69 protein-coding genes and 4 pseudogenes are annotated in these 83155 nt (G+C 57.7%); 25 read left to right on the forward strand and 48 right to left on the reverse strand.

Going from position 1 to position 83155, the window contains the following annotated elements; translation table 11 throughout:
• Nucleotides 1-749 precede the first annotated feature (749 nt).
• Nucleotides 750-926, reverse strand: coding sequence for a transposase (locus tag ABRP64_RS04885; RefSeq protein ID WP_349838703.1), 177 nt, complete (start codon nt 924-926; stop codon nt 750-752).
• Nucleotides 927-1098: 172 nt separating this feature from the next.
• On the opposite strand from ABRP64_RS04885, the gene ABRP64_RS04890 reads away from it, so the two are divergent.
• Nucleotides 1099-1611, forward strand: coding sequence for a hypothetical protein (locus tag ABRP64_RS04890; protein WP_284849914.1), 513 nt, complete (start codon nt 1099-1101; stop codon nt 1609-1611).
• Nucleotides 1612-2291: 680 nt separating this feature from the next.
• Nucleotides 2292-2441, forward strand: a pseudogene (locus ABRP64_RS04895) (IS110 family transposase); the annotation flags it as partial.
• A gap of 208 nt (nt 2442-2649) precedes the next feature.
• Here ABRP64_RS04895 and ABRP64_RS04900 read toward each other — a convergent pair.
• The 5 genes from ABRP64_RS04900 to ABRP64_RS04920 all read right to left on the reverse strand — a co-directional run bounded on the left by ABRP64_RS04900 (nt 2650) and on the right by ABRP64_RS04920 (nt 7020).
• Nucleotides 2650-3804, reverse strand: a complete 1155-nt coding sequence (locus tag ABRP64_RS04900; protein WP_284796113.1) for an ATP-binding cassette domain-containing protein — start codon at nt 3802-3804, stop codon at nt 2650-2652.
• Nucleotides 3795-4487 (reverse strand): energy-coupling factor transporter transmembrane component T family protein, encoded by a 693-nt coding sequence (locus ABRP64_RS04905; RefSeq protein WP_284784095.1) that lies wholly within the window; start codon nt 4485-4487, stop codon nt 3795-3797. The genes ABRP64_RS04900 and ABRP64_RS04905 overlap by 10 nt, the downstream gene beginning before the upstream one ends.
• Entirely contained in the window at nt 4487-5233 is a 747-nt protein-coding gene (locus ABRP64_RS04910; RefSeq protein ID WP_005283022.1) for an ECF transporter S component, read from the reverse strand. The genes ABRP64_RS04905 and ABRP64_RS04910 overlap by 1 nt, the downstream gene beginning before the upstream one ends.
• A 122-nt stretch (nt 5234-5355) precedes the next feature.
• Complete coding sequence (locus ABRP64_RS04915) at nt 5356-6333, reverse strand: nucleoside hydrolase (RefSeq protein WP_284849915.1); 978 nt, start codon at nt 6331-6333, stop codon at nt 5356-5358.
• 18 nt (nt 6334-6351) lie between these two features.
• Entirely contained in the window at nt 6352-7020 is a 669-nt protein-coding gene (locus ABRP64_RS04920; protein ID WP_284784102.1) for an NAD(P)H-binding protein, read from the reverse strand.
• Between the two features lie 116 nt (nt 7021-7136).
• Between ABRP64_RS04920 and ABRP64_RS04925 the strand changes: the two genes are divergently transcribed.
• A complete protein-coding gene (locus ABRP64_RS04925) occupies nt 7137-7406 on the forward strand; it encodes an ACT domain-containing protein (protein ID WP_034654051.1) in 270 nt (89 codons plus the stop codon).
• Between the two features lies 1 nt (nt 7407).
• On the forward strand, nt 7408-8772 hold the full coding sequence (locus ABRP64_RS04930; protein ID WP_284769784.1) for a PFL family protein: 1365 nt from the start codon (nt 7408-7410) through the stop codon (nt 8770-8772).
• A gap of 59 nt (nt 8773-8831) precedes the next feature.
• Here the strand turns inward: ABRP64_RS04930 and ABRP64_RS04935 are convergent, their stop codons facing one another.
• The 9 genes from ABRP64_RS04935 to ABRP64_RS04975 form a co-directional block, all read right to left on the reverse strand.
• A complete protein-coding gene (locus tag ABRP64_RS04935; protein ID WP_349865655.1) occupies nt 8832-10160 on the reverse strand; it encodes a DUF2254 domain-containing protein in 1329 nt (442 codons plus the stop codon).
• Between the two features lie 5 nt (nt 10161-10165).
• Nucleotides 10166-11797, reverse strand: a complete 1632-nt coding sequence (locus ABRP64_RS04940; protein WP_284769782.1) for an ABC-F family ATP-binding cassette domain-containing protein — start codon at nt 11795-11797, stop codon at nt 10166-10168.
• A 93-nt stretch (nt 11798-11890) separates the two neighbouring features.
• Nucleotides 11891-12298, reverse strand: a complete 408-nt coding sequence (locus ABRP64_RS04945) for a metal-sulfur cluster assembly factor (protein ID WP_005279145.1) — start codon at nt 12296-12298, stop codon at nt 11891-11893.
• Nucleotides 12299-12751 carry a Fe-S cluster assembly sulfur transfer protein SufU gene (gene sufU / locus ABRP64_RS04950; RefSeq protein ID WP_005279143.1) on the reverse strand — a complete coding sequence of 151 codons (453 nt, stop codon included), beginning with the start codon at nt 12749-12751 and terminating at the stop codon, nt 12299-12301. It lies immediately after the preceding gene.
• Nucleotides 12751-13995, reverse strand: coding sequence for a cysteine desulfurase (locus ABRP64_RS04955; RefSeq protein ID WP_023022417.1), 1245 nt, complete (start codon nt 13993-13995; stop codon nt 12751-12753). Before ABRP64_RS04955 ends, sufU begins: the two co-directional genes overlap by 1 nt.
• A 46-nt stretch (nt 13996-14041) precedes the next feature.
• Nucleotides 14042-14800 carry a Fe-S cluster assembly ATPase SufC gene (gene sufC, locus ABRP64_RS04960; protein WP_349865657.1) on the reverse strand — a complete coding sequence of 253 codons (759 nt, stop codon included), beginning with the start codon at nt 14798-14800 and terminating at the stop codon, nt 14042-14044.
• A 28-nt stretch (nt 14801-14828) separates the two neighbouring features.
• Entirely contained in the window at nt 14829-15983 is a 1155-nt protein-coding gene (gene sufD / locus ABRP64_RS04965) for a Fe-S cluster assembly protein SufD (protein WP_349865659.1), read from the reverse strand.
• Nucleotides 15984-15987: 4 nt separating this feature from the next.
• Nucleotides 15988-17427 (reverse strand): Fe-S cluster assembly protein SufB, encoded by a 1440-nt coding sequence (gene sufB / locus ABRP64_RS04970; RefSeq protein WP_284769780.1) that lies wholly within the window; start codon nt 17425-17427, stop codon nt 15988-15990.
• Nucleotides 17424-18161 (reverse strand): helix-turn-helix transcriptional regulator, encoded by a 738-nt coding sequence (locus tag ABRP64_RS04975; protein ID WP_284769779.1) that lies wholly within the window; start codon nt 18159-18161, stop codon nt 17424-17426. Before ABRP64_RS04975 ends, sufB begins: the two co-directional genes overlap by 4 nt.
• 215 nt (nt 18162-18376) lie before the next feature.
• Between ABRP64_RS04975 and mptB the strand changes: the two genes are divergently transcribed.
• The 5 genes from mptB to ABRP64_RS05000 all read left to right on the forward strand — a co-directional run bounded on the left by mptB (nt 18377) and on the right by ABRP64_RS05000 (nt 24012).
• Complete coding sequence (mptB, locus tag ABRP64_RS04980) at nt 18377-20101, forward strand: polyprenol phosphomannose-dependent alpha 1,6 mannosyltransferase MptB (protein ID WP_296087921.1); 1725 nt, start codon at nt 18377-18379, stop codon at nt 20099-20101.
• A 6-nt stretch (nt 20102-20107) separates the two neighbouring features.
• Entirely contained in the window at nt 20108-21037 is a 930-nt protein-coding gene (locus ABRP64_RS04985; protein ID WP_349865662.1) for an ABC transporter ATP-binding protein, read from the forward strand.
• An 85-nt stretch (nt 21038-21122) separates the two neighbouring features.
• Nucleotides 21123-21887 (forward strand): ABC transporter permease, encoded by a 765-nt coding sequence (locus tag ABRP64_RS04990; protein WP_349865664.1) that lies wholly within the window; start codon nt 21123-21125, stop codon nt 21885-21887.
• Between the two features lie 70 nt (nt 21888-21957).
• Nucleotides 21958-22986 (forward strand): COX15/CtaA family protein, encoded by a 1029-nt coding sequence (locus ABRP64_RS04995; protein WP_284769775.1) that lies wholly within the window; start codon nt 21958-21960, stop codon nt 22984-22986.
• Between the two features lie 57 nt (nt 22987-23043).
• Entirely contained in the window at nt 23044-24012 is a 969-nt protein-coding gene (locus tag ABRP64_RS05000) for a quinone oxidoreductase family protein (RefSeq protein WP_296087929.1), read from the forward strand.
• A 52-nt stretch (nt 24013-24064) separates the two neighbouring features.
• Here the strand turns inward: ABRP64_RS05000 and ABRP64_RS05005 are convergent, their stop codons facing one another.
• Nucleotides 24065-25009, reverse strand: coding sequence for a heme o synthase (locus tag ABRP64_RS05005; protein WP_284851687.1), 945 nt, complete (start codon nt 25007-25009; stop codon nt 24065-24067).
• A gap of 364 nt (nt 25010-25373) precedes the next feature.
• Here ABRP64_RS05005 and tkt point away from each other — a divergent pair, with 364 nt between their 5' ends.
• The 5 genes from tkt (at nt 25374) to pgl (ending at nt 31954) form a co-directional block, all read left to right on the forward strand.
• Nucleotides 25374-27446 carry a transketolase gene (gene tkt, locus ABRP64_RS05010; RefSeq protein ID WP_349865702.1) on the forward strand — a complete coding sequence of 691 codons (2073 nt, stop codon included), beginning with the start codon at nt 25374-25376 and terminating at the stop codon, nt 27444-27446.
• A gap of 31 nt (nt 27447-27477) precedes the next feature.
• Nucleotides 27478-28563: a transaldolase gene (gene tal, locus ABRP64_RS05015; RefSeq protein ID WP_284784112.1), complete on the forward strand. Its 1086-nt coding sequence runs from the start codon at nt 27478-27480 to the stop codon at nt 28561-28563.
• A 99-nt stretch (nt 28564-28662) separates the two neighbouring features.
• Nucleotides 28663-30195, forward strand: a complete 1533-nt coding sequence (gene zwf / locus ABRP64_RS05020) for a glucose-6-phosphate dehydrogenase (protein WP_349865667.1) — start codon at nt 28663-28665, stop codon at nt 30193-30195.
• 14 nt (nt 30196-30209) lie between these two features.
• Nucleotides 30210-31145, forward strand: a complete 936-nt coding sequence (locus ABRP64_RS05025; RefSeq protein WP_349865669.1) for a glucose-6-phosphate dehydrogenase assembly protein OpcA — start codon at nt 30210-30212, stop codon at nt 31143-31145.
• A gap of 47 nt (nt 31146-31192) precedes the next feature.
• Complete coding sequence (pgl, locus tag ABRP64_RS05030) at nt 31193-31954, forward strand: 6-phosphogluconolactonase (RefSeq protein WP_284784119.1); 762 nt, start codon at nt 31193-31195, stop codon at nt 31952-31954.
• 110 nt (nt 31955-32064) lie between these two features.
• On the opposite strand, the gene secG is transcribed toward pgl, so the two are convergent.
• The 4 genes from secG to gap all read right to left on the reverse strand — a co-directional run bounded on the left by secG (nt 32065) and on the right by gap (nt 35682).
• On the reverse strand, nt 32065-32301 hold the full coding sequence (gene secG / locus ABRP64_RS05035) for a preprotein translocase subunit SecG (RefSeq protein WP_284769768.1): 237 nt from the start codon (nt 32299-32301) through the stop codon (nt 32065-32067).
• Nucleotides 32302-32499: 198 nt separating this feature from the next.
• The gene (tpiA, locus tag ABRP64_RS05040; RefSeq protein WP_284769767.1) at nt 32500-33282 is read right to left on the reverse strand and encodes a triose-phosphate isomerase; all 783 of its coding nucleotides are present in this window, start codon (nt 33280-33282) and stop codon (nt 32500-32502) included.
• A gap of 46 nt (nt 33283-33328) precedes the next feature.
• The gene (locus tag ABRP64_RS05045) at nt 33329-34546 is read right to left on the reverse strand and encodes a phosphoglycerate kinase (RefSeq protein ID WP_349865671.1); all 1218 of its coding nucleotides are present in this window, start codon (nt 34544-34546) and stop codon (nt 33329-33331) included.
• 128 nt (nt 34547-34674) lie between these two features.
• Nucleotides 34675-35682, reverse strand: coding sequence for a type I glyceraldehyde-3-phosphate dehydrogenase (gene gap, locus ABRP64_RS05050; RefSeq protein WP_349865673.1), 1008 nt, complete (start codon nt 35680-35682; stop codon nt 34675-34677).
• Between the two features lie 546 nt (nt 35683-36228).
• On the opposite strand from gap, the gene ABRP64_RS05055 reads away from it, so the two are divergent.
• Entirely contained in the window at nt 36229-37875 is a 1647-nt protein-coding gene (locus tag ABRP64_RS05055; protein WP_284781979.1) for an L-lactate permease, read from the forward strand.
• Nucleotides 37876-38002: 127 nt separating this feature from the next.
• Here ABRP64_RS05055 and whiA read toward each other — a convergent pair whose 3' ends face one another.
• From whiA to pyrR, 25 genes are all read right to left on the reverse strand, one after another.
• Nucleotides 38003-38992 (reverse strand): DNA-binding protein WhiA, encoded by a 990-nt coding sequence (gene whiA, locus ABRP64_RS05060; RefSeq protein WP_284769763.1) that lies wholly within the window; start codon nt 38990-38992, stop codon nt 38003-38005.
• 143 nt (nt 38993-39135) lie between these two features.
• Complete coding sequence (locus ABRP64_RS05065) at nt 39136-40113, reverse strand: gluconeogenesis factor YvcK family protein (RefSeq protein WP_284781984.1); 978 nt, start codon at nt 40111-40113, stop codon at nt 39136-39138.
• 23 nt (nt 40114-40136) lie between these two features.
• The gene (gene rapZ, locus ABRP64_RS05070; RefSeq protein WP_284769761.1) at nt 40137-41009 is read right to left on the reverse strand and encodes an RNase adapter RapZ; all 873 of its coding nucleotides are present in this window, start codon (nt 41007-41009) and stop codon (nt 40137-40139) included.
• A gap of 53 nt (nt 41010-41062) precedes the next feature.
• Complete coding sequence (uvrC, locus tag ABRP64_RS05075; RefSeq protein WP_284851678.1) at nt 41063-43132, reverse strand: excinuclease ABC subunit UvrC; 2070 nt, start codon at nt 43130-43132, stop codon at nt 41063-41065.
• Between the two features lie 3 nt (nt 43133-43135).
• On the reverse strand, nt 43136-43684 hold the full coding sequence (locus ABRP64_RS05080; protein WP_284849926.1) for a PH domain-containing protein: 549 nt from the start codon (nt 43682-43684) through the stop codon (nt 43136-43138).
• A 63-nt stretch (nt 43685-43747) separates the two neighbouring features.
• On the reverse strand, nt 43748-44224 hold the full coding sequence (gene ribH, locus ABRP64_RS05085) for a 6,7-dimethyl-8-ribityllumazine synthase (RefSeq protein WP_349865676.1): 477 nt from the start codon (nt 44222-44224) through the stop codon (nt 43748-43750).
• Nucleotides 44221-45498 (reverse strand): bifunctional 3,4-dihydroxy-2-butanone-4-phosphate synthase/GTP cyclohydrolase II, encoded by a 1278-nt coding sequence (locus ABRP64_RS05090; protein ID WP_349865678.1) that lies wholly within the window; start codon nt 45496-45498, stop codon nt 44221-44223. Before ABRP64_RS05090 ends, ribH begins: the two co-directional genes overlap by 4 nt.
• 11 nt (nt 45499-45509) lie before the next feature.
• Nucleotides 45510-46124: a riboflavin synthase gene (locus ABRP64_RS05095; protein ID WP_349865680.1), complete on the reverse strand. Its 615-nt coding sequence runs from the start codon at nt 46122-46124 to the stop codon at nt 45510-45512.
• 38 nt (nt 46125-46162) lie between these two features.
• The gene (gene ribD / locus ABRP64_RS05100; protein WP_349838749.1) at nt 46163-47197 is read right to left on the reverse strand and encodes a bifunctional diaminohydroxyphosphoribosylaminopyrimidine deaminase/5-amino-6-(5-phosphoribosylamino)uracil reductase RibD; all 1035 of its coding nucleotides are present in this window, start codon (nt 47195-47197) and stop codon (nt 46163-46165) included.
• Entirely contained in the window at nt 47197-47865 is a 669-nt protein-coding gene (gene rpe, locus ABRP64_RS05105; RefSeq protein WP_349838385.1) for a ribulose-phosphate 3-epimerase, read from the reverse strand. Before rpe ends, ribD begins: the two co-directional genes overlap by 1 nt.
• A 10-nt stretch (nt 47866-47875) precedes the next feature.
• Nucleotides 47876-49501, reverse strand: coding sequence for an RsmB/NOP family class I SAM-dependent RNA methyltransferase (locus ABRP64_RS05110; RefSeq protein WP_349865682.1), 1626 nt, complete (start codon nt 49499-49501; stop codon nt 47876-47878).
• Nucleotides 49498-50439: a methionyl-tRNA formyltransferase gene (gene fmt, locus ABRP64_RS05115; protein ID WP_284849932.1), complete on the reverse strand. Its 942-nt coding sequence runs from the start codon at nt 50437-50439 to the stop codon at nt 49498-49500. Before fmt ends, ABRP64_RS05110 begins: the two co-directional genes overlap by 4 nt.
• A gap of 75 nt (nt 50440-50514) precedes the next feature.
• Nucleotides 50515-51030, reverse strand: coding sequence for a peptide deformylase (gene def / locus ABRP64_RS05120; RefSeq protein ID WP_284849933.1), 516 nt, complete (start codon nt 51028-51030; stop codon nt 50515-50517).
• A gap of 52 nt (nt 51031-51082) precedes the next feature.
• The gene (locus tag ABRP64_RS05125) at nt 51083-53113 is read right to left on the reverse strand and encodes a primosomal protein N' (RefSeq protein ID WP_349865684.1); all 2031 of its coding nucleotides are present in this window, start codon (nt 53111-53113) and stop codon (nt 51083-51085) included.
• Nucleotides 53114-53124: 11 nt separating this feature from the next.
• Nucleotides 53125-54357 (reverse strand): methionine adenosyltransferase, encoded by a 1233-nt coding sequence (gene metK, locus ABRP64_RS05130; RefSeq protein WP_284796101.1) that lies wholly within the window; start codon nt 54355-54357, stop codon nt 53125-53127.
• A gap of 98 nt (nt 54358-54455) precedes the next feature.
• Complete coding sequence (coaBC, locus tag ABRP64_RS05135; RefSeq protein ID WP_284849934.1) at nt 54456-55709, reverse strand: bifunctional phosphopantothenoylcysteine decarboxylase/phosphopantothenate--cysteine ligase CoaBC; 1254 nt, start codon at nt 55707-55709, stop codon at nt 54456-54458.
• A gap of 138 nt (nt 55710-55847) precedes the next feature.
• Complete coding sequence (gene rpoZ, locus ABRP64_RS05140) at nt 55848-56150, reverse strand: DNA-directed RNA polymerase subunit omega (protein WP_005279075.1); 303 nt, start codon at nt 56148-56150, stop codon at nt 55848-55850.
• 40 nt (nt 56151-56190) lie between these two features.
• Nucleotides 56191-56760, reverse strand: a complete 570-nt coding sequence (gmk, locus tag ABRP64_RS05145) for a guanylate kinase (RefSeq protein WP_023022483.1) — start codon at nt 56758-56760, stop codon at nt 56191-56193.
• Between the two features lie 8 nt (nt 56761-56768).
• A complete protein-coding gene (mihF, locus tag ABRP64_RS05150; RefSeq protein ID WP_284781996.1) occupies nt 56769-57092 on the reverse strand; it encodes an integration host factor, actinobacterial type in 324 nt (107 codons plus the stop codon).
• Between the two features lie 259 nt (nt 57093-57351).
• The gene (gene pyrF / locus ABRP64_RS05155; protein ID WP_284781997.1) at nt 57352-58191 is read right to left on the reverse strand and encodes an orotidine-5'-phosphate decarboxylase; all 840 of its coding nucleotides are present in this window, start codon (nt 58189-58191) and stop codon (nt 57352-57354) included.
• Nucleotides 58175-61516, reverse strand: coding sequence for a carbamoyl-phosphate synthase large subunit (gene carB / locus ABRP64_RS05160; protein WP_349865686.1), 3342 nt, complete (start codon nt 61514-61516; stop codon nt 58175-58177). The genes pyrF and carB overlap by 17 nt, the downstream gene beginning before the upstream one ends.
• A 26-nt stretch (nt 61517-61542) precedes the next feature.
• Nucleotides 61543-62703: a glutamine-hydrolyzing carbamoyl-phosphate synthase small subunit gene (gene carA / locus ABRP64_RS05165; RefSeq protein ID WP_284852041.1), complete on the reverse strand. Its 1161-nt coding sequence runs from the start codon at nt 62701-62703 to the stop codon at nt 61543-61545.
• Between the two features lie 42 nt (nt 62704-62745).
• Nucleotides 62746-64086: a dihydroorotase gene (locus ABRP64_RS05170; RefSeq protein ID WP_349865688.1), complete on the reverse strand. Its 1341-nt coding sequence runs from the start codon at nt 64084-64086 to the stop codon at nt 62746-62748.
• A 36-nt stretch (nt 64087-64122) separates the two neighbouring features.
• Nucleotides 64123-65079, reverse strand: coding sequence for an aspartate carbamoyltransferase catalytic subunit (locus ABRP64_RS05175; RefSeq protein ID WP_284851666.1), 957 nt, complete (start codon nt 65077-65079; stop codon nt 64123-64125).
• A complete protein-coding gene (gene pyrR, locus ABRP64_RS05180; RefSeq protein ID WP_349865690.1) occupies nt 65076-65684 on the reverse strand; it encodes a bifunctional pyr operon transcriptional regulator/uracil phosphoribosyltransferase PyrR in 609 nt (202 codons plus the stop codon). The genes ABRP64_RS05175 and pyrR overlap by 4 nt, the downstream gene beginning before the upstream one ends.
• 144 nt (nt 65685-65828) lie before the next feature.
• Here pyrR and ABRP64_RS05185 point away from each other — a divergent pair, with 144 nt between their 5' ends.
• On the forward strand, nt 65829-67172 hold the full coding sequence (locus ABRP64_RS05185; RefSeq protein ID WP_349865692.1) for a TIGR01777 family oxidoreductase: 1344 nt from the start codon (nt 65829-65831) through the stop codon (nt 67170-67172).
• Nucleotides 67173-67211: 39 nt separating this feature from the next.
• Here ABRP64_RS05185 and ABRP64_RS05190 read toward each other — a convergent pair whose 3' ends face one another.
• Both ABRP64_RS05190 and ABRP64_RS05195 read right to left on the reverse strand, forming a co-directional pair.
• Nucleotides 67212-67709 (reverse strand): 3'-5' exonuclease, encoded by a 498-nt coding sequence (locus ABRP64_RS05190; RefSeq protein WP_349865694.1) that lies wholly within the window; start codon nt 67707-67709, stop codon nt 67212-67214.
• Nucleotides 67710-67961: 252 nt separating this feature from the next.
• Nucleotides 67962-69181: pseudogene (locus ABRP64_RS05195) on the reverse strand (IS3 family transposase).
• 399 nt (nt 69182-69580) lie between these two features.
• Here ABRP64_RS05195 and ABRP64_RS05200 point away from each other — a divergent pair.
• The 6 genes from ABRP64_RS05200 (at nt 69581) to ABRP64_RS05225 (ending at nt 81624) form a co-directional block, all read left to right on the forward strand.
• Nucleotides 69581-72526 (forward strand): SNF2-related protein, encoded by a 2946-nt coding sequence (locus ABRP64_RS05200; RefSeq protein WP_349865704.1) that lies wholly within the window; start codon nt 69581-69583, stop codon nt 72524-72526.
• A gap of 22 nt (nt 72527-72548) precedes the next feature.
• Nucleotides 72549-74501 (forward strand): site-specific DNA-methyltransferase, encoded by a 1953-nt coding sequence (locus ABRP64_RS05205; RefSeq protein WP_349865696.1) that lies wholly within the window; start codon nt 72549-72551, stop codon nt 74499-74501.
• A gap of 9 nt (nt 74502-74510) precedes the next feature.
• Complete coding sequence (locus ABRP64_RS05210; protein WP_349857682.1) at nt 74511-77444, forward strand: restriction endonuclease; 2934 nt, start codon at nt 74511-74513, stop codon at nt 77442-77444.
• Nucleotides 77445-77517: 73 nt separating this feature from the next.
• Nucleotides 77518-79332 (forward strand): ATP-dependent nuclease, encoded by a 1815-nt coding sequence (locus tag ABRP64_RS05215; RefSeq protein ID WP_349857680.1) that lies wholly within the window; start codon nt 77518-77520, stop codon nt 79330-79332.
• A gap of 2 nt (nt 79333-79334) precedes the next feature.
• Nucleotides 79335-81107 carry a UvrD-helicase domain-containing protein gene (locus tag ABRP64_RS05220; protein ID WP_349865698.1) on the forward strand — a complete coding sequence of 591 codons (1773 nt, stop codon included), beginning with the start codon at nt 79335-79337 and terminating at the stop codon, nt 81105-81107.
• 376 nt (nt 81108-81483) lie between these two features.
• Nucleotides 81484-81624 (forward strand): hypothetical protein, encoded by a 141-nt coding sequence (locus tag ABRP64_RS05225; RefSeq protein WP_284622928.1) that lies wholly within the window; start codon nt 81484-81486, stop codon nt 81622-81624.
• Between the two features lie 199 nt (nt 81625-81823).
• Here the strand turns inward: ABRP64_RS05225 and ABRP64_RS05230 are convergent, their stop codons facing one another.
• Nucleotides 81824-82003 (reverse strand): hypothetical protein, encoded by a 180-nt coding sequence (locus tag ABRP64_RS05230; RefSeq protein WP_284622929.1) that lies wholly within the window; start codon nt 82001-82003, stop codon nt 81824-81826.
• On the opposite strand from ABRP64_RS05230, the pseudogene ABRP64_RS05235 reads away from it, so the two are divergent.
• The 3 genes and pseudogenes from ABRP64_RS05235 to ABRP64_RS11695 all read left to right on the forward strand — a co-directional run.
• Nucleotides 81990-82289, forward strand: a pseudogene (locus ABRP64_RS05235) (DDE-type integrase/transposase/recombinase); the annotation flags it as partial. The gene ABRP64_RS05230 and the pseudogene ABRP64_RS05235 sit on opposite strands and share 14 nt — an antisense overlap.
• 2 nt (nt 82290-82291) lie before the next feature.
• The gene (locus tag ABRP64_RS05240) at nt 82292-82555 is read left to right on the forward strand and encodes an integrase core domain-containing protein (RefSeq protein WP_284622954.1); all 264 of its coding nucleotides are present in this window, start codon (nt 82292-82294) and stop codon (nt 82553-82555) included.
• 436 nt (nt 82556-82991) lie between these two features.
• Nucleotides 82992-83093 (forward strand): annotated as a pseudogene (locus tag ABRP64_RS11695) (hypothetical protein); the annotation flags it as partial.
• Nucleotides 83094-83155 lie beyond the last annotated feature (62 nt).

Here is an 83155-nt window from a genome sequence, read left to right on the forward strand (position 1 = left end):
GGTTACGCTTACCTGGTACTGCAAGGGTTTTTCTTTCATAGTTGATGTTGGCGACACCACGATTCGTTGGTGTCGCAGCAGCTTCTACTTGGAAGAAGCTCATTGTTGTGGCTAACTTCAAACAGATCCTTGCGATGTGCCTTGGCGGTGCTAGCTATACGCAGATCACACATACATTGGGGTGGGGTCTAACCCCCGACGTGTCCACTTTCCGGGGTCAGACCCTCACTCGTAAACTGCCTTAATAGCGGCCTCCGAATCCGCATAGGAGACTTTGACATGCGCAAAGCCACCTCCCCAATGGAACCGGACGAATAAAGCAATCAGCCGAGCCGACTCCGTCGTCCCGCCCCGGTACCAACTACCCAGAACACGGCAGTACCGAGTCCCCAGAACACCGGTACCAAAAACTCGCATCTGACACTCGTCGGAGTCTTTCCAGATCTGGTGAATCTTGCGATCAACATCATCGTAAAAAGATGTCCGATCATCTTTACCGGATAGGCGTTGCTGCTGCATATGGGCCCATGTGTAGTATCCAGACCGAGACACCTTCAAAAGGCGTGCCATGCGCTTGATGCTGTAGTTAGCCTTGCTCTGGCTGCATTAATTCGAACTTTTCTGTTCGCGTTGCCTTAAAGCGAAGAAGGCTGTCGCTTTAAGGCAAAAACTCGTTATCCATCTTGGCTTCTGCCAGCTCACGACGCAGACGAGCATTCTCAGCACGAAGAGCCGCCTCGCTTAGCCCATCAGAGGATCCTTAGGCGTTGACGCTCATTTTTTACCCACCGGACTAAAAGGCCAGGTGCGACACCAATTTCTTTCGCTACATGAGCAATTGGGCGTTCTGACTCGATTACTAGGTTTGCGGCTTCACGCCGGTACTCCGGCGTGTATTTCTGGCGTTGTTGACTGACAATGAACATCCTCTCTTACGGACACAAAATCCGCACTAATCGGGTGTCCACTAAACGAGTGGTAACCTCAAAATTCTGAATTTAGTTTATTATCACATTATAAGTTTGCTCTCTTCTTATTTTGCCTAACTAGATCTAACATTAAAATTGTTTGTGGACGCCATCTTTAGAAAGGAAAACAATGAGAAAACCCGTGGCGTTTTTGGTTGCCACACTCCTTAGTTTTACTGGCGTAGAGGCTCACGCGGCACCGGCTCCTATGACAGCTCAGTCAAAGCATCAATCTGTGCCCAAAAATTCTGAAGATACTTTATTTTCCGAAGGTACTAAGATTCAAAGGCTTTCCGGAAGTCAATTCCAAGTATCGACCCCAGATCATCAATATCAGGTCACGGTTGATAAAGCTACAAGCACAGCGACCGTAATCGATGAAAACAACGATGAACAAACATTTAAGATTCCAAATATGCGAGGAAATTCAGTACAAGGAAAACCGGTTGTTACTCCATATTTTAATTGGTCCTCGGTGCCTTGTGCGATGCTACTTTGGGCAGTAGGAGTAATTCATCATGTCGGTTGGACAGCAGCAGCGGGAATAATCGCAGCCGAGGGGCCTGCAGGGGCAGCACTAGCCGCCGCTATTTGGGCTTATGGAGTCGATGCTTTCTTCGCTCTTGTGAGCAGCCAGTGCTAAAATCAAGTGCTTAATTTTGGAAAAGAGATCATGCACGTCACTCGAATAGAACTCGGCATAATAGTGTCAGCACTAACATGTGTTTTCGCGTTTTTCCACCAACTACCTTTGAGTATTGGATTCGCAGTCATTGGTGCCTTGCTGCTTGGTCTCCTTCCAGAGAGACAAAGATTAGATCGAAAAGCTCAGCAACGGGGAATACGCCGGTTTGGTTTATTCACAATGTGGATTGGACTCTGTTTTAGTATCGCAATCTTTGTACATGATTTTTTACTCACACAGGATGTGTATTTTCCCGCGCTAATAGCTACGCTAGCTGTTGCGGCGGCAGGAGGCTCTCTGGTACGCACGAAGAAGCTTCTGTAATGAAGTAAAGAAAGCCGTTTTTGAGACCATTACCGCGTGGCCCAACGCCGGCATTACAGCCGACACAGGCGGAGTGACCGTCACCAGAACCGCCCCATCAGTTCAGCAGAAACCACCTCACCCCGAGCCCGACTAACCCAATCACAGAGAAGCAGCGCCCTGCGGGCGCTTTCTTTTTATCCGGAAGCACTCTGCGCATATTTATCACACACCAGTTGATTATCCACAGGGTTTTAACTGCGGGTGTATCTATTCTCCCAGGTGGTCTATAGGGCCTGACCCCTGGAAAGTGGACACGTCGGGGGTAAGGACCGCAATTCTATGAACGAAAGCGCAAGGAAGGCAAGCGTCACAACGCCGCGGTCGTAGCACTCGCCCGCAGACGAATCAACGTCCTCTACGCCATGATGCGTAACCACGAGTATTACCGCGACCCCGCTCCAGCAAAGGAAGCCGCAGCAGCCTATCCCCTAACAGCGAAACAAGCCGACTCGGAAAAATCCCAGTCGGCTACCAGTCGCGCGCAAAACAACACACCTAAAAATCCCGAGTTGAGGATCCGCACCAATCAACCTCACCCGCGAGATTGACAAACTATATAGGAACACCCCCGCCTTCGTCACTCCGCTTTTCTCTCTGGGAGGCGAAGGCGCCAGCTGAACGCAGACTGGGTTAGTCGGCGCCCTCTGCCAAGCCGCCGGTATTGGAAAGCTCCACTTCCTGAATACTGACATACTGCGCGATCTCTTCGACGAAGCCTGGATCGTGGCATGTAAGCACTATTGCCGCTCCTGATTCCAGCGCGCCGTGAATTAGTTGATGCATCAGTGCTCGGTCCGTTAGCGAAAGCAGGCTATCGGGCTCATCCATGAGCAAGATTCCGTGGCCCATCCCCACCACATGTGCCGTTTGGGCCAGCCTGAGCCGGGAGGCGGATAGATCTAATGGGTGCTCAGCCGCATCAAGCTCTAGTAGCTCCCGTAACGCGCTATCGGAAACAAAGTCACCCAAGGTGGAATATATTACCTGGTCATAAGGAGATTGGAGGACCAATCCCCGGGGCTCAGCTGGGCGCTGTGCCCCATCAAGGCCGGCGGCGGCGCGCAGGAGAGACGTTTTTCCAGTACCGTTTGCCCCGCGCAACCAAGTCACGCCCCCTCCGCGAATGGGTATGGTTACCGGTCCGACGCTAAAGGTATTGCCGGAAGGCTTCGCCGATTGCCACCACCGCTTCTTTTCTTGCCCGCGGCGCGCAGTAAGCGGACCAAGAGATCCCCGGGATCCATAAGAAGAAATCACGTCTACGCTTACTGGGGCTGGTTGTGGGATCTCCCCTACGACTTCCCCACCCAATTCGGGCCAATGCATGGATGACACGGCAAGAACGCAGGTATTGCGCAGCGAATGCAATAGCTTCACCATCATCGCCAACGATGTGGGGTCAAGACCCGCGCTCGGCTCACAAATAATGAGTACCTCGGGCTCGCGGCTCGCTACGCATGCAGCGGCGAGCCTCCGCGTCTGACCGCCCGAAAGCTGGGTGGGGTTCTTCTCCGCGTAACCGCTGAGCCCCACCGCCGCGAGCATTTCCTCTCCCCGCACCTGCATGCGGGCTGGGTCCTCACCCTGGTTTTCTAATCCTAGGACCACTTCTTCGATGCAGGTATCGCGCAGGTAGCTCATCTGCGCGGAAGAGTCAGTACCGATGATGGCAGACGTAGAGAATTTTTCGCCCAGCTCTTGCGCCACGTTTTCGGCGATGGCATCCGAAGGCACAAGTACTTGGACGATGCTTCCCTTACTTGGCTGAATATCGTCTATATCCATACAAAGACCATGACTCCTATGGTTCCAAGGGGAACGATGTAGCGCAGCACGCGGGACAGGATTGAATCCGGTACCGGCCGCAAAAGGGTCCTGGTCCCCTCTTCATCAAAGCCCACGGCGGCAAGGGCGTGGCCACGCTCGGTGCCTTGGATCAAAAGGCGCGAAATCACTGGGATGACCACCCGGGAAATAGTATTGCGCCACGTCACTTTGATTCCCGCCAGCTGGTTGGCGTCGCGGACGGTCCGCCAGGCTTGCGCACCTTGCGGTAAAGACTGCAGTGAAGCACCAACGATATAGGCAATTTTGTGTCCTGCGCGCGAGACCTGGAGCCATTTCGCAATATCGGAAATTCGCAGCACGGACATCGCCACGATGAAGCACACCATTAACGCGAAAAAGCGCAGGGCTAGCGTGGCGGCAACAAGCAGGCCATCGGTTGTGACCAGCGGAATCAGTTGGTTATCGCCATAAGGGGCGTGGATCACCAGCATCGATAAGGCCACCGGAACACAGAGCGCCCCAGAGGCCAAGACGATCGCGATGGACCTCGTGGCCCACACGCCATAGGCAAGCATTGCGCCTGCGACCAGTGCAGATGTTAGTGGGCTATTGAGAGCGAGGATGAGTAGCCAACCGCACGCAGCAATGGTGAGGACCGTCGACGGGTGAAGGCGATACATTAGCGAGGCTGCAAGGATTCCCGGGTGCGCTTGGGCAAGGATTTCACGGCAGCCCACACGATAAGGAAGACGACGGCCTTATCCAGTGGGTCAGAGATGAGGGACTGCATCGTCACGGATGCAATCAAGGAGTTGCCCAGTTCGCGGAAGAGGGACGTGAGCGCGCCGGTACCGACACCAGCCGTACCACCGTAGACGAAGGCGGCAACAGGAGCGGCGAGCATACCGCAGATGATGCCGATAATGGCACCACTGACGATGACCTTCCAGATCTTGGTGAACGCACCCTTTTGAATGGCCCAGCCAGAAAGGAAGCCGGTAGCCGCGGAAACGGCGGCGAAGGGGAGCGCCATCGGGTTAAGCAGGCCCCAGACCACTGATGACAGCGTACCGGTAGCGAGCCCGGCGATGGGGCCTGCGAGGGCAGCTACCAAGATGGTTCCCACGGAGTCGATATACAGCGGAATGCCGCTCGAACCGATGATTTGGCCCACCACGATATTAAGAACCAACGCGATGGGAATAATGGCGATGGTACGAGCTGGCAGGGACGGCACGGTGCCGGCAAGCAACAGAGCCGCACCGATGAGGTAGCCGGCCAAAGTGATCAAGGCTTCGGCGGAGCCCGCTACGGACTCCCAATCGGTCGGGCGGAAAAGCACCAAGTAGATCCATGTGGCGACGACTAGCGCGGCGCCCGCGATGACCATCCCCCGGCGGGCAGGGGTAAGAGAAAGCTGAGGCATAGAGGTATTCCTAATCCATCAATGTGTAAAGGAGAATGGGGCACACTGCTTTTTTGGTCCCAGCCTATGTCACCTCAGCGTAGGAAAATGTGGCGTATGCGCTGCGGATTAGGGTAAAAGATTTATTCGCCGGGAGCAACACGCGCGCCCAAAGTTCGCAGCACCCTGTCGAATTCGCCGTGGGCGGCTGGAATGTCTGCGCTGGTCACCAGCGAGGCATTAGTCGGCCGATCCCAGTGATTGCGGAGGTCTGCGACGCTGGTACCGCGCATCAGCGCAGAGTCCGCTTCCACATCAATGGTCGTTTCTACCGCCTCAAACGGTATCTTCTTTAGGGCAATTATGCAGGTCAGAAGATCATGAATCTGGGCTTGGTAGCCTTCTTTTTGCGCTTGATGGAATTCGAAGTAGAACCGCAGTATCTCCGGCAATGTTACTGCCATCGGGTGTGTACCAAGAATCCCCTGAATTTCTGCCAAGCGCTCTGGGGTGATGAGAAATTGCTCGGTAACTTCGAGCGAGCAGAGAGTGCTGGGTAGTGCCGCTGAAGCTGCGAAATGGTGAGCTGCAGCGTGCGGATCCACCCAGAAATTCCACTCCGCAGTCGGCGTCGTATTGCCGCGGTAATTAACGGCACCGCCCATGATGGTAATCGAGCCGCACCGCGCAACGGCATCGCCATGCTCCCGCTCGAAGTCTGCCAAATTAGTTACCGGCCCGGTGATAATGAGGTGCAGACCTGGATTGTGGGCAATCGCGGTCGACCACAACTCCTGCCAGTGAATATCGCCGAAATCGTGGTCGGGTGCAGCAAGATAGCCCAAGCCGGTCTCCCCGTGTGTTTCCGGGGTTGTGGCCAGCTCAACTTCGAGCGGAGTCGGCCGCCCAGGCGCGACGGGGACCTCCGGCAATCCACAGAGGTCCAAAATCCACCGTGCATTGGTGGCAGTCTGCTGGACCTCGGCGTTTCCAGCAGTCGTGCTCACGCCCACTAATTCAATCTCGCCTGCGTGATGCAGCCCCGCTAAGTACATTAGGGCGAGGCAGTCATCAATCCCTGGATCGCAGTCGAGCAATACAGCTGGGCGCGAAACACTCATAGATAGTTTGGCTGACTATTACTTAATGGAGCTTACTGGCTTGTCGCCGTCAACGAATACGACTGGGGACGTTGGAAGCTCTTCGCGGCCCAGTACCTCTACGATGACGTCTGCCACTAGGTCACGAGACGAGGTCTGACCTTCTTGCAGCATCTTGTCCTCGGCGAACTCCAGTCCCTGCGCGGGCTCTTCCGTCAGGCCAGCGGGCTTCAGGATGATGTGTGGGATGGAGCTGTCTGCCAAGCGGTTGTCTACTTCCTTCTTGGATTCCACGTAGGCATACCACTTTTCATCGGCTGGATCGGTCGTCGCAACCTGAGAGCCGACATAAGAAATCATGACGAATTGCGGGACATCCTTGCCCAGCTTTTCCAGAGCCTCGATGGCCGCCAGGGCGCCGTCGCGGTCAACCGCCCACGTCAGCTCTGCGCCGCCACGGCCGCCGTTTCCGGCACCCCATACAACTGCGTCATAATCTGCGAATAGCTCGGCCCATTGGTCAACGGACTGCTCGGTAATATCTGCAATAACCGGCGTAGCGTTGGCCTGCTCGATATCGGCCTTTTGGTCTGGGTTACGGATAAGCGAGTGAACCTCGTGGCCAGCTTCCGCTAATTTTGGAGCCGCCAGCAGGCCAACCTTGCCGTGTCCACCGATGTACAAAACCTTTTTCTTAGTATCAGTCATAGCGCCCCATGGTAACAGCGCATTTTTTATGCTGCAGCGGCTCTTTCGCGGCGAACTAACTACATGCCGCGCCCGTGGTGTGAGCCTTACCCACCGAACCAGATAGAATATCGGTTATGTATGCCATTATGACCGTCACCGGTGCCGATAGCACCGGAATCATTGCCGCAGTGACCACGACCCTTGCTGATCTAGACATTAACGTCATTGATGTCTCGCAGACCATTATGGGTGACTACTTCACCATGATCCTCCGCGTTGAATTCGATGCGGATGCCGTATCCATCCAGACCATCAAGGAGCGGATGCGCCCGGTGGCGGAGGAAAAGCAGCAATCCATCCGCATTCAGTCCGAAGACCTCTTTACCGCCATGAACGAGATTTAACATGAGCACGCGTTTTAATACCACCAATATCTTGGACACCATCGAGATGATCGAAAATTATCGTCTCGATATCCGCACCGTGACGATGGGCATTTCCCTGCTGGGATGCACGCGCTCGACCATGGAGGCAACCTGCCAGGCCATCTACGACCGCGTAACGCAGCAAGCCGGCCGCTTGGTTGAGGTATGCGAGGGCATCGAAGGTGAACTCGGCATCCCGATCGTCAACAAGCGCATCTCCGTCACCCCAATCTCCCTCGTTGTCGCAGGCTTGGATGGCAACCCGGTCGATGCCGCACGGGCGCTGGACAAGGCCGCCAAGGAAGTAGGCGTTAACTTCGTCGGCGGCTACTCCGCACTGGTGGAAAAGGGCGCGACGAGCGCAGAACAAAAACTCATCGCCTCGATCCCAGAAGCTCTGGCTGAAACGGACGTGGTGTGTTCCTCGGTCAATATCGCCAGCTCTCGCGCCGGCATCAATATGGATGCAACGAAGCAGATGGGCGAGGTCATTAAGGAAGCCGCGGAGCTTACCAAGGATAATTCCGCAATCGCCTGCGCCAAGCTCGTCGTCTTTGCCAATTCCGTGGGCGATAATCCGTTTATGGCCGGTGCTTTCCACGGCATCGAGGAGCCGGACTGCGTCGTTTCCGTCGGTGTCTCGGGCCCTGGCGTGGTGGACCGCGCCCTCGGCTCTTTGGAGGGCGCAACCCTGGATCAGGTTGCAGAGGAAGTGAAAAAGGCCGCCTTCAAGATCACCCGCGCCGGGCAGCTCGTGGGCAATATGGCCTCCGAGCGCCTCGGCGTGCCCTTCGGCATCATTGACCTTTCCTTGGCCCCCACGGCAGAACTCGGCGATTCCGTGGCACACATCCTCGAGCACATGGGCCTCGATCAGGTGGGCACGCACGGCACGACGGCGGCATTGGCGCTGCTTAACGATGCCGTGAAGAAGGGCGGCATGATGGCATGCTCGCGCGTGGGTGGCTTGTCCGGTTCCTTCATTCCCGTCTCTGAGGACAGGGGCATGATCGATGCCGTGAAGTCCGGCTCCATTTCCATGGACAAGTTGGAGGCCATGACCGCGATCTGCTCGGTCGGCTTTGACATGATTGCACTGCCTGGTGATACCTCCGCGGCCACGATTTCCGGCATGATTGCGGATGAAGCCGCAATCGGCGTGATGAATCATAAGACCACAGCCGTGCGCGTCATTCCGGTACCTGGCGCCAAGGTGGGCGACGAGGTCAGCTTCGGTGGTCTTTTGGGCTATGCCCCTATCATCCCGGTTAATACGGTGGGCAACTCGCAGTTCATTAACCGCGGTGGCTTTATCCCCGCACCGGTGCACGGTTTCCGCAACTAGGTGTGGGGTACTCCACACCTAGGGGGACACGCGCCTAGGACAAGCGCGCAAAGCTCCCCTTAGGACTCGGAGTCTTCATTCTCCTCGCCCGGCTTTTCGGATTCTTCCCACCGGGCGAGGTTTGCTTTGAAGTGCTGAAAAGAATCCTCTAGCTGGCGCAGCTCCACCTCACCGCCGACCTGGCGGCCCGCATCGGAGTAGATAGCCTCCGCCGCCTCATCTAGGACGTCGCGGCGCTCCACGGTGCGCAGCAGTGCCACTACCTTGGCCAGGTTATTGAGCAGGCTGAGATAGATTTCGGCGTTATCGGCTGCATCGCGGCGGATTTGGGTGAACATCGCCTCAATGATCTGTTCATAGCTAAAGGTTTGATAGTCCAGGCGGAACTCGCCATCGATATGCATAATGCCTTGTGGCAGGCGCTTGTCCCCTATGACCACCAAAATTTGCGTGAAGCGATCAATGATATCGATGACCGTATAAGGGTCATTGACGCCGGTACTTAAAGCACGGGCGGCGATTTCCGCAAGGTGCCGGGCCGTAAACCGCGGGTCGTGCGCGGAGGCGTCCTCGCGATGCTGCGTGACCACGATGTGCTTTTCAATGTTTTCCGGCATGTGCGGCACGCCGTGGGCAATGACCTCGCCTTCTAACACGAGATCGCCGGGGGCGACGCCCAGATGAACAGCACAATCTTCTTCGGCCGCGGCTTGGGCAATGGACTTGTAGTCCACGAATTTCAGGTAGCCCGTTTGGGAGCTGCGGGTTGCGTCGGCGGATTCGTAGAAATCCGACCTCGGGGCCTTGGATACCTTCTCTTCCTCACCACGCTCAATGAGGCGCCGCATATGCTCTTCCACATCTTGTGCCACCACGTGCACCACGTGAGACATGCTGATGGACTGCGCGATGTGGACGATGAAGTAAATCAAAAAGACCACGCATATAAGCGCCAAGGCAATGTCGACTGCCACATTGAGCGAGGGAACGTGTTCTTGCTTGCCCTCGCCGCCGGCGCGCACGGCACGTAGAGACAGCAGCGAATAGGTAAAGGTCGCCAGGTAGATCCCCAGCGTGGACTGGATGGAACGGTCCTTTAAAAACTCGTGCAACAGGCGCGGGCCCATCACCGTCACCACGCCGGAAAGCGCGGTCAGGGTGATAAAGAACAGGGTGCCGGCCAGAGACAGCGTGGCGGTGGCAACGGCAGTGAGCAGGCCCTGGGCACTTTCCGCGCTGCCGTCATAAAGTCGAGAGAGCGCCAGATCGAAGTTGCGGTCGATCGCCAACATGCCTTCGGCCGCCACGACGGCTACCGCTACCGCTACGGCGGGAATGACCCAAAACTTATCCCGCCAGGCGGGCATCCTCTCGATCAGCGTCTTCATAAGGCTTAAGCCAGCTCGACGATTTCCATGTACTCATCGGACCACAGATCTTCATCGCCGTCCGGCATGATGATCACGCGCTCGGGGTCGAGTGCCTTGACCGCACCCGGATCGTGGGTTACCAAGACCACCGCGCCCGTGTACGTATTGAGCGCATCGAGCACCTGCTCGCGGGAGATGGGGTCGAGGTTGTTGGTCGGCTCATCGAGGAGCAGCACGTTTGCGCGGCTGGAGACCAAAGTGGCCAGCGACAGGCGGGTTTTCTCACCGCCGGACAGCGTTCCAGCCGGCTGCTGCAGTTTATCGCCGGAAAACATAAACGCGCCCAGCAGTCCGCGCAGCTCTTGCTGGTCCGCATCGGGGCAGGCCTCGATGGTGTTTTCCCACACGCTTTTATCCGGGTGGATATTGTCGTGCTCCTGGGCAAAGTAGCCAATGCGCAAACCGTGGCCACTGACGATTCCGCCTTCGCCGTCGGTGCGCTCCTCCCCCGCCAAAAGCTTCAGCAAGGTGGTCTTACCGGCACCGTTATATCCGAGGACAACGACCCTGGAGCCCTTATCGATGGCCAGGTCCACTCCCGCGAATACCTCCAGCGAGCCATACATCTTGGTCAAGCCCTTAGCGTTCATAGGCGTTTTGCCACACGCGGCCGGCTCGGGGAATTTAATATTGGCTACCTTATCCGCAACGCGCACCTCATCGAGGTCATTCATCATGCGTTCGGCTCGGTTCAGCATCTGCTTAGCCGCTGCGGCCTTGGTGGCCTTGGCACCCAATTTGGCGGCCTGCTTTTGCAACGCGGAGGCCTTCTTTTCCGCATTCGCGCGCTCGCGGCGCCGGCGCGCCTCATCAGTGGCGCGGGCATCGAGGTACTTCTTATACCCCATGTTATAGACATCCGCCTCGCCGCGCACCGCATCGAGGAACCAGACCTTATTACAGACCGCCTCAAGCAACTCGACGTCGTGGGAAATCATGACCAGACCGCCCTCGTGCTTGGACAGGAACTGGCGGAGCCAGACGATGGAGTCCGCATCCAGGTGGTTAGTGGGCTCATCCAGGAGCAACGTGGTCTGGGATTTGCCTGATCCCTCGCTGGCTGCAAAGAGGATCTGCGCCAGCTCTACGCGGCGCCGCTGGCCACCGGATAAGGTCTTAAGCTTTTGGTCTAAAACGCGTTGCGGAAGGCCTAAGTTATCGCAGATTTGAGCGCACTCGGAGTCGGCCTCGTAGCCGCCCAAGGAATCGAATTGTTCTTCCAGGCGGGAGTATTTACGGATAGCTTTGTCGCGGAATTTCTCGTCCGTTGCCGTTTCCATCAGCTCTTGCTGCTTGGCCATCCGCCGCTTGATATCATCCAGCCCGCGGGCAGAAAGCACGCGCTCGCGCGCGGTTTGCTCGATATTGCCTTCACGCGAATCCTGCGGAAGGTAGCCAATCGGACCCGAGCGAGAAACCGTGCCTCCATAAGGCTCGGTCTCACCGGCCAAGATGCGCATGGTCGTGGTCTTTCCCGCACCATTGCGGCCCACTAGCCCGATGCGATCGCCGGGTTGGACGCGGAGGTGCTGTCCGGGGGCATCGAGAAGCGTGCGGGCGCCTACGCGTACCTCAAAATCATTGGTCACAATCACGACAAGCCAGTCTAGCAATCAAAGCTCAAGGCACTAATTCACGCAGAAAAGCGGCGGTAATACTACCGCCGCTTTCCCGCTATTCCGTGGTGATTAAACCGCGAAGCCCAGAGCTTGGAGCTGCTCGCGGCCTTCTTCGGAAATCATGTGTGGGCCCCAAGGCGGCATCCACACCCAGTTGATACGCACGCCATCGGCAAGCTTCTTGCCGGTAACGATGTCCTCAACCTGCTCCGCAATGACATCGGTCAAAGGGCAGGCCGGCGAGGTCAGCGTCATGTTAATCATGGCGAGCTCTTTGCCATCTTCTTCTTCCAGCCACAGGTCATAGACCAAGCCCAAGTCAACAACGTTGATACCGAGCTCGGGGTCGATGACGTCGCGCATGAACTCGGTGATGTCAAAGGCCTTCGACAGCTGTTCTTCCGTCTGCTCCGGCCGCTCACCGCCTGCGCTGAAGGATGAATTCTCGTTCTGGTAAGGATCTACGGGATCGGTCATTTACTTCTCCACTTCATTGAGCGCATCTGCGGTGGCGGCCTGAAAAGCCTTCCACCCTAGCAGCGCGCATTTAACTCGTGCCGGGTATTGAGAAACGCCTGCAAAGGCAACACCATCGCCGATGATGTCCTCATCGCCTTCGTCCTGGCCACGCGAGGTAACCATCTTTTCAAACTCGGCAAGCTTTTTATTGGCTTCCTCCAAGGGCAGGCCGACGATCTCTTCCGCCATGACGGACGTCGATGCTTGGGAGATGGAGCAGCCTTCGGCGTCGTAGGACACATCCTCAACGGTCTTGCCATCTGCGGAAAGGTTGACGCGCAACGTGAGCTCATCACCGCATGAGGGGTTCACGTGGTGGACCTCTGCCTGGAACGGCTCGCGCAACCCCGCGTGTTGCGGATTTTTATAGTGATCCAAGATCACGTCTTGGTACATCGAATCAAGATTCATTAGGCAACTCCAAAGAAATCGCGGGCAGCCTTAATGGCTTCTACCAGCTTATCTACTTCAGCTTCCGTGTTGTATAGGTAAAAGCTGGCGCGCGCGGTGGACTGTGCACCGCAGGCGCGGTGCAGCGGCCATGCGCAGTGGTGACCTACGCGGATGGATACGCCCTGGTCATCGAGCACCTGCCCCAAATCGTGCGGGTGAACGCCTTCCACGGTAAAGGAGATGGCCGCGCCACGGTTTTCAGCCGTTTCTGGGCCAATTATGCGCAGGCCAGGAATCTCACGAAGCTGCTCCAAGGCATAGGCGGTGAGCTTCTGCTCGTGGGCATGGATATTATCCATCCCCACTTCCTCGAGGAACTTCACCGCTGCACCGAGGCCGACGACCTGGCTGGTCATCTGCGTTCCGGCTTCAAACCGCGTTGGCGGTTCCGCAAAGGTGGTGCCTTCCATCTTCACTACCTCGATCATGGATCCACCCGTTAGGAATGGAGGAAGCTTGCGCAGCAACTCGTCCTTGCCGTAGAGCACGCCCACACCATTGGGGCCACACATCTTGTGGCCTGAGAATGCGGCGAAATCCACATCCAAGGCATGGAAATCTACCGGCATGTGCGGGACGGACTGGCAGGCATCGAGCACCACCATGGCGTTAACCGCGCGGGCGCGGCGCACCATTTCCTCGACATCGGATACAGCGCCAGTCACATTGGACTGATGAGTAAACGCAACAACCTTGACGGACTCGTCGAGCTCGAGCGAATCCAGGTCGATGCGGCCATCGTCAGTCAACGAGTACCACTTCAAGGTGGCACCGGTGCGCTCACAGAGCTCTTGCCAAGGCACGAGGTTAGCGTGATGCTCGAGCTCCGTGATGACGACGGTATCGCCCTCTCCTACGTAGAGCTCGCCCGCGCGCTCATCGGAAAGCGTATAGGCAACCTCATTGAGCGCCTCGGTAGCGTTTTTCGCAAAGGCAATCTCATCGCGATCCGCGCCAACAAAGGCAGCAATGGCCTGCCGGGCCGACTCATAGGCGTTATCCGCCTCCTCAGCCAGCTGGTACGAGCCGCGGTGAACCGGGGCGTTGGTATGGAGAACGAACTCCTCCTCTGCCTTCCACACCGGCAGCGGGCGCTGGGAGGTAGCCCCCGAATCCAGGTACACCAGCGGCTTATCGCCGCGCACGGTGCGCTGCAGGATTGGGAACTGCTCCCTAATTGCGTTTACATCAAATCCAGACATAAAACTTCTTCGATTCATCGAGGATGAACCAGCACTGGGCTGGTCTTTACTGCAGGAACTGGTCGTAGCCGTCAGACTCGAGCTGGTCTGCCAACTCGGCCCCGCCGGTCTTAACAACCTGGCCGTTAGCGAATACGTGCACGAAATCGGGCTGGACGTAGTTCAGGATGCGCTTGTAGTGGGTGATCATCAAGATGCCGCCATTGGTGTCATCCTGGTAGCGGTTGATGCCATCAGAAACAATGCGCAGCGCGTCAACGTCCAAGCCGGAGTCGGTCTCATCCATGACCGCGAACTTGGGCTTTAGGATGTCCAGTTGCATGACCTCGTGGCGCTTCTTTTCGCCACCAGAAAAGCCCTCGTTGACGGAGCGGGAGATGAAGGACTTATCAATCTTCAGGTTCTCGCGAGCCTCAGTAAGTTCCTTATTCCACTCGCGCAGCTTGGGGGCCTCGCCGCGGATGGAGGTCACGGCGGAACGCATGAACTGCGATACCTTCACGCCAGGCACCTCGGTTGGGTACTGCATGGCTAGGAACAGGCCGGCGCGAGCGCGCCCCTCGACGGGCATGTCAAGAAGGTTTTCGCCATCAAGAAGCACTTCGCCTTCGGTGACCTCGTACTTCGGGTGACCGGCGATGGTGTAGGACAAGGTGGACTTGCCGGAGCCGTTGGGTCCCATGATGGCGTGGATCTCGCCCGAGTTGATGGTGAGGTTGACGCCCTTGAGGATTTCCTTGGGCTCGCCGTTTTCTTCATTCGGCAGAACCTGGGCGTGGAGATTCTTAATTTCCAGAGTAGACATAGTTTGTGGGTTTCCTTCTGTAAGTGCGTTAAGCGGAGATCTTTTCCAGTTCTTCGGAAATGCGGTTTTCCAGTTCCTCGGACAGGGATTGCACCGGAATGCGGTGGATGACCTCATTGAAGAAGCCACGAATGATGAGGCGACGAGCCTCTGCCTCCGGAATGCCGCGGGACATCAAGTAGAAAAGCTCGATATCGTCAAAGCGCCCAACCGTGGCGGCGTGGCCGGCGCCGGTGATCTCACCGGTTTCGATTTCCAAGTTCGGGATGGCGTCAGCGCGCGCACCGTCCGTGAGAATAAGGTTATTATTCGTCTCATAGGTATCGGTGCCCTGTGCGTTGGAGCGGATAAGCACGTCTCCCACCCAGCAGGTACGAGCCTCGTTCTTCTTCTCACCCTGCAATGCGCCCTTGTACAGGACATTGGAGCGACAATTCGGAACCGAGTGATCCACGAGCATGCGGTTTTCGAAGTACTGACCAGAATCGGCGAAGTACACGCCCAGCAACTCGGCGTCACCGCCAGGAGCGGTGAAGTTCACGCGTGGGACGATGCGCACGACCTCGCCGCCGAAGATGGCAGAGTTATGGCGCAGCACTGCATCGCGTCCTACCTGAGCTACCTGGTTGGACAGGTGCACCGCGTCGTTTTCCCAGTCGACATCCACGATGACGGTCAGGTGCGCGCCATCGCCGAGGATGAACTCCACGTTATCCGCATGGGTGCCAGAGCCAACGTACTTCAGCACAACGGTGGCTTCTGCATGGTGGCCTACCTCAATGGAGGTGGCACCGAAGGAGGTCACGTCCTCGCCCTTACCCGTATAGGTAATGGTGATGGGATCTTCCACCTGCACCTCAGGCTCAACGGTTACCACTTGACCTTCCGGCATGGAGGTCCATGCCTGAGCGGCCACGCGGTCAGAAGGCTTGCCCACGCGGCCAAGACGCTCATCGTCGCGGCTTACAGTCTCCGCAGAAACGCCAGGGTGCTCGCTTACTTTCACGTCCTGGGCAACCGCTTGAGCAAATTCCCCGTTGTGCAGGCCCCGCAGCTTGCGGAGGGAAACAAAACGCCATACCTCGTCGCGGCCGTGCGGTACCGGGAAATCCTCCACGTTGGTAGAGGTAAAGACGTCACCCTTGGTGATCTTATCCGGATTGAATTCGTTCGAAGCGACCATTTCTTTAGCCGACCGATCCTTCCATTTGCAGTTCGATGAGGCGGTTGAGCTCGAGGGCGTACTCCATCGGCAGCTCCTTAGCAATCGGCTCAACGAAGCCACGCACGATCATTGCCATTGCTTCTTCTTCCGCAATACCGCGGGACATGAGGTAGAACAGCTGCTCTTCAGAAACCTGCGAAACGGTTGCCTCGTGGCCCAGAGTGACGTACTCGTTGCGGATATCGTTGTACGGGTATGTGTCCGAACGCGAGATATTGTCCACGAGCAAGGCATCGCATTCCACGTTGGACGTGGAGTGGTGCGCATTCTGATTGACCTGCACCAGTCCGCGGTAAGCAGCGCGGCCACCGGCGCGGGCAACGGACTTGGAGACGATATTGGAGGAGGTGTAGGGAGCCATGTGCGTCATCTTCGCACCGGTGTCCTGGAACTGTCCCTCGCCGGCGAAGGCAACGGAGAGCACCTCACCCTTAGCGTGCGGACCGGTCATCCACACGGCCGGGTACTTCATGGTGACCTTGGAGCCGATGTTGCCATCGACCCATTCCATGGTGCCGCCCTCTTCCACCTTGGTGCGCTTGGTCACCAAGTTGTAGACGTTGCTGGACCAGTTCTGGATCGTTGTATAGCGGCAGCGGCCGCCCTTCTTCACGATGATCTCAACTACCGCGGAGTGCAGGGAGTCTGACTTGTAGATAGGCGCGGTGCAGCCTTCCACGTAGTGAACGTAGGCATCCTCATCCACGATGATGAGGGTGCGCTCAAACTGGCCCATGTTCTCAGTATTAATACGGAAGTAGGCCTGCAGCGGGATGTCAACGTGCACGCCCTTCGGGACATAAATGAAGGAGCCGCCGGACCACACTGCGGAGTTCAACGCGGAGAATTTATTGTCACCGGCAGGAATGACGGTGCCGAAGTATTCTTCAAAAAGCTCCGGGTAATCGCGCAGCGCAGTATCGGTATCAACGAAGATAACGCCCTGGCTTTCCAGGTCCTCGCGAATCTGGTGGTAGACAACCTCAGACTCGTACTGCGCGGCCACACCGGCAACTAAGCGCTGCTTTTCCGCCTCTGGAATGCCCAGCTTGTCGTAGGTGGCCTTAATATCATCCGGGAGGTCGTCCCAGGTCTGTGCCTGCTCTTCGGTGGACTTGACGTAGTACTTGATCTGGTCAAAGTCGATGCCGGAGAGATCCGCACCCCAAGAGGGAATAGGCTTCTTGTCAAAGATATTCAGAGCCTTGAGACGCTGGTTCAGCATCCACTCGGGCTCGCCCTTCTTTGCGGAAATATCGCGGACAACGTCCTCGTTCAGGCCACGGGCGGCAGAAGCGCCGGCCGAGTCCGAGTCGTGCCAGCCGTACTCATACGCACCAATAGAATCGATGATCTCATCATCGGTCATCTTATTGTCAGGTGCCGATTGTGCCTGGGTCATGACTCGCTCCTTTCAGTATTAGTTTTGACAGGTGTCAAGGGGATATTCGTGGTACAAATTCCGTGGCCATCTGCGATAGAAGCCAAAGGTTGTACGTGTTTGCCTAAGAGGGCGGAAAAGACTTCCTGCTCTGCCTCGCACAGTTCCGGATGCTCGGCCGCCACATGGGCAACCGGGCAATGGTGCTGACAGATTTGCACTCCCTGTCCAGCACGGTCCACGGTGGCGGCATACCCGTGCTTATCCAGGGTTTCAGCCAGTTTGCGCGCCACTTCCTCGACCGATTCTTCCGCGTCCACGAAGGGACGCACATCAGCGATAATGCGCTCAAACCGCGCCTTAGCGAAGTTCTTTACAGCCTCTGAACCGCCCGCAGAGCGCAGCGCGGTCAACGCTTCAGAAGCTAATTCATCATAGGCGTGGCCAAATTGCGCACGCCCACGATCCGTCAGGCGGAAGTGCTTTGCCGGTCGCCCACGCCCCGTTCCGGAGTGCATCCGCGAACGAGAAACTGGACGGCGCTCGACAACTTCCGTTAGTTCTTCTTCCACCAGAATGTCTAAATGCCGGCGGATCCCGGCGGTCGAAAGACCAAGGCGCTCACCCAGGTAAGAGGCGGTTACAGGGCCATCTTTAAGCAAAAGCAGCAGTACCTGGCGGCGGGTATCACCATCCGTGGATCGTGATTCCTTCACCGCCATATGCGCGGCTGCCGCGCGCTGCGTGTTGCCCATACCCTAAAACCTCCCTTCCTTAGGTCAGCTACCTGCAGTCGCTGTGCTCCGTCGCGCCGAAAATGCCGTCGCCACGGAAGCGCCATAACTGCGCTTTCATTATTAGACAACACTAGTGTTCCTTAATTCATTCCGGAATGCCACCATTGCAGTTACCGGGCGTGGCGGCGGGGGTAAATTTCCCACCCCACGGTCCTCGCGTAAGGTCTAAAGCCATGAAAGGGAAACTACGGGGAGTGCTCGATAGCGTTAAGGCAGAACTGCCGCGCTTGGGTACCGCAGGTTCTCGTTCCGCACAGTTGCACGCTGAAGGCACAGGCGCGCAAGCCGGTGATACTCGCTACGATTTCATCACCCAAGCGCCAGAGGTCCTCCAGCACACCACAGTCTCCCAAAAGCGCACCTTTTTCATCTTGCGGTGGGCGGGAACCGTCGGATCCCTCCTCATTGCCTTTGGTGCTTTGGGCGCGGGTGCCTTGCCGGTCGTGGGCAACCCTTATGACAATGTGCCCTTTGGCTCGCTCATGTCTCGCATGCTGCAGACCTCGTCTGCGCTCGTCATGGTGGGCGTGGGACTTTTAGTTACGGCCTGGATTTTCCTCGCCCCATTCGTGGGCACCCCGCTGCGCCAGGCCCGACCCGGCGAGCCCGCCAGAGATCGCTCCCGCCGGCTCGTTTCTCCGCGCCAGCTGTGGATCACGTGGGCCGGGTGGGTCTTCCCCCTCATCTTCACCGCGCCCTTATTTACCCAAGACATTTATTCTTATTTGGCCAATGGGTCCATCGTGGCGCAAGGGATGGATCCCTATTCCGCCGGCCCGGTGCAGCTTTTGGGCGCTGGCGACGAGCTCGCGCGCTCCGTACCGTTTATCTGGGCAAATTCACCATCGCCCTATGGGCCAGTTGCCTTGGGGCTGGCGGCCATCGTCAGCATCGTCACCGGAAACTCCATCGTCTTAGGCGTAATCGCCCACCGCCTACTTTCCATCGTGGGCATCATCGTGGCTGGCTGGGCCATCACGCAGCTTGCTCAGCGATGCCGCGTCTCCCCTGCCTCTGCACTATGGCTCGGCATCTTGAACCCACTGACCATTCTTCACCTCGTGGGCGGTATCCATAATGAATCCATCATGCTTGGATTGTCGTTATTGGGCATGGAGCTCGGTTTAAGGGGTATCGATAAGCTGGGGCACGATAAAAGAGGAGCCTACTTAGCACTCATAGCCTCGGGAGTTTTCCTATCCTGCGCCGGAATGGTCAAGGTTACTGGCTTTATTGGACTCGGCTTTATCGGCATGGCTTATGCCCGCCACTTGCACATGCAAGCACGCGTGCCACGCTGGCAAGCCTTATTCACGGCCATCGCCGTACAGGCTGCGGTGCTCGTAGTCACCATTGCGCTCATCAGCCTCATCACGGGAATTAATCTTGGATGGATTACCGGGCAAGGCGGCGCCGCCACAATTCGGTCTTGGCTTTCACTGTCCACAACGGTAGGAGTTGGCGCCGGTTTCCTCGGGATGTTTTTAGGGCTTGGGGACCATACAGACGCCATATTGACCATCACCCGCAGTTTCGGTGTCTTGGTCGCAGTCGCCTTTATGGCCCGCATGCTGTACGCCACCCTGCGCGGATATATTCACCCCGTCGGCGGGCTGGGAATCTCTACCCTGGTGCTTGTCATTTTCTTCCCGGTGGTCCACCCCTGGTACATCCTGTGGGCCGTTTTGCCATTGGCAGCGTGGGCGAACCGGCACATCTTCCGGTTTAGCGTCGTTGCTTATACCGGCGCGATGAGCTTTTTCGTCCTACCGCGTGGCCTAGGCCTACCTGCGGGAACGGTGCTTTCCATTTATATCGCCGCTGCCTGCGCTTTCGCCGTGGTAGCCGGAGTGTGGTGGGTTGCAATGCGCCGAAACGGAATCCGTGTCTTAAACTAGGCACCCGTGAATGCAATTCCAGCTGAAAGCCCCGCCCTGTCCTTGGAGGGTGTGGTAAAGAAATTTGGCCCCACGGCAGCCGTCAACAGGCTCAGCCTAAGCGTTGCACACGGCGAAATATTCTGCCTGCTCGGACCCAATGGTGCTGGCAAGTCCACCACCATCGAAATGTCTGAAGGCTTTATCCACCCCACTTCCGGATCCATTAAGGTCTTGGGTCTTGACCCGAGCACCGCGCCCGATAAGGTGCGCGAAAAGGTGGGAATCATGCTGCAAGGCGGCGGGTCCTACTCAGGTATCCGCGTGCTAGAAATGCTGGAATTGACCGCGCGCTATAACGCCAATCCCCTGCCACCGGAATGGTTGCTCAAAACCCTCGGCTTGCAAGGTGTTGCACGCACGTCCTACCGGCGGCTTTCCGGCGGGCAACAACAGCGACTATCGCTCGCACTCGCGGTCATCGGCAGGCCCGAGCTGGTTTTCCTCGATGAACCCACCGCGGGCATGGACGCCCAATCCCGCCTCGCCGTGTGGGATCTCATCCGCGCCCTCAAGCGCGACGGGGCCACCGTTATATTGACCACCCACCTGATGGATGAGGCTGAATCGCTGGCAGATCACATCGCCATCATGGATCACGGCGCGCTCGTGGCGCAGGGAACCCCGGCAGAACTGACCTCCCAGGGCGAGGACGCCGGTTTTAGTTTTAGCGCCAACTCCGCAGTTGACCTGGACGCCTTGCGGCGAATTGGGATCCCCACGACCGCCTCGCGGCCACTACACTACCGCGTGAGCCAGCCCGGTTCACCGGAATTGATTTCCGCCCTCGCCGCCGAACTCGCCCGGCAAGGCGTGCTTTTGCGAAGCCTAGAATCCCACCACCGGAACCTCGAGGAGGTATTCCTCGATCTCACAGGCAGGCACTTGCGCAGTTGATGAAGCCCTGTGTCTTGTCTTCATCCTAGAATCACCAGTACCCGCACCCACCACAAGCGAATTTTCAAGGAATAGGCCCCCGATTATGAGCACAACGTTTTCCCCCGGCACTTTCCGCCCGGCACCCAAGCGGGCGAGTGCGGGCGCCATCATCCTTGCCCAAGGCGGCATGGAAGCCAAGCTCATGCTGCGCCACGGCGAACAACAACTGCTTAGCATCGTTATCCCACTCGCCATCCTGATTGGGACCGCCCACCTGGAATCAACCACAGGCCATGGTCTGCACGAGGTTTTTCCCATGGTGCTTGCGGTAGCGGCGACATCGGCTGGCTTTACCGGGCAAGCCATCTCCCTGGCCTTTGACCGCCGCTACGGGGCTTTAAAGCGCACCGGCGCCTCCGGCGTACCGGCATGGGCGATTATCGGCGGCAAAATCATCGGCGTGTTGACGATGGTGGTATTCCAGATTCTCGTGCTCGGTGCCACTGCCTTTGCCTTGGGCCTGCGCATCAGTGTGCCCGGGATTCTGCTCATGATCGTCTCGCTCATATTTGGCGTCGCTGCCTTTACCGCCATGGGTTTGGTGCTAGGCAGCACCCTCAGCTCCGAAGCCGTACTCGCGCTAGCAAACCTCATTTGGTTCATCCTTCTGGCGATCGTCGGCTGGGCCCTATATTCTCAGGGCTTGGGGGATAATGGCCTGCTCAATATCGTGCCTACGGTGGCGCTTGCGGGCGCGCTTGCCGATGCCTCCAATTCCACCTTTCCCGGCATCGAACTCATTTCCTTGACCGCGTGGCTGGCAGTGGCGTCGTATGCGGCCGTTCGTTGGTTCCGCTTCGACGGCTAAATGTGAGTTATTACCAGATCCCTGCGAAATAGAGCCAAAGGTTTCGGTTCGCTACACACCCACTAGTAGGATGCACCTTGTGAATTACTGGACCAGAACTAAACGCTTTTTTAAAGAAGCCGTCCCCACCGTGGAGCAACAGCGCCTCATCGCGCTGATCCTGATCTTCTGCCAAGGCGGCATCACCGTATCTGGTTCCATTGTCCGCGTCACCGGCTCCGGCCTTGGCTGCCCCACATGGCCCCAGTGCCAGCCTGGTTCCCTGGTGCCGGTAGAAGGCGCAGCACCGGCAATCCACCAGGTCATCGAGTTTGGCAACCGCCTCCTCACCTTTGTTGATTCCGCCGCAGCCGGCGCGGCAGTAATCGCGATGTACATGGCGTGCCGCCGTCCTGAACTCAGGGTCTATGCCTGGCTCAACGTGGCCGGCATCGTGCTGCAGGCCGTTATCGGCGGCATCTCCGTGCACCTGGATCTGCGCTGGTGGTCCGTAGCACTTCACTTCCTTCCCTCCATGGTGCTGGTATGGCTTGCCTGCATGTTGTACGCCCGCATTAAGGAACCCGATGATGGCACCGCACAGCCGCGGTTCCCGCAAGCGATTCGTATTCTCGCCGTCATCGCTACCATCGCCCTCTCGATCGTCCTGATTACCGGCACCATGGTGACCGGTTCCGGTGTGCACTCCGGTGACTCCGGGGTGGGAATGGAAGGCCGCTTGGATGTAGATACCGAGTCCATGGCTATTGCCCACGCCATGTGCATGTATGTCTACCTCATCTTTACCGCCATTACCGTCTTCCTGCTGTACAAGCACCGCACGCCGCAGGACACCAAGAAGGCTGGCTGGGTCCTTATCGTCTGCATCCTCATTCAGTGGGCCGTGGGCGTCTTGCAGTTCTATCTGGGCGTGCCGCGGTGGACGGTCCCCTTCCACATCGGTATGTCCGCCGTGGTCACCGGTTTTACCGCCCTGCTCTGGGCACATGGGCGCCACCGCGTCGGTGGCACTCCGAACCTCATCTCAGGCTCGCCCCTCGGGGACGATAAATACGCCGTCCGCCAGCATGCATTAAATGAGGAACGCGCCGCCGTCTAAGATTTAGACAGCACTATTTTTCTGCAGCTACTGGGCTTTGTGGGATAGCATGGCCGTATGCATGCTATCCAGATCACAGAAACTGGCGGGCCGGAAGTCTTGCGCTACGCCGAGGTTCCTGCCCCCACGCCCACTGAGGATGAAGTCTTAGTCGATGTCACCGTAGCGGGCGTGAACTATATCGATACCTACTACCGCGAGGGTATCTATAATGCTCAGACGCCTTTCATCCCTGGCTTTGAGGGAACGGGACGCGTTGTCCACGATCCCAAGGGAGAAATTGCGGAAGGCTCCCTGGTGGCATGGCACCACGCCTTTGGCTCCTATGCCGAGCAGGTTTGCGTCCCTCGAAATGGCCTTGTCGCCGTGCCGGATGATTTCCCCACCGAAATCGCGGCCTCGATGCTGCTGCAAGGCATGACCGCACACTTCCTGTCCCACGGCGTCTATGAACTGGGCGAAGGCGCTACCTGCCTTATTACCGCTGGTGCGGGTGGTGTGGGCCAACTGTTGACCCAAATGGCGTCCTCTTTGGGGGCAACGGTCTATACGGTCGTCTCCACCGATGAGAAGGAAGAGATTTCGTATAAGTGCGGCGCCGACCACGTCTTTCGCTACAGCGATGGCTTGGGCGAGCAGGTTCGCCGGTTTAATGGCGGCCGCGGCGTCGATGTGGTCTATGACGGCGTGGGCCAAGCCACCTTCTTCGAATCGCTCGAAGCCGTTCGCCCGCGCGGCACCGTCGCTCTCTTTGGTGCTGCCTCCGGCCCAGTTGAGCCCATCGACCCTCAGCTGCTCAATAAGCATGGCTCGATTTTCTTGACCCGGCCTTCGCTTGGAGCGTGGACGGCGCAAGAGGGCGAATTCCAGCTGCGCGCGCAAGCGGTGGTCCAGGCCGTGATGGATGGAGACCTCAAGTTCAACGTTTCGGCCTCCTACCCCTTAGAAGATGCAGAACAGGCCCACCGCGACCTACAATCGCGCAGCACCACCGGTTCCATTGTCCTGCGGGTAAAACAGGACTAGGGCACAAAAAGCGCGGGCCACAAAGGCTCGCGCTTCAGCGTGCTACTGGGTTCTAGAACAGGGTGGAGGACCAACCGAGCATCCGACCGATTGGTTCCCAGCCTATGACGGCATCGATGGACAGTCCGATAAAGAGTACCGACAGGTAGTTATTTGAATAGATAAACAGGCGCATGGGTTTTACCTTTGCGCCTTTCTTTACGCCTTGGTGCAGGCGAATGGATAGCCACAAAAAGACCGCACCAGAAGTTACGGCGGCGACAAGGTAAATCCACGATGCCGCAGGGACGATCAGCAGCGTGACGATGACGGTGCCGATGGAATACCACACGATTTGGCGCGTTACCTCTTGCTCCGTCGCCACGACCGGCAACATCGGGACGCCGGCCTTGCGGTAATCTTCCTTATACTTCATGGCCAAGGCCCACGTATGTGGCGGAGTCCAGAAAAAGATAATAAGGAATAGGACTATTGCCTGCCACCAGCGGTCGGGCTCGCCTGCTGGCGCGTTATCACGAATCACGGCCCAACCCACCATGGCCGGCATACATCCTGCTAAACCGCCCCACACGATGTTTTGGGCATTGCGCATCTTCAAAAACTTGGTGTAGACGAAGACGTAAAAGAAGTTCGTCAGGATGACGAAGAACGCCGCCAACCAAGAATTTGCGAGGATTCCCAGCCAGAGCACCGAAACCACGAGCATGATCCAAGCAAAGATCGCCGCGTTTCGCTTAGAAATCGTGGCGCGCACTAGTGGCCGCGCTCGGGTGCGTTGCATCTTTTGGTCAATTTCATAATCGACCACATTATTAAAGGTATGGGCAGCAGCAGCGCCCATCCAACCGCCGAAAATGGTGGAAATGATGAGCCAGATATTTTCAGAAACCGCCTCAACGCCCCGTTGTGCTTGGAGCATCGCCGGAATTGCGGCCACGAGGAGGAGTTCAATAATCCTCGGCTTCGTTAGCGCAAAATAGGCCTTGATGGTCTCCAAGGAATTCCTCCACTATCTGAACAGACGTTGATCTACAGCACACACGCTACACAGTGCGGTATGCCCACGGTGTAGTGGTCGCACACCCCGGCACAAAAGTTCCGGAGAATTAATTCACACTATGGCTTACATTTAAAATGCGCTACACATGGATCGTATCAATGCAGCGGAAATGCAGAGAGTAACTAATGCTATGCCGTACACCGCTTAGCCATGCCAGCTTACCGGTTACCCGCAGCTTTCAATAATTCCGCACCACCATCAAAAAAGTAACTAGACTGTGTGGAGTTCAGTAATTAACGCCTAGAGTTAAGCGAGGCCTTATACCGTGTCGAAAGATAATTTGTCCCCAGACCTGCAAGCTATGGTCGAGCGCCGTTATCCGGACGACTGGACAGAGACCGATACTCGCGCGGTCGACACCGTGCGCGTCCTTGCTGCCGATGCCGTCCAGAATTGCGGCTCCGGGCACCCAGGCACGGCGATGTCCTTGGCTCCCCTCGCCTATACGCTTTACCAGCGCGTTCTCAATCACGACCCCAATGACGTGAATTGGGCGGGCCGCGACCGCTTCGTGCTGTCTGTCGGCCACTCCTCCCTGACCCTGTACATTCAGCTTTTCTTGGGCGGGTTCGGCTTGGAGATGAAAGATCTCCAGCAGCTACGCACCTGGGGCTCGCTTACCCCTGGCCACCCTGAGGTGCACCACACCGATGGCGTGGAGATCACCACCGGCCCGCTCGGCCAGGGCCTGGCATCCTCGGTGGGCATGGCCATGGCCGCCCGCAAAGAGCGCGGCCTCTTCGATCCTGAGGCACCAGCTGGTCAATCCCCGTTTGATCACTACGTCTATACCATTGCCTCCGATGGTGACCTGCAGGAAGGCGTCACCGCAGAGGCATCGTCCCTGGCCGGCACCCAGAAGCTGGGCAACCTGATCGTTTTCTGGGATGATAACCGGATTTCCATCGAGGATGACACCAATATCGCCTTCAACGAGGACGTCGCCGGGCGATATGAGGCATACGGCTGGCACGTCCAGACGGTTGAATCCGGCGAGGACGTCGTCGCCATTGAAGAGGCAGTGCGCAATGCCCAGCAGGAAACGGAGCGCCCCTCCTTCATCCGCGTCAAGACGGTGATCGGTTACCCGGCCCCCACCAAGATGAACACCGGTGGCGTCCACGGCGCCGCGCTTGGCGATGACGAAGTTGCCGCTACCAAGGAAGTGCTCGGCTTCGATCCAGAAAAGACCTTCCACATCGATGATGAGGTCTTGGCTCACACCCGTAAGCTGGGTGAACGCGGTGCCGAAAAGCACGCGCAGTGGCAAGAAAAGTTCGACGCTTGGGCGGCAGAAAACGCCGAGAATAAGGCGCTCTTTGACCGTGTGACGGCCCGCGAATTGCCAGAAAACTTCGACGCCGAGCTGCCTGTATGGGAGCCAGGTGATGCGATTGCCACCCGTAAAGCCTCCGAAGCGACCATCCAAGCGCTGGCCGCTGCCTTGCCAGAAATGTGGGGCGGCTCGGCCGACTTGGCGGGTTCCAATAACACCGTGATTAAGGGCGCGGATTCCTTCGGTCCTGAAAACATCACCACCAATAAGTGGTCCGCTCAGCCTTATGGCCGCAACCTCCACTTTGGCATCCGCGAGCACGCGATGTCCGCCATCATGAACGGAATCGCTCTCCACGGAAATACCCGCGCATATGGCGGTACCTTCCTGATCTTCTCCGAGTATCAGTACCCTGCCGTGCGCCTCGGCTCGCTGATGTCTACCGATACCTACTACGTGTGGACGCACGATTCTATTGGCTTGGGCGAGGACGGCCCAACCCACCAGCCAGTAGAAACCCTGTCAGCGTTGCGCGCCATTCCGAACCTGTCTGTAATCCGCCCTGCCGATGCCAATGAAACCGCGCAGGCCTGGGCCGCAGCGATGGAATACAAGGCTGCACCGAAGGGCCTTGCGCTTAGCCGCCAGAATCTTCCCATCTTGGACGGCACCAAGGAAAAGGCACGCGATGGCGTTCGCCGCGGTGCCTACACCTTGGTCGAAGGCTCCAAGGATGAACCCGATGTCATCTTGCTGGCCACTGGCTCGGAGGTGCAGCTCGCGGTGGAGGCAGCCAACCAGCTCGAAAGCGAAGGCACGTCCGCTCGCGTGGTATCTGCTCCGTGCCTGGAGTGGTTCGACGAGCAGGATGCAGAGTACCGCGAATCGGTCCTGCCCAGCAGCGTGAAGGCTCGCGTTTCCGTTGAGGCTGGCCTCGCCATGTCCTGGCACAAGTACACCGGTACTTTCGGCCGCAACGTCTCCCTAGAGCACTACGGCGCTTCTGCTCCCGGCGATGAGCTCTTCAAAAAGTTTGGCTTCACCTCTGCTGCAGTTGCCGATGCCGCACGCGAAAGCATCGCCGAAACGCAGCGCTAAGCCCACCTCACCGACGCTAAAAGGAATGACTATGAATAACATTTCTGAACTTGCCCAATTAGGTACCTCCACGTGGCTCGATGACCTTTCGCGCCAGCGTTTGGAGTCTGGAAACTTAAAAGAGATTATTTCCTCCAAGTCCATCGTTGGTGTGACGACCAACCCAGCTATCTTCGCCACCGCTATGACTAGTGGCACGGCCTATGACGCGGACTTGGCTGCATTGAAGGAGAAGGGTGCTTCGGCCGATGAGGCCGTCTACTCCCTGGCCATTACGGACGTGCAAAACGCTTGTGACCTTTTCGCCGATATTTACGCCGAGACCGACGGCCAGGATGGCCGCGTATCCATCGAGGTGGATCCGCGCATCTCTGACGATGCAGCGGCAACCCTCAAGCAGGCCCGCGAACTGTGGGACAAGGTGGACCGCCCCAATGCGATGATCAAGATCCCGGCTACCAAGGGCTCCCTTCCCGCAATCGAGGATGCCCTCGCAGATGGAATCAGCGTCAATGTCACCTTGATCTTTTCGGTGTCTCGCTACCGCGAGGTCATCTCCGCATTCCAGGCTGGGCTCAAGCGCGCGGCCGAGGGTGGCAAGGACGTCACCAAGATTCATTCGGTCGCATCCTTCTTCGTCTCCCGCCTGGATACGGAAGTTGATAAGCGCTTAGAAGCTATCGGTTCCGAAGAAGCCCTGTCCCTGCGCGGCAAGGCCGGTGTCGCTAATGCGCAGCGTGCCTACGCCCTCTTCCAAGAAGAATTGCTCGGTGACAACGGCCTCCCAGAAGGCGCTCCCGTACAGCGACCACTGTGGGCTTCCACCGGCGTGAAAAACCCTGATTACCCAGCAACGCTGTACGTGACCGAGCTGGCTGGGCCGCACACGGTCAATACCATGCCGGAAAAGACCATTGATGCGGTCCTGCAGGAAGGTGGCCTCCACGGCGACACCCTGTCCACGGCCGGCGAAGAAGCCGAGAAGGTCTTCTCCCAGCTCGAATCGGTGGGCATTGACCTAGAAGATGTCTTCGTGGTCCTTGAGCGCGAAGGCGTCGACAAGTTCGTCGCCGCGTGGAATGACCTCCTTGATTCCCTCAAACAGCGACTCGCGTAAACTACGACCGTGGTCTTAGCCCCGCCGGAAAGCCGGCGGGGCATTATGCCGCCACTAGTTGAAAGACTACTTAGCTTTTCCCTCTAGGAAGGATAATCCGTGACGGACTCAGCCGCTTGGGTCAATCCCTTGCGTAATGCCGCCGATAAACGATTGCCACGCATCGCGGGCCCCGCGGGCATGGTCATCTTTGGTGTAACCGGCGATTTAGCTTTCAAAAAGCTCTTGCCGGCCATCTATGACCTTGCCAGCCGCGGTCTCTTGCCCGCGGGCTTCACGCTCGTCGGCTATGGCCGCAGGGACTGGGATAACGCGGACTTCTGCGATTATTTCCGCAGCGCGGTAGAAGCCGGTGCCCGCACTGACTTTAACCACGACGTCTGGGAGCACTTATCCCAAGGAATCGAGTTCGTGCAAGGCTCCTTTGATGATGAGGGCTTCGACAGGCTTTCTGCACGGTTGGCCGAGCTGGATAAGGCCCGGGGCACGGGAAGCAACTGGGCATACTACCTTTCGGTGCCGCCAGAGTTCTTCTCTGATATCTGCCACCAATTGGAACGCGTGGGCATGGCCAATTCCATGGAGGATTCGTGGCGCCGCGTGATCATCGAAAAGCCCTTTGGACATGACCAGGAATCCGCGCGCGAACTCAATGAAATCGTCAACGCGGTCTTCCCCGAATCGGCCGTCTTCCGCATCGATCACTACCTGGGCAAAGAGACCGTGCAAAATATTATGGCGCTGCGGTTTGCCAACCAGTTCTTTGAGCCGATGTGGAACGCGCACTATATCGACCACGTGCAAATTACCATGGCCGAAGATATCGGCCTCGGCGGCCGCGCTGGCTACTATGACGGAATCGGCGCTGCACGCGACGTTATTCAAAACCACCTCCTGCAGCTGCTCGCCCTCGTAGCAATGGAGGAACCCTCTTCCTTCGAGCCGGAGGCGCTGCGCGCCGAAAAGGTCAAGGTGCTGCGCGCCACGCAGCCAGTGCATCCGCTGAATAAAACCACCGCTCGTGGCCAGTACACCGCCGGCTGGCAGGGCTCGGAATACGTGAAGGGCTTACGCGAGGAGGAAGGCTTCGATCCCGCCTCCACTACCGAGACGTACGCGGCATGTACGCTGGAGGTCAATTCGCGGCGCTGGGGTGGCGTGCCGTTCTACCTGCGCACGGGAAAGCGGCTGGGGCGCCGCGTCACCGAGATTGCCTTGGTCTTCAAGGCCGCACCGAACCAGCCTTTTGTCGATGGCGAAACCGATGCCCTTGGCCAAAATGCGGTGGTTATCCGCGTTCAACCAGATGAGGGCGTCACCATGCGCTTTGGCTCAAAGGTGCCAGGCTCCACCATGGAGGTGCGCGATGTGAACATGGACTTTGCCTATGCCGAGGCATTCACCGAGGAATCCCCCGAGGCCTATGAGCGCCTCATCTTGGATGCCCTCCTCGATGAATCATCCCTGTTCCCCACCAATGAAGAAGTCGAACTATCGTGGTCGATTTTGGATCCGATCATCGATTACTGGTCCAAGCATGGTGAGCCCGAAGATTATAAGGCGGGCACATGGGGGCCCACCTCAGCCGATAAGATGCTGCGCCGCCGGGGTCACTCCTGGCGCCGCCCGTAGAAGGGATGTAGTCAATGATTATTCCATTGCCTAATACCACCACTGGTGAAATTGCCAAGAAGCTTGTCGATGCCCAGGAGCACTACACCCGCACCACGGGCCGCGTGCTCACCTTAATCGTGGAGGCACAAGAAGGCGACGATCTGGAACAAATTCTTGCCTCTGTGCGCGATGCCTCTCATGAGCACCCCTCCCGCGTGCTCGTCGTGGTCCCCGGTGACCCGAATTCTGATACCCAGCTCGATGCCCAGCTCCGCGTCGGTGGCGAAGCCGGTGCCTCCGAGACCGTCGTCATGCAATTGCACGGGGCACTCGCGGATCAAGCCGAGTCCGTGCTCACCCCGCTCTTGCTGCCGGATACCCCACTGGTCGCATGGTGGCCCAACGTGTGCCCCCAGGTGCCGTCAAAAAGCCCCGTGGGCAAATTGGCCCAGCGCCGCATCACCAATGTGGCCCATAAAGGTACCGTGGGCGAGCAGGATCTGCGCGCGCTTTCTGATGGCTACTCCCCCGGCGATTCCGATATGTCCTGGGCCTCCATCACGCTGTGGCGCGGGGTCGTCGCATCGGCGCTCGATCACCATCCCCATGAAAAGGTGCTATCGGTAGAGGTCGCCGGCCCTGCCGGGCATCCGGCGCCTAACTTCGCGGCGGGTTGGTTGCTTGACCGCCTCAGCGTCCCAGTACAGCGCACGGCCAAGGAAGCAAATAATGACTATTTCCCGGTTACCCACCTGCGCTTTAACCGGGAATCGACCCACGTAGATGTGGATGTCGTCGATGAGCGCACTGTGCGAGTGCGCGTACCGGGTACCCCAGACTCGCTAGTCAGTTTGAGCCCGCGCACGCAAACCGAAATCCTCTCTGAGGAATTACGACACCTCGATGCCGATAAAACTTATGCCCAAGCACTACGTGCTCTGGGAGAAGTAGACTACAGTAAGCTTTAACAGCGCACTTGTTTATACCGATTCTTTGCAAAGGATTCTGATACCGAATGGTAACGCTTCACCGCGTCAGTGATGTAGATGACCTTATTTCCCAAGCCGCACTCAAATTTATTGAGACCATCGCCGGAATTCAGGCTGGCAACGGTGGCATCCATGGTGACGGCGTAGCAAGAATCGTACTAACGGGTGGGGGCGCAGGAATCGGACTGCTGCACGAGCTTGCGCGCCTTGACTTTTCCGCCCAACAGCAAGGTGAAAACTACCCTGCCCTGCGTATCGATTGGTCCCGCGTGCACATCTTCTTTGGCGATGAGCGCAATGTTCCGGTCAGCGACCCAGATTCCAACGAAGGTCAAGCGCGTTCCGCGCTGCTCGATCACGTCGATATTCCAGATCAGAATATCCACGGATTCGACCTCGGTGCGGTCTCCATGGAGGCTGCCGCCAATGCTTACGAGCCGGAGCTGAAAGACTTCGCACCTTTAGGCTTCGATCTACACCTTTTGGGCATGGGCGCAGAAGGCCACATTAACTCCCTGTTCCCCCACTCTCCTGCCATCCGTGAGCAGGAAGAACTCGCGGTACCGGTACACGATTCTCCCAAGCCACCCAGCGAGCGCATTACCCTCACGTTGCCGGCGGTCAATAGGTCCGAGCGCGTCTGGCTCTTGGTTGCCGGGGAGGAAAAGGCCGCTGCTGCAAAGAGCATCGTTGACGGCGTCGACGCTGAGGAGTGCCCAGCGGCCGGTGCGCAAGGGACGAAGGAGACGATCCTCTTCCTTGCTGACGATGCCGCGCAGGAACTCTAAAAACATCGCCGCCCTTCCTGCTTAACGCACAAAGCGCCGGTACCTCAGCCCCACCCTTTCTCTGCGAAAGGACACGGGATGAAGTACCGGCGCTGTTGTTTGGCCGGGTCCTAGGCCGCGAAGGCCTGGATGAGGTTAAGGCCAACGATGCAGGCCAACCAGATAATCACCATGACGATGGTATAGCGGTCCAAATTCTTTTCCACCACGGTCGAACCGGACAGGTTCGATTGCACACCGCCGCCGAAAAGGCTAGACAGGCCGCCGCCTTTGCCCTTGTGTAAAAGCACAAAGATGGACATCAAAATAGCTGAAATTAGCAAAATGATTTCCAGTGCTAAGACCATGAGGTTCTTCCTTTTCTCAACGTGCGCCCAGTGGCACCTTCGATGTACTACCGAAAGTCACGCTTGCCACCGGCGCGAAGTACTTACCTGCTTTGCCTACGCAAAGCAATCACAAGGGCCTACTGTACACCATGCCGCGGGCGGGGCTCACCCCAACCCGCGGCATACCAGTCACCTTGTGATGGTTGTTAACGCATGTTAACTAACGGCATTAGCTGCATTGGCGGCTAGCTTGGCGAAGTCCTCTCCTACCAAGGACGCACCACCGATGAGGCCGCCGTCTACGTCCGGCTTGCTGACGATATCCGCAACGGAGTCAACCTTTACGGAACCGCCGTACAGGATGCGAATACCTTCGGCAACCTCGTCGCCCGCGAGTTCCTTGACCAAGCCACGGATGGCGGCGCACACTTCCTGCGCGTCATCCGCGGAGGCAACCTTGCCGGTGCCGATGGCCCACACGGGTTCGTAGGCGATAACCGTCTTGGATAGCTGCTCGGCGCTAAGTCCCTGCAGGGAATCGCGGGTTTGGTTCACCACGTAGTCAACGTGGGTGCCGGCCTCGCGCACGTCGAGCGGCTCGCCCACGCAGACGATGGGGCTGATGCCATTTTCCAAGGCCGCTGCGGCCTTTTCAGCGACCAGCTGGTCGGTTTCGCCGTGGTATTCGCGACGCTCGGAGTGGCCAACGACTGCCCAGCTGCATCCCAGCTTGTTCAGCATCTGGCCGGATACCTCGCCGGTGTAGGCGCCAGACTCGTGCTTGGAAATGTCCTGCGCACCGTAGGTGATTTTCAGCTTATCGCCCTCAACTAGCGTCTGAATCGTGCGGATATCGGTAAATGGAACCATGTAGGCTACATCTACCTTGTCGTAGTAATCCTCCGGCAGGGAGAATGCGAACTTTTGAACGGATCCAATGGCCTCAATGTGATCGAGGTTCATCTTCCAGTTACCAGCAATAAGTGGTGTACGTGCCATAATTTATCCTTTCTTTGGACGCCTGAATTTAGCTGTTTCAGGCGGTTTATGCTTCGAGCACGGAAACGCCCGGCAGCTCCTTGCCCTCGAGGTATTCGAGGGATGCGCCGCCGCCGGTGGAGATGTGGCTGAAGCCATCCTCATCGAGGCCCAGGGTGCGCACAGAGGCTGCGGAGTCGCCGCCGCCGACGACGGAGAAGGAACCGTTAGAGGAGGTGGCATCGATAATCGCCTGCGCTACTCCAGCGGTGCCCTTGGAGAAGGCTTCCATTTCGAATACGCCCATGGGGCCGTTCCAGAATACGGTCTTGGAGTCTGCCAGTACGTCGGCAAATTTCTCGATGGTCTTCGGTCCGATGTCCAGGGACATCCAGCCCTCAGGAATGCCATCGAGCTCAACGACCTTGGTCTCAGCATCGGCGGCGAACTCGCTGGCGGCGGTAAGATCAACGGGAAGGACGATCTTGTCGCCAAAGCGCTCCAGCAGGCTCTTGCAGTTTTCGATCTGGTCCTCTTGCAGCAAGGACTCCTGAACGTTGTAACCCTTGGCTGCCAGCAGGGTGTAGCACATGCCGCCGCCGATGATGATCTTATCGGCCTTTCCAGCAAGTGCTTCGATAACGCCAAGCTTGTCAGAGACCTTTGCGCCACCCAGTACAACGACGTATGGGTGCGCCGGATCCTTTGCCACGGTGGACAATACGTCCAATTCCTTTTCCACCAGCTTGCCGGCGTAGGCGGGCAGGCGCTTGGCGACGTCATATACCGAGGTCTGCGCGCGGTGCACAACGCCGAAGCCATCGGAGACGAACGCGCCATTATCAGCAGCCAGGGCGACGAGCTCGTCGGCGAATTCGCCGCGCTCTGCCTCATCCTTGGAGGTCTCGCGAGGATCAAAGCGGACATTTTCTACCAGCATGACATCGCCGCTGTTTAGTCCGTTGGCGCGCTCATGGGCGTCTTCGCCGGTAACGTCGTTGGCCAAGGCAACGTACTGGCCTAGGGCCTCAGACAGCGCTTCTGCGACCGGAGCCAGGGAGTACTTGGAATTTACCTCACCCTTGGGGCGGCCGAGGTGTGCGGAAAGGATGACCTTCGCGCCGCCATCGACAAGAGCCTTGATGGTGGGAAGAGATGCGGTAATGCGGCCGGGGTCGGTGATATTTCCGTCATCATCCAGCGGCACGTTGAAGTCAGAACGAACCAGAATGTGGCGGTCCTCTACGCCTTCTTCTAGCAGGTTATCTAGGGTCTTAAAAGCCATGTGTTACTCCTTTTATAGTGGATTCTGCAGTTTAGGTTGCTACATAAAATGATACCGGCCACAACGTCGTGCCGTCAGGGCGTTCGTTGTGGCCGGTATCGCATTAAGGGGTGCTCTATATTAGAACTTTAGAGATTTTCTGCAACCAGGTTGGTCATGCGGACGAGCTGGGAGGTGTAGCCCCACTCGTTGTCGTACCAACCCAGCACCTTGACCAGGTTGCCGTTGGAGACCTTGGTCATACCGGCGTCGAAGATGCAGCCGTGCGGGGAGGTCACGATGTCGGTGGAAACCAGGGGATCCTCGGTGTATGCGAGGGTGTCCTTCAGCTCACCTTCAGCTGCCTCCTTCAGTGCCGCGTTGATTTCCTCAACGGTGACGTCGCGGGAAGCGGTGAAGGTCAGGTCAGTTGCGGAACCGGTGATGACCGGAACGCGCATTGCGTAACCGTCCAGCTTGCCTTCCAGCTCAGGCAGGACCAAGGACACGGCCTTTGCTGCACCGGTGGAGGTAGGCACCAAGTTGACGGCTGCGGCGCGGGCGCGACGCAGGTCCTTGTGAGGAGCGTCCTGCAGACGCTGGTCACCGGTATAAGCGTGAACAGTGGTCATCAGGCCCTTTTCCACACCGAACTTGTCATTCAAGACCTTGGCCATAGGGGCCAGGCAGTTGGTGGTGCAGGAAGCTGCGGAAATAACGTTGTGGTTAGCTGGGTCGTAGGTATCGGAGTTAACACCGTAGACGAAGGTTGCGTCAACTTCCTTACCAGGGGCGGAAATGATGACCTTCTTGGCGCCGGCCTCAATGTGAGCCTTTGCGTCGTTACCGTTGGTGAACAGGCCGGTGGACTCGATAACGAGGTCCACGTCCAGCTCGCCCCACTTCAGGTTCTTCGGGTCCTTCTCGTTGAAGACCTGGATGCGGTTGCCATTGACGGTGATGGAGTCATCGTCGTAGGTAATCTCGCCGTCGAAGCGACCCAGTACGGAGTCGTACTTCAACAGGTTAGAGAGAGTTTGGTTATCGGTCAGGTCGTTGACGGCAACGATCTCAAGGTCGTTGTCGGTCCGGTTAACTGCGTGGAAGAAGTTACGACCAATGCGGCCAAAGCCGTTAATGCCTACGCGGGTAGTCACTGTAAATCTCCTCAAAGAGTCGAGTAATTATTTCTATGGGCCTACCGCGGGTCCTTCGAGTACTTTACTGCTCTGAGTGAGTAAGGTGCCCGAGGCTTTGCCCAACAACCGCAATACTACAGAGCCTTTATAGCGCGTGCAGTGGGCTGCAAGCCTGACAACGCAGGATCTGAAAGTTTTCCGATCTAGGCGTACAATCTTCCCGAGTATTTTTGTTTTTCCGAATATTCAGGCTGTTTAAGCCCGTTTAAGTTGGTTCTTGTGGACTTTACACCGTTAATGTGTGATATATCACTACACGTGGGCGTTCCCCTACTTCACCGCACACCAGTCCTCCAAAGACACAGTGGTATAAATTAACTTAACCCAAATCACACCTCAGCGTTTATGACGCGATATGCTTGCGCTAACTCACTGTGTTCCAGGTAGCACTCGGGCATTCGCTGGGCGCTAATCTCTCGCCTGAAACGCGTGGGCAATAAATTTACATCCCTCGCAGACCGAATGCGCCTGCGATAGTACCCCCGTTAGAATCGAGGATACTCAATGTTTGAGATAAACACCTCTGTTGTGGGAGACAGTCTTGGGCTCACCGCGCTCGTGGCGATTCTCCCCCTCGTAGCCTTTTTCATTATGTTGATGGGCTTTAAAGCCCGCGCACATACTTCGGGAGCCGTCGCCCTTGCGACCTCCATCATCCTAGCCATAGTTGCCTTTGCGATGCCCGTGGATATGGCACTATCCTCCGCGGTCCGCGGTGGCCTATTCGGCCTACTGCCCATCGTCTGGGTCATTATTACGGCGATTTGGTTTTACGAGATCACGGTCGCCTCGGGCCGCTTCGAAGATCTACGTAAGACCTTCGACCTCTTGGGCGATGGCGATATCCGCATCCAGTCGATGCTCATCGCCTTCTGTTTCGGTGGCCTCCTTGAAGCCCTTGCGGGCTTCGGTGCCCCCGTGGCCATCACCGCCACGATGATTATGGCGCTCGGCGTAAAGCCCCTGCGCGCAGCCACGGTAGTCCTTATTGCGAATACCGCTCCAGTCGCGTTCGGTGCGGTTGGTATTCCGGTCACCACCGCCGGTGAAGTCGGCGGACGTACTGCCGAGCAAACCCAAGATATTGCCGGCCTTATTGCCCTGCAGGTCTTGGTCATTGCCGCCATCGTCCCGTTCCTTATCGCATTCATCCTGGACGGCATGCGCGGTGTGAAGGAAACAGCGCCCGCTGCCGCAGTCATCGGTATTTCCTTTGCCGGCGCGCAGTGGCTTACCGCCACCTTCTTCGCCTACCAGCTCACCAACGTTATTGCCTGCATCGTGTCCCTGGGTGCTGCTTTCATCTTCCTCCGCATGTGGAAGCCACGGGGTGTTACCCAGCTGCGCGAGCGTATGGAGCTACCTGCCGCAGAAACCGCGACCGACCTCAACGGCCGCCGCATCTGGATGGCGCTGCTGCCCTACGCCGTCGTTACCGCAGTATTTGCCGTTGCCACCGCAGCACCAGCGATCTTCGGATTCTGGAAGCTGAAGTTCGCGTGGCCACTGCTTGATGGCACCGTCATCGGCACTAACGGTGAGGCCATGGACACCAGCTTTAGCTTCAATGTCTTTGGCAACCCAGGTACCCTGCTCTTGCTCTCCGGCATCATTGTGGCCATCGTTTACCACTTCTGGAACGAAAACGGCCGCTACAAGCTCAGCTTCGCCCAACCCGTGCAGGCCTTCGGTGAGGTTGCCAACCGCATGAAGTTCTCTGGGCTGACCATCGTTTTGGTCCTCGCTTTGGCCTACACGATGAACTATTCGGGCCAGACCATTGCTATCGGTGAATTCGTATCCTCCGCCGGTTCCATCTTCGCGCTATTCGCACCCGTGCTGGGCTGGATTGGTACCGCGGTGACCGGCTCCGATACCTCCGCAAACGCGCTCTTTGGCAACCTGCAGGTTGCGGCCGCTGACCGCATTGGCGTCAACCCTGACCTCATGCTGGCTGCCAATACCGCCGGTGGTGTTGTGGGTAAGATGATTTCGCCGCAGTCCCTGGCCATTGCGGCAACCGCCGTATCCATGGAAGGCAAGGAATCTGTCATCCTGAAAAACGTAGTGGGCTACTCCATCGCGTTCTTGGCCGTTGTCTGTGTCATCGTCTTCTTGATGACCAACGTCCTGGGCTTCTTGGTCCCATAAAACGCAAGCCACCACTGGCTATAAGCGCCTCAGCCGAGGCACAACACAAGGCGGGAGGGAAAGCACCTCAATGCTTTCCTTCCCGCCTTTCGTGGTTCAAAGTTCCAGAGCCAATCGTGCCCCGCGACTAAGAGTCACCAAAAAGATCATCTGAGATGGACTCATTAGTATCGGGGATGTCCAGTTCTTCGGCCCGCTTATCCGCCATGGATAATAAGCGCCGAATGCGCCCTGCCACCGCATCTTTAGTCATAGGCGGATCCGCCAGCCTGCCGAGCTCCTCCAACGAGGCCTCGCGGTGCTGCACGCGCAAGCGGCCGGCATCGGCTAGGTGCTCAGGAACGTCATCCCCCAAAATTTCCATCGCCCTATCTACGCGCGCTGCGGCGGTGACGGCGGCCCGTGCCGAGCGGCGCAGGTTGGCATCATCAAAATTATCCAACCGGCGCGATGTATCGTGCGCTTCGCGCTTTACCCGCTTCTTTTCCCAAGACAGGCGGGTCACTTGCGCGCCCATGCGGGTAAGCAACGCGCCAATGGCATCGCCGTCGCGGACGACCACGCGATCTTCGCCGCGGGTCTCTTTAGTCTTTGCGGAAATTCCCAGGCGCCGTGCGCATCCCACGAGTGCCAACGCGGCCTCCTGGCAGGGGCAGCTGACTTCCAATGCTGAAGAACGCCCGGGTTCCGTCAGGCTACCGTGCGCAAGGAAGGCACCGCGCCACGCCGCCTCGCTATCAGCCACGGTGCCGGAAATGACCTGCGGCGGAAGCCCCACCACGGCGTGACCGGAGCGGGTAATCAGGCCTAGGCGGCGGGTAAGCTCCTTTGCCCCTTTAGTGATGCGCACGATGACGCGCGATTTCTTCACCGTCCCCGCAGGGCCGACAACGTGGCTTTCCGCTTCGATCCCGTAGAGCTCGTCTAAAGCCACGAGGATGCGCTGCGCAATAGCCTGGTTATCGAGCTCAAGCTCATAGGCCATGCTCTCACCAGAGACATCTACTTCTCCGGCAAAGCGCAGGATCGATGCGAGCTCCGCAGCGCGCGCGGACTGACGTGTCACGCCAACCGCCGCTAGTTCTTCTTTGACCTGTTCGGTCAACGGTGTGGTCACCTAGTTCGCCCCATTTCTCTGTCACAGTCACGAATGACGCTTGTGCAATGCACGGTCCCACGCACACCAACTACTGCGTGGGAAACGGAATTTTCTCATTTTACCGTGTCCCGCGCCCTGAGGACTGGCTGGCCTGAACTTAGCTAGGCCCGCCGGTACTCGTTATAGAGATCCACGATGACAGAAGAAAGTTTGTCTGGATCGTGTTTCATCAATCGCTGTCCATTGTCATCCTGGATACTGACATCTGCAAATACCGCGCGTGCGCCCAAGGCTTGCGCAGCGCGCTGTACATATACCCGTTCGCTCTCATTTGGCAGCGCTGCCGCATCTAGGACGATGCGGTCGATGCGTAGATCCGGGGCGTGACGAGCCAGCACATGCACGTGGCGCTCCGCGGAAAAGCCTTGGGTTTCTCCCGGTTCGGCTGACAGGTTGAGCATCACGACGCGCAGAGCATTGGACTCAGATATGGCCTGCACGATTTCTGGCACCAAGGTATGCGGTAATACCGAACTAAACCAGGATCCTGGACCGATGGTAATAAGATCTGCCTGCCTAATAGCCTCCAGCGCGGCGGGATTGGCTTCCGGGGCTTCAGGCAGGATTCGCACGCGCCGCACATGCCCCGGCGTCGATGCCACCGCGACCTGGCCGCGGACCTGGCGCATGACCCGGGGGTCATCGTCAAGCCCTGAGACATCAGCCTCAATCTCTAAGGGATGCGGCACCACGGGGATGACCCGCCCGTGCGAGTGCGTTAGCTCTGCTACCGCGTCCAAGGCGGCCTGGTAATCGCCCAAGACCCCGGTCAAACCGGCGATCATGAGGTTGCCCACGGCGTGGCCCGCCATGGCGCCATTGCCGCCGAAGCGATGCTGGAGGGTCTTGCCCCACAGCTCGCCTACGCGATTGTCATCGGCTAGCGCGGCCAACGCCATGCGCAGGTCACCAGGCGGAATGATATCCAATTCTCGGCGCAGGCGCCCCGAGGATCCGCCATCATCGGCGACCGTCACGATGGCAGAAATATCCGCCGCATTGCTGCGCCTAGCGGATAAAAGTGTTTGATAAAGACCATGGCCGCCGCCAAGGCAGACCATATGAGAAGGGTGTTTCATACAGTTTTTAATGCTCCTCAGCCCTAATTGCGGGCAATATCCCGGTGCAAAATGCTGACGTCAAGGGTGTCATTGGCGCGCAGGCGCTTGGCGATGTCCTCTGCTACCGCAACCGAGCGGTGATGCCCGCCCGTGCAGCCGACGCCCACGGTGATGAAGTTCTTGCCCTCGTGCCGGTATCCCTCCAGCATGGTAGAAAACATGGCGACAAAATTATCCACGAATTTCTGTGCGGCAGGCTGCGACAGGACATAATCCGCCACAGGCGCATCTGTACCGCGGCAGCCGCGCAGCTCCGGAATCCAGTAAGGATTGGGCAAAAAGCGCACGTCGACGACGATATCCGCATCGCGCGGGGAACCATTCTTAAAACCAAACGATTCCACCGTGACGTGCTGGTTGGTATTTTGAAATTCGCCAAACGCAGCTTCGATAGCCCGGCGCAAGTCATGAATCGAGAGGTTCGTGGAATCAATGATGATATCGGAGCGATCTCGAATTTCCGCCACCACTTGGCGTTCGCGTTGGATGCCCACCTTTAAGGTATCGTCGCCCTGCAAAGGGTGAGTGCGCCGCACGGAGTCGAAGCGACGGATGAGCACGTCATCGCGGGCATCGAGAAAGAGAACGGTGGGTTTCATCCCCAATGCCGTTAGCTCATCGATGGTTTCCATGAGGGAACCCGGAAACATGCGAGAACGCACGTCCGTTACCGCGGCGACCTTTTCAACGGGTGTTTCTTCCTGGTTGCACAATTTCCACAGGTCCACGATGGCGCGCGGCGGGATATTATGCGCCACATAGTAGCCCTTGTCCTCAAAAACCTTGGCGGCGGAACTCAACCCGCCGCCGGACATGCCGGTAATCAAGATGGGCGGAGTGTCGAAGTGCGTCATGCCCACTAGTCTAGCGTTTTCGCGCTCCGCACTTCTGCTGGAAGGCTCCTTATTTACTGTGCGTCGTGCAACTTATCGTAGACAGTCTGGGCCAGTTTCGGCCCGAACCCGTTTACCTCGCAGATCTCATCCACCGTGGCCGCCTTGAGTTTTTTGACGGAGCCAAAATGCTTGACCAAATCCGTCCGGCGTTGCGGTCCAAGCCCCGGAATTGCATCGAGCGCCGAGGAACGCATGCGCTTAGAACGCTGTTGCCGGTGGTAGGTAATGGCAAAGCGGTGCGCCTCATCGCGAATTTGCTGCAGCAAAAATAGCGCCTGGGAATTGCGCGGCAGAATCACCGGTTCATCATCCCCTGGCACCCAGATTTCCTCCAAGCGCTTGGCTAGCCCCACGAGGGTGACATCGACGATGCCCAGTTCATCAAATACCTCTTGTGCCGCAGCCACCTGGGGCGCGCCGCCGTCCACGATGAAGAGCTGAGGAGGATAGGCAAAGCGGCGGCCTGCCTCGGCGGATTCTTCTGCGACTTTTTCTTCCGCGAAGGACGATTCTTCCTTTTCCTCGTCCGGGTTCGCCAATTTATCTTGGTTGTGGCGCTTAAACCGGCGACGCGTGATCTCCGCAATGGAGCCAACGTCATTGGAATGCCCGTCGCCGGCTGCTTCCTTGATGCGGTAGCGCCGGTAATCGGACTTCTTTGGTATGCCGTCTTCAAAAACCACCAGGGAGGCGACGACATCGGTGCCTTGGATATGCGAAATATCGGTGCACTCGATGCGCAGCGGTGCCTGGTCCATTCCCAAGGCATCCTGGATATCCTGCAGCGCCGCGGACCGCGCGGTAAGGTCACCGACGCGCTTGAGCTTATGCTGGCGCAGCTGCTCTTTGGCATTCTTTTCCACGGTATCCATGAGCGAACGCTTATCTCCCCGTTGCGGTACGCGCAGATCAACGCGCGCGCCACGCAGCTCTTCCAAGAGGGAGACCACTTGATCGGATTCTTCCGGCATGGCTTGAACCAAAATCTCACGCGGTATGACGTGGACATGGCGCTGTTCCATGTGCGATTCCTGGTCCACGCCGCGTCGTGGCACATCCGCAGCTAAAGCTGCATCCTCACGAGCTTCTTGTTCTTCTCGCTCCACGGCATCGGAGTAAAACTGGATGAGGAAGTTTTGCACCAAGGCGGGCAAGGCCGGATCGGGTTGGCCCTCCTCTATGGGCTCAGAGGTTGCCTGGTCACCGGCGCGTTCAACGACCCAGCCGCGCTGGCCCCGGATCCTGCCGCCGCGTACGTGAAAGATTTGGACGGCGGCTTCCAACTCATCGGAATTAAACGCAATCAGATCGGCATCGGTGCCATCGGCGAAGACAACTGCTTGCTGCTCCATGATCTTATCGATGGCCCCAAGATCATCGCGCAACCGCGCCGCACGCTCAAATTCGAGGTTTTCGGCGGCAGCCTCCATGTCTTTGACCAGCTTGCGCCTAACACCAGCTGTATTGCCATTCATGAATGAGACCAGCTCATTGACGGTCTCGCGGTGTTCTTCTTTGCTCACCCGTCCGATACAAGGTGCATCGCACTTGCCGATGTACCCCAAAAGGCACGGCCGCCCCAGCCGCTCATGCCGGTTATATACACCTTTAGAACACGTGCGCATGGGGAAGACGCGGGTGAGCAGATCGAGGCTTTCGCGCACCGCCCACGCATGGGAATAGGGGCCAAAGTACCGCACTCCCTTGCGCCGGGGGCCGCGGTAGAAAAAGGCGCGCGGGACCACCTCTCCCACGGAGACGGCAAGCATGGGATACGTCTTGTCGTCGCGGTACATGACGTTAAAGTGCGGATCGAACCGCTTGATCCAGGTATATTCCAGCTGCAGCGCTTCAACTTCGCTGGCGACAACCGTCCATTCCACGGAGCTAGCGGTCAGCACCATCTGCCGCGTGCGCGGGTGCAGCTGCGTAATGTCTTGGAAATAATTAGACAGGCGCGCCCGCAGGTTTTTGGCCTTGCCTACGTAAATGACGCGCCGGTTCTCATCGCGGAACTTATAGACACCCGGCTCCGTCGGAATGGTTCCCGGGGCGGGGCGATAGGTTGTTGGATCTGCCAATGCTTAATCCTGCGGCATGTATTTGGCTTCCAGATCGCGGAAGTCACGGACTTTTGTGATCACGGTATCCTTATCGCCGGATTGCAATGCCCACACGGGCACGGCCTCAAATTCGGGCAGCTCAAGGCGGGCCATGCGCTGGCCGACGGGGAAAGACAGCCCGTAGACCACCTGCCACGGGTAAAAACGCGTGCCGATGATATTGCGCACCTCTACCCCATCTTCGTTGGCCTGCAGCCGCGGCCGGTTGAGAGCAATCCACGACAAGATGGAAATGACTACGCCGACACCAGGAAAGGCGAATTTGTCGATAGTGGTCACGTGCGCACCGGTAAAGGAAATATCGAGCGTAACACCCATAAAAATATGGATGGCCATGACAAGAATGACCCAACCGATGGCAATCTTGCGCAAGAACGGGGACTTGGCGCTATATTCCCACGGCTTCGACGTTGTCCGTGCGAAGGGATCCGCGCTGGTATAGGCCAATACCTCCGCATCGCTAAGGGTGCGGCGCGGCTGGGATTCATTCGAAGCTGCGGCCTCATTCATGTGCTTTACTCCTCTGGAAGTCCTGCCTGCCGGTCAATGGTCAGGATTTCGATTGGCCTTTTATTAATATTCTGCGTTTAGTCTACGCAATTGCAACGCGGTGTCTAAAGCCGCGATCATGGATTCTGCGCCCTTATTTTCCGCAGAGTCAGGGAAACCTGCGCGGTCGATGGCCTGCTGCTGGTCATTGACGGTCAAGACACCATTGCCAATCGGCGTCGATTCATCCAAGGAGATGCGCGTTAGGGCTTGGGTAACAGAATCGCAGACATAATCGAAGTGCGGAGTGCCGCCGCGGATGACGCAACCCAAGGCAACGACGGCATCGAATTTTCGCGCGGCTGCTTGAACAAACACGCCCAATTCTAGGGAACCAACGACCCGGAATTCTGCGACTTCTGCCCCATTTGCACGGGCAGTCTCCACTGCCTGCTGGTGCAGCTGATCGCAGACCTCTTCGTTCCAAGTCGCGGTCACGACCGCGACGCGGAGGCCGCGCGCATCTACCTGCGCGATAGTGGGTAATCCTTCTTTACTCATTTACCTAATTCTCCTTCGTGCTGCGCATCCCACTGTGCCACCTGCGGAAGATCGTGGCCCATGCGGTCGCGTTTGGTCCGCAGATACCGAATATTATCGGCGTTGGCGGCGATGGTAAGTGGGATATGTTGGCTGACTTCGATGCCGAATCCGGCGAGCCCTTCCCCCTTGTGCGGGTTATTGGTCAACAGTTGTGCCGATTCCACCCCAAGGTCCTTCAGGATCTGGCCGGCCACGGAATACTCCCGGGCATCTTCTGGCAGTCCTTGTTCCAGGTTTGCGTCGACCGTGTCCCAGCCCTCGTCCTGGAGGCGGTACGCCTGGAGCTTGTGCACCAATCCGATCCCGCGGCCTTCGTGGCCGCGCAGATAAATTACTACCCCGCTGCCGGCTTCCTGCACCTTGCGCAGGGATTCTTGCAATTGGGGACCGCAGTCGCACCGGCGCGAGCCAAAGACATCGCCGGTAAGGCACTCAGAGTGCACGCGCACCACAATATCGCGGGCACCGCGAAGCTGCGCGGGATCGCCGGCGATTAAGGCAATATGCTCTTGGCCGTCAAGGTCATGCCGGTAACCAATCGCGGTGAATTCGCCATACTCTGTGGGCAGGTGGGTTTCCACCGCGCGCTGGGTTTGCACCTCATGGTGGCGGCGCCACTCAATAAGCTGCGCGATAGAGATCAGTGCGAGGCCGTGCTTATCGGCAAAACGGCGCAGTTCCGGCCCGCGGGCCATATCCGTCGGGTCTTCTTCTGATACGACTTCACACAGCACGCCGGCGGGACGAAGGCCTGCAAGGCGTGCCAAATCGACGGCGGCTTCCGTGTGCCCATCGCGCTCTAATACCCCGCCGGGTCGCGCGCGCAGGGGGACCACGTGGCCTGGCCGGGTGAAGTCGCTGGACCGAGTCGAAGCATCAGCCAAGCGGCGGATGGTTTCTGCGCGGGAGGCCGCAGAAATTCCGGTAGAGCCCGTTGCCGCATCCACGGTGACCGTATAAGCGGTCTGGCGCACGTCCTGATTCTGCGCCATCATCGGCGGCAAATCGAGCCGCTGGCAATCTTCCGGCATTAATGAGGCGCAGACATATCCGGAGGAATACCGCACCATAAACGCGACCAGTTCCGGGGTTGCCAGCTCCGCGGCAAAGATTAGATCCCCTTCGTTTTCCCGTCCTTCATCATCCATGACGATGACCGGCTTGCCGGCGGCAATCTCCGCAATGGCGTGATCGATGGCATCAAAATGGATGCTCTCTTCAGTCGCGAACATAACCTAGCAGTCTAGTCCTTTGCTTGAGCACTTCCGGATTCGGGGTGAAGCATCTTTTCTACATACTTCGCCAGCACATCCACCTCGAGGTTTACGATATTGCCGGGCTGAGATTCTCCGTGCGTCGTCTCCCGCAAGGTGGTGGGAATAAGGGAGACCTCAAACCAGTCCTTACCTACGGCGCTGACCGTCAAAGACGTACCGTTGACCGCAATAGAGCCCTTTTCCACGACGTACTGGGTAAGCTCGCGGGGCAAGCTAAAGCGCAGCACGTCCCAGTGCTCCGAATGCTCGCGCGTGACCAACCGTGCCGTGCCATCGACATGGCCCTGCATAATGTGTCCACCCAGCCGCGTGGTGGGCAGTACTGCCGGCTCGACATTGACCCGCGCGCCTTCTTCCAGCTGACCGAGTCCCGTCCGGTCCAAAGATTCTCGCATCACATCGGCGCAGAAAATATCCCCATCCAATTCCGCGATGGTAAGGCACACGCCATTGATGGCAATGGAATCCCCTAGGTGCGCGTCACTCACCGTCTGCGGTGCGCGGATGCTCAACCGCAGTGCATCCGCCTGCGGTTCTAGTGTGGCCACCGTTCCTAGCTCTTGTACTAGCCCTGTAAACAATGATTCCCCTTGTATTTATCTCTAAATTATCTAATCTTTTAACGCTCGTTCCGCGCCTCGTATTCTACGAGGACATCGGGCCCGAGGCTGGTGGTGCGCACGGTGGTAAAACGTGGGGCATCGGCAAGCGTGTGCGCCACCGCATTCGCCAGAACCCCGCGCCCCTGGCCTAACAGGATAGGGGCAATATACGCCGCGAGTGCATCCACGACACCGGCCTCGATGAAGCTCTGGGCCAGGCCCGCCCCGCCTTCAACCAAGACGTCGCGGGCGCCGCTGGCATAAAGCTCCTTCAGCGCGCCCTCGATGGTGTCATATTGTTCAAAACCCAGCCGCTGCAGGTGAGAGACCTTCTCACCCGCGGACTGGAGCTCGCGCTTGCCGATGACCACGCGGCGCGGCTGATGCTCGCGCAGACTCCCATCGCTAAAGCGCGCGGTAAGGGAGGGGTTATCGGCAAGCGCGGTGCCCGTGCCAATGATGATGGCATCGCGCCGCGCCCTATCGGCATGGACCCACTCGCGGGCCTTAGGCCCGGTGATCCACTGGCTCGTGCCATCGGCGGCAGCGGTAAACCCATCCAAAGTCTGGGCAAATTTCAGGGTGACGTGCGGGCGCTGCAGCTTTACCGCGCGCAACCAGGCATACACCGCGTCTTCGACGCCTTCCGGTGCGGTGAGCTCGCCCACCTCTACCCCGGCGGCGGCCAGGGCCTGCGCTCCCCCGCCTGCTAGGGGCGTGGGATCGGGATGCAGGTAGAACACGCGGGCAATTCCGGCATCGATAAGCGCCGTGGCGCAGGGATCCGTCCTGCCCGTATGTGCGCACGGCTCCAGGGTGACCACGGCCGTACCGCCGCGGGCTTTCTCGCCGGCCGCGCGCAGCGCCATGACTTCCGCGTGGGCGCCACCCACCGGCTGGGTCGCACCAATGCCCGCAACGGCACCGGTTGCTGACAAAATCACCGCACCTACCGGTGGATTGGGGCTCGTGGTACCGCGCACCGCCGCACCGGCCTGCATGGCCTGGACCAATGCTTCGGACACGTTGGTTTCATCCATCGCGCCGGCCATTATGAACGCGCCGCAAGCGCGCGCAGTTCTTCCACCGCCTGCGCTGGATCTTCGCTTTTGAATACGGCCGATCCCGCCACGAAGGAATCGCATCCGGCCTCCGCTGCCAAGGCAATGGTATCCGGATCGATGCCGCCATCGATTTCAATGATGGTATCCAGGCCCTGCTGATCAATGCTTTCGCGCAGGGCGCGGACCTTATCCAGCATGTCGGGCATAAATTTCTGGCCGCCAAAACCTGGTTCTACGGACATGACCAGCACCTCATCGAAGTGATGCAGCTTGTCTAGCCACGGCTCAATGGGCGTATCCGGTTTGATGGAAAAGGCCGCACGCGCACCTAGGTCCCGGATCTTGTGGGCCAAGTCCACCGCGGCGACCTCATCCTCTACCGCCTCCACGTGAAAAATGATAGTGGTGGCACCGGCCTTGATGTAGGTCTCCACCCATTTCGCCGGCTCCTCAATCATCAGGTGCACGTCAAGCGGCTTATCCGTGGACTTTATCACCGTGGCCGTAATATCCGGGCCAAAGGAAAGGTTGGGGACAAAGTGGCCGTCCATGATGTCTACATGGATCCAATCAGCGTTGGAAATGGCCTCTAGTTGTTCACCCAACCGCGCGAAGTCAGCAGCCAAAATTGACGGAGAAATAAGTGGTGCAGGCATACCGTTAATTCTAGCTCCCTTCCTCATCGCCGCGCCGCAATACCGCCATGAACATGGCATCGGTGCCGTGGCGGTGCGACCACATTTGAACGGATTTTTCTTTGCCCACATTGCCCATATCTGGGATAAATTCCCGCGCATCTAGCTCCTGTGCACCCAGCTTTTCTACCGCCTGGTCCACGATGGCGCGGGTTTCGCGAAGGTCCGGCGAACACGTGGAATAGACTACGACCCCGCCCGGCCGCACGAGCTTGAGGGCAGAGGACAACAGCTCGAATTGCAGTGTCGAAAGCTCGGCAATATCGGCTTCAGATTTCCGCCAGCGTGCCTCTGGGCGGCGACGCAATGCGCCCAGCCCCGAACACGGCGCGTCCACCAAGATGCGATCGAATCCCGAGCCCACCTGCGGGTTGCGGCCATCGGCCACGTGGACGGTCACCGGCAACCCCTGCACCGTCTTTTCAATCAGTTTCGCGCGGTGCGGCGATACTTCCACGGCATCAACGTGCGCGGACTCGATGCGCGCCAAGGCCCCCATCAGGGCCGCCTTGCCACCTGGCCCCGCACACAGGTCGAGCCAGCGGCCCTGGTCGGTACCGCTGACGGGCACCTCGCACACGGCGCGGGCGATAAGCTGCGAGCCTTCATCTTGTACCGCGGCCATGCCCTGCTGGACCGGTTCCAATTGGCCTGGGTCCCCGGAATCCATATACACCGCATAGGGCGAATAGGTACCTTCTTCATTTCCGGTAATCAGCGCCAATTCCTCGGCGGAAATTTCGCCTGGACGTGCCACCAAATGCACGCTCGGTCGCTCGGAATCCGCTTCTAAGGCAGCGGGCAATTCTTCGGGGCCAACAACGCGGGCAAAAGACTCCGCGATCCACGTTGGGTGGGCATGCCTAAAGGCCAGGCCTGCAATCTCGCCTTCTGGGGCCAGCCGCTTGAGCCACTCATTCGGCGGCGTGCGGGTAATGGTGCGCAAGATGCCATTGGCGAATCCTTTAGCTTTTTCTTCCCCACCCGCCACGACGAGCCGGACGGAGGTATCTACCGCCGCGTGGGGTTCTACGCGCGTATACAGCACCTGGTAGGTGCCCAGGCGCAGGGCATCGATGACCACCGGCGAGATTGACTCAAGCTCGCGCGAAGAACACTGCGCGATCACCGCATCGAGCACACCCAAGGTGCGCAGGGTGCCATAGGTAATCTCCGTGGCGAATGCGGCATCGCGGCCAGAAAGCTTTTGCTTGCGCAGCGCCTTGGGCAAGACGAGGTTGGCAAACGCATCTTCTTCGCTTACCCGGCGCACCACTTCGAAGGCGACGGCGCGGGCCGGATCCACACCCTGGTCGATGGCGGCCTGCACCAGTGTTTTCCCCGCGCCCGTGTTCTTTGTGCCCGCATTCCGATTACCTCGGTTTCCTCGGTTATCCCGGTGGTCGCGGTTGCGCTGGTCCTGCATGCCGCGACCACGCTGTGCGGATCCACGCTGAGCTTGGCCGCGATTGTCTTGGCCACGCTGCGCATTGCCTCGCTGCCCACCGCCGCGTTGGGGCGCGCCGTTCTTGCCGTGTTGTTTAGCCTCCGGCGCCTTGTCGCCGGACTTACTGCGGGAGCGGAATCCACCAGTCACTGGAACCTCACCTCTGCGTTCCTTCCTAATCCACGCGCCCAATCGGCGGCATTCATCATCTTTTTGCCCGGTGGCTGAATCCTATCCAGCTGCACCGGTTGCGTCGCGGTCCCGATATACACCGCGTCCTTGCTAATCAGCGCCTCGCCCGGCTGCAGCTGCTTGCCGATGCCCTCGTTAAGGCGAACCGGGCCGAGCTTGAGGCGGGCATCGTCAAGCAGCGTCCATGCGCCCGGGCCCGGGGTGTGGGCGCGGATATGCCGGTCAATGGCAAAGGCTGGCTGCGCCCAGTCGATGCGCGCTGCCGCGGTAGAGATTTTCGGCGCATAGGTGGCCTCTCCTTTTTGGGCCTGCGGCTCCAGCGTGCCGGCCTCGAGCCCATCCATGGTGGCTACTAGGAGATCTGCCCCGGAATACGCGAGCCGGGTGAGCAGATCGTCTGCGGTATCCGTCCCAGTGATGCCTTCTGTGACCGTGCCGAATACCGGGCCTGTATCCAGGCCTTCTTCGATCCGGAAGGTGGATGCGCCGGTGATATCATCGCCTGCCGCGATAGCCGCTTGTACCGGTGCCGCGCCACGCCAGGCGGGAAGGAGGGAAAAGTGCAGGTTGACCCAACCATGGCGCGCGACATCCAAGAGATCCTTGCTAATGAGATTGCCATAGGCCACCACCGGGATGGCCTCTGGCTGCAGCTCGGCCAAGCGCTGGCGCAGGTTATCGCCATCTTCCGTGCCAGGCCGCAGCGTGGATGGGGTCAGCACCTCGATGCCGTGCTCTTGCGCCAGGGCCTTTACCGGGCTCGGGTGAAGGCTGCGCCCCCTGCCCTTCTTCGCATCGGGCCGGGTAATGACCGCTACCACTTCGTGACTGGAGGCAAGCAATTTCTCCAATGCCACCACCGCCGGCTCTGGGGTGCCGGCAAAAATAATCCGCATACTGGATGAGTCTCCTCGAGGTCTCGGGTGAAAATTCTAGGGTACAACGAGCCTGCCTGCGTTGCCGAAGCTCGCCTACCCCGCGCTATTAAACCAATCGGCTTCGCGGATGGTACGCATGGCGGCCTTGCGGTCGGCATCGCCAAGCCGGCGCAGGAATAACACTCCATCCAGGTGATCGGTTTCATGCTGAATGCAGCGGGCCAAAAGGCCGGAGGCCACCATTCCCACCGGCCTGCCTTCTGCATCGCGCCCAGAGACAAATACCCGGTTGTGCCGCGGCGTATCGGCGCGAATCCCAGGAATGGATAGGCAGCCTTCCGGGCCAGTCTGCATGTCCTCTCCCAAAGACGTCCACACGGGGTTAATCAGAGCCCCGCGCAACCCGGTCTGCGTATGCGAGCAGTCATAGACAAAGATGCGCTTGAGTATGCCCACTTGATTCGCCGCCAGCCCTACCCCACCGGCAGCGTCCATGGTCTCCAGCATGTTTTGCGCCAAAGTGCGAAGACCAGAGTCAAAGGTAGTAATCTCTTCTGCCCGCGTACTCAGTACGGGATCCCCGTAGAGCCTGATGTCTAATTCCGCCACTGAATCTTCCCTTTCTCATGTACTGCCTATTCGCCTAAGTTTATGCGCACTTCTAACCCACGTGAATGGGATCGACCATGATGCGTAGTGGCAATTCATCCTTCCGGGCGCTGCGCGCCGCATTAGCCTTGCGCAATGCGCGCCCAAGCTGCGATCGCGGCCCCAGCGGGGCGCGAACCACCAAGCGTTGCGGTGGGCCAAAGCGGTCCGCATCGTATTCCCCGGGAAGGCTGTCCCCTGGCGGGAGCGGAACCGGGCCTAAGACCTCGGCGTGCTCTGGCAGATCGACCAGCTTCTCGAAGGAATCCAGTGCCGCGTCCGCCCCATCAATGGCGGCAAAGTGCACGGCTGGTGGAAAGCGCACCTCGCGCCGGGCACGCAATTCTTCTGCAGCGGCTGCGACCATGTCCCAGCTCATGAAGTGGCGCACGACGGGAAGTTCCGGATCCGCGGCGATGATGACGCGCCCGCCCTTGAAATGCGGCCTGACCATGGTGGCCGCCTGCGCCCATTTGGCCAGGCAGTCCTCGGTGGCGCGCAAATCCTGCCGATTCAATAAGGTGCCTGCATCCAATAAGAGGGCCGCGCCATAGGCGCCGCCTTTCACCCGCGGCTCAGCGCCCGGGGTAGCAATCACTAATGCAGGGGCATTCTCAATTGAGCCCACAACCTTATTGCCGCCGGAGACCACAACGGGTGTATTGGGAAAGGCCCGCCCCAATTCCTCCGCGGTGCGTTCGGAGCCTAAAACGATGGCGCGCAGCCGCGGCGAACCGCACTCGGTACAGCGGTGATTGGTGGCAATGCGCCCACACCAGCGGCAGGTAGGCATGACCGCCTCCTCGCTTGAGCGCTCGGAGCTCGGAGGCAACCCCAATGGCCCGTTGCAGTGGCGGCACCGCGCAGGAGAATGGCACTTTCCACAAGCCAAAGTAGGCGCATACCCCTTGCGCGGGACCTGCACAAGCACCGGTTCACCGCGGTCGAGGGCCTGCTGCGCTGCCTGAAAGGCCGGCGCTTGCACAGAGGTCGTACCGCCCTCCAAATCCCGGGAAATGGACAGCCCGTAGGCACCAATGGCCAAAATATCGGGCCGGCGTGCCTCTATGGTTGAGCTACTCGGCACGAGGTCGTGTGCCCACCCAGAGTCCACCAATAATTGAGTTTCTGCCGTACGCGAATGGTTGGCCGCAATGAAGCTGCAATTTTCGAATGCAGAGCGGGTGGTAAGCACCTCCCGGGCGTGGACGTAGGGCTTGATATTGTCTACCAAGTTATCGTTGCCGTCATCAAAAATGACGGCTAGTTGCAGGTTGTCCACGGGAGTAAAAGCCGCCGAGCGCGTACCAATGACTATTCGCGCCTGGCCCACCAAGGCCGAAAGGTAGCGGCGATAGCGCGCTTGCGGTCCCATACTATTGGTGAGCACCGTGATTTGTTTCGGCCCCACGACAGCGCGCAGGGCGTTTTCCAAGGAGTCGATTACCTTTTGGTCTGGGACGACAATAAGGACACCTCCCCCGCCCAAGGCGACCTTGGCAGCTAAGGCCGCGAGTGCATCTTCCCATTCATCGCCGGGAGCGATTTGCCATGCGGCGCGGGCTAATTTCCCGCCCAAGATGGAATCAACAAATGTTTCACCATGCTGATAGGCAGACCACCCTGATAAATCGGGCTCGCTGGCTGCGCCGAGGTCTTCCCACGGGGTATCCAAATCCGCTTCTTCCGCCTTCGCATGCCGCGGTGGAATGGCAGAGCGAATGATATCGGAGCAGATTCCGCCATAGCGATCCGCAAGGGCTTCTACCAGCCGGGACAGCTGCGGTGGGTAGACCTGAAATGGCGAGATGACTCGCTCAATAAAACGCAGCTGCCCACCGAAGTCGGAATCATGCTTGCGCTCGACGATGATCGCATCCACCAAGCGCCCATTGAACCGAATGCGTACCTTCACCCCGGCTTGGGCACTATCGGATTCAGCCTCATCTACCAGGTAATCAAATCCCCGATCGAGGTGGGCAATCCCTAAAAGAGGCAACACCCGCGCGACCGGTTTCCGGGCGGCGGGTGTTTTCTTAGGCATAAGCCCACATTCTACAGACCTGCGGCAGCGCGCAATTCCTCCACGCGGTCCAACTGCTCCCAAGGCAGGTCAACGTCGGTGCGACCGAAGTGACCGTAGGCGGCGGTCTGGCCGTAAATAGGACGCAGCAGATCCAATTCGCGGATGATGGCGGCTGGGCGAAGGTCGAAGACCTTATTAACGGCAGCCTGGATGTGCTCATCGGTCAGGTTCTGCTTCGCGGTACCGAAGGTCTCGACGTATAGGCCGACCGGCTTGGCGCGACCGATGGCATAGGCCACCTGCACCTCTGCGCGGTCAGCCAGGCCTGCGGCGACGATATTCTTAGCCACCCAACGCATGGCGTAGGCCGCAGAGCGGTCCACCTTGCTGGGGTCCTTGCCGGAGAAAGCACCGCCGCCGTGGCGGGCCATGCCACCGTAGGTATCCACGATGATCTTGCGCCCGGTAAGGCCTGCATCACCCATCGGGCCACCCAAAATGAAGGAGCCGGAAGGGTTGACCAAGAGGTTGGTGTCCTCGGTGTAGTACTTATCAAGGCCTGCGTCCTTGATAACCCATTCCAACACCTCGCTGCGCAGGTGGGTTTCTAGCCACTGACTATCTACCTCAGGATCGTGCTGGGTAGAAATAACGACCGTATCCAGGTGAGACGGCTCATTGTTCTCGGTATATGCGAAGGTCACCTGGGTCTTGCCATCCGGGCGCAGGTGGTCCACAATACCCTCTTTGCGCACCTGGGTCAGGCGGCGGGACAGGCGGTGCGCCAAGGCGATGGGCAATGGCATGTACTCCGCGGTTTCATTCGAAGCATAACCAAACATCAGGCCCTGGTCGCCGGCGCCGGCGGTGTCATTTTCTTCGTCATAATCCGCGCCCTGATCGCGTGCCTCGGTGGAGGTATCCACGCCAGCACCGATTTCCTGCGACTGCTCGCCGATGGCGATATTAACGCCACAGGTATTGCCATCGAAGCCCACATCGGAAGAGGTAAAGCCGATGGACTTCAGGGTCTCGCGCACGAGAGCCGGGATTTCCACGTAGGCATTGGTGCGAACTTCGCCCACGACGTGTACTTGGCCGGTGGTGACCAGGGTTTCCACGGCGACGCGGGACTCCGGATCCTTATCTAAAAGCGCATCCAAGATGGCATCCGAGATGGCGTCACAAATCTTGTCTGGGTGCCCCTCAGTAACGGACTCGCTTGTAAAAAGACGAGCTTCCACTGCAGCGTTATCAGTCACAAAAACTTCCTTTGATTATTACGTATTCGATACCGAGGCATTCTGCCCCCTACCAATCATATGGCCACCCTAGACCAAGCGGTCTATAAACGCAATATTTAATTTCCCGGTTCAATCATTTCATTCACGACGCCGAGAATCTGCGCCGCGACGACCTGCTTAGATCCATGCTCTACGCGCTGCGGTTCCACATTCCGCCGCAGGATCCACCCCTCGCTACTTTCCTGGCCAAAGGTCACGCCGCGGCCGACCTCATTGGCCATCAGTACGTCACAACCCTTGCGCGCAAACTTTTCTTGGGCATACTCCAGTGCCGAAGAATCAGCATCTCCCGTCTCCGCCGCAAAGCCAACGATGACGCAGTTTTCCGGCACCTCGCCCTCTTCGCGCGCGGCCACGAGAGACTTCAAAATATCTGGATTTTCCGCCATCTCCAGCGCGGCAAGCGCATCATCCGCTTTGCCCTTTTTCATCTTGGACTCTGCCACATTGGCGGGCCGGTAGTCCGCGACCGCCGCGGCCATGATGACGATATCGGCATCGCGGGATTCCTCGCGCATCGCGCTTTCTAGGTCTTGTGCGGACACGATGTCCCGGATTGTAGCCCCGCTCGGTAACGGCAACTCCGCGATATTGCCCGCCACAATCGTGACATCTGCGCCCTTGTGCGCGGCCACCTCTGCCAGCGCAAACCCCTGCCTGCCGGAGGAACGGTTTCCTAAATAGCGCACCGGATCCAATTCCTCTTGGGTGCCACCGGCAGAAATGACCACCTTCAGCCCCGCCCAGCTGTGATCGATATGAAAACCCGCGAGCTCGGTGCGCGCGATGGCGGCAATCTGTTCTGGATCCGGCAGCCTGCCTGCGCCCGTATCCTTACCCGTAAGGCGCCCGTGCGCTGGTTCCATGACGGTAATTCCGCGGCGGCGCAGGAGCTTTACGTTGTGTTGCGTCGCTGGGTTATTCCACATCTCGGTGTGCATGGCGGGCGCCACGATGATGGGACACGTTGCCACCAGCACGGTCGCGGTCAACAAGTCATCTGCGCGTCCCGCAGCCAAACGGGCAATGAGGTCAGCCGTGGCAGGGGCGATGACCACAGCATCGGCCTCCTGCCCTACAGCTACGTGTTGAACGTCCTCTACCGCCTCAAAAACACTGGTTGAGACAGGGTTTCCGGATAATGCCTCAAAAGTGGCGGCACCTACGAAGTTCAATGCGCTTACTGTAGGAACGACGCGGACATTATCGCCATGTTCTTTGAAATTGCGCACCAAGTGGCAGGCCTTATACGCGGCGATGCCACCGGCAACGCCAAGCACGATATTGCGAGGAGATTTTGAAACAGTCACATCGCACAATCGTACCGTGCAGGCATGACAAGAGCCCCGCCCGGCCACCACGTTAGTTCCACAGAAGTGAAACCAAGTGGGCTTGGCCGGACGGGGCTGAAATGAGGCACAAGGTGCGCACGCGAAAGCGAGCGCTACTTACTTGCCTTCCTCGTGGTCCAACAGACCTGCGTCGATTTCGCGCAGCGCGATGGACAGTGGCTTCTCGCCGGGCTCTGGGTTAACCAGCGGGCCCACGAACTCAAAGACGCCTTCATCTTGCTCTTGGTAGTAGCTATTGATCTGGCGCGCACGCTTGGCAGCGAAAATTACCAAGGCGTACTTGGAAGAAACCTTGTCCAACAGCTCATCGATTGGCGGGTCCGTAATGCCAATCGGGTCATCAAATACCGGTTCCGACTTTGCGGATTCAGTGTTAGAAGGGGTGGTCACGTTAGTCACATGCACCTTTACATTGGTTGAAGATGGTCAAAAGAAGAATCTATCCTCGCAGGATATCACTAATGGCGGCCACTGCCTCATCTAGGTTTTCATTGACCACAACGTGATCAAACTCATCCTGTGCAGCTAGTTCCTCATATGCAGTGTGCAACCTACGATCGATGACGTCTTGTGGTTCGGTACCGCGACCGGTCAGGCGCTCTACCAACACCTCCCAGGAAGGAGGGGCCAAGAAGACCAAGTCCGCTTCCGGAAGGGCCTTCCGGACGCTACGCGCACCGGCCAGGTCAACCTCGACGAGAACCGGGCGCCCTGCTTCCAAAGCCTCTTCTACGGGACGGGCAGGTGTTCCAGAACGCTGCAATCCGCCGTGAATATCTGCCCATTCGAGCATCTCACCGGCATCAATGCGTTCTTGAAAAGCCTCAGGGGTGACGAAGAAATAATCCACGCCGTCTTTTTCCCCGGGGCGGGGCTGGCGCGTAGTCATAGACACGCTGAAATACAGCCCCTCGACGTCATGCCGTAGACGCGACACTACGGTGGATTTACCCACTGCGGAGGGACCCGCCAACACGACGAGGCGACCGCGAGCAGTTGCGTCAGCCATGGACGTGATTATTCGTCGTCGTAACCGAAGCGCTCAAGAAGAGCACGACGCTGGCGCTCACCCAGACCGCGCAGGCGGCGGGTCTGTGCAATCTCCAGATCTTCCATGATTTCCTTGGCCTTGACCTTGCCAACCTTAGGCAGAGCCTCGAGGATTGCAGAAACCTTGGTCTTGCCGATGATCTCATCGGTCTCAGCCTTTTCCAGCACGTCCTTCAGGTCGGTCTCGCCGCGCTTAAGCGCAGCCTTGAGCTCAGCGCGAGCCTTGCGGGCCTCAGCGGCCTTTGCGAGAGCTTCCTTACGCTGCTCATCAGTCAACTTTGGAAGGGCCACGAGTTTCCTCCGATTCATTAGATTGGTTCTATTACTTCTGGCACTGGGTACCAGATTCCGGTTGCCAAACGCGATGGAAATACCGCGGAAAGTTACCCTGAACCTTCGAGCACACCGACTTCTGATTATCCTAGCACCGCTAGTGACACGATGACGATAGGCGACCCAGATGGGCCACTCGTTTTAGCACGTCAACGCACATGCTTAGACCAAAATACCAGGTAAACGGCGCGGCCGTTAATCGACCCCGCCGCGTGTTCTAATCCCGGAATTGGTCTGCGGTATCGATCACGGCTTTGCGCAGGTCATCGACCTGAGGACCGCGTTGTAGGACGGCGCGCGAGACATTCGCAAAGCCCAGCTGCGGGCACTCAGACACAATGGCGTGCACCTGCGCGGGACCCGCCCCCTGGGCACCAACGCCGGGAAGCAGCACCGGGCCATTAAGCGAGTCCAATCGGGGCGGATTATCCACGGTCGCACCCACCACAACGCCCACGCTTCCAGCAACACCGGCCTCTTGCTCCGAGGCATTGAAGGCGGCGCACTCGTCGACGACCGCCTGGGCAATCGAGTCCGCAGTGCCTGCAGGCACTGCCTGAATGGCTCGCGCCTCCGGATTAGAGGTAGCCGCGAGGACGAATACACCGCGGTTGTTTTCTTGCGCCGTGGCAATAGCCGCGCCCAGCGCCCCAACGCCAAGGTAAGGCGAAAGTGTCACCGAGTCAGCGCGCAGGGGCGAGGTCTCCCCTAGCCAAGCATCGCCATAGCCTTCCATGGTGGAGCCGATATCGCCGCGCTTGGCATCCGCCACCGTCAGACATCCTGCCTCGCGCAAACCGGCCAGCGTTTCTTCCAAGACCGCAAAGCCTGCGGCGCCGAAGCGCTCGAAGAAAGCCACCTGTGGTTTTACCAAGGCTGCGGAATCCGCGAATGCCTCGACGCAGCGCATGCTGAAGGTGCGAAGGCCTTCTGGTGAATTATCCAGCCCCCATTGCTCTAAGAGGTACGGGTGCGGGTCGATGCCTACACACAGGCGCCCGCGTTCGCGGCCGGCGTCTACCAGGCGCTGGCCAAAGGATTTAGTTGCGTGGTCCATGCTCAAGCTCCTGAAGTGCGCGGACCTGCAAATCACCCTGGCGCAGCGCTTCGATGCCCTGCACCGCCGCCGTCACGCCTTGAACCACCGTGACCAGTGGCAGCCCCATGTGCACCGCTGCGGCGCGGATATCGTAGCCGTCGTGACGGGAACCGGCGGAGCCTGCTGGCGTATTGAGGATCCAATCCACCTCGCCGTTGAGGATCTTGTCCACGATGGACTCTTCGCCGTCCTTGGCCTCAGAGACCTTGACGGCGACCTCACACTCGATGCCATTGCGGCGCAGCATCTGCGCGGTACCCGCAGTAGCGATGATGTTGTAGCCCATCGTGGCCAAGCGCTGGATGGGGAAAATCAGCGTGCGCTTATCCCGGTTGGCGACGGAGACGAAGACCGTGCCTTCAATCGGCGGACGAGCAAACGCGGAGATTTCCGCCTTAGCAAAGGCCGCACCGAAGTTGGTGGCCAAGCCCATGACCTCACCGGTGGACTTCATCTCGGGCGACAGCAAGGAATCGAGCAGGCTGCCATCTGGGCGGCGGAAACGGTTGAAGGGCAAGACCGCTTCCTTGACCGCAATCGGGTGATCAAGTGGCAAGGAACCGCCATCGTAGGACGATGGAATAAGTCCTTCTTCTCGCAGTTCCGCGATGGTGGATCCCATCATGATGCGGGCGGCGGCCTTTGCTAGCGGCACGCCGGTCGCCTTTGAGACGAACGGAACGGTGCGCGAGGCGCGCGGGTTGGCCTCGATGACATAAAGGATGTCGTCCTTCAAGGCGAACTGGACATTCATCAGGCCCTTGACGCCGATTCCCTCGGCCAAACGGCGCGTGGACTCGCGCACATTCTCGATGTCCTCTGGGCCCAGCGTCATCGGCGGCAGAGCGCAGGAGGAGTCACCGGAGTGAACGCCAGCCTCCTCGATGTGCTCCATCACGCCGCCGAGGTAGACCTCGTTGCCATCGCACAGGGCATCGACGTCGATCTCAATGGCCGAGTCCAAAAAGCGGTCCACCAGGACTGGATGGTCTGGGGAAAGCTCGGTGGCGCGCTCGATATAGTTCTCCAGCGACCGCTCATCGTAAACAATTTCCATGCCGCTGCCGCCCAATACGTAGGAAGGACGAACCAGGACTGGATAACCGATGGAGGCTGCTACCTTCCGGGCCTCCTCGAAGGAGGTGGCGGTGCCGAATTGCGGTGCGGCAAGCCCACCGGCTTCCAGAACCTTGCCGAATTCGCCGCGGTCCTCGGCAGAGTCGATGGCAGCAGGGCTGGTGCCCACCACCGGCACGCCGGCGGCATCGAGGCGCTCTGCCAAGCCCAGCGGGGTCTGGCCGCCCAGCTGCACCAGCACGCCGGCGACCTCGCCGGAGGCTGCCTCTGCGTGGTAGACCTCCATGACATCTTCGAAGGTCAGCGGCTCGAAGTACAGGCGGTCAGCGGTGTCATAGTCCGTCGATACCGTCTCCGGGTTGCAGTTGACCATCACGGTCTCATAGCCCTTGCGAGAAAGCTCAAGGGCGGCGTGTACGCAGGAGTAGTCAAATTCGATGCCCTGGCCAATGCGGTTCGGGCCAGAGCCCAAGATGATGACCTTGCCCTTCGAGCCTTCCGGCGCTGGGTGCACCTCGGTTTCGGCATCGGGGTCCAGCTCATAGGAGCTGTAGTGGTACGGCGTTTGCGCCTCAAACTCGCCGGCACACGTATCGACGGTCTTGAAGACGGGGCGGATGCCCATGCGCCAGCGCAGGCTGCGCACGCCATCCTCGCCGTTGAACTCGGGGCGCAGGGCGGCAATTTGGGCATCGGAAAGCCCAAAGACCTTGGCCTCGCGCAGGAGTTGCTCGGTGAGCACGGGGGCATCGACAAGCTCCTGGCGGAATTTCACCAGGCCCTCGAGCTCCGCAATGAACCATGGATCCACGCCGGAGGCTTCGTGGACCTCATCCACCGAGGCGCCGAGGCGCAGGGCCAGCTCGATATCGTACATGCGGCCCTCAGTGGGGCGCTCGAGGTCCTTGAGCACCGCCTGCACGTCGGTGGCGCGCTCGCCCGCGAAATACTCATCGGGCTTGGTCCAGAAACCATTGGGCTTGTTTTCCAGCGACCGCATGACCTTATTCAGGCCAGAGATATAGTTGCGGCCGATGCCCATGGCTTCGCCCACAGATTTCATCGTGGTGGTCAAGGTGTCATCGGAGCCGGGGAACTTCTCAAAGGCAAAGCGGGGCGCCTTGACGATGACATAGTCCAAAGTCGGCTCGAAGGCCGCTTGGGTTTCGCCGGTGATGTCATTTTGCACCTCGTCCAAGGTGTAGCCGATGGCCAACTTCGCGGCCAGCTTGGCAATGGGGAAACCCGTTGCCTTGGAGGCCAGCGCCGAGGAGCGGGATACGCGCGGGTTCATCTCGATGACGATGATGCGGCCATCATCTGGGTTCAAGGCGAACTGGATATTGCAGCCGCCGGTATCGACGCCAACCTCGCGGATGATGTCGATGCCCAAATCGCGCATCTTCTGGTACTCGCGGTCCGTCAGCGTCAGCGCCGGAGCCACGGTAACGGAGTCACCGGTGTGCACGCCCAAGGCATCGACGTTTTCGATAGAGGCCACGACGACCACGTTGTCGTCGCCATCGCGCATGAGCTCGAGCTCGTATTCTTTCCAGCCGAGGATGGATTCCTCGATGAGCACATTAGCCTCGGGCGAGGCCGCAAGCCCGCCGCCGGCGATGCGTTCAAGGTCCTCGTTATTGAAGGCTAGGCCGGAACCCAGTCCACCCATGGTGAAGGACGGGCGCACCACGACGGGCAGGCCGAGCTTGTCGACGGTCTCGTGGACCTCGTCCATGTTGTGGCACACCGCCGAGCGAGCGGATTCTCCGCCTACAGAGGCCACGATGTCCTTAAACTTTTGGCGGTCCTCGCCGCGCTCGATGGCATCGATATCGGCGCCGATGAGCTCGATATCGTACTTATCCAAAATTCCCTGGCGGTCTAGCTGCACCGCAGCGTTGAGCGCGGTTTGCCCGCCCAAGGTGGCCAGGACGGCGTCGATGGGGTGGCCTTCCTCTGCCTCCTTGACCAGGATCTTTTCGATGTACTCCGGCTCGATGGGCTCGACGTAGGTGTGGTCGGCGAATTCCGGATCCGTCATGATGGTCGCGGGGTTCGAGTTCACCAGGGTCACGCGCAGGCCCTCGTCCTTGAGGACGCGGCAGGCCTGGGTTCCGGAGTAGTCGAACTCGCAAGCCTGGCCGATGACGATGGGCCCGGAGCCGATGACCAGGACGTGATTAATGTCAGTGCGCTTTGGCATAATATTTTCTTCCTTTTCCTGGGTGACTACTTATTCGGGGTGTGGTTGGCCATGAGCTCTAAGAATTGATCAAAGAGCGGGTTGGCATCGTGCGGGCCGGCGGCGGATTCCGGGTGGTACTGCACCGAGAAGGCCATGCCATTGCGCAGGGCGACACCCTCGACCGTGTCATCGTTCAAGCAGATGTGCGTGATGTGGGCCGGGCCGAAGTCCGAGGCGAATTCGGCATCTTCATCGGCCAGGTCGTAGTTATCTGGGGCTTGCAGCGCGAAGCCGTGGTTTTGGGAGGTGATATCGATTTTGCCGGTGAGCATGTTGCGTACTGGGACGTTGATGCCGCGGTGGCCGAATTTCATCTTGTAGGTGGATAGGCCAAGCGCGCGCCCGAGCAGCTGGTTGCCAAAGCAGATGCCGAAGAACGGGATTTTCGCCTCGAGTACCTTTTTGATGGTGGCAACAGTGTCATCTGCGGTGGCCGGGTCACCCGGGCCGTTGGAGACGAAGACGCCATCCGGGTTATAGGACTGAACTTCTGCAAAGGTGGTGGTAGACGGCACCACGATGGTCTCGATACCGCGCTGGGAAAGGTAACGCGGCGTTGCGGATTTCACGCCCATGTCAAAGGCGACGATGGTGTATTTCTTCTCTCCCTTGGCCTCTACAACGTAGGGCTTGTCGGTAGATACCTCGGCGGCAAGGTCCGCGCCCTCCATGGAGGACTGGCTCTTTACCTCCGCGAGGAGTTCCTCGACGGGCCGGGTGGCAGCCTCACCAGAGAAGAGGCCCGCGGAGATGGAACCGTAGTTGCGCAGGTGGCGCACCAAGGTGCGGGTATCGATGCCGCGGATGCCGATGACCCCTTGCGCCTGCATTTCTTCGCTCAAGCTGCGCTCTGCGCGCCAGCTGGATACGCGGCGGGACAGATCGCGGATAACCAGGCCTGCGACCCAAATATTATTGCCGTGGGACTCGTTATCCTCATCGTTCCAGCCGGTATTGCCAATGTGCGGGGCGGCGGAGACGACGATCTGGCGGTGGTAGGACGGGTCCGTCATCGTTTCTTGATACCCGGTCATCGCGGTGGTAAATACGGCCTCGCCGAGGGTGGTGCCGGTAGCGCCGAAGCCGTAGCCACGGAAGGTACGCCCATCCGCAAGGACGAGGATTGCTGGGGTTTTATCAGTCACGTCGTGGCCTTTCTGTGCCTTGATTGGGTGCTGTGTGCAAGGTTAGTCATGGGTAGCGGCGTTCAGATCGAACGTTACCGAGCCGCGCAAGATGGTGTGGGTAACCCGCGCACCAAATTCCTCGCCCGCATAGGGGTTGTTCTGGGACTTGGATGCGAGCTGCGCGGAATCGGATACCCAGTGGTGTTGTGGGTCAACGATGGTTAAGTTGGCTGGCTCCCCCACTTCCAAGGGGCGACCGTGGCCTGGCAGGCGCGTGATTTCGGCGGGGCGCTCGGACATGACGCGGGCGATAAAGCGCCAGTCCGCCAGGCCGGTTTCCACAAAGAGCTTGGCGATGACCGCCAGCGAGGATTCCAGCCCCAGCATGCCGGGGCGCGCGTTTTCGAATTCCACGCACTTGTCTTCGGAGCCATGCGGTGCGTGGTCGGTGGCGACGCAGTCAATGGTGCCATCAAGAAGCGCCTGGCGCAGCGCCTCTGTATCGCGCTGTTCGCGCAGCGGCGGGTTCACGCGGAAAAGGCCGTCATAGGTGCGCAGTTTGTCATCGGTCATCAGCAGGTGGTGCGGGGTGACCTCTGCGGTCAGCGGAATATCGTGTTCCTTTGCCCACTGCAACAGTTCCACTGTGCCCTGTGTGGAGGCGTGGCAGATGTGCACGCGGTTGCCGTAATCGCGGGCCAGCAGGGCGTCGCGGGCAACGATGGATTCCTCCGCCACGCGCGGCCAGCCGCGCAGGCCCAACCGGGCGGCGTTTTCGCCCTCATGGGCAGAAGACCCGCCGGTCATGCGGTCATCCTCGGCGTGCTGGGCCAGCAGCACGTCCATGCCCTTGGCGTATTCCAGCGCGCGGCGCATCAGCTGTGGGTTTTGCACGCACTTGCCGTCATCAGAGAACATGCGCACCTTGGCATCGCTGCGCGCCATCATGCCGAACTCCGTCAAGGACTTGCCTTCCAGGCCCTTGGTGATAGAGCCGACTGGGTGGACATCGCAAAGCCCCAGTGCCTGGGACTTTGCCCACACGGATTCGGCGACGATCGGCTGGTCCGTGACCGGCGTGGTATTGGCCATGGTAAAGACCGCGGTAAACCCGCCCTTGGCCGCGGCCTTGGAACCGGACTCGATGGTCTCGGTGTCCTCGCGGCCTGGCTCGCGCAGGTGCACGTGCATATCAACCAGGCCAGGCAGCAGCACGTTGCCGTCGCCCTCAATGGTTTCGGCAGCACCCTCTGCCTGCACCTCGGGCCCGATGGAATCAATAACCCCACCGCGAATAAGGACATTGGTGGGCTCGCCTTCCCCGTAGAGGCGAATATTTTTAATCAGTAGTGGGTTCTCGGCCGGGGCGGACAGCCGGCCGGTAGCTGGGTACGTAGTCATTTTCTCTCCCTTTTACGTGGCTATGGTCTGCCCGAATTAAATCCCGGCGTTATCGCCATTGGTCAGCAGCGTAAAAAGCACTGCCATGCGCATGTGGACACCGTTGTTGACCTGCTGCAATACCGTGGTTTTATCCATATCGGCCACGGCGTAATTGATCTCCATGCCGCGCAGCATGGGACCGGGGTGCATGACGATCGCATCCTTGTGCAGCGCCGCAGCGCGCTGTTGCGATAGCCCGAATAGCTGCGCGTACTCGCGGTGGGACGGGAAGAAGCCGCCGTCCATGCGCTCTTGCTGCACGCGCAGCATCATCACGACATCGGCATCTGCAAGCTCTGCATCAAAGTCATAGGACACGCGCACCGGCCACTTGTCCACGCCCCAAGGCATCAAGGTCGCAGGCCCCACGAGGGTGACCTCCGCGCCCAAGGTGTGCAAGAGATCCACGTTGGAACGCACGACGCGCGAGTGCAGGCAATCGCCCACAATCTTTACCTTCAGGCCCTCGAAGCCATGATCGCCGCGCAGGCCTAGGCGCTGGCGCATCGTAACGGCATCAAGCAGCGCTTGCGTCGGGTGCTGATGCGCACCGTCACCGGCATTGATGACGGCGGGGCCATGCCCATCTGGGTCCACCCACTGGGCCAGCTGTTGCGGCGCGCCGGAAGACGGGTGGCGCATGATGATGGCATCGGCGCCGATGGCCGCCAGCGTCAAGCCCGTATCCTTCAGGGATTCGCCCTTTTTCACAGAGGAGGTCGACGCCGAAAGGTTGATAACATCAGCGGACATCCACTTGCCGGCCGTTTCAAAAGACGAGCGCGTGCGCGTGGAGTTTTCATAAAAGAGCGTATAAATCGTGCGCCCGCGCAGCGTCGGCAGTTTTTTGACCTCGCGGCCATCGAGCGCCTCGCGGAAGCGATCGGCCTCATCCAAAAGGCCGATGATTTCTGCGCGGGATAGTTCCGCGCTATCAATGAGGTGTTTCATGAGTGCGTTCCCCTTATCTGCGCGGTATCGCCCGCGGAAGTAGAGCGGGTGAGAACAACGGCATCGCGGTCATCGATATCTTGGATATATACGGAGACATCTTCTTCCCGCGCCGTGGGCAGGTTCTTGCCCACATAATCGGCGCGGATGGGGACTTCGCGGTGCCCGCGGTCAACCAATACGGCTAACTGGATAATCGAAGGCCGGCCGACATCGCCCAGCGCATCGAGGGCGGCGCGGATAGTGCGGCCGGAATAAAGGACATCATCGACCAAGATGACCGTGGCATTATCGATGCCGCCGTCTGGGATGGAGGTCGGTTGCAGGGCGCGGTGCGGGAAATTGCGCAAATCGTCCCTGTACAACGTGATGTCGAGCGAGCCCCATGGAACGGGGACCCCGGAAAACTCGTGTATTTTCTGCGCGAGGCGCTCCGCTAAGGGCACTCCGCCTGAGGGGATGCCCAGCAAAATGACCCGCGGGGCCTCCGCGGAATCGAGCGCCGTTTTTTCAATAATCTGGTGCGCGATGCGTGCAACGGTACGCGAGACATCATCGGCGCTTAAAAGCTCCAACTCGTTCGCGTTCACGTCAGTTCCACTCATCGTGACCTCCTTCCCCGCCTCACGGTGCGGTCATTAAAGGATGCCTGTCAATGAACTTGTAGACGTCTATGCTGATAGACACGTATTACTCTAGCACCTTACCCACCCGTGGGTGAGGCTTAGCCGAAAGAGGTGCATCACGCAGTGAGTTTTTCCGCGCAGCACGTAGTCCCAGCCTCCCGCGAACGCGTCTGGCAGTGGCATACCCGGCCAGGGGCGCTAGCGCGCCTGAACCCACATTTCGCATTCATGAAGCCCGTGCAACAGGCCACCGATCTGGGCGATGGCACGTCCCTGCTTTCCCTGCCCGGCGGTTTGCAGTGGACGGCCCAGCACGATCTATCGCGCTACCAGGCCGGGTATAGCTTCAGCGATGTCTGCATCAACGCACCGATCCGCAAATTTGCCAAGTGGCGCCATACGCACCGTTTTGCCGATCACCCAGGCGGCACGCTGATTACAGACGAGGTCGATACCCGCATTCCCGCTGCGGCCCTCAACTCGCTATTCGCCTACCGCCAGCACCAGCTCACCCAGGATATTGCCTTTGAAAACCGACTGCGCGAAGGCCAACTTGGCCAAAAGCCGTTGACCATCGCCATCACCGGCTCTCACGGCAGCGTGGGCAGCGCCCTGACCGCACAGCTACAGACCCTGGGCCACACCGTGATCCAGCTCGTGCGCGGCACCGCGCAATCCGGCCAGCGCGAATGGCGCCCGCACCACCCGCGGCCCGATCTCCTCGAGGGCATCGACGTGCTCGTACACCTAGCCGGCGAGCCCATCTTTGGGCGCTTTAATGACAGCCACAAGGCCGATATCCGCGACTCCCGCGTGGGCCCCACCGAAAACCTGGCCCGCCTAATGGCCGCCACCGATTCCGTACAGGCCATGGTGTGCGCCTCTGCCATCGGCTTCTACGGTTCCGAGCGCGGCGATGAGCTGCTAACCGAGGACGCCGAGCGCGGCGAGGGCTTTCTTGCCGATGTCGTGGCAGACTGGGAGAAAGCCTGCGACCCCACCCGCGAGGCCGGAAAGCGCGTGGTCAGTATCCGCACCGGCATCGTGATGTCCGGCAATTCCGGCCTGCTACCGCTCTTGCGCGCACTGTTTTCCACTGGACTTGGCGGCGCCTTTGGCAACGGCAACTTTTGGTACAGCTGGGTGGCACTAGACGATCTCACCGATGCCTATATCCGCGCCATCGTGGATGAGAAGCTTGCGCGGCCGGTCAATGGGGCATCGCCAAGCCCAGTGCTCAACAAAGACTTCGTTTCCGCCTTAGGAGCCGAACTGCACCGGCCCACCATACTGCCAATCCCCCAATTCGGCCCCGCCCTGCTCCTGGGCAAGCAAGGCGCGCAAGAACTCGCCTTGGCCGACCAGCGCGTGAAACCACAGGTGCTGGAGGATCTAGGCCATACCTTCCGCTACCCCACCATCGACGCAGCCTTGGCGCACGAACTCGGCGGCGAAAGCCTGCTCTAAGTCCAGGCCATTGCAATACTCCTGGCGGCCGAAACGCCCCTACGCAGGCAAGAGCTCCGATGCCTCCCCAACCACGCTGACTAGGAGCATGTCGCGGGCACGCGACGCCGCAACGTAGAGCAGTGCGCGCTCGCGCTGCAACGCTTCGTCGGCCTCGGCGGGTGCCAGGCCCTTGAACAGGTATCGCTGCGGAAGGGCCTCGGCGTTGACGTCAAGCAGGATGACGTGGGTAAATTCTAGCCCCTTAGCGTTGTGCATCGTCATCACGGCCACCGGGCGCTCCTGCGAGGTACGGCGGCCGGCGCTAACGGCAGCCTCAAGCTCGCCCAACTGGCGGGCAATCTCCTTACCGCGCTGGTTGGTGCGGGTGAGCACGCCGATGGAAACGTCCTCCTCCCCCTGCGTCCATTCCTTAATGTGGGCGGCAAGCACCGCGGCCTCCTCCGCCTTAGGGGAGGACTGCACCACTATGGGCGCAGGGCCCTGGCGCACCGAGTGATACCCGGTGAGTTCATCCACGTCCTCTTCGGAGTCCACCCACTCTGTGCCCTCCAGAATCGGGGTGGCATAGCCCAGAGGGCAAAGAGCAGTCCAAACGAGTCTCAGCGACAGCCGGCAGACTCATGAAAGGAGCCCGAGTTTCCGGCTGGAAGCAAGCCATCAACCAGATGGTCGTGGCCTTTCCCGACCGCTTCGACAATTACCTATAAAACTGACCCCACACTCAAATAACTTGGCACGCTTGGGGTTGCCCGCAAATCGTGGACACGTAGTGGAGCTACCTAGTGGTTAGGCAGCTATTTCTTTTCTGCTGGTGGTTGAACCGGACTGGTCCTCGAAATCGACGGGGCTGACCATCCCGAGGGCTTCAGTGCCGGCGCCGACGGTTGTAGACGACTTCAATCCAGTAGGCAACGGCCTTGCGTGCGGCATCACGGGTTGCCCAGCGCTTACGGTCGTAGAACTTAAGTTTTCAGCGTCGACCAGAACGACTCGGCCATCGCATTATCGAAACACACCCCAGTACGCCCCACGGATTGAGCAACGCCCAGGCTGCGGCACACCTCCCAGAGCTTCTCGCTGGTAAATTGTGTTCCCCGGTCAGCGTGAAACACCAGCCCGTCAGCAACGTCACCACGCAGCGTGTGCGCCATCCGCAGTGCTCGTTCGACCAGGCGTGTGTCTTGAACGCTATCCATAGCCCAGCCCAGCACCCTGCGGGAATGACCATCGCGGACCACGCACAAATACAACCAGCCTTCACCGGTGCGCAGATAAGTAATATCTGACATCCACACTCGGTTAAGCTCACCGGTATCAAACATGCGCCGGACCAAGTCAGGAAGCGTGGACTTACGCTTAGATTGAATCGTTGTCACCGGCACAAAAGCACGCGGTGACATCCCTTCAATTCCCATCAGACGCATCCGCTTGGCCACAGTCTTGCGATTCACACTGATCTGGTAGCGCTCACCTAGCGCTGCGGTGATCCGCGGAGCACCATAGACCTCATCGGAGTTTTTTCCAAATCTGGTGAATCTTGCGGTCAACATCATTGTAAAATGCTGCACGATTATCTTCGCCGGATAGTCGTTTCTGCTGTGTATGGGCCCATGTGTAGTATCCAGATCGAGACACTTTTAATAGCCGTGCCATGCGTTTGATGCTGTAGTTCGCCTTCTCTCGCTGCATCAATTCGAACTTTTCTGCTCGCGTTGCCTTAAAGCGAAGAAGGCTGTCGCTTTTGACAAAAACTCGTTATCCATCTTGGCCTCAGCCAGCTCACGGCGCAGACGAGCATTCTCAGCACGAAGATCAGCCTCACTCATCCCATCTGATGCTCCTCGGCGTTCACGCTCAAGTTTGACCCACCGGCCTAAAAGGCCTGGTGCGACGCCAATCTCCTTAGCCACATGAGCGATCGGGCGCTGCGACTCGATTACCAGGCTCAAAGCTTCACGCCGGTACTCCGGTGTGTACTTCTTGCGCTGTTGACTCACAATGAACATCCTCTCCTACGGACACAAAATCCGCACAAATAGGGTGTCCACTAAACGAGGGTAACCTCACGCTCAAGCTAAATACATATTCGATCCATCCGCGATCGGGCCTGACCCCGGTGTGTTTACTTTCCGAGGTCAAGCCCTACCCTCCCTCAATCCTGATAGCGCCTATCAACCAAATAAACGTACTAATCCCCCTTCCTCGCTAGCAAACCACCTTCACAAGTCGAGTAGCAAGACTGGCCCAAGGCTGACTCTAGATCGTTAGAATAGATAATTGAATGGGTTCAACACGGCACCGCATAGAAACAAAATCTATTGGAAGTGTTTCACCCATCGCGCCCCGCCCGCTAGAGTTGAATGAAGCTGACACATGCAAGCAGTTTCACTACCTCGGGAAAAATTATGATTCAGAGCCCAGACCGTTCTGTACCGGAGAGCACACGCCATGAGAACCCCGGTATCTCCTTCGGACTGCACCTCTCCAACCATCAAGCAAAGTATTTCGCGCACGAGCTCGAGCGGAGTTATGCCAGTGACCATGTCGGCAAGCTTGCAGGGCTGCTTTTCGACGCCCAGGTGGAACCCAAGCCTCACCAGATTGAGGCGGCATTATTCGCGCTGAAGGGGAACGCGACAAGAGGCGTCGTGTTGGCTGATGAAGTCGGCCTCGGTAAGACGATCGAGGCAGGCATTGTTATTACGCAGTATTGGGCAGAGCGTAAACGCCGCATCCTGATCATTGCTCCTGCTAGCCTCCGGCAGCAGTGGAAGCAGGAGCTGTACGAGAAGTTCTTGATCCCGTCCGAGCTGCTTGACTCAAAATCGAAGGCAACGCTCCTGGCTAACAAGCCGCCTGGTCAGGTTTTGATCGCTTCCTACGAGTTTGTCCAGCAGAACAAGGCGGATCTGATGTGTCCGTGGGATTTAGTCGTTGCCGACGAAGCCCACCGGCTACGTAACTTCTATAAGGGCAAAAAACACGCCAAAGTAGCACATTCGGTCGGTGAGGTTTTTGATGGCGCAAACAAGGTAGTGCTGCTCACAGCAACCCCACTACAGAACCGCCTTGAAGAGATCTACGGTCTCGTCTCTATTTTCGACCCAGAGTACTTCCGGTCTATTGACGTTTTCCGAGAGCGGTATGTGAAAACCGGAAGCACCGAATTTAGTCCCGATGACTTGGCGGAGCGCGTCGGCCAGTTGACTATGCGTACCTTGCGGCGTGATGCAAACAAGTACATCCGGTTCACCAAGCGTGACCCCTTGACCGTGAAGTTCCAGCCTTCACAGGCGGAACTGGATCTTTATGATCTGGTCAATGCCTACCTCCAACGCGATACCTTGTACGCGTTCAATGACTCGCAGCGAGCGCTTTCTTCGCAGGTGATGCGCAAGCGGTTGGGTTCTTCAACATACGCCGTCGGAATCACGTTGCGTAGAACTGCGAATCGGCTGGCGGAGGAACTGGCAGCAGGCCAGCCGCACAGTGATCGTATGCCACTGTTCGACTTCGATAACGACATGCTTGATGAGGAACAGGCAGCGTATGAGGCGTTTGGTGACTTCGTGGAGAAGCACGAGGACTGGTCGGACCCGGAAGTCCGCAAAAAAGTGCAGAGCGAGATTGATGAGCTCAGAGAGTACGCGACGCTCGCCGAATCGATCCACCAGAATCAGAAGTCACTAAAATTGGAGGAGGCCATTGAACGTGGCTTCGCGAGACTGCGTGAGGTCGGTGCCCCTGAAAAGGCCATCATCTTCACCGAGTACAGCGACACCCAAAATTTCATCGCGGAAACCTTGCGCCAAGCGGGCTACGCCGAAGGGCTGGTACTGTTCAATGGCCAAAACGATTCGCCTGAGGCGACTGCGATTTATCAAGAGTGGCTCACAAAGAATGATGGTAGCGATGTCATTACCGGCAACCCGGCGGCGGATCGTCGAAAAGCTCTTGTTGATTACTTCCGTGACTCCGGCTCGATCATGATCGCGACCGAAGCGGCATCAGAGGGCATCAACCTGCAGTTTTGCTCAATGCTGATCAACTACGACCTGCCGTGGAACCCACAGCGGGTGGAACAGCGTATCGGCCGCATTCACCGTTTTGGCCAGAAGCACGACGTTGTCATCGTCAATTTCTTCAATGAGGGCAACACGGCTGAGGCGCGCATCTTGGAGCTGCTGGAGAACAAATTCCACCTCTTCGACAGCGTCTTTGGAGCCAGTGACGAAGTGCTGGGCCGCATTGAGAGTGGCTTCGATTTCGCCGAGGAGATTGCGAAGATCTACGACAGCTACCGCACTGCTGACGAGATCAATCAAGCGTTCCAGGAACTAGAGAAGAAATACGCCGCCACTGTAAGCAAGGACATGGCTGAGGCGAAGGCGAAGGTTTTCGACAACCTTGATCCGTCAGTGCGTGACCGCTTGAAGTCCTACGACGAGCAGTCTGGTGAGGTACTGAACAAGTTTGAGCGGCTGCTCCTCCTCCTGACCATTCACGGCTTACAAGGCAAGGCCACGTTTGAAGGCGACGGCCGCAACTTCGTGCTGAACACGCCACCAGCTGCCGGTATTGCGACTGGCCGTTACCACTTCAAATCCTCGCCAAGCAGCAATTCCAAGCAGTACCGCTATCACAGTGATCTTGCGAAGTTCGTCATCGAAGACGCTCTGACAGCGGACACGTCGTGCCAGACGCTCGTGTTCGACATCAGCAAGTCCGATCGTGTGAGCTCCCGGATGAAAGAGCTGGCTGGAGAATCTGGTTCCCTGACTGTCCAAGGGCTGACGTTCAAGATGAAGGCCAACGACAGCGATATTTCCGAGAGTTACTTGCTCGCTGCCGGCATCACCGATTCCGGCGAGGTACTGAACCAAGAAGATGCAGCAGAGATGATGGATCTGCGCGTCGTCGACACGCTAGATATAGCCGAGCCACTCAACACAGATCTCTTTGCGGCAACAATTGACCAACAGCGGGAGTTTCTGGAGAAGGAAGTCCAACACCGCAACTCGAGCTACTACAACCAGCAAGAAGAACTGCTTGAAAGTCAGATTCTTGACCTCGACACAGAGCGCAGGAAAGCGGTCCGTGAGCTTGAGAAGAAGCGAAAAGACTTGCGTAAAAAAGCTACTCAAGCTGACGACCCGATGGAGCAGCTGAGGTTCAAGAAGAAGGCCCGAAAACTTGACGACGAAATCGATTCGGTCGAGGACCAATACCGAAAAGAAAAGCGAAACCTCCGTGATAATGTCGACGAGTTGCTTATTCTGATTAGGCAGTCGCTTCAAGGCAAGAGGTCTGAAAAAGAGCTGTTCACTATCCGGTGGCAGATCAAGGCGTAAATGAAGGTAGTCAAAAGGAAGAATGATGAGCGAAGAGCGAGACATGACCAACGAAGTTCCTGGCAGCAGCCCCGATTTCCGTACCGAGCTGGCCGAGCAGCTCGCCGATCTGGTGCCGGAAGCGATTGCTGACGGCAAGATTGACGTAGAGAAACTCAAGGAGCTTCTCGAGAGCGACGCCTCAGACACCAGTGAACGATTCGGCCTGTTCTGGCCCGGCAAGAAGCGTGCTATGCGCGCAGCGCAGACTCCGACGACAGCGACGCTCCGCCCAGATAAGGAAAACTCCAAAGACTGGGACACGACAAAGAACGTCTTCATTGAGGGCGATAACCTCGAAGTGCTGAAGATTCTGCAGAAGCACTACCACGGCAAGATCAAGATGATTTACATCGATCCGCCGTACAACACAGGCAAAGACTTCGTGTACCCCGATAATTACAAAGAAGGCCTCGAGACCTACCTCGAGTGGTCCAAGCAGGTCAACGGAGACGGTAAGAAGCTCTCGTCCAACTCGGAGTCCGAGGGCCGGTACCACTCCAACTGGCTCAACATGATGTACCCGCGGTTGAAGCTTGCAAGGAACCTTTTGACCGACGATGGCGTGATCTTCATTTCGATTGATGACCACGAAGTCGCACAACTTCGAAAACTCCTTGACGAGATTTTTGCCGAATCCAATTTTATTGAAAGCTACATATGGGAAAGCAATTTCCGGCCAGACAATTCTTCTCGAATAGAGCGTGAAAATGCACAACACGTCCTTTGCTACGCACGCAATAAGGGGAATCTTGAAGCTTTAGTAGGAACTGAGAAAGCAACTGAGGGTCTACCATCGTTAACAAAAAATTCGATGAAACTCGCCACGCTTTCTTTAGAACCAGAATGGGTGGATTTGCTCATACCCGATGGTCACTATGTGGCAGGAGAAAAAGCTGGGGGCTATGTATTAGAAGATGATCTTTCTGTACGAAACGGCATCGCACAAAACGCCTTCCGGATTACAGGAAGAGTCATTTGGTCACAGGCCTTTCTTGAAGAGCAGGTCAAGAATGGAACGAAAATCGTTATTAAGAGCGACGGGTTTGTGCCGTACTCTAAAAAGACTAATACCTCTAGGCTTGCTCCCAACACCTTGATACCAAGGGAAATCGCTGGAGATGTTCTTGCCGGTAATGCCGAAATTAAGAAGCTCTTTGGTAAACAAGTTTTCAATCACCCAAAGCCCACTAACCTGCTTAAGTATTTAATCAGATCGGTAATGATTGATGACTCAGACGGCATCGTCCTCGACTTCTTCGCGGGCTCCGGTTCAACTGCCCACGCAACGATGTCATTAAACTTAGACGATTCTGGAAGTCGCAGCTGCATTTCAGTACAGCTTCCTGAACCAGTGCCCGAAGGCAAGGTCGCTGACAGTATGGGATTTAAGACTATTTCGGAGGTATCCCGTGAACGTCTAGACCGCGCAGGATTGGCAATTGCCAAATCGCTTGCCGGAGACGCGAGCTACAGAGAAACCCCTTTAGACACCGGCTTCCGCTCCTACAAGCTCGCCGACACCAACTTCACCAAGTGGCGTTCCGACTCTGACGCCGACGCGACTGCGCTCGAACAACACCTGCTGGATCTCCGTGAAAGCGCCGACGACAACGCCACCCCTGATGATCTTCTCACCGAGATTCTGGTCAAGCAGGGCCACTCGTTGGTTGAGCAGATTCGTGACCGCGATATCGACGGTCTGTCGTATAAAGCGGTGGTTCGAGTCGATGACGAAGACGGCGAAGAAAACACCCTGGTGCTCGCGTACCTTGATGAACACACCAAGCCAACCCTGAAACAGCTCCGTGAAGCTATGGAGGCCAAGCCAGCTCAGTTCATCATGCTCGAGGATGCATTCCAAGGCGATGATCAGCTGAAAACCAACCTGGCGCAAATCTGCAAGACCAACGGCATCGAGCTCTGGACGGCGTAAAGGATCGACATGAAATTCAAGTTTGATGCTAAGCAGGAGTACCAGGTTCAGGCGATTGGTTCAGTAACCGATTTGTTCGAAGGTCAGCCTAATGACGTCGGGGACTTTCTGACTACGTTTCAGGCCGAACGTGTTCTGCCAGAGACCAGCAACCAGGCGCTTGACATAGATCTGAGTGAAGAGGTTGGGGCTGTCGGCAACAACTTCATGTTGGATGAAGCAACTGTGCTCGAGAACCTCAAGGTGGTGCAGAACGAGCAGGGGCTTGAACCTGCAAGGGAGCTTGTCGACGGCCTTCAGTTCGACATCGAGATGGAGACCGGCACCGGCAAAACCTATGTGTACCTGCGCACGATTTTTGAGCTGGCAGAAAAGTACAACTTCACCAAGTTCGTCATTCTCGTTCCCAGCGTTGCGATCCGCGAAGGCGTGAAAACAAGCATCGAGCTCATGCACGATCACTTCCGCCAGCTATACCCTGCGTCCCCGTTTGATTATATGGTCTACAGCGGTAAAAACGCTGAGGAAGTGCAATCCTTTGCGACGTCGACAAGCATTCAGATCATGATCATGACGATCGGCTCCGTACGCGGCCGTGGAAACAACTTGATCATGAACCAAACCCGCGACAAGCTCAACGGGTTGCGGCCGATCGATTTCCTGCGTGCGACACGGCCGATTCTGATTATGGATGAGCCGCAGAACATGGAGTCTGAACTATCCAAAACGGCGCTGGCAGGCATGGATCCGGCGTTCATTCTTCGCTACAGTGCGACGCACCGCGAAACGCGAAACCTTACCTACCGTTTGGACCCGGTTGATGCTCATGAGCTGGGACTAGTCAAACAAATCGTTGTGGCGGAAGCCACGGAGCATGGTGGCGACGCCAAGCCGTACATCAAACTTCTTTCCGTCGATAGCAATCCGTGGCAGGCGAACCTCGAGTTGGTGTGCCGTAAGAAAGACGGATCGCTAGCCCGCCAGGTGAAGAAGGTGAAGCAGAATCAAGACCTCGAGAAGGTTACCGGCAACCCCGCCTACGACAACAACTGGCGAATCAATGAAATCAACCTCGATGGCCCAGAGTTTATCGAGCTAACTAACCACGGCATTCTCCAAGTCGGCGAATCAATCGGCGGTAATGACGAGACCGTGTACCGCGAAATGATCCGCGAAACCATCCGCGAGCATTTCCGCAAGGAATCGCTGATGCGCCCCCTCGGCATAAAGGTGCTGAGCCTCTTCTTCGTGGATAAAGTGGCCAGCTACCTAGGAGACGGTGCCGACAACACCACTGCCGACGGCAAGTTCGCCCAGTGGTTCGACGAGCTCTTCATGGAGGAACGAGACCGATTCCCGAAGTACAAAGACCTGCTCCCACAGGACCCAATTGAACTGCGGCGCGCGTACTTCTCGCAGATCAAGAAAGGCGTCTACGGCGACACCTCAGGTGAAACCCTCAAGGACGACGACTCCTACGACCTCATCATGAAAGACAAAGCCCGTCTGCTGAGCGAAGACGAACCCGTGCGGTTCATCTTCTCCCACTCTGCGCTGCGCGAAGGCTGGGACAACCCAAACGTTTTCCAAATCTGCACCTTGCGTGAAATGGGGTCCGAGACCGAACGCCGCCAAACAATCGGACGTGGACTGCGACTTCCTGTGAACCAAAACGGCGAGCGTGTAGCGGACCGTTCCGTAGCCCAACTCACCGTCGTCGCTAATGAGTCCTACCAAGAGTTCGCCACCAATCTTCAAAAGGAATACAAGAAGGCCGGTGTGGCGATTGGGTACATTCGCAAAGGTGACTTTGCCAAGCTGCCGAAACCCCACACGGAAAAGCAAGAAAATTTAGGGTTCACTACATCCGCCGAGATCTGGGACCACCTGAAACAGCGTGGCTTCCTGAACAAAGACGGTTACGTCACCGCATCCTTCACCCCGGATGCCGATGACTTCTCCCTAGGCATGGCAGCAGAGTACAGCCCCGTGGAAGAGGCGGTCATCGAGGTACTGCGCCGGGCGAATATTGAGCATTACGTAAAGCCGAAGCGTGCTCGAACGACGCGCAAACTGAACAAGCAGCTGTACTTTCAGTCGCGCGAATTCGAAGAATTCTGGGAGAAGATCAGCCAACGCACGACCTATAGCGTCTCAGTTGATCGCGATGTACTGATCAAGAACGCCGTACAGAAGATCAAGAAGGTCGAAGAGATTGCGCCCCTTCGAATCGAAGTGAAGAAAGCCCGGTTGACTGTTGCTCGCGGCGGCACCAAAGGCTCAGAAACAAGCAGCCGTACAGCCGAACTGCGAGGCGGGTACAAGCTGCCGGATATCGTCTCTGAACTCCAAGAAGCAACGTCACTCACCCGCAGGACGATCATCGACATCCTCATCCAGAGTGACCGCCTCGACGAATACATCTCCAACCCGAACGACTACATCAAGATGGTCAAAGGCATCATCGAAGCCGAACTCGCCGCAATCGTCACCGAAGGCGTCCAATACGAAAAGATCGGCGGCAGCGTGTACTCGCTCACCGAACTACAGCAAGACGGCATCGAAGAAAAGCAATACTTCCTGGATAACCTCTACAAAGTCAAGAACCGAAAGAAAACCGACTATGACTTCGTTGTCTACGACTCCGAAGCCGAGCGCCGATTCGCCGAACTCCTCGACGACCGCGAGGACATCAAACTGTTCCTGAAGCTACCGCCGAAGTTCAAGATTGATACCCCGGTCGGACCATACAACCCCGACTGGGCAATCGTGAAACAGGTAGACGGAGAAGACAGGTTGTACATGATCCGCGAAACAAAGAGCACGATGGTCGAGCATCTCCTGCGCACAACCGAGCAGGCCAAGATCGATGCCGCCCACGAGCACTTCAAAACGATTGGGATTGACTACGCGAAGGCGGTCCCGGGGAATTGGAATATTTAGGATGATGAAAGCTCGATGATTATTGGTAAGTGCAACCTGTAAAGATACAACTCAAATAACGCAAGGTGATGTGATGAGCGCTGACATGGCAGAAGCAACCCCTAAATCCCTCTGGTTGTCTCACCTGACAATTCGTAATTTCAGGTCCTGCAAGAAAACTGAAGTGAAGTTTCAACCGGGAGTCACTCTACTTGCAGGTGAAAACAATGCAGGAAAATCCAACATTGTTGATGCAATCCGACTGGGACTCGATCCCCTCAGTGGTCGAGCAACCCGCTATTTTGAAGCCGACGATTTAACCGAGGATGCTGCTGGCCCCATCGACATAGCTCTAGAGTTCAAGGATCCAACAGATTTCCAGAAGGCATTATTCATCAACGGTTTGGATCTAAAGACCGAGACTATTCAATACCAGACGTCGTATTTGCCACCTACGCAACAGATACCACGGGGTAAGCGGGTTCGCACCGCAGGAGAACCTCGTGGTGCGGACTCCGATTTCGAAGCACGTGCAAAGATCAACTGTGTATACGTGGAGCCCCTTCGCGATGCCAAATACCAACTTGCGTCCGGGAACGGTAGGAGACTAGGAACAATCCTTAACGCACTGCTAAGCGAAGAAGAAAAGCGTGATTTTGAGCAGAACGCGAAAGACGCGTTCGACAAACTGTCCTCCGAAGGCCCTATCTCTACGGTCAGTGGCACAATCCAGTCGCATCTGGCTGCCCTCACAGACCCTATTCGAAGCCAGACGGTCGAAGTAGATTTTGAGACCCCAAAACTCGAAAAACTAGCTCGCGCCCTCCGGATGAAGATGGCCGAAAAAGGTATCGATCCCCGTGACTTAGATTCTTCTGGTCTCGGCTACGCAAACTTGCTCTTCCTCTCAACAGTGTTACTTGAGCTATCGGTAGTACGAGAATCAGAGCTGACCATTCTTCTCATAGAAGAGCCCGAAGCTCACTTACACCCGCAACTACAAGGCGTCCTTTTGGACTTCTTACAAAGCGCTGCAAAAGGAGAATTCGATGTCACCACTGGTGTGAGTATTAGAGGCCGCCTACAGGTTATCGCCACTACGCACTCTCCATCGATCGCCAGTGCAGTGGGAGTGAACGACATTGTGATCATTAAGTCCGACAATGAGTCGGGTACCCACGCCCTTGATCTTCAATCCGTAGACTTCGGGAATGGGAAAAAGCGAGATCATAGCATTAGAAAAATTAATCAATATCTAGATGCGACGAGATCTGAACTGCTGTTTGCACGAAGGGTAATCCTTGTGGAGGGTATTTCAGAAGCAGTTTTACTACCCGCGATCGCTGAACGCTTTCTTGACAACGAGTCAGAACGACTCCGCAAATTCAAAGCTTGTACCACCATCATCGTGGGCTCAGTTGACTTTGAGCCTTACATAAAGTTGCTAACCCACTCTTCTCCGAACCAACAAAGCATTGTTGAAAAACTCGTCCTTCTCACTGATCAGGACCCCAACATGTGCGGAGCAGCTAACAGTACAGCCCGTGGTCCAGCATTTGAAGACAACGATCGTTTCTGTCGAGTAGTGTCCCCCTACACTCTCGAAGTGTCTCTACTAGGAGATGAAAATGAGAATATTGATCTCTTGAAAGAGGCTTACCTGCAACAACACTCACGGTCCGGGGATAAGTGGGACAAGATTAATGACAGTGAGAACCCTCAGCGGACGATGTACAGGATGATGGGGCAGAACCAGAGTGCTGATGAATTTCTGAATATTCAAAAAGGACAGTTCGCGCATGATTTAGCGATTCTTTTACGTGAGTGGAAACCCGATGGCTCATTCAAGAATGAATTCGAGTGCCCAGAACAGCTAGCTCAGCTAATCAATTTTATTACGTGTGATTGATCGTGAATACATTCAAACCTACGCCTGAACAGCAAGACTTGATTGAGCACTCCGGAAGCAATCTTTTCGTAACTGCAGTTCCTGGAGCTGGGAAAACCAGGACGATGGCTCAGCGATTTGCTCGGCTAACGCGCAAGATGTTCTGTGACGATCGACGCGGAGTAGCTGTCCTTTCATTCACAAATACTGCCGCGACGGAGATAGAAGAAAAAGCCCGAGACGTCGGAGGGGACCTGACACCTCCAAACTTTATCGGAACTATCGATAGTTTTTTGCGCCGATTTCTCGTAGTTCCGTATATCAAATCGCGGTTGGACGCAGTTCCAGACATTCGCGATGAGTGGGGCGATTTCGGGGACCTAGCAAAGTTTCGGATCCCAAACGGCGTTTTTCGAAACAGCATCAAAGATGCTTCGCTCGCAGAAATTAAACGCACCACCTATAAACCAAGTTTTGACCTAGTACAGAAATGTGGTGGCTACCTATCGCCTAATGGTGAAAAACTATTCACAGAGTCAGTCAAAGAGAAAATCAAAGCACTAAATCGATTGGGATGCTTCGATGCAGATTCAGCCCGTGAAGTGGCTTCGCAACTACTAAGTAATGACTCCCCTCTTATTGATATCCTCGCGTCTCGCTTCCGTGAGGTAATCCTGGACGAAGTACAAGATTGTAATCAAACAGACTTGCTTTTACTCGATGGCCTGTATAGAAGAGGGGTGGGATTGACATTAATCGGTGACCTCGATCAGGACATCTATGGCTTCAGGGGTTCGAATGCAGAGAACGTCCGAAACTTTTGCAACGAGCGAGCTTTTGAGCCGATTGCCATCACACGCAATTTTCGTAGTACTCCCGAAATTTGTAAATTTGTGTCCGCTTTACGGCGGGATAAGGAAATCAAAGATGATCCGGCGCGAGAATCTTCAGGGGTGCCATTGAAGATTTTTTACTACTCGAAATTGGACAACGTTTCAGATTTACGTGACTTTCTTGATTCATCTTCAAACACCGGCGAGCAGTCAACTATTCTCGCCTCGACCCATGCTGTACTTGCTGAAGCGAGCCAAGGGGAGAATAGGAAATCGACAAAGACGATCACAAAATCAAAACGAATGATTACCGGGATCACCCTGCTGCTTGACTCCTACAGTGCACCAAGCCAGAAAAAGAAGGCTATCAATCTTATTGAAAGGGGGATCGTAGAAAACTGCAAATTTGAAAATGGAGACGAGATTCAGGATCGTCAGATGCTCGAGGACTATCTGGAGTCTAAGGGCGGCTCGCTAAACCTGGTCGCACTGGATATCGCTTTTGCAGTAAAACCTCTTTTGAAAGCTGAAGCTCCCCGAGCCACAGTAAAAGATCAGATCACAAAGAAGCTGGGAAAATGGGGAATATCCCTAAAGAAGCGGGTCCAAATCGTCTCGAAATCGAATGATTGGGAAAGGTCATTCTCTCAAACGCGCAGTTCCCCTAAAACAAATACAGAGACTATCCACGGATCTAAGGGCATGCAATACAATCGCGTAATTTTGGTCCTAGACACAAAGGGAGTAAACCAAAAGCGTCCGACCTTTGCAGAAAACTTGCTCACCCCATCAGTGGAAACGAAAGATCATGCCACGGCCCAACGCCTGTTCTACGTCGCTGTGTCTCGTGCGCGCAACGAACTAGTCCTTGCTGTCGACCACAGATTGAAAGAAAGCTTGGAGAGTTTCCTTTCAAACCACGCCATAGAGTTTGAGCAAGTCGCTACCCCAATTGGCCATTAGTAGTGCCAAACCTGAGCCGTATGCAACCGGCTTCTAGGTAGGGCCCTAGCTGTCGACATCAGAGCAATTGAGCTTCAGTCAATGCCCTCACCCACGAACCACAAGAAGGGCAATACCCAATCTCTTGGCTGTCCCCCTGAGGGGTACTGGGTTTGTGACGGGCATGGACTTACATAAGAGATACTTGGCCCCATGACTGTTGCGAAGTACGATCAGGGGACCCGTGAGCGCGCGCTGCGCTTGTACTACGAGGCTGTGGCTGAAGATGGGTGCCACGAAGCCCGGTGCACGCCGAAAGATCGGCGAGATGCTGGATATCACCCCAGCCACACTGCACAATTAGATCCGCAAAGCTGAGGCCACCAATGCGCAGGCAATGGCGGAATCCGAGCAGGAAAAAGACGCGGAGCTTGCTCAACTGCGCAAGGACAATCGCCAGCGCAAAGAAGCAAACGAGAACCTTCAAGTTGGCCTCAGCTTTTTAGCCCAGGCGGAGTTTGACCGCAAACTAAAATAGTCGTCGCATTTATCGAGAGGTACCGGCACCACTACTCCATCGCGCGGATGTGCCGGATCTTGCGCACCGCCACTATGACATTTCGGAGTCGACGTATCGCCGCTATCGCAGCCGGGCTTGTGGTCCGACTGACCCCGAATGAGAAGACGCACATGCAGCACATAGGCTCTTATGATATCTGGGCTCGCCATAGGGGCGTCTACAGGCGCAGGAAGCTGTGGAAGGCTGGGCCATAGGCCGCGACCAGGTAGAAAGATTGATTAAAATTCTTGGCATCCAGAAAGTACTGCGGCGCACGGCGATCCGAACGACGCCGTCCCATCCCGGCGACCCGCGCTGTGATGACCACTGCACACGCGCTTGGGATGGCGTTACTCACCCGAATCAGTAGTAGGGGGAATTTTACCTACATATATACTCACCAGGGCTTTTGCCACGTTGCATTCATCACCGACGTCTACTCCGGGAGGTTCCTTGGATACACGGTGTCACGGACCAAACAGTCTGATTTCGTCCTGGATGCGCTGCGGCAGGCCTTGAGCGTTCAAAACCGCTACGACGCGAAGTTTAGCGCTGTGAGCATCATCCACCACTCGGATGCCGGCTTTCAGTACACCAGCTCTCAACTGCGTAAATTGATTGAGCGCGAAGGCATTACCGGGTCTCTATCGGCACCGTCGGTGATGCCTGGGATAACGGGCTCATGGAGTCCATTATCGGGCTGTTTAACAGCGAGGAGATCGACCACCATCCCAGGATGCGAACATTCGCCACCTGGAAAGAGGTTGAACGGGCCACCGATAAGTGGGTCAACTGGTACAACACCAAACGCCTTTACGGCTCCATCGACTACGTCCCGCCGATCGAATACGAGGCCTGCTACTATCACAATCATCCGGAAACGGATACGACCGAAGCCCAAGCGGCTTAAACACCACCCTCCACAAACCAAGGCCGATTCAGGTCCCTCCCCACTCGGTATGGCAAGTCCCGTCGACTTTGAAAACCACACCGGTTCAACCACCAGCAGAAAAGAACTAGCTGCCTCACCACTAGGCAGCTCCGCTACGTGTCCACGAATTGCGGGCAACCCCACGACTCGTTGGCCAATTCTCGTTCAGGGAAAAGGAGCGCGCTCCGGATGCAGGCGCCGAAATCTCGGTCGACGCTGCGCGGCGAAGAGTCGCAAACGCGCAGCGCAAGCTCGGCCAGCTTGTTCACGGACCGGCGCTGTCGCACCTCTCAACCGTCGACCGAAGCTTCTTGGTGTACATGGCCCACAATGATGGCCCCACCAAAATGTCGGATATAAAACCCGTTTCAATCAGACTGACTCATACGAGGGCAACTATCGCCGACGACTTCTCGACGCCGAAATGATCACCACTACCGGCCACGGCGAAGTCGACTTCGCTTTGCCATACAAGCGCGATTGCCTCCGTGAGCATGCGGCAAGCCTCATCGCTTAGGACTTCGATTCTCAGTAGCAGGAAAGCCCCACTCCCCCGTGCGCTGCACGCCGTACCTCCCC

Origin of the sequence: Corynebacterium sp. KPL4015 (assembly GCF_040225725.1) — a bacterium.
GTDB classification, from domain to species: Bacteria; Actinomycetota; Actinomycetes; order Mycobacteriales; family Mycobacteriaceae; genus Corynebacterium; species Corynebacterium rhinophilum.

What these genes read in the sequence shown, in the direction of transcription:
- ABRP64_RS05215 (WP_349857680.1), top strand. Translation starts at nt 77,518, where the DNA reads ATGAGCGCTGACATGGCAGAAGCAACCCCTAAATCCCTCTGGTTGTCT.
- ABRP64_RS04925 (WP_034654051.1), top strand. Translation starts at nt 7,137, where the DNA reads ATGTATGCCATTATGACCGTCACCGGTGCCGATAGCACCGGAATCATT.
- ABRP64_RS04975 (WP_284769779.1), bottom strand. Translation starts at nt 18,161, where the DNA reads ATGGGCAACACGCAGCGCGCGGCAGCCGCGCATATGGCGGTGAAGGAA.
- pyrR (WP_349865690.1), bottom strand. Translation starts at nt 65,684, where the DNA reads ATGAGTGGAACTGACGTGAACGCGAACGAGTTGGAGCTTTTAAGCGCC.
- ABRP64_RS05225 (WP_284622928.1), top strand. Translation starts at nt 81,484, where the DNA reads ATGGCGGAATCCGAGCAGGAAAAAGACGCGGAGCTTGCTCAACTGCGC.
- pyrF (WP_284781997.1), bottom strand. Translation starts at nt 58,191, where the DNA reads ATGGACCACGCAACTAAATCCTTTGGCCAGCGCCTGGTAGACGCCGGC.
- ABRP64_RS05080 (WP_284849926.1), bottom strand. Translation starts at nt 43,684, where the DNA reads ATGAATGAGGCCGCAGCTTCGAATGAATCCCAGCCGCGCCGCACCCTT.
- ABRP64_RS05065 (WP_284781984.1), bottom strand. Translation starts at nt 40,113, where the DNA reads ATGAAACACCCTTCTCATATGGTCTGCCTTGGCGGCGGCCATGGTCTT.
- ABRP64_RS05025 (WP_349865669.1), top strand. Translation starts at nt 30,210, where the DNA reads ATGATTATTCCATTGCCTAATACCACCACTGGTGAAATTGCCAAGAAG.
- ABRP64_RS04885 (WP_349838703.1), bottom strand. Translation starts at nt 926, where the DNA reads ATGTTCATTGTCAGTCAACAACGCCAGAAATACACGCCGGAGTACCGG.
- ABRP64_RS04990 (WP_349865664.1), top strand. Translation starts at nt 21,123, where the DNA reads ATGAGCACAACGTTTTCCCCCGGCACTTTCCGCCCGGCACCCAAGCGG.
- tpiA (WP_284769767.1), bottom strand. Translation starts at nt 33,282, where the DNA reads ATGGCACGTACACCACTTATTGCTGGTAACTGGAAGATGAACCTCGAT.
- ABRP64_RS05090 (WP_349865678.1), bottom strand. Translation starts at nt 45,498, where the DNA reads ATGTTCGCGACTGAAGAGAGCATCCATTTTGATGCCATCGATCACGCC.
- mptB (WP_296087921.1), top strand. Translation starts at nt 18,377, where the DNA reads ATGAAAGGGAAACTACGGGGAGTGCTCGATAGCGTTAAGGCAGAACTG.
- ABRP64_RS05055 (WP_284781979.1), top strand. Translation starts at nt 36,229, where the DNA reads ATGTTTGAGATAAACACCTCTGTTGTGGGAGACAGTCTTGGGCTCACC.
- sufD (WP_349865659.1), bottom strand. Translation starts at nt 15,983, where the DNA reads ATGGTCGCTTCGAACGAATTCAATCCGGATAAGATCACCAAGGGTGAC.
- gmk (WP_023022483.1), bottom strand. Translation starts at nt 56,760, where the DNA reads ATGGCTGACGCAACTGCTCGCGGTCGCCTCGTCGTGTTGGCGGGTCCC.
- ABRP64_RS05175 (WP_284851666.1), bottom strand. Translation starts at nt 65,079, where the DNA reads ATGAAACACCTCATTGATAGCGCGGAACTATCCCGCGCAGAAATCATC.
- carB (WP_349865686.1), bottom strand. Translation starts at nt 61,516, where the DNA reads ATGCCAAAGCGCACTGACATTAATCACGTCCTGGTCATCGGCTCCGGG.
- ribH (WP_349865676.1), bottom strand. Translation starts at nt 44,224, where the DNA reads ATGAGTAAAGAAGGATTACCCACTATCGCGCAGGTAGATGCGCGCGGC.
- ABRP64_RS04910 (WP_005283022.1), bottom strand. Translation starts at nt 5,233, where the DNA reads ATGCCTCAGCTTTCTCTTACCCCTGCCCGCCGGGGGATGGTCATCGCG.
- ABRP64_RS04890 (WP_284849914.1), top strand. Translation starts at nt 1,099, where the DNA reads ATGAGAAAACCCGTGGCGTTTTTGGTTGCCACACTCCTTAGTTTTACT.
- rpe (WP_349838385.1), bottom strand. Translation starts at nt 47,865, where the DNA reads ATGCCTGCACCACTTATTTCTCCGTCAATTTTGGCTGCTGACTTCGCG.
- tal (WP_284784112.1), top strand. Translation starts at nt 27,478, where the DNA reads ATGAATAACATTTCTGAACTTGCCCAATTAGGTACCTCCACGTGGCTC.
- ABRP64_RS05200 (WP_349865704.1), top strand. Translation starts at nt 69,581, where the DNA reads ATGATTCAGAGCCCAGACCGTTCTGTACCGGAGAGCACACGCCATGAG.
- fmt (WP_284849932.1), bottom strand. Translation starts at nt 50,439, where the DNA reads ATGCGGATTATTTTTGCCGGCACCCCAGAGCCGGCGGTGGTGGCATTG.
- ABRP64_RS05125 (WP_349865684.1), bottom strand. Translation starts at nt 53,113, where the DNA reads ATGCCTAAGAAAACACCCGCCGCCCGGAAACCGGTCGCGCGGGTGTTG.
- sufU (WP_005279143.1), bottom strand. Translation starts at nt 12,751, where the DNA reads ATGAATCTTGATTCGATGTACCAAGACGTGATCTTGGATCACTATAAA.
- ABRP64_RS04945 (WP_005279145.1), bottom strand. Translation starts at nt 12,298, where the DNA reads ATGACCGATCCCGTAGATCCTTACCAGAACGAGAATTCATCCTTCAGC.
- ABRP64_RS05170 (WP_349865688.1), bottom strand. Translation starts at nt 64,086, where the DNA reads ATGACTACGTACCCAGCTACCGGCCGGCTGTCCGCCCCGGCCGAGAAC.
- ABRP64_RS04955 (WP_023022417.1), bottom strand. Translation starts at nt 13,995, where the DNA reads ATGTCTGGATTTGATGTAAACGCAATTAGGGAGCAGTTCCCAATCCTG.
- ABRP64_RS04920 (WP_284784102.1), bottom strand. Translation starts at nt 7,020, where the DNA reads ATGACTGATACTAAGAAAAAGGTTTTGTACATCGGTGGACACGGCAAG.
- tkt (WP_349865702.1), top strand. Translation starts at nt 25,374, where the DNA reads ATGGTCGAGCGCCGTTATCCGGACGACTGGACAGAGACCGATACTCGC.
- ABRP64_RS05210 (WP_349857682.1), top strand. Translation starts at nt 74,511, where the DNA reads ATGAAATTCAAGTTTGATGCTAAGCAGGAGTACCAGGTTCAGGCGATT.
- ribD (WP_349838749.1), bottom strand. Translation starts at nt 47,197, where the DNA reads ATGGCCGGCGCGATGGATGAAACCAACGTGTCCGAAGCATTGGTCCAG.
- rapZ (WP_284769761.1), bottom strand. Translation starts at nt 41,009, where the DNA reads ATGACGCACTTCGACACTCCGCCCATCTTGATTACCGGCATGTCCGGC.
- ABRP64_RS04995 (WP_284769775.1), top strand. Translation starts at nt 21,958, where the DNA reads ATGCACCTTGTGAATTACTGGACCAGAACTAAACGCTTTTTTAAAGAA.
- ABRP64_RS04935 (WP_349865655.1), bottom strand. Translation starts at nt 10,160, where the DNA reads ATGAAGACGCTGATCGAGAGGATGCCCGCCTGGCGGGATAAGTTTTGG.
- ABRP64_RS04900 (WP_284796113.1), bottom strand. Translation starts at nt 3,804, where the DNA reads ATGGATATAGACGATATTCAGCCAAGTAAGGGAAGCATCGTCCAAGTA.
- sufC (WP_349865657.1), bottom strand. Translation starts at nt 14,800, where the DNA reads ATGTCTACTCTGGAAATTAAGAATCTCCACGCCCAGGTTCTGCCGAAT.
- ABRP64_RS04930 (WP_284769784.1), top strand. Translation starts at nt 7,408, where the DNA reads ATGAGCACGCGTTTTAATACCACCAATATCTTGGACACCATCGAGATG.
- ABRP64_RS04905 (WP_284784095.1), bottom strand. Translation starts at nt 4,487, where the DNA reads ATGTATCGCCTTCACCCGTCGACGGTCCTCACCATTGCTGCGTGCGGT.
- secG (WP_284769768.1), bottom strand. Translation starts at nt 32,301, where the DNA reads ATGGTCTTAGCACTGGAAATCATTTTGCTAATTTCAGCTATTTTGATG.
- pgl (WP_284784119.1), top strand. Translation starts at nt 31,193, where the DNA reads ATGGTAACGCTTCACCGCGTCAGTGATGTAGATGACCTTATTTCCCAA.
- ABRP64_RS05205 (WP_349865696.1), top strand. Translation starts at nt 72,549, where the DNA reads ATGATGAGCGAAGAGCGAGACATGACCAACGAAGTTCCTGGCAGCAGC.
- ABRP64_RS05000 (WP_296087929.1), top strand. Translation starts at nt 23,044, where the DNA reads ATGCATGCTATCCAGATCACAGAAACTGGCGGGCCGGAAGTCTTGCGC.
- sufB (WP_284769780.1), bottom strand. Translation starts at nt 17,427, where the DNA reads ATGACCCAGGCACAATCGGCACCTGACAATAAGATGACCGATGATGAG.
- ABRP64_RS05045 (WP_349865671.1), bottom strand. Translation starts at nt 34,546, where the DNA reads ATGGCTTTTAAGACCCTAGATAACCTGCTAGAAGAAGGCGTAGAGGAC.
- ABRP64_RS04915 (WP_284849915.1), bottom strand. Translation starts at nt 6,333, where the DNA reads ATGAGTGTTTCGCGCCCAGCTGTATTGCTCGACTGCGATCCAGGGATT.